This is a genomic window from Sutcliffiella tianshenii, from assembly GCF_016908565.1.
Classification (GTDB): Bacteria; Bacillota; Bacilli; order Bacillales; family Bacillaceae_I; genus Sutcliffiella_A; species Sutcliffiella_A tianshenii.
Window position 1 is genome coordinate 1 of record NZ_JAFBED010000004.1, and the last position, 115343, is coordinate 115343.

The 115343-nt window shown below is 39.8% G+C and carries 121 protein-coding genes, 2 pseudogenes and 1 riboswitch (1 of these 124 running past the window's edge); of the genes and pseudogenes, 28 read left to right on the forward strand and 95 right to left on the reverse strand.

The annotated features are described in order from the left end of the window. Nucleotides 1-321: 321 nt before the first annotated feature. The 3 genes from JOC95_RS09535 to JOC95_RS09545 form a co-directional block, all read right to left on the reverse strand. Nucleotides 322-1227, reverse strand: coding sequence for a nuclease-related domain-containing protein (locus tag JOC95_RS09535; protein ID WP_204415571.1), 906 nt, complete (start codon nt 1225-1227; stop codon nt 322-324). A gap of 78 nt (nt 1228-1305) precedes the next feature. Beyond that, the gene (locus JOC95_RS09540; protein ID WP_204415573.1) at nt 1306-1584 is read right to left on the reverse strand and encodes an RNA polymerase sigma factor; all 279 of its coding nucleotides are present in this window, start codon (nt 1582-1584) and stop codon (nt 1306-1308) included. Between the two features lie 129 nt (nt 1585-1713). Beyond that, nucleotides 1714-3384, reverse strand: a complete 1671-nt coding sequence (locus JOC95_RS09545) for a glycoside hydrolase family 13 protein (RefSeq protein WP_204415575.1) — start codon at nt 3382-3384, stop codon at nt 1714-1716. A 225-nt stretch (nt 3385-3609) separates the two neighbouring features. Here JOC95_RS09545 and JOC95_RS09550 point away from each other — a divergent pair, with 225 nt between their 5' ends. Continuing rightward, on the forward strand, nt 3610-4845 hold the full coding sequence (locus JOC95_RS09550; RefSeq protein WP_204415577.1) for a hypothetical protein: 1236 nt from the start codon (nt 3610-3612) through the stop codon (nt 4843-4845). Nucleotides 4846-4924: 79 nt separating this feature from the next. Here JOC95_RS09550 and efp read toward each other — a convergent pair whose 3' ends face one another. From efp to JOC95_RS09570, 4 genes are all read right to left on the reverse strand, one after another. Beyond that, nucleotides 4925-5482, reverse strand: coding sequence for an elongation factor P (efp, locus tag JOC95_RS09555; RefSeq protein WP_204415579.1), 558 nt, complete (start codon nt 5480-5482; stop codon nt 4925-4927). Between the two features lie 95 nt (nt 5483-5577). Further along, complete coding sequence (locus JOC95_RS09560) at nt 5578-6639, reverse strand: M24 family metallopeptidase (protein ID WP_204415581.1); 1062 nt, start codon at nt 6637-6639, stop codon at nt 5578-5580. A gap of 4 nt (nt 6640-6643) precedes the next feature. Continuing rightward, nucleotides 6644-7081 (reverse strand): type II 3-dehydroquinate dehydratase, encoded by a 438-nt coding sequence (gene aroQ, locus JOC95_RS09565; protein ID WP_204415583.1) that lies wholly within the window; start codon nt 7079-7081, stop codon nt 6644-6646. Nucleotides 7082-7165: 84 nt separating this feature from the next. Then, the gene (locus JOC95_RS09570; protein ID WP_204415585.1) at nt 7166-7693 is read right to left on the reverse strand and encodes a YqhR family membrane protein; all 528 of its coding nucleotides are present in this window, start codon (nt 7691-7693) and stop codon (nt 7166-7168) included. Nucleotides 7694-7871: 178 nt separating this feature from the next. On the opposite strand from JOC95_RS09570, the gene JOC95_RS09575 reads away from it, so the two are divergent. Together JOC95_RS09575 and JOC95_RS09580 are read left to right on the forward strand one after the other, a co-directional pair. Continuing rightward, a complete protein-coding gene (locus JOC95_RS09575) occupies nt 7872-8819 on the forward strand; it encodes a DUF1385 domain-containing protein (protein ID WP_204415588.1) in 948 nt (315 codons plus the stop codon). A 96-nt stretch (nt 8820-8915) separates the two neighbouring features. Then, complete coding sequence (locus JOC95_RS09580; RefSeq protein ID WP_204415590.1) at nt 8916-9299, forward strand: SA1362 family protein; 384 nt, start codon at nt 8916-8918, stop codon at nt 9297-9299. Nucleotides 9300-9325: 26 nt separating this feature from the next. On the opposite strand, the gene JOC95_RS09585 is transcribed toward JOC95_RS09580, so the two are convergent. The 5 genes from JOC95_RS09585 to JOC95_RS09605 all read right to left on the reverse strand — a co-directional run bounded on the left by JOC95_RS09585 (nt 9326) and on the right by JOC95_RS09605 (nt 15038). Then, on the reverse strand, nt 9326-10210 hold the full coding sequence (locus JOC95_RS09585; RefSeq protein WP_204415592.1) for a patatin-like phospholipase family protein: 885 nt from the start codon (nt 10208-10210) through the stop codon (nt 9326-9328). 123 nt (nt 10211-10333) lie between these two features. Continuing rightward, nucleotides 10334-10759, reverse strand: a complete 426-nt coding sequence (mntR, locus tag JOC95_RS09590; protein WP_204415594.1) for a transcriptional regulator MntR — start codon at nt 10757-10759, stop codon at nt 10334-10336. A gap of 151 nt (nt 10760-10910) precedes the next feature. Next, nucleotides 10911-11114 (reverse strand): hypothetical protein, encoded by a 204-nt coding sequence (locus JOC95_RS09595; protein WP_204415596.1) that lies wholly within the window; start codon nt 11112-11114, stop codon nt 10911-10913. Nucleotides 11115-11219: 105 nt separating this feature from the next. Next, nucleotides 11220-13790, reverse strand: a complete 2571-nt coding sequence (locus JOC95_RS09600) for a vitamin B12-dependent ribonucleotide reductase (RefSeq protein WP_204415598.1) — start codon at nt 13788-13790, stop codon at nt 11220-11222. 411 nt (nt 13791-14201) lie between these two features. Further along, complete coding sequence (locus tag JOC95_RS09605; protein ID WP_204415600.1) at nt 14202-15038, reverse strand: lipoate--protein ligase family protein; 837 nt, start codon at nt 15036-15038, stop codon at nt 14202-14204. 163 nt (nt 15039-15201) lie between these two features. Between JOC95_RS09605 and JOC95_RS09610 the strand changes: the two genes are divergently transcribed. Then, nucleotides 15202-15585 (forward strand): rhodanese-like domain-containing protein, encoded by a 384-nt coding sequence (locus JOC95_RS09610; protein ID WP_224839985.1) that lies wholly within the window; start codon nt 15202-15204, stop codon nt 15583-15585. Between the two features lie 52 nt (nt 15586-15637). Here the strand turns inward: JOC95_RS09610 and JOC95_RS09615 are convergent, their stop codons facing one another. The 4 genes from JOC95_RS09615 to gcvT form a co-directional block, all read right to left on the reverse strand. Continuing rightward, entirely contained in the window at nt 15638-16123 is a 486-nt protein-coding gene (locus JOC95_RS09615) for a DinB family protein (RefSeq protein WP_204415602.1), read from the reverse strand. A gap of 841 nt (nt 16124-16964) precedes the next feature. Further along, nucleotides 16965-18431 carry an aminomethyl-transferring glycine dehydrogenase subunit GcvPB gene (gene gcvPB / locus JOC95_RS09620; RefSeq protein WP_204415604.1) on the reverse strand — a complete coding sequence of 489 codons (1467 nt, stop codon included), beginning with the start codon at nt 18429-18431 and terminating at the stop codon, nt 16965-16967. Beyond that, on the reverse strand, nt 18424-19773 hold the full coding sequence (gcvPA, locus tag JOC95_RS09625; RefSeq protein WP_204415607.1) for an aminomethyl-transferring glycine dehydrogenase subunit GcvPA: 1350 nt from the start codon (nt 19771-19773) through the stop codon (nt 18424-18426). The genes gcvPB and gcvPA overlap by 8 nt, the downstream gene beginning before the upstream one ends. A 19-nt stretch (nt 19774-19792) precedes the next feature. After that, nucleotides 19793-20887 carry a glycine cleavage system aminomethyltransferase GcvT gene (gene gcvT / locus JOC95_RS09630; protein WP_204415609.1) on the reverse strand — a complete coding sequence of 365 codons (1095 nt, stop codon included), beginning with the start codon at nt 20885-20887 and terminating at the stop codon, nt 19793-19795. Between the two features lie 182 nt (nt 20888-21069). After that, a riboswitch (glycine riboswitch) is annotated at nt 21070-21167 on the reverse strand. A 279-nt stretch (nt 21168-21446) separates the two neighbouring features. Between gcvT and JOC95_RS09635 the strand changes: the two genes are divergently transcribed. Together JOC95_RS09635 and JOC95_RS09640 are read left to right on the forward strand one after the other, a co-directional pair. Further along, nucleotides 21447-23144, forward strand: coding sequence for a DEAD/DEAH box helicase (locus JOC95_RS09635; RefSeq protein WP_204415611.1), 1698 nt, complete (start codon nt 21447-21449; stop codon nt 23142-23144). Continuing rightward, nucleotides 23122-23940 (forward strand): YqhG family protein, encoded by an 819-nt coding sequence (locus tag JOC95_RS09640; RefSeq protein WP_204415613.1) that lies wholly within the window; start codon nt 23122-23124, stop codon nt 23938-23940. Before JOC95_RS09635 ends, JOC95_RS09640 begins: the two co-directional genes overlap by 23 nt. Nucleotides 23941-24032: 92 nt before the next feature. On the opposite strand, the gene JOC95_RS09645 is transcribed toward JOC95_RS09640, so the two are convergent. From JOC95_RS09645 to JOC95_RS09750, 22 genes are all read right to left on the reverse strand, one after another. Further along, a complete protein-coding gene (locus JOC95_RS09645) occupies nt 24033-24335 on the reverse strand; it encodes a DUF5658 family protein (protein ID WP_204415615.1) in 303 nt (100 codons plus the stop codon). A gap of 216 nt (nt 24336-24551) precedes the next feature. Further along, nucleotides 24552-25598 (reverse strand): C45 family autoproteolytic acyltransferase/hydrolase, encoded by a 1047-nt coding sequence (locus JOC95_RS09650; protein ID WP_204415617.1) that lies wholly within the window; start codon nt 25596-25598, stop codon nt 24552-24554. 3 nt (nt 25599-25601) lie between these two features. Then, nucleotides 25602-26468: an AraC family transcriptional regulator gene (locus JOC95_RS09655; RefSeq protein WP_204415619.1), complete on the reverse strand. Its 867-nt coding sequence runs from the start codon at nt 26466-26468 to the stop codon at nt 25602-25604. A 78-nt stretch (nt 26469-26546) separates the two neighbouring features. Next, nucleotides 26547-26750 carry a hypothetical protein gene (locus tag JOC95_RS09660; RefSeq protein WP_204415622.1) on the reverse strand — a complete coding sequence of 68 codons (204 nt, stop codon included), beginning with the start codon at nt 26748-26750 and terminating at the stop codon, nt 26547-26549. Between the two features lie 52 nt (nt 26751-26802). Beyond that, nucleotides 26803-27270 (reverse strand): GNAT family N-acetyltransferase, encoded by a 468-nt coding sequence (locus tag JOC95_RS09665; RefSeq protein WP_204415624.1) that lies wholly within the window; start codon nt 27268-27270, stop codon nt 26803-26805. Between the two features lie 275 nt (nt 27271-27545). Next, on the reverse strand, nt 27546-28772 hold the full coding sequence (locus tag JOC95_RS09670) for an aminopeptidase (protein ID WP_204415626.1): 1227 nt from the start codon (nt 28770-28772) through the stop codon (nt 27546-27548). Between the two features lie 92 nt (nt 28773-28864). Then, nucleotides 28865-30043, reverse strand: coding sequence for a Ger(x)C family spore germination protein (locus tag JOC95_RS09675; RefSeq protein WP_204415628.1), 1179 nt, complete (start codon nt 30041-30043; stop codon nt 28865-28867). Then, on the reverse strand, nt 30040-31503 hold the full coding sequence (locus JOC95_RS09680; protein WP_204415630.1) for a spore germination protein: 1464 nt from the start codon (nt 31501-31503) through the stop codon (nt 30040-30042). The genes JOC95_RS09675 and JOC95_RS09680 overlap by 4 nt, the downstream gene beginning before the upstream one ends. Further along, a complete protein-coding gene (locus JOC95_RS09685; protein WP_204415632.1) occupies nt 31500-32582 on the reverse strand; it encodes an endospore germination permease in 1083 nt (360 codons plus the stop codon). Before JOC95_RS09685 ends, JOC95_RS09680 begins: the two co-directional genes overlap by 4 nt. 231 nt (nt 32583-32813) lie before the next feature. Then, nucleotides 32814-34532, reverse strand: a complete 1719-nt coding sequence (gene ptsP / locus JOC95_RS09690) for a phosphoenolpyruvate--protein phosphotransferase (RefSeq protein ID WP_204415633.1) — start codon at nt 34530-34532, stop codon at nt 32814-32816. Then, the gene (locus JOC95_RS09695) at nt 34532-34798 is read right to left on the reverse strand and encodes a phosphocarrier protein HPr (RefSeq protein ID WP_204415634.1); all 267 of its coding nucleotides are present in this window, start codon (nt 34796-34798) and stop codon (nt 34532-34534) included. Before JOC95_RS09695 ends, ptsP begins: the two co-directional genes overlap by 1 nt. Before the next feature lie 447 nt (nt 34799-35245). Continuing rightward, nucleotides 35246-35428, reverse strand: coding sequence for a YqzE family protein (locus JOC95_RS09700; RefSeq protein WP_204415635.1), 183 nt, complete (start codon nt 35426-35428; stop codon nt 35246-35248). Between the two features lie 32 nt (nt 35429-35460). Further along, on the reverse strand, nt 35461-35976 hold the full coding sequence (locus JOC95_RS09705; RefSeq protein ID WP_204415636.1) for a shikimate kinase: 516 nt from the start codon (nt 35974-35976) through the stop codon (nt 35461-35463). Between the two features lie 114 nt (nt 35977-36090). Further along, the gene (locus JOC95_RS09710) at nt 36091-36315 is read right to left on the reverse strand and encodes a YuzF family protein (protein WP_318245837.1); all 225 of its coding nucleotides are present in this window, start codon (nt 36313-36315) and stop codon (nt 36091-36093) included. 79 nt (nt 36316-36394) lie between these two features. After that, complete coding sequence (comGG, locus tag JOC95_RS09715) at nt 36395-36673, reverse strand: competence type IV pilus minor pilin ComGG (RefSeq protein WP_204415637.1); 279 nt, start codon at nt 36671-36673, stop codon at nt 36395-36397. 88 nt (nt 36674-36761) lie between these two features. After that, nucleotides 36762-37208: a competence type IV pilus minor pilin ComGF gene (comGF, locus tag JOC95_RS09720; protein WP_204416401.1), complete on the reverse strand. Its 447-nt coding sequence runs from the start codon at nt 37206-37208 to the stop codon at nt 36762-36764. Continuing rightward, nucleotides 37192-37533, reverse strand: coding sequence for a prepilin-type N-terminal cleavage/methylation domain-containing protein (locus tag JOC95_RS09725; RefSeq protein ID WP_275580544.1), 342 nt, complete (start codon nt 37531-37533; stop codon nt 37192-37194). Before JOC95_RS09725 ends, comGF begins: the two co-directional genes overlap by 17 nt. After that, nucleotides 37517-37975: a competence type IV pilus minor pilin ComGD gene (comGD, locus tag JOC95_RS09730; protein WP_239582856.1), complete on the reverse strand. Its 459-nt coding sequence runs from the start codon at nt 37973-37975 to the stop codon at nt 37517-37519. The genes JOC95_RS09725 and comGD overlap by 17 nt, the downstream gene beginning before the upstream one ends. Continuing rightward, a complete protein-coding gene (gene comGC / locus JOC95_RS09735; RefSeq protein WP_204415640.1) occupies nt 37956-38300 on the reverse strand; it encodes a competence type IV pilus major pilin ComGC in 345 nt (114 codons plus the stop codon). Before comGC ends, comGD begins: the two co-directional genes overlap by 20 nt. After that, nucleotides 38301-39338 (reverse strand): competence type IV pilus assembly protein ComGB, encoded by a 1038-nt coding sequence (comGB, locus tag JOC95_RS09740; RefSeq protein WP_204415642.1) that lies wholly within the window; start codon nt 39336-39338, stop codon nt 38301-38303. Continuing rightward, the gene (locus JOC95_RS09745) at nt 39322-39666 is read right to left on the reverse strand and encodes an ATPase, T2SS/T4P/T4SS family (protein WP_204415643.1); all 345 of its coding nucleotides are present in this window, start codon (nt 39664-39666) and stop codon (nt 39322-39324) included. The genes comGB and JOC95_RS09745 overlap by 17 nt, the downstream gene beginning before the upstream one ends. 261 nt (nt 39667-39927) lie before the next feature. Next, nucleotides 39928-40308 carry a hypothetical protein gene (locus JOC95_RS09750; RefSeq protein ID WP_204415644.1) on the reverse strand — a complete coding sequence of 127 codons (381 nt, stop codon included), beginning with the start codon at nt 40306-40308 and terminating at the stop codon, nt 39928-39930. A gap of 165 nt (nt 40309-40473) precedes the next feature. On the opposite strand from JOC95_RS09750, the gene JOC95_RS09755 reads away from it, so the two are divergent. Next, entirely contained in the window at nt 40474-40971 is a 498-nt protein-coding gene (locus JOC95_RS09755) for a hypothetical protein (protein ID WP_204415645.1), read from the forward strand. Between the two features lie 87 nt (nt 40972-41058). On the opposite strand, the gene JOC95_RS09760 is transcribed toward JOC95_RS09755, so the two are convergent. From JOC95_RS09760 to JOC95_RS09800, 9 genes are all read right to left on the reverse strand, one after another. Further along, entirely contained in the window at nt 41059-42672 is a 1614-nt protein-coding gene (locus JOC95_RS09760) for a hypothetical protein (protein WP_204415646.1), read from the reverse strand. 20 nt (nt 42673-42692) lie between these two features. Next, a complete protein-coding gene (locus tag JOC95_RS09765) occupies nt 42693-43463 on the reverse strand; it encodes a PD-(D/E)XK nuclease domain-containing protein (protein WP_204415647.1) in 771 nt (256 codons plus the stop codon). A gap of 39 nt (nt 43464-43502) precedes the next feature. Further along, nucleotides 43503-44342 (reverse strand): hypothetical protein, encoded by an 840-nt coding sequence (locus JOC95_RS09770; RefSeq protein ID WP_204415648.1) that lies wholly within the window; start codon nt 44340-44342, stop codon nt 43503-43505. A 17-nt stretch (nt 44343-44359) separates the two neighbouring features. Next, nucleotides 44360-44611 carry a hypothetical protein gene (locus tag JOC95_RS09775; protein ID WP_204415650.1) on the reverse strand — a complete coding sequence of 84 codons (252 nt, stop codon included), beginning with the start codon at nt 44609-44611 and terminating at the stop codon, nt 44360-44362. Between the two features lie 138 nt (nt 44612-44749). Further along, entirely contained in the window at nt 44750-45472 is a 723-nt protein-coding gene (locus JOC95_RS09780) for a SprT-like domain-containing protein (protein ID WP_204415652.1), read from the reverse strand. A 104-nt stretch (nt 45473-45576) separates the two neighbouring features. Then, a complete protein-coding gene (locus JOC95_RS09785; protein WP_338083083.1) occupies nt 45577-47415 on the reverse strand; it encodes a TniQ family protein in 1839 nt (612 codons plus the stop codon). Nucleotides 47416-47524: 109 nt separating this feature from the next. Further along, nucleotides 47525-48454 (reverse strand): TniB family NTP-binding protein, encoded by a 930-nt coding sequence (locus JOC95_RS09790; RefSeq protein ID WP_239582827.1) that lies wholly within the window; start codon nt 48452-48454, stop codon nt 47525-47527. Further along, on the reverse strand, nt 48444-50432 hold the full coding sequence (locus JOC95_RS09795; protein WP_204415663.1) for a Mu transposase C-terminal domain-containing protein: 1989 nt from the start codon (nt 50430-50432) through the stop codon (nt 48444-48446). Before JOC95_RS09795 ends, JOC95_RS09790 begins: the two co-directional genes overlap by 11 nt. A gap of 139 nt (nt 50433-50571) precedes the next feature. Further along, nucleotides 50572-52422, reverse strand: coding sequence for a TniQ family protein (locus tag JOC95_RS09800; protein ID WP_204415665.1), 1851 nt, complete (start codon nt 52420-52422; stop codon nt 50572-50574). Between the two features lie 93 nt (nt 52423-52515). On the opposite strand from JOC95_RS09800, the gene JOC95_RS09805 reads away from it, so the two are divergent. The 3 genes from JOC95_RS09805 (at nt 52516) to JOC95_RS09815 (ending at nt 55038) form a co-directional block, all read left to right on the forward strand. Further along, entirely contained in the window at nt 52516-52860 is a 345-nt protein-coding gene (locus tag JOC95_RS09805) for a helix-turn-helix domain-containing protein (RefSeq protein ID WP_204415667.1), read from the forward strand. Between the two features lie 187 nt (nt 52861-53047). Next, a complete protein-coding gene (gene recJ, locus JOC95_RS09810) occupies nt 53048-54733 on the forward strand; it encodes a single-stranded-DNA-specific exonuclease RecJ (protein ID WP_239582828.1) in 1686 nt (561 codons plus the stop codon). Then, entirely contained in the window at nt 54730-55038 is a 309-nt protein-coding gene (locus tag JOC95_RS09815) for a hypothetical protein (protein WP_204415669.1), read from the forward strand. The genes recJ and JOC95_RS09815 overlap by 4 nt, the downstream gene beginning before the upstream one ends. A 15-nt stretch (nt 55039-55053) precedes the next feature. Here JOC95_RS09815 and JOC95_RS09820 read toward each other — a convergent pair whose 3' ends face one another. From JOC95_RS09820 to JOC95_RS09830, 3 genes are read right to left on the reverse strand one after another with little or no spacing between them, the layout of a single operon-like run. Next, nucleotides 55054-58029, reverse strand: a complete 2976-nt coding sequence (locus tag JOC95_RS09820; RefSeq protein WP_204415671.1) for a type I restriction endonuclease subunit R — start codon at nt 58027-58029, stop codon at nt 55054-55056. Beyond that, nucleotides 58026-59372, reverse strand: a complete 1347-nt coding sequence (locus JOC95_RS09825; RefSeq protein WP_204415673.1) for a restriction endonuclease subunit S — start codon at nt 59370-59372, stop codon at nt 58026-58028. The genes JOC95_RS09820 and JOC95_RS09825 overlap by 4 nt, the downstream gene beginning before the upstream one ends. Continuing rightward, nucleotides 59372-61411 (reverse strand): type I restriction-modification system subunit M, encoded by a 2040-nt coding sequence (locus tag JOC95_RS09830; RefSeq protein WP_204415675.1) that lies wholly within the window; start codon nt 61409-61411, stop codon nt 59372-59374. The genes JOC95_RS09825 and JOC95_RS09830 overlap by 1 nt, the downstream gene beginning before the upstream one ends. A 171-nt stretch (nt 61412-61582) precedes the next feature. Between JOC95_RS09830 and JOC95_RS21535 the strand changes: the two genes are divergently transcribed. Continuing rightward, nucleotides 61583-61717 carry a hypothetical protein gene (locus tag JOC95_RS21535; RefSeq protein ID WP_275580545.1) on the forward strand — a complete coding sequence of 45 codons (135 nt, stop codon included), beginning with the start codon at nt 61583-61585 and terminating at the stop codon, nt 61715-61717. A gap of 26 nt (nt 61718-61743) precedes the next feature. On the opposite strand, the gene JOC95_RS09835 is transcribed toward JOC95_RS21535, so the two are convergent. Both JOC95_RS09835 and JOC95_RS09840 read right to left on the reverse strand, forming a co-directional pair. Next, complete coding sequence (locus tag JOC95_RS09835) at nt 61744-62109, reverse strand: hypothetical protein (protein WP_204415678.1); 366 nt, start codon at nt 62107-62109, stop codon at nt 61744-61746. 18 nt (nt 62110-62127) lie between these two features. Further along, nucleotides 62128-62916 carry an abortive infection family protein gene (locus tag JOC95_RS09840; protein WP_204415680.1) on the reverse strand — a complete coding sequence of 263 codons (789 nt, stop codon included), beginning with the start codon at nt 62914-62916 and terminating at the stop codon, nt 62128-62130. Between the two features lie 133 nt (nt 62917-63049). Between JOC95_RS09840 and JOC95_RS09845 the strand changes: the two genes are divergently transcribed. After that, nucleotides 63050-63751, forward strand: a complete 702-nt coding sequence (locus JOC95_RS09845) for a hypothetical protein (protein WP_204415682.1) — start codon at nt 63050-63052, stop codon at nt 63749-63751. 243 nt (nt 63752-63994) lie between these two features. On the opposite strand, the gene JOC95_RS09850 is transcribed toward JOC95_RS09845, so the two are convergent. The 4 genes from JOC95_RS09850 to JOC95_RS09865 form a co-directional block, all read right to left on the reverse strand. Next, nucleotides 63995-64741, reverse strand: coding sequence for a restriction endonuclease (locus JOC95_RS09850; RefSeq protein WP_204415684.1), 747 nt, complete (start codon nt 64739-64741; stop codon nt 63995-63997). Nucleotides 64742-65700: 959 nt separating this feature from the next. After that, the gene (locus JOC95_RS09855) at nt 65701-67644 is read right to left on the reverse strand and encodes a DUF3732 domain-containing protein (protein WP_204415686.1); all 1944 of its coding nucleotides are present in this window, start codon (nt 67642-67644) and stop codon (nt 65701-65703) included. After that, complete coding sequence (locus tag JOC95_RS09860; protein WP_204415689.1) at nt 67641-68141, reverse strand: three component ABC system middle component; 501 nt, start codon at nt 68139-68141, stop codon at nt 67641-67643. Before JOC95_RS09860 ends, JOC95_RS09855 begins: the two co-directional genes overlap by 4 nt. After that, a complete protein-coding gene (locus JOC95_RS09865) occupies nt 68125-69330 on the reverse strand; it encodes an ABC-three component system protein (RefSeq protein WP_204415691.1) in 1206 nt (401 codons plus the stop codon). The genes JOC95_RS09860 and JOC95_RS09865 overlap by 17 nt, the downstream gene beginning before the upstream one ends. A 186-nt stretch (nt 69331-69516) precedes the next feature. Between JOC95_RS09865 and JOC95_RS09870 the strand changes: the two genes are divergently transcribed. Next, on the forward strand, nt 69517-70581 hold the full coding sequence (locus tag JOC95_RS09870) for a hypothetical protein (RefSeq protein WP_204415693.1): 1065 nt from the start codon (nt 69517-69519) through the stop codon (nt 70579-70581). Nucleotides 70582-70665: 84 nt separating this feature from the next. Here the strand turns inward: JOC95_RS09870 and JOC95_RS09875 are convergent, their stop codons facing one another. From JOC95_RS09875 to JOC95_RS21540, 4 genes and pseudogenes are all read right to left on the reverse strand, one after another. Next, the gene (locus tag JOC95_RS09875) at nt 70666-70992 is read right to left on the reverse strand and encodes a hypothetical protein (RefSeq protein ID WP_204415695.1); all 327 of its coding nucleotides are present in this window, start codon (nt 70990-70992) and stop codon (nt 70666-70668) included. A 67-nt stretch (nt 70993-71059) separates the two neighbouring features. Further along, entirely contained in the window at nt 71060-71455 is a 396-nt protein-coding gene (locus JOC95_RS09880) for a Swt1 family HEPN domain-containing protein (protein ID WP_204415698.1), read from the reverse strand. A 276-nt stretch (nt 71456-71731) separates the two neighbouring features. Next, a pseudogene (locus JOC95_RS09885) lies at nt 71732-72064 on the reverse strand (ATPase, T2SS/T4P/T4SS family); the annotation flags it as partial. A gap of 35 nt (nt 72065-72099) precedes the next feature. Beyond that, entirely contained in the window at nt 72100-72225 is a 126-nt protein-coding gene (locus tag JOC95_RS21540; RefSeq protein ID WP_275580546.1) for a hypothetical protein, read from the reverse strand. A 335-nt stretch (nt 72226-72560) separates the two neighbouring features. Between JOC95_RS21540 and JOC95_RS09890 the strand changes: the two genes are divergently transcribed. The 5 genes from JOC95_RS09890 (at nt 72561) to JOC95_RS09910 (ending at nt 74884) form a co-directional block, all read left to right on the forward strand. Next, a complete protein-coding gene (locus JOC95_RS09890) occupies nt 72561-72848 on the forward strand; it encodes a helix-turn-helix transcriptional regulator (protein ID WP_338083084.1) in 288 nt (95 codons plus the stop codon). Between the two features lie 79 nt (nt 72849-72927). Further along, the gene (locus JOC95_RS09895; RefSeq protein ID WP_204415702.1) at nt 72928-73557 is read left to right on the forward strand and encodes a hypothetical protein; all 630 of its coding nucleotides are present in this window, start codon (nt 72928-72930) and stop codon (nt 73555-73557) included. Then, complete coding sequence (locus tag JOC95_RS09900; protein ID WP_239582829.1) at nt 73557-73874, forward strand: hypothetical protein; 318 nt, start codon at nt 73557-73559, stop codon at nt 73872-73874. The genes JOC95_RS09895 and JOC95_RS09900 overlap by 1 nt, the downstream gene beginning before the upstream one ends. A 14-nt stretch (nt 73875-73888) precedes the next feature. Then, entirely contained in the window at nt 73889-74212 is a 324-nt protein-coding gene (locus JOC95_RS09905; protein ID WP_204415705.1) for a hypothetical protein, read from the forward strand. An 81-nt stretch (nt 74213-74293) separates the two neighbouring features. Continuing rightward, nucleotides 74294-74884 (forward strand): hypothetical protein, encoded by a 591-nt coding sequence (locus JOC95_RS09910; protein WP_204415707.1) that lies wholly within the window; start codon nt 74294-74296, stop codon nt 74882-74884. A 41-nt stretch (nt 74885-74925) separates the two neighbouring features. Here JOC95_RS09910 and JOC95_RS09915 read toward each other — a convergent pair whose 3' ends face one another. The 3 genes from JOC95_RS09915 to dcm all read right to left on the reverse strand — a co-directional run bounded on the left by JOC95_RS09915 (nt 74926) and on the right by dcm (nt 77182). After that, nucleotides 74926-75096: a hypothetical protein gene (locus tag JOC95_RS09915; RefSeq protein WP_204416517.1), complete on the reverse strand. Its 171-nt coding sequence runs from the start codon at nt 75094-75096 to the stop codon at nt 74926-74928. A gap of 115 nt (nt 75097-75211) precedes the next feature. After that, complete coding sequence (locus tag JOC95_RS09920; protein ID WP_204415709.1) at nt 75212-75463, reverse strand: hypothetical protein; 252 nt, start codon at nt 75461-75463, stop codon at nt 75212-75214. A gap of 747 nt (nt 75464-76210) precedes the next feature. Then, nucleotides 76211-77182 carry a DNA cytosine methyltransferase gene (gene dcm / locus JOC95_RS09925; protein WP_239582857.1) on the reverse strand — a complete coding sequence of 324 codons (972 nt, stop codon included), beginning with the start codon at nt 77180-77182 and terminating at the stop codon, nt 76211-76213. Nucleotides 77183-77405: 223 nt separating this feature from the next. On the opposite strand from dcm, the gene JOC95_RS09930 reads away from it, so the two are divergent. From JOC95_RS09930 to JOC95_RS09945, 4 genes are all read left to right on the forward strand, one after another. After that, a complete protein-coding gene (locus JOC95_RS09930) occupies nt 77406-77618 on the forward strand; it encodes a helix-turn-helix domain-containing protein (protein WP_204415711.1) in 213 nt (70 codons plus the stop codon). Between the two features lie 13 nt (nt 77619-77631). After that, complete coding sequence (locus JOC95_RS09935; protein ID WP_204415713.1) at nt 77632-78882, forward strand: phospholipase D-like domain-containing protein; 1251 nt, start codon at nt 77632-77634, stop codon at nt 78880-78882. 93 nt (nt 78883-78975) lie between these two features. Next, nucleotides 78976-79404, forward strand: coding sequence for a DNA mismatch endonuclease Vsr (locus JOC95_RS09940; protein WP_204415716.1), 429 nt, complete (start codon nt 78976-78978; stop codon nt 79402-79404). A gap of 134 nt (nt 79405-79538) precedes the next feature. Continuing rightward, a complete protein-coding gene (locus tag JOC95_RS09945) occupies nt 79539-80105 on the forward strand; it encodes a site-specific integrase (protein ID WP_204415718.1) in 567 nt (188 codons plus the stop codon). A 293-nt stretch (nt 80106-80398) separates the two neighbouring features. On the opposite strand, the gene JOC95_RS09950 is transcribed toward JOC95_RS09945, so the two are convergent. The 6 genes and pseudogenes from JOC95_RS09950 to JOC95_RS09975 form a co-directional block, all read right to left on the reverse strand. After that, nucleotides 80399-81052 carry a hypothetical protein gene (locus tag JOC95_RS09950; RefSeq protein WP_204415720.1) on the reverse strand — a complete coding sequence of 218 codons (654 nt, stop codon included), beginning with the start codon at nt 81050-81052 and terminating at the stop codon, nt 80399-80401. 723 nt (nt 81053-81775) lie between these two features. Next, a complete protein-coding gene (locus JOC95_RS09955; protein WP_204415722.1) occupies nt 81776-83254 on the reverse strand; it encodes a recombinase family protein in 1479 nt (492 codons plus the stop codon). Between the two features lie 50 nt (nt 83255-83304). After that, nucleotides 83305-83742 (reverse strand): annotated as a pseudogene (locus tag JOC95_RS09960) (ATPase, T2SS/T4P/T4SS family); the annotation flags it as partial. Nucleotides 83743-83894: 152 nt separating this feature from the next. Beyond that, nucleotides 83895-84410, reverse strand: a complete 516-nt coding sequence (locus JOC95_RS09965; protein WP_204415726.1) for a type 1 glutamine amidotransferase domain-containing protein — start codon at nt 84408-84410, stop codon at nt 83895-83897. 63 nt (nt 84411-84473) lie between these two features. Continuing rightward, nucleotides 84474-85787 (reverse strand): lysine N(6)-hydroxylase/L-ornithine N(5)-oxygenase family protein, encoded by a 1314-nt coding sequence (locus tag JOC95_RS09970; protein WP_204415728.1) that lies wholly within the window; start codon nt 85785-85787, stop codon nt 84474-84476. A 218-nt stretch (nt 85788-86005) separates the two neighbouring features. Next, nucleotides 86006-87274 carry an ATP-binding protein gene (locus JOC95_RS09975; RefSeq protein ID WP_204415730.1) on the reverse strand — a complete coding sequence of 423 codons (1269 nt, stop codon included), beginning with the start codon at nt 87272-87274 and terminating at the stop codon, nt 86006-86008. Between the two features lie 308 nt (nt 87275-87582). Between JOC95_RS09975 and JOC95_RS09980 the strand changes: the two genes are divergently transcribed. Beyond that, nucleotides 87583-87738, forward strand: coding sequence for a hypothetical protein (locus tag JOC95_RS09980; RefSeq protein ID WP_204415733.1), 156 nt, complete (start codon nt 87583-87585; stop codon nt 87736-87738). Nucleotides 87739-87804: 66 nt separating this feature from the next. On the opposite strand, the gene JOC95_RS21685 is transcribed toward JOC95_RS09980, so the two are convergent. From JOC95_RS21685 to JOC95_RS10020, 8 genes are all read right to left on the reverse strand, one after another. Beyond that, nucleotides 87805-87888, reverse strand: coding sequence for a YjcZ family sporulation protein (locus JOC95_RS21685; protein ID WP_078379727.1), 84 nt, complete (start codon nt 87886-87888; stop codon nt 87805-87807). A gap of 154 nt (nt 87889-88042) precedes the next feature. After that, entirely contained in the window at nt 88043-88315 is a 273-nt protein-coding gene (locus JOC95_RS09990) for a hypothetical protein (protein WP_204415735.1), read from the reverse strand. Nucleotides 88316-88390: 75 nt separating this feature from the next. Further along, nucleotides 88391-89449, reverse strand: a complete 1059-nt coding sequence (locus tag JOC95_RS09995) for a TolB family protein (protein ID WP_204415737.1) — start codon at nt 89447-89449, stop codon at nt 88391-88393. 112 nt (nt 89450-89561) lie between these two features. Continuing rightward, nucleotides 89562-90632, reverse strand: coding sequence for an undecaprenyldiphospho-muramoylpentapeptide beta-N-acetylglucosaminyltransferase (locus JOC95_RS10000; protein ID WP_204415740.1), 1071 nt, complete (start codon nt 90630-90632; stop codon nt 89562-89564). 135 nt (nt 90633-90767) lie between these two features. After that, on the reverse strand, nt 90768-90932 hold the full coding sequence (locus JOC95_RS10005; protein WP_204415742.1) for a YvrJ family protein: 165 nt from the start codon (nt 90930-90932) through the stop codon (nt 90768-90770). 68 nt (nt 90933-91000) lie between these two features. Next, nucleotides 91001-91216, reverse strand: a complete 216-nt coding sequence (locus JOC95_RS10010) for a DUF2922 domain-containing protein (RefSeq protein WP_204415744.1) — start codon at nt 91214-91216, stop codon at nt 91001-91003. Nucleotides 91217-91249: 33 nt separating this feature from the next. Beyond that, on the reverse strand, nt 91250-91465 hold the full coding sequence (locus JOC95_RS10015; protein ID WP_204415746.1) for a DUF1659 domain-containing protein: 216 nt from the start codon (nt 91463-91465) through the stop codon (nt 91250-91252). 135 nt (nt 91466-91600) lie between these two features. Beyond that, a complete protein-coding gene (locus tag JOC95_RS10020) occupies nt 91601-91990 on the reverse strand; it encodes a Spx/MgsR family RNA polymerase-binding regulatory protein (RefSeq protein WP_239582830.1) in 390 nt (129 codons plus the stop codon). A 347-nt stretch (nt 91991-92337) separates the two neighbouring features. Here JOC95_RS10020 and JOC95_RS10025 point away from each other — a divergent pair, with 347 nt between their 5' ends. Next, complete coding sequence (locus JOC95_RS10025; protein WP_204415750.1) at nt 92338-92589, forward strand: DUF2626 domain-containing protein; 252 nt, start codon at nt 92338-92340, stop codon at nt 92587-92589. Between the two features lie 40 nt (nt 92590-92629). Here JOC95_RS10025 and JOC95_RS10030 read toward each other — a convergent pair whose 3' ends face one another. Beyond that, nucleotides 92630-93757 carry a class I SAM-dependent methyltransferase gene (locus tag JOC95_RS10030; protein ID WP_204415752.1) on the reverse strand — a complete coding sequence of 376 codons (1128 nt, stop codon included), beginning with the start codon at nt 93755-93757 and terminating at the stop codon, nt 92630-92632. Nucleotides 93758-93759: 2 nt separating this feature from the next. Next, nucleotides 93760-94392 (reverse strand): MBL fold metallo-hydrolase, encoded by a 633-nt coding sequence (locus JOC95_RS10035; RefSeq protein ID WP_204415755.1) that lies wholly within the window; start codon nt 94390-94392, stop codon nt 93760-93762. Between the two features lie 84 nt (nt 94393-94476). Here JOC95_RS10035 and JOC95_RS10040 point away from each other — a divergent pair, with 84 nt between their 5' ends. Beyond that, on the forward strand, nt 94477-94962 hold the full coding sequence (locus tag JOC95_RS10040) for a hypothetical protein (protein WP_204415757.1): 486 nt from the start codon (nt 94477-94479) through the stop codon (nt 94960-94962). 101 nt (nt 94963-95063) lie between these two features. Beyond that, nucleotides 95064-95237, forward strand: a complete 174-nt coding sequence (locus tag JOC95_RS10045) for a DUF2759 domain-containing protein (RefSeq protein ID WP_204415759.1) — start codon at nt 95064-95066, stop codon at nt 95235-95237. Between the two features lie 395 nt (nt 95238-95632). Here JOC95_RS10045 and JOC95_RS10050 read toward each other — a convergent pair whose 3' ends face one another. From JOC95_RS10050 to JOC95_RS10080, 7 genes are all read right to left on the reverse strand, one after another. Continuing rightward, nucleotides 95633-95950, reverse strand: coding sequence for an MTH1187 family thiamine-binding protein (locus JOC95_RS10050; protein WP_204415761.1), 318 nt, complete (start codon nt 95948-95950; stop codon nt 95633-95635). A gap of 18 nt (nt 95951-95968) precedes the next feature. After that, complete coding sequence (locus JOC95_RS10055) at nt 95969-97102, reverse strand: YqgU-like beta propeller domain-containing protein (RefSeq protein WP_204415763.1); 1134 nt, start codon at nt 97100-97102, stop codon at nt 95969-95971. A 151-nt stretch (nt 97103-97253) separates the two neighbouring features. Continuing rightward, a complete protein-coding gene (locus tag JOC95_RS10060; protein WP_338083085.1) occupies nt 97254-98501 on the reverse strand; it encodes a M14 family metallopeptidase in 1248 nt (415 codons plus the stop codon). Nucleotides 98502-98661: 160 nt separating this feature from the next. Continuing rightward, complete coding sequence (locus JOC95_RS10065; protein ID WP_204415765.1) at nt 98662-100557, reverse strand: LTA synthase family protein; 1896 nt, start codon at nt 100555-100557, stop codon at nt 98662-98664. 372 nt (nt 100558-100929) lie between these two features. Then, on the reverse strand, nt 100930-101889 hold the full coding sequence (locus tag JOC95_RS10070) for an ROK family glucokinase (protein WP_204415774.1): 960 nt from the start codon (nt 101887-101889) through the stop codon (nt 100930-100932). Between the two features lie 16 nt (nt 101890-101905). Next, nucleotides 101906-102097 carry a YqgQ family protein gene (locus tag JOC95_RS10075; protein ID WP_204415776.1) on the reverse strand — a complete coding sequence of 64 codons (192 nt, stop codon included), beginning with the start codon at nt 102095-102097 and terminating at the stop codon, nt 101906-101908. Nucleotides 102098-103254: 1157 nt separating this feature from the next. Beyond that, on the reverse strand, nt 103255-104691 hold the full coding sequence (locus JOC95_RS10080; protein ID WP_204416413.1) for a spore germination protein: 1437 nt from the start codon (nt 104689-104691) through the stop codon (nt 103255-103257). A gap of 183 nt (nt 104692-104874) precedes the next feature. On the opposite strand from JOC95_RS10080, the gene JOC95_RS10085 reads away from it, so the two are divergent. Further along, complete coding sequence (locus JOC95_RS10085) at nt 104875-105753, forward strand: hypothetical protein (protein ID WP_204415778.1); 879 nt, start codon at nt 104875-104877, stop codon at nt 105751-105753. On the opposite strand, the gene JOC95_RS10090 is transcribed toward JOC95_RS10085, so the two are convergent. From JOC95_RS10090 to JOC95_RS10115, 6 genes are all read right to left on the reverse strand, one after another. After that, nucleotides 105728-107245, reverse strand: a complete 1518-nt coding sequence (locus tag JOC95_RS10090) for a rhomboid family protein (RefSeq protein ID WP_239582832.1) — start codon at nt 107243-107245, stop codon at nt 105728-105730. The two genes, JOC95_RS10085 and JOC95_RS10090, sit on opposite strands and share 26 nt — an antisense overlap. 143 nt (nt 107246-107388) lie before the next feature. Continuing rightward, on the reverse strand, nt 107389-109104 hold the full coding sequence (locus tag JOC95_RS10095; protein WP_239582833.1) for a methyl-accepting chemotaxis protein: 1716 nt from the start codon (nt 109102-109104) through the stop codon (nt 107389-107391). Between the two features lie 183 nt (nt 109105-109287). Next, the gene (locus JOC95_RS10100) at nt 109288-109467 is read right to left on the reverse strand and encodes a hypothetical protein (RefSeq protein ID WP_204415780.1); all 180 of its coding nucleotides are present in this window, start codon (nt 109465-109467) and stop codon (nt 109288-109290) included. A gap of 67 nt (nt 109468-109534) precedes the next feature. Further along, on the reverse strand, nt 109535-110479 hold the full coding sequence (locus JOC95_RS10105) for an L-lactate dehydrogenase (protein ID WP_204415782.1): 945 nt from the start codon (nt 110477-110479) through the stop codon (nt 109535-109537). A 102-nt stretch (nt 110480-110581) separates the two neighbouring features. Next, nucleotides 110582-111376: a DUF92 domain-containing protein gene (locus JOC95_RS10110; protein ID WP_239582834.1), complete on the reverse strand. Its 795-nt coding sequence runs from the start codon at nt 111374-111376 to the stop codon at nt 110582-110584. Next, nucleotides 111354-111926 (reverse strand): 5-formyltetrahydrofolate cyclo-ligase, encoded by a 573-nt coding sequence (locus tag JOC95_RS10115; protein ID WP_204415784.1) that lies wholly within the window; start codon nt 111924-111926, stop codon nt 111354-111356. The genes JOC95_RS10110 and JOC95_RS10115 overlap by 23 nt, the downstream gene beginning before the upstream one ends. Nucleotides 111927-112128: 202 nt before the next feature. Here JOC95_RS10115 and rpmG point away from each other — a divergent pair, with 202 nt between their 5' ends. Then, nucleotides 112129-112278: a 50S ribosomal protein L33 gene (gene rpmG / locus JOC95_RS10120; RefSeq protein WP_010194590.1), complete on the forward strand. Its 150-nt coding sequence runs from the start codon at nt 112129-112131 to the stop codon at nt 112276-112278. Nucleotides 112279-112318: 40 nt separating this feature from the next. Here rpmG and JOC95_RS10125 read toward each other — a convergent pair whose 3' ends face one another. The 3 genes in view from JOC95_RS10125 to JOC95_RS10135 are tightly spaced (at most 12 nt apart) and all read right to left on the reverse strand, a layout consistent with a single transcriptional unit that may run on beyond the window. Beyond that, nucleotides 112319-113152 (reverse strand): nucleotidyltransferase family protein, encoded by an 834-nt coding sequence (locus JOC95_RS10125; protein WP_204415785.1) that lies wholly within the window; start codon nt 113150-113152, stop codon nt 112319-112321. A 12-nt stretch (nt 113153-113164) separates the two neighbouring features. Then, nucleotides 113165-115282, reverse strand: coding sequence for a glycosyltransferase (locus tag JOC95_RS10130; protein ID WP_204415786.1), 2118 nt, complete (start codon nt 115280-115282; stop codon nt 113165-113167). Nucleotide 115283: 1 nt separating this feature from the next. After that, on the reverse strand, nt 115284-115343 hold the 3' end of the coding sequence (locus JOC95_RS10135) for a hypothetical protein (RefSeq protein ID WP_204415787.1). Its footprint extends 405 nt past the window's final position; the window shows 60 of its 465 coding nt (coding positions 406-465); its start codon lies beyond the right edge, outside the window; its stop codon occupies nt 115284-115286.

Genomic DNA, 115343 nt, shown 5'->3' on the forward strand with positions numbered 1-115343 from the left:
TATTCCTCTTTTCATTGTTTATCGTGGTTGAAAACAGTGTTGCCAAGAGTGAATAAAATGACTCTTTCTTTTTACACAATTATATGGACTTAATCTGCTCGGAAGACTAAAAGGGCTTTCATCCCGCTTATGATGAACCTTTTGCCATGCCCGGGAGGTGAAAAGGGCTTTCATCTCGCTTATGATGAACCTTTTGCCATGCTCGAGAAGCTAAAAGGGCTTTCATCACACTTATGATGAACCTTTTACCATGCTCGAGAGGTGAAAAGGGCTTTCATCACACTTATGATGAACCTCTAACCCCATAAAAAAGAACCTTCTTCATTCGAAGAAGGTCCATTGACGAACTCCTACTCTCTTAAAATTCTTTTCAAGCACATTTTTAATTCTCTTTCTTGAAAGTAAACCCCCACACCATTCATGAATTATCCTAGTACTAATCCTCACCCCAGGAAAAAGAAGCCGAAACTCCTTCACACTCCGCATCACTGCTTCTCCAACCTTTTCAACATAACCACACTCTCCACAAACACAATTATGCCCCACAACAGCAAGGGAGATCGAGGCACACTTAAAACATAGCATCCCTTTTCTCAATCCCTCAAAAGTATAAGCAGGTATTTGTTTATAAGGGGAATCTGCACAATGCAGGGAAACTAGTTGGGCAGCCAGTTGCTTATGTTTGGTAGATAGTTTTGCAGACGTCTTATCTATGCCATTCAAATGTCTATAAAGTTGGGTTGGGAAGATAAATGGTTTATCGAGTGGGGTTTGGTAAAGGGTAAAAGCGGGATTGATAAATACCACGGAGGGATCGATTTTCATGTTGATGCCTAGGCTTTGCAGTAATTGGCGGAACAGGGAGACACCCCTATTCAATTGAGTCAGGGGATTATTAATTTCCGTTTTGGATTTTGTATATAGCCTATCGGATTCGTAGTAGAAATCACCTTCAAAGTTTTTCACTTCATAAAAATGTATTACAGCTGCAGTAATGATCAACGAGTCGATTTGAAACACGGTGTTATTGATTTTGAAGAGTAAGTCATTAAGAATGAGGCATTCACTCTGAAGTTTTTCGGTAAAAGTATCAAACATCACTTCCCCATCGTAACCCTTTTGCAGGGAAAGATAGTGCAGTTTATCTTTTTCCGGCAATTCCATTCTGACGCCCAGCGATTTGAACATCAGCAATTCAGCAGATTCGGTACGAGATTTATAGATCATAGCCCACTTCCTTTCATATAACTACTATACCAATTCACTCCGGATTTTTGTAAGAATATTAAAAAAACAGGCATCATATTACTCTGCCCGTCCCAATGCTCGCTCTTCACATAAAAATATCATCCGTTTGACCAATAAAACAGACAAGTGTTTTTCCCTTGTTTGCCAAAGTACTTCCGGACGATTCCAAAGTTCCTCGAATAACCGCTCCAATAGCGCTTCCGCATCTCCAGAATTAGCAGCATACCTGGTTGCAATTTTATAAAGCAAATCCTCATATTCAAGATAAAATTTTCCAAAGGCCGACCGGTCTCTCCCATTAACGATTGTTATTAATGCTTGTATTTTGGTTCGCATTCCATTCCCCTATTATTTTTATCGATATAGGTTAGTTTCCTTTAAAAAGATTTTCACAAACCTCGGCCAGCACATCCACAGAACATTAAAAAACCGCCGGCTTCAACTCACAGCCGGCGGTTAGATTCTTTATTTATTCAACACATACACTCTTGTTTCATAAGGCTTCAATGTCATTTCAGAAGCATTCTCATGCTCTTCCACGTCATAGTTCCGCATGCGAAGGTCGCTTGAAGAAACCTCCAAAGCATCCAATTCGATCTCTGCTTCTTCCCCGCTAAGGTTACAAAGTACAACCGCCACTTTATCCTCTAGGGTTCTTGTGTAGCCGTACACTTTTGTATCGTCTTCCAAGATTAGATCATACGCGCCGTAGACGAATACTTCTTCCGCTTTACGAAGGTTGATCATGTCCCGATAGAAACTGAGGACGGAATTTGGATCGTTCCATTGCATATGCACGTTGATGGTTTTGTAGTTTTCGTTGACTCCCATCCACGGGGTTCCTGTTGTGAATCCGCCGTTTGGCTGATCGTTCCATTGCATTGGCGTACGGGAGTTGTCGCGGCCTTTTGCCCAGATGATCTCCATCACCTTCTGTGCATGCTCTTCCCCTTTTGCACTTTCGATGTTGTAGAGATTTTTCATTCCTACATCATCATAGTCGTTGATGCTTTCAAAACGCACATTCGTCATTCCAAGCTCCTGGCCTTGATAGATGAATGGTGTCCCTTGCATCAAAAAGTATAGTGCACCTAGTGATTTTGCACTTTCTACAAGATATTCCTTGTCATTTCCCCATGTTGAAACGGAACGCGCCTGGTCATGGTTCTCAAGGAATAATGCATTCCATCCATTACCTTCCAAGCCTTTTTGCCATTTGGTCAGGGTCTCTTTCAGTTGAAGAAGGTCCACGCCGCCTTCTGTCCCTTTTTCCCAAAGTCCAAGGTGCTCAAACTGGAAAATCATATTGAACTTACCGTTTTCTTCTCCGACCCACTCGTCCGCCTGGTTCAGCTTGACGCCGTTCGCTTCGCCCACCGTCATGATGTCATAACGCGCAAACGTTTGCTCTTTCAACTCTTCAAGATGCTTTTGGATGCCGTCTACGTTCATCATGTAATCGAAGGAAGGAACATAGTCAAGGTTCTTCGGATTTGGGAGATCAGGGAATCCAGGTTCTTTTTTGATGTGGGAAATTGCATCCACGCGGAATCCATCGATTCCTTTGTCCAGCCACCAGTTCACCATGTCATATAGGGCAAAGCGTACATCTTTGTTTTCCCAGTTCAGGTCAGGCTGTTCTGTTGCAAAGATATGCATATAGTACTGGCCGGTCTTTTCATCCAATTGCCATGCAGGACCGTTGAAAATACTTTCCCAGTTATTAGGCTCCTTGCCGTCTTTTCCGTCTTCCCAGATATACCAGTCTCGCTTCGGGTTATCCTTGGAGGATGCCGATTCGATGAACCAAGGATGCTGGTCGCTTGTATGATTGATAACCAGATCAATGATCAGCTTCATCCCTCGGTTATGCGTTTCTTCCAATAGTTCATCAAAGTCTGCCATATTACCGAAGTCTTCCATGATATCCTGATAATCACTGATATCATATCCATTGTCCACGTTCGGGGATTTGTACATCGGACAGATCCAAATAACATCTATGCCAAGATCCTTTAAATAGTCTAATTTCGAGATGACACCTCGTAAGTCACCGATTCCATCGCCGTTGGAATCCATAAAGCTTCTTGGATACACTTGATAGGCAACTGCCTCTTTCCACCATATCTTTTTCAACACGATACACTCCCTTGTCAAAAGCACTTTAACTTCATTATTTCTATGGTAACGATTGCGTAACCGTTTGCACAAATTATGAAAAAATATATTCAGGAATAAATCCACTACTTTACTATACCATCTTTTTTAAGTTTTTCAACTAGGTTTTCATGAAATCGAGGGACACAGGGGACACTAGCAGGATAGTCAACTACTCATACTGAAAAATAGGAGGAACGCACCATGAAAAAAATATGGCTGACGTTGGTCCTGCTCATGTTTCTTATACCATCCACAAAAGCCGCAGAAGCAAATGGCCTTCAAGCTGCATTTATCCGGGACAAAGCGTTATGGCTTTATATGGATGGATCTGAGGTGCTTTTGCAGGAAAATCTGTCCATTTCCAATCTAGGGTGGTCCAAGGATGGACAATGGTTGAGCTTTGAGGAAAAAAGCGAGACAGAGGGAGAAGAACCTGCCATATGGCTATATCATGTTCCCACCAATACACACACTAAACTCAAGATGGTTGGACATGACGTTCAATGGAATCCAAAGAAGAATTCATTCGCTTTTTTGACCGGCTCCTTTCTCTCAGTCGTAGAGTTCAAGGATAACAAGCCGATCATCCACCAGTTGAATGGCGGTGTTTCCCATTTTTCCTGGGATGCAGAGGGTGAAAACCTGATAGCCTCGGCAAGTGCCGTCATGTTCCCGGACGGATGGAGCCACCCGAGGCTATATGAGGTCAAGTGGGATGCTGAACACAAAAATCAGGAGCTCGATGTCAAGGTGGAGCCTCTCTTAACCATATCCTCCCCCCTGAAGCTGGACGATCTATCCATTCTTTCCATTGATGCAGAGAATTTCAACTGGTCAAAGGACGGCAAGCTCCTGGCATTCGTCGTCTCACCTACGGCTTCATGGTCGGAGGACAGCAACATGTTGACCGTTTTTGTAAAAGAAAACAAAGTCTTGATACCAATGGGCGAGATCCTACGGGAAAAGGGCTGGATCAAATGGGCTCCTTCCAAGTCGCACCTTGCTTCGATCCAAGGTGGCGGCAGATTGCGCGGCGGAGTCAAAAATAAAAGACTGACGGTGCAAAGTGTTTTACCGAGTCAAACTAAAATCTTCACGCCTGACGGATTTGCAGACGTAAACTTTGATTGGCTCGACGATACCAGAATAGTCGTTGCACGAGGGAAAGAATCTGACACCTTAGCCGATTTTCGCTCCGGCCTTATTTTGATCAATAGCAAAGAGGACGAACAAAAGAGTTCCGGGAAGCCGTTTGTCGATCTGCCCGAGGGATTTTCAGACGAAAAACCTGTTACTTTGAAAAAGCATAAAATGCTTAGCTGGATCCGTACAGATGCCAACGGCTGGAAAAGTGTCTGGATGAGCGGGCTGGATGGTTCTGATGCACGGAAATTGATCGAAGGTGTTAATGATGTGAAATGGTTTGATGAGGGGTGAGCCTGCTTTTGTGCAGGCTTTTTTAAATGCTTTTCATAAAAAAAGGGAAAAGGCCCAGTCAGCCTCTTCCCTAAAACAATTATGCTCTTGAAACGTAAGAACCGTCAGTTGTATTGACAATCAGAACGTCGCCTTCGTTTACGAAGAAAGGTACGTTAACGGATAGGCCAGTTTCAACGATTGCCGGCTTGGAACCGCCGGAAGCTGTGTCCCCTTTGATGCCAGGCTCTGTTTCTACCACTTTAAGCTCTACAGTGTTTGGAAGCTCTACTCCAAGCGTTTCACCTTGGTACATCATGATGGCAACTTCCATGTTTTCTTTCAAGTACTTCAACTCATACTCGATTTGGCCTGCTGGCAATTCAAGTTGGTCATAGGACTCGTTGTCCATGAAAACGTGCATGTCGCCATTTGCATAAAGGTATTGCATTCTGCGGTTGTCGATTTGCGCTTTCCCTACTTTTTCACCTGCACGGAACGTTTTTTCCTGGATCGCACCTGTACGCAGATTGCGCAGTTTGGAACGAACGAATGCCGCCCCTTTTCCTGGCTTAACGTGTTGGAAATCCATTACGCGCCAAATTCCGTTGTCTACTTCGATAGTCAAGCCTGTACGAAAATCGTTTACTGAAATCATTATTATGTTTCCTCCTAATGCTATGTAAATAGTAGTCCTACCGGTATTGTATCCCTGAGAGATTCAGTCTACTCCACCAAGCGAAGAGATTACCTTTACAAAATAATAAGTTCCTTTGTGGAATAGGACAGTGATTCATTGCCGGATTCTGTGACGATCGTATCATCCTCGATACGAACTCCGCCCAATCCTGCAACATAAATGCCCGGTTCCACGGTCACAACCATTCCTGGTTCCAATACAGTTTCGGATTTCACCGATAAGGAAGGTCCTTCATGAACTTCCATTCCAAGTCCGTGTCCGGTTGAGTGTCCAAAGTACTCGCCATAGCCTTTTTCCGTAATATAATCACGGGTCAGGGCATCCGCCTCGCGACCAGTCATGCCAGGCTTGATTCCTTTCATCCCTCTCAATTGGGCTTCAAGGACGATATTGTAGATGTTGCGCAATTCGTCACTTGGCTCTCCAACCGCCAGGGTACGTGTGATATCGGAGTTATAGCCTTTATAGTAGGCACCGAAATCAAGTGTGACAAACTCACCTTTTTCGATGATTTTGTCGGATGCAACACCATGCGGCAGGGCAGAACGGTACCCGGAAGCAACGATGATATCAAAAGAAGATGACACCGCACCTTGTTTTCTCATGAAGAATTCAAGCTCATTGGAAACATCCAGCTCTGTAAGGCCAGGCTTTATGTACGTGATGATATGCTCAAAAGCTGCATCAGCAATCTGCGTAGCTTCCTTTAATATCTTAATCTCTTGTTCATTCTTAATCAAGCGTAACTTTTCAATAACGCCTGAAACCGGTACAAGATCCGCTTTGATGGTCGTTTTGTAGTTCAAGTAGCTTGAGAATGTCACATGATCCTGCTCAAAGCCAAGCTTGTTGACTCCAAGGTCTTTTACAACCGCAGCTATTTCTTCCACAAGTCCGCCTTTATGCTGGACGATTTCAAAGCCCACGCACTGCTTGGCCGCCTGCTCGGTATAGCGGAAGTCTGTGATGAATACAGCTTTATCCTCGGTAATGACCGCTACTCCTGCACTCCCTGAAAAGCCAGTTAAATATTGACGGTTCTTTCCACTCGTCACTAATAATGCATCGATGTTCAATCCTTGAAAACTCTCTCTTAATCTTGTTAATTTTTCCATTCCCTTACTCCCCCTTAATTATCCTTACCAACCCTTGTACTGCCAAGTGATAGCCATACAGTCCCAGACCGATGATCTGCCCGTGTGTAACAGGTGCGGTGACGGATGTATGACGGAACTCTTCACGCTTATGTATGTTTGAAATATGTACTTCCATTACCGGAATCGAAATGCTTGCGATGGCATCTCGGATCGCGTAGCTATAGTGGGTGAAGGCGCCAGGATTGATGACAACCCCAGCAAAGACATCTTCCGCCGCGTGTAGCTTATCAATCAGATTGCCCTCATGATTGCTCTGATAGCAGTCAATCGAAATCCCAAGCTCTGCCGCCAAGGTTTCCAATTGCTTTTCAAGATCCTTTAATGTGTCTTTCCCGTAGATTGCCGGCTCTCTCAGACCAAGCCGATTGAGATTCGGTCCATTCAGAACAAGTAGGCGCATGTCATGACTCCTTTTAACAAATATGAACACGTAAAAAAAGAATGTCCAATTACTGAACATTCTATCACATTCCAACTTTTCCTACTACCTATTTGCTGAGGGCTGATCTTGTTGCTGCTGCTTTTGTGTCACCATCTCGGAATGCTCAAAAGAAATTGAGTAGCCGACAAAAACGCCAAAGAGAATATAAAGGCAAATATTCGTGATATTTGTATCAAGCGTCAACTTTGTTACTGTCTTTATGGATGGAAACATCGGATTCAATAGAAAGAAAACAACACCCCATAGGACAATTCCATAGATGATTCCAATCCAATAATGCCTGAATTTTTTTAGGGTGGCTGCATAGATCAGCGCAGCACCGATACCGAACAGGCCAAGCAGGATGAAGCTGATAATATACCCCAGCACACCTTTTTTCCATTCGCCCAAAGCCCAAGGCTGGAGCACCACATTCGGGCTTATTTCCGTAAAATGGAATATATAGGCGAAGAGGCCGATCATACTCCAAAGAACCCCCCCGACAAAGCCTGTTATGATCACTTTGGTCATAAAGCTCATGGGCTGTTCGCGTTTATTCTGTTCAAGCTCTTGGTTTTCGTTTTCACTCATACGCTTATTACTCCCTCTCAAAATGGCATATAAACATATCTTTCCATTATAAAAAGGAACCATTCATGAGAATTAAAAAAAATGAAAAGGAACGAGAGTAGAGGTTTTTTCAAGATTCAGGTAGAATATTAGTAAATAGGAAAATTTTCTTCTTAGAATAAGTTAGGTTGGTGTCTATATGTCAAATGAAACAAAGCCCGTCTATGGTGGACAGGCAGTGGTGGAGGGTGTCATGTTCGGCGGAAAACGCCATTATGTAACAGCCATCCGCAGGAAAGATGATTCAATCGAGTATTTACATGTGCCAAGAAAAACAAACCCCACATTACAAAAATTGAAGCGGATCCCCTTCCTAAGAGGTGTCGTCGCAATCGTGGAGGCGGCCGGAAATGGCTCCAAGCATCTGAACTTCTCAACAGAACGATATGATGTGGATCCAGTTGATGACGAGGAAGTCATCTATAACAAAAAGGAAACTTCCAAGCTAGAAATGATTTTAAGCGTTGCAGCAGTGGGGATTCTTTCCTTCATTTTCGGGAAATTCATTTTCACGCTTGTGCCTGTATTCCTGGCAAACTTGACGAAGCCTATATTCCCAAGTGATTTCGCTCAGGTATTAGTCGAGACGGTCTTTAAGCTGATGCTTCTATTAGCCTATATATATTTCATTTCTTTCACACCGATTGTGAAAAGGGTGTTTCAATATCATGGTGCGGAACATAAAGTGATTAACGCCTATGAAAACGGGAAAGAATTAACTGTAAGCAATATTCAAAGCCAGTCTAGGCTACATTACCGATGCGGCAGCAGTTTTATCCTTTTCACCGTGATCGTCGGCTTTTTCATCTACCTGCTAGTCCCGACGGACCCGCTATGGGCGCGCGTGTTGAACCGTTTGGCACTCATCCCTGTGGTACTGGGCATTTCCTTTGAAGTCCTTCAGCTGACAAACAAGGTCCGTGAAGTCCCTGTATTGCGATTGCTCGGATATCCTGGACTATGGCTGCAGCTACTTACAACAAAAGAGCCCTCTGACGATCAGGTGGAAGTGGCAATACATTCCTTCAATAAACTTTTAGAGCTTGAACAAGATTCAGAGAAAAAGAATACTGAAGAAATAGTATAAAAATCCGCAACAAGCCTTATCCTATAAAATATACTATTTACACAAACTAAAATTATCGGAAATACTTTTTCTAAGACGACCAGGGAGGTGACTAGGGTGAAACGAGGCTTTGGCAAACCGATTTTGATCATGCTGCTATCACTGGCTGGGTTCTATCTTGCTATCCAGCTGTTCCAGAATCCCGGAGGACTATTCAAAAGCCTTCTATTAATAGTTGGGGGGGCAACCGTCCTCTATCTCGTCTTCCGTCATTTCATACAGGGCAGGATCGGCGGTGGTCGGACAGATGCAAGATACAGCAAGGCAGTAAAGCAGTCCAAAAAGAAATATCCTTCTGCGAAACCAAAAAACAATGTGACTCCCCTCATTGGCAAAGATAGAACCGGGGTAAAATCCTCTGCTCAAAAAAGAAGAAGCTCTTCCCACCTGACTGTCATTGAAGGAAAAAAAGGCAAGAAAAAAAATCGGGCGTTTTTTTAAACGGTCCGATTTTTTTATGCTAAAAATCAATAACTCCACGTTCTCAAGAATGCTTCTGCCCGTTTTTTCCCTATCTCGACCAATCCCCTTTTTCTTTCCTCAGTGAGGGCGAACTCCGTTACCGCAATGTGGTCCATCGGGATGAAAATGATGTTCTTTTCATGGCGCCTGTCGATATATCGGGCATCATGTGCATCCTTCATCGTTTCGAATAGGGCACCAAACATGGTAATCGCATTATTGATTTTATTTACCGGCAGATCCTTTTGCTTAGCACTCAGCTTGATTCCAAGCACAGGCCGGATTTTGGGGATCCGGTCATTATCAAATAGCCAGATAGGAAAATTGCTGAGCACGCCACCGTCCACAAATAGATGGCAGACTCCCTTTCCCTTTATTTTAACCGGTTCGAAAAAGTATGGGATACTACAGCTCATCCTCACTGCCTTCGCAACCGAGAACTTGGAGGGATCGATATCATATCTGGGCAGATCATCGGGCAGCACAGCCATCCTCCCGCTTGTCAGATCGGAAGCGATGATTCGCAACTTCTGTCCGGGAAGGTCGGCGAATGTATGCACTCCCTTTGCGGCAAGTTTCTCTTTCACCCAGCTTTCCAGCCTTTCCCCCTTGTACAATCCCAACCGCCAATATAGCAAAAGCCATTTTGCCACAGGGGAAGGCAGTAACGTTCTTCGCTGGTCCAGGAAATCCAGGACATCCGTCTCCCCAAGCATCTTATATATTTCATCTGCTGTATAGCCTGCAGCTACAAAGGAAGCGATGATGGAACCGGCGCTTGTTCCTGCAAGTCGTTGAAATTTCAATCCCCGTTGTTCCACTGCTTGAAGTGCCCCAATCAACGCGAACCCTTTAATTCCACCACCGGAGAACACTCCGTCAATCACCAATTGTCTCCCTCCATTCCCAACCAACCATAAACCTCTATAACCTTTTTTATGTAAGAGAATGGGAATTATAACTGTCCAAAAGAAAAAAGGCCGACCACTCAGCATTACGCCTGGTCCGACCTTTTATTGATTTTCTTCGTTTTGTTTTTGGATGAGCTGCAAAGATTCTGTACGCTCTTTGTTTTCTTCAAAATATTGTACAAGATCCCCGATGCGATCGATCGCATTCCAGCTGAGATGATGCTCGATGCCTTCCACATCTTCATAGATGTTCTCCTCATCCACACCGATCACACGCAGGAACTGCTCTAAAAGCTCATGGCGATATACGAGTCGCTTACCGATTTTCTTGCCTTTTGCAGTCAACACGAGACCGCGGTACTTTTCATAAATCAGATACTTATCCTTATCGAGCTTTTGCACCATTTTCGTTACTGACGAGGGATGTACAGCCAATGCTTCGGCTATGTCTGATACACGTGCATATCCTTTATCTTCAATCAACATATAAATCTGTTCTATGTAGTCTTCCATACTTGGGGTAGGCATATAATCCCTCCATTTCCAATCCACGATCGTAACCGTCATTAAAATGATACATTAACTTGGCTCTACTGACAAGTTATGTAGAAAGGTTCAAAGATTTCAATCATTAATATTATGAAAGAACATCTAATGGGATGTCCTTTCATCACCGCTCTCATTGACAGCCCGGAAAAGGCAGAATATCCTGTATTGTCCTGTATTCATATTGCTTGATGGCAAACTGGGTATGATAAAGATACTCCATTACATAAAGCTTTTGCCCATCGGCGCTACATAGGACTCCCGAGGTGCCAGTGCCATTTATAAATGATACACCGATCGGCCGTCCGATCAGGTATGGTATTTTCATTTGCCACATTAGGCATTCCCCCTTTTAGGATAATGTATGAAGCAGGGGGCTGGTGAGTACTTACAAAAAATAAAAGACCTATTCGAACTGAGCGAATAGGTCTTTCACTTTATTTTAAAGTCCGCATTTCAGCTGTGCACCACAATCAGTACATGTGTTGCAACCGCCGATTTCCTTTACCGTCCCGATACGGCATACAGGGCATGTGTTTCCGACTTCCGAACCGAATTGGACGTTAGTGGAACGAAGGTCATTGATCGTTTCCACCAGCACTACCGGCTTTTTCACGACATCTTCCATCTGGATCTGTTCGCTTTCTTCATCCATTGTGTTCTCCTCGGCTTTCAGGGTCAATACTTGAGAGTCACGGCTTCCATCCACATAAACCGTTCCACCTTTTGCGCCACCTTTGTAAAGTCGTTCGTACACTTTTTTCACCTGTTCTACCGTATAGCCTTTAGGTGCATTTACGGTTTTGGAAATGGAGCTGTCAATCCATTGCTGGATGATGCATTGCACGTCAGCATGCGCTTGTGGAGCCAATTCCATCGCTGAGATGAACCAGTCAGGCAGGTTCTCCGGATCTGCTTCCGGGTTGGCATTCAAGTACTCCTGCACGATATCCGCCTTCACTTCGATGAACTTTCCTAAGCGTCCGCTGCGGAAGTAAGAGAAGGAGAAGTATGGCTCAAGTCCTGTTGATACACCGACCATCGTTCCTGTAGAACCAGTTGGTGCAACTGTCAGCAAATGAGAGTTACGGATACCGGACGTCAAGATACCCTCTTTGATATCTTCCGGCATCTTGCTCATAAAGCCCGTTTCGGTGAATGCTTTACGCAGACGGTTCGTTTCTTCCTCAGTTGCGCCTTGTAAGAACGGGAAGCTTCCCTTCTCTTTTCCAAGCTCAACAGAAGCACGGTACGCTGTCGTTGCGATTGTTTCAAACACTTGATCCACAAGCTCATTTCCTTTTTCGGATCCGTATTCGGTTTCGCAGTAGATCAACAGGTCATGAAGTCCCATTACACCTAATCCGACACGGCGCTCGCCAAGTGCCTGCTTTTTGTTCTCCTCAAGGAAATAAGGTGTTACATCGATAACGTTGTCCTGCATTCTTACGCCGACTTCCACTGTTTGCTTCAGTTTTTCGAAGTTGACGGTCTTTGTTTCTTTGTCTGCCATTTCTGCAAGGTTCACTGCAGCAAGGTTGCAGACACTGAAAGGTGCGAGGGGTTGTTCCCCACATGGGTTCGTCGCAACAACCTTTTGACCGTATGCTTTCGCATTGGTCATATCATTGGCATTATCGATAAAGAAGATTCCTGGCTCAGCTGAGTAGGTGGCACAGATGTTCACAAGGTTCCAAAGCTCTTTCGCCTTGATTTTTCTGTACACGCGTACCTTATGGCCAAGCTTCTCCCACTCACGTACGTCGCCAACCTCTGACCATTCCTTATTGTAGATTTCCATTTCCTCTTTATCATAACCTTCGACATCCGGGAAGCGAAGGTCGTAATCCGCATCATTCTCCACAGCTTCCATAAAGTCATTTGTCAGCGTGATGGAAATATTGGCGCCGGTCAGGAATTCAGGATTATGCACCGTGTAGGTACCGCCCACTTTCAACTTCTGCTCTGCGTCCCTGATGATCTGTTCTGTGAATCCACCATAGCCAGGAATGTGCTTGAAGTTTGTGACTGATTGGTACATCGTGACTTCCTGATCTGTCAGCGGAGTGAATTTCAGCTTGTCCTCTGCCGCTTTTTTGATGCTTTCATCATTTGTATTTTCGATTAGGTAACGAAGAATTCTTGGGTTTTGCATTTTGGAGATGATGAATTCCACGATGTCAGGGTGCCAGTCTGCAAGCATGATCATTTGAGCCCCGCGTCTTGATCCACCCTGTTCCACTAAATGCGTCAATTTCGCAATATCATCCAGCCACGAAACACTTCCGGATGATTTTCCGTTCACTCCTCTTGCCAGGGCATTTCTTGGTCGAAGGGTGGATCCGTTCGTTCCTACCCCACCGCCGCGGCTCATGATCTCCATCACCTGCTTGCGGTGCTCGGAAATGCCTTCGCGTGAATCCTGGACAAACGGCATCACGTAGCAGTTGAAATACGTTACGTCCGTATCCGCTCCCGCTCCGTACAATACCCTTCCTGCCGGAACAAAGTTGAGGTTGACCAGCTCATGGTAGAACTTCTCGAACCACTCCTGGCGCTTCTCTTCCGTCGTTTCGGCTGCAGCCAATCCTGTTGCATTACGTTTTGCGATCTGCTCGTAATACACTTCCAATGGCTTTTCGATGACGTCGAGTGTGCGTACCACTACACCTGTCTCCACTTCACCCTGCTTAGTCAAAACACCACGATATTCTTCTTCGATTAATACGGAGGCTTTCTTGGTGGACCAATCGATATCCTGGATGTAGCCTAACCCTCTTGCTGGGAATTTAGGATCTTCCTTGATCGTCAGCACAACAAAATCTCCCGCTGTCAGAGTCACTTTTTCTGTATCTTTGAATGCGTAACGATCGAGCATTACGAGACGGGAAACACCTCTGTGAGTCGTTGTCATGCCCTCTGTAATTGGATGCACTTGCGGGAACAAGCTGATATCCTGGTTCAGTCGTTCTACATTGATTTTCGGTTTATTTTCATTCATGGCAATGGTCATTATTACAACTCCTCTAAAACTAGTACAAAATCTTAATATAGATAACGTATCACAAGAAGACATAAAATATCAACATATAGTGTCTTACATTTTTTCGACAATACTATATATTGATTTTTGGGCGAATAAATCTTTTTTTGTCAAATGGAAAAACAATCAAATTAATGAGGATGAGAGAGAAAAACAAAGATTACTTCGACAAAATCTCAAATAATGACGTATTTTGTCACTTGCGTAAAATGGCAAAATATAGCGATGTTTATGTATCAACCTTTTAAGAAAATCCTTCCTTTTGCAAGAAAAATATTTTTTTATTTTTTATAGGTTGACTATCACATATATGGGCGACCCTTTTTAGTACCCTACTATATCTTGTGTAAAACAAAAAGATAACGAGAAAAAAATTCCCCGTTACCTTTTATAATTCCACTCGTCCGTCGAATATTTACTATCCATGATTGCCTGTACTTCCTCAAGCTCTGAAGCCGTCAGTTCATAAGGCTCCAGCTTTATGTTCAAACCTTTTTCAAATCCTTTATAGAAGGCTTCCTTCGCCTCTTCTATCGTCACAGGGGTTTCCCTTAGCGCATTGATCGCGACAGCCTTGTTCTTGAAGTTTTTCTGCATGCGCTCTTTGACGCGGTCGCTCGGATAGTTGAACAGGCTGAACAACATATCCTCGTCTATTTCAAGTAGTATGGAGCCGTGCTGCAGGATGACACCCTTCTGGCGAGTCTGTGCGCTGCCCGCCACTTTACGGCCTTCCACCACGAGCTCATACCATGACGGTGCATCAAAGCATACGGCAGACCTTGGATTTTTCAATCCCTCTTTTTCCTCTTCCGTTCGGGGAATCGCAAAATAGGCATCCAAGCCAAGCGCTTTGAACCCTTCCAGGATTCCTTCTGAAATGACGCGATATGCTTCCGTTACAGAGTGTGGCATTTCGGGATGTTCTTCCGATACGATGACACTGTAAGTCAGTTCTTTATCATGAAGCACGCCTCGTCCACCTGTCGGGCGTCGGACAAATCCAAGCCCCAATTCCTTTACGCGATCCATATTTACTTCTTTTTCCACTTTCTGGAAATACCCAACTGATAATGTCGGTGGGTTCCAGCCATAAAATCGGATGGTCGGTGGGATCTTCCCTGCGCTGTGCCAATCAAGAAGCGCTTCGTCCAAAGCCATGTTAAAGGCGGGAGACTGTTCTTTTGAGTCAATATATCTCCATGTTTCTGTTGTCATAGGTTGTACCTCTTTTTATGATGTATGATGATTTAGTGTAACAAAACGACTCCACTATTTCAAAGTTAAAGCTTGGCAGTTTTTCGTTGCCGCTTTAGTAAAAGGATGACATTTTGTCCAAGCTTTTATATAATATACTTTGGAATACTAAGATAAAGAGGGGTTGTCAGCATTGTACGTTTTATTAGGAGTTTTGGGAGCAATCATTGCCTATTCGGTGATCATGTTCCTCTACCAACGCAAAATTCTCACCACTCTATCCGAGGAGGATTTTCGTTCAGGCTATCGCAAAGCCCAACTGATTGATGTTCGCGAACAAAAGGAATATGAGGGCGGACACATCCTGGGAGCAAGAAACATTCCTCTTTCTCAACTAAAAATGAGAAGCAAAGAGATTCGCAACGATCAACCAGTCTACATCTACTGCCAGAACACATTGCGCAGCGGCCGTGCAGCACAGATGCTGAAAAAACAAGGCCATACAAAGCTGTATCAGCTAAAAGGCGGATTCAAGCAATGGGGCGGCAAGATCAGAACTAAGAACTAATAGCAAAGAGCACTTACATTTCATTGTGAATGTAAGTGCTCTTTTTTGTACTTTATTGGATGGATTCCTTTATCTGATCTATATGCCTTCTTTCATGGAACCCGATCAGCTGTACCCATTGCTGTGCAGAGAGGTCTCCGATCCAGCGATGGTTAAATCCATAGGATTGCAGGGATGTGTCATCAACATCCTGGATGAAGTCATTCAGGTTTGCTCTCGATTGCTCGAGCATCTGCAAGAGCTCAGCCTTTGTATAGGGATGACCGGATGGAACGATATCTTCCGGCGCCTGCACCTTGTATGTACGGTTTGCGAGCATTTTCTCGAGGTTCAGGTCCTTTTCCTCCACAGTAGCCTTGGCTTGAATCGCTTTTTTGAGACCATTCACAATCTTGTTTTCTATCAGGTAAAGGTGTTCCACGTTTTCGCTTACAGACCAAAGCTCCGGACTTTTTTTGTCGTGGAGTTTATCTTCTTCAAGGCCGTCGAGTAGGTGCAGCAGTTCCTCCCTTGCTTCATAGGTTTTAGCGTAATACATTCATGATCCCTCCCTTTGTTTCTACTATTAATCATACTTGGTGGAAGGGAAAATGAGAAATGAAATGAATTTTGGGAAGCTATTTATGGAAATGGGTAGCTAAAAGTTTTTGATTTCCTCATTTGCTTGCTTTGAGCGGAGTGAAGGTATCATTCGATGCTTTTGATTCCCTCGTTAGCTTGTTTCGAGCCGAGTGATGGTATCATTCAATGCTTTTGATTCCTTCACTTGCTTGTTTCGAACCGAGTGAGGGTATCATTCAATGCTTTTAATTCCCTCACCAGCTTGCTTTAACCGGAGTGAGGGTATCATTCAATGCTTTTGATTCCTTCACTTGCTTGTTTTGACCGGAGTGAGGGTATCATTCAATGCTTTTGATTACCTCACTAGCTTGTTTTGACCGGAGTGAAGGTATCATTCGATGCTTTTGATTCCCTCACTTGCATGTTTCGAGCCGAGTGAAGGTATCATTCGATGCTTTTGATTCCCTCACCAGCTTGCTTTGACCGGAGTGAGGGTATCATTCAATGCTTTTGATTCCCTCACCAGCTTGCTTTGACCGGAGTGAGGGTATCATCCACGTTAATCTATCGAGTTTCCACCATAATCTAGCGACTTTCTCCATTAATCTAGCCGGAAGCCCGCTGAATCGATCCAGAGTGCGTATTAATCTGTCCAAAATCCTTCATAATCTATCCGCCGATCCGCTCGCTAATAACAATAAATTACAACACATCGTAAACCCTTTAATAATAAATAAAGCAGCGACCACGAAACGGCCGCTGCTTTATGGGACAAGGAATCTGTCCCTGCTATCTTACAAGGGGCAAGGCCCCATCGATTATGCTTCCTTCTGATAACGCAACACAGGCTTACGGGCCGCTAGCGTTTCATCCAATCTTTTGATCACGGTTGTGTGCGGTGCTTCTTGCACTACTTCCGGGTTCTCTTCGGCTTCGCGCGCGATCTGGATCATGGCATCGATGAAGGAATCCAATGTTTCTTTTGATTCCGTTTCGGTCGGTTCGATCATGATGCACTCCTCTACGTTCAATGGGAAGTAGATGGTCGGCGGGTGGTAGCCGAAGTCAAGCAGGCGTTTTGCGATGTCGAGTGTACGCACGCCGAGTTTCTTCTGACGCTTACCCGACAATACGAATTCATGCTTGCAATGTCTGTCAAACGGCAGGTCGAAATGCTCTGCCAAACGACGCATCATGTAGTTTGCATTTAAAACCGCGTATTCTGTAACAGCCTTCAAGCCATCCGGCCCCATGGAACGGATATACGTGTAGGCACGGACATTGATGCCGAAGTTTCCGTAGAACGGCTTCACGCGGCCGATGGAATCCGGGCGGTCGTAGTCGAAGCCGAAGCTTCCGTCTTCTTTTTTCACAACAAGCGGTTTTGGCAGGTAAGGAATCAAGTCCGCTTTCACTCCAACCGGACCTGAACCCGGGCCGCCGCCTCCATGTGGGCCAGTAAAGGTTTTGTGCAAGTTCAAGTGAACCACGTCAAAGCCCATGTCCCCAGGACGCGCTTTACTTAGTACGGCATTCAGGTTGGCTCCGTCATAATAGAGCTTTCCGCCTGCTTCGTGGACGATGTGCGCCATTTCCAGGATGTTCTCTTCAAACAGTCCAAGTGTGTTCGGGTTTGTCAGCATCAGTGCCGCTGTATCTTCCCCTACCACTCTGCGAAGGTCCTCAAGGTCTACCAATCCGTCCTCATTCGATTTAACAGTAATCGTTTCAAGACCTGCAACGGTTGCTGAAGCAGGGTTTGTACCGTGTGCAGAGTCTGGCACGATAACCTTTGTACGCTTTGTGTCATTGTTCGCTTCATGATAGGCACGGATCATCATCAATCCCGTCCACTCTCCGTGTGCGCCGGCAGCCGGTTGAAGGGTCACTTCATCCATACCAGTGATTTCGAACAGATGCTCCTGCAAATCATGCATCAATTCCAGCGCACCTTGCACCGTTGATTCGTCCTGCAGGGGATGGATATGGGAAAACCCAGGGAAACGCGCGACGTTTTCATTGATTTTCGGATTATATTTCATAGTACAAGATCCTAATGGATAAAATCCTGAATCCACCCCATGGTTACGGTTGCTCAGTGCAGTGTAGTGGCGCATGATATCAAGCTCTGAGACTTCCGGAAGCTCGGGTGCTTCTTCACGGATGAACTCTTTAGGGAACAGCTCGTTTAAGTCTACTTCTGGCACATCGTTTTCAGGCAGGCTGTAGCCGATGCGGCCTTCTCTGGAAAGTTCAAAAATAAGTGGTTGATTTTGCTTATTCATGGCTGCCATCCCCCAATTCCTTCACTAGTGTGTCGATTTCTTCTTTCGTACGCAATTCTGTCACGGCAATCAGCATATGGTTTTCAAGCTCAGGATAGTATGTGCCCAAGTCATAGCCGCCAATGATTCCTTTATCAAGCAGCTTACGGTTCACTTCTTTGATAGGAGTGGAAAGCTTCACGACAAACTCATTGAAGAATGGCCCGCTGAACGTAACTTCCAATCCTGCAGCTTCCATTGCGCGTTTTGCGTATTGAGCCTTTTGGATGTTCTGTACAGCCATTTCCTTGACGCCCTTTTTACCTAGGGCTGTCATCGCAACAGAAGCAGCCAGTGCGTTCAATGCCTGGTTTGAACAGATATTGGAAGTCGCTTTATCGCGTCGGATATGCTGTTCGCGCGCTTGAAGCGTCAGTACGAATCCGCGTTGCCCTTCTTCATCGACTGTCTGGCCTACTAATCTACCAGGAACCTTTCGCATCAATTTCGTTGTCACTGCAAAATAACCACAATGAGGTCCACCGAATTGAGTCGGGATCCCGAAAGGCTGTGCATCACCTGTTACGATATCCGCGCCAAATTTACCAGGAGGTGTCAACGCTCCAAGTGCCAATGGATTAGAAGAAACAAGGAACATCCCCTTACCGGAGTGTGCAAGCTTTTCGATCTCCTGCATCGGTTCGATCTGACCGAAGAAGTTTGGATATTGGACCATCACCGCTGCGATTTCATCCGACATCATTTCTTCGAGTGCTGCTACGTCAGTCACACCATTTTTAGTCGGGATTTCGACCACTTCGATGTATTGACCCTTTGCATAGGAGGTCACCACTGCCTCCGCTTCAGGATGAACGGCACCTGAGATCAGGACTTTCTTTTTCTTAGTATGTCCTGCAGCAAGCATTGCCGCTTCTGCAAAGGAAGTCGAACCGTCATACATGGAGGAGTTTGCAACATCCATGCCAGTGAGTTCGCAGATCATCGTCTGGAATTCAAAGATAGCCTGCAGCTCCCCTTGTGAAATTTCCGGCTGGTATGGCGTGTATGCCGTATAGAACTCGGAACGGGAGATGACATGATCCACGATGACCGGCATGTAATGGTCGTACACACCTGCCCCAAGAAAGGAAGCATGCTTTCTCAAGTCTTTGTTTTTCGCAGCCAATTCACTTAACTCACGCATTAATGCGGATTCGGATTTAGCTTGCTTGATTTTCAATTCCCCATCAAAACGTACACTTTCCGGGATATCTGAAAAAAGTTCATCTATGGAAGATACGCCAATTACGTTCATCATTTCTTGAATATCTTGGTCAGTCATCGGCAAATAACGATGTTTCATGTTGTAAGCCCCTCTCCACTCAGTTTTTTGGACGTTGATAAAATGGTGTTTTGACAACTTTGGCTTTTAGGCGCTTTTTACGGACCTGAACTTCCACTTCCGTCTCAAGCTCTGTGAATTCTTTGTTCAATAAGGCAAGACCAATGTTTTTCTTTAATGTAGGTGACTGGGTACCGGTCGTCACTTCCCCGATCTGTTCCTCTCCTACAAATACTTCATATCCATGACGCGGGATGCCTTTGTCTATCATTTCGATCCCCACAAGCTTGCGTGGTACGCCGTTTTCCTTCTGATCCTTCAATACTTCTTTTCCGAAGAAATCCTCTTCCTTGTTCACCTTCACGGCAAAGCCGATTCCAGCCTCTAGAGGGGTGATGTCCTTGGATAGCTCCTGGCCGTATAATGCAAGGTTTGCTTCAAAACGGAGTGTATCGCGTGCACCAAGTCCGCACGGTATCACGTTTTCATCCTTAAGGATCGCATTCCATAGCTCCACCGCATCTTCACTTGCACAGTAAATTTCAAAGCCATCTTCGCCGGTATATCCTGTGCGTGAAACCAAGGCAGGTATGCCGTTTATTTCTACATTTTCATTAAATTTAAAAAATTTGATTTGTGATAAGTCTGTACTTGTCAGTTTTTGAAGGGATTCCTCTGCCAACGGACCTTGGATCGCCAATTGTGCAATTGAATCCGAGACATTAGTCACAGTCACTTCTTCGGTCACTTTGCTTGTAAGCCAGTCAAAGTCCTTCTCGATATTGGAGGCATTGACCACCAGCAGATAATCCTCGTCAGCTTTCTTGTAGACAAGCAGATCATCGACTGTACCGCCGTTCTCATAGCACATGGCAGTATATTGTGCTCCGCCATCCTTCAGCTTGGAAACATCGTTGGTCATCATTTTTTGCAGATAAGGAAGGCTGTCTTTTCCTTTCACTTCGATTTCCCCCATATGGGAAACATCAAATAAGCCTGCTTTTGTACGTACCGCTTCATGCTCCTCTTTAATGCTCGAGAATTGCACCGGCAAATCCCAACCACCAAAGTCGATGGTTTTTGCACCATGATCTTTATAGACTTCAAACAACGGAGTTCTTTTTAATTCTGTCAAAATCTTCTCCTCCTCTACCCTGATAAAAGATTGTTAGCCTACTAAAAATGCTTTTTCCCAAAAAAAGGACAGAGAAACTCCTTTTATGTTAGAGTTCCTCTGTCCTTGGCACCTGAAAGTTTACCTTATGTAAGGCTTTCCCCTTTGGTGGTTCATCATAAGTTGAACGCTCTCCAGAGATGCGTCAAACAAGAGTCTTTTTGCCTGAGAGATTCACAAGATCCCTTGTTTGCTCCTTCGGCGCTGCCAAACTTCCGGCAGTCTCTCCCCTTGTTCTCATTCGCGAATATATAATTTTACTGGTAATTGGTAACAATAAAAGAAAGATTGAATGCCAGCTTTCTTCATCACCATTTTTTTAGGTAAATCAACCTTTCAAAGCTCACTATTATCCTACCATTAGAGAAAGCTTTCTGGCAATACAAAAACATGGTTCATTATTATTTTTATATAGCTAATTGTTCGTCTTTCATTACTTAGATTATCAAAATTTGCTAATGAAAACGTTGCCTATTTTTCAACCACTAAAAATTGGATAATTCAGAAAGGATGCTCATGCATGAATGTAGAGATATTATTTGACAAGAGTTGGCAGGAAGAGCTGTTAAAACGGATGGATGACGACGGTCCATGGGCGAATTATGAATTATTTAAGTTGGCACTGGAAGTGGAAAATCATCTTGGCATCCCTGAGTTCGAAGGGTTGCTTGCCCCTTCCCACCTGCCGCAACTGACGCCGCTTCCCCATCAGCTTGAGGTGGCACGCAATGTGGTGGAAGAGATGAACGGGAAAGCGATACTTGCTGACGAAGTGGGACTCGGAAAAACGATTGAAGCAGGGCTGATCCTGAAAGAATACATGATCCGCGGACTGGTCAAGAAGGTCTTGATCCTTGTACCGGCATCCCTTGTCTCCCAATGGTCGATGGAACTCTATCAAAAGTTCTACATACCGGCGATAGCCCAAAAGAAAAGCTATGTTTGGGAGCAGTGCGATGTGGTCGTATCTTCAATCGATACTGCAAAACGCAGCCCGCACCGTGAAATCATCAACAGCCTTGAATACGATATGGTCATCATTGATGAAGCTCATAAACTGAAAAATAACAAAACGAAAAACTATGAATTTGTCCAGAATCTGAAAAAGAAATTCTGTCTCCTGCTTACTGCCACACCGATCCAAAACAAAGTGGAAGAAATTTTCAATCTCGTTTCGCTCTTGAAACCCGGACATCTCGGGAGCCTCAGCAATTTTGAGGAAGTATTCCGGGCTAAGGACCGGAAGCTTGAAAACGATGAATACCTGAAGGAGCTTGTCAATAAAGTGATGATCCGGAATCGTCGCGGCGATACAGGGATAGAATGGCCAAAACGGGTGGTGGAGTCTTGTATCATCGAATTTTCCGAGGAGGAACAGAACCTCTACGATTCCATCAACCGATTGCGTCACGATCCTAGTGTAGCCATCACAAGCCAGTTTTCGATCATGACCTTACAGCGGGAGGCATGCAGCAGCAGGGAAGCGGTCTACTATACGGTCAAAAATATGATTGAAAGGAAACAGCAGGAAAACCCGGATTATATCCCGTCCCCTGGCTTGCTGGATATCTTCCAAAAAATCGACCTTGTCACGAGGAATTCCAAAGCCGAAAAAGTGTTGGAGCTTATCCGGAAGGTCAATGACAAGGTCATCATTTTCACGGAATATCGAGCCACCCAGATGTATCTGCAATGGTTTTTGAAACAGAACGGGATCACGTCGGTTCCCTTCCGTGGAGGCTTTAAAAGAGGTAAAAAGGATTGGATGAAGGAACTCTTCAAAAATCACACTCAGGTGCTGATTGCAACAGAAGCAGGTGGCGAAGGGATAAACCTGCAATTCTGCAACAATATCATCAACTATGACCTCCCTTGGAATCCGATGAGGCTTGAGCAGCGAATCGGGCGTATCCATCGCCTCGGGCAGGAGCGTGACGTGCATATCTATAATTTCGCGACTCAACATACAGTCGAAGAACATATCCTGAAATTGTTGTATGAAAAAATCAATCTATTCGAACGGGTGATCGGGGAGCTGGATGATATCCTCACCAAGCTTGAAATCAAGAATCTGGAGGAGCATATCCAGGATATCATGCTACATTCCAAGTCTGAGGGTGAAATGAAGATCAAGATGGAGAATCTGTCTTCTGTCATAGAGTTTGCAGATAGTATGAGAAAAGAGGAGGAGCCACATGCAGCAGCAGGAAATTCATAGGTTTCTGGAACGTTATTTCAATGCAAATGGCTGTAATATCATTGAAAACACCAATAGCCACCTGGCAGTACAGCTTACGATCGATATGGATAAGGAGCTGATGAACAGGCCCTTTTACTGGCACTATCTCGAGAAAACCGGCGGTGTCCCAAATCCAATGAAGCTCACACTGATTACGGACAACAATGAAGCACCAGATGACCTGAAAGGAGACAACGTCCATTTTGGTTCACCTAGGCTGCATCAAATTTTCGAGTCGACCAAGAGTCTGGCTGGGTATATCCGGTTATACGAAGATGTCAGGGTCCCCCCTAGCACGAGCCATCTTCCCCTTCACCCATGGCTGAACGTAAATGTGAAAATCAGCTATCAATGTGATCGCAAAAAAGATGTCATTAAATCGCTCGGCATCCATCTTATCTCAGGGAGTATCGTGGAGGGATTCCAGGACTTGCTGAATCGGACACAGGTCACGCCGAAGATACCAGACTTCTGTTTTACGATGAGCCCCATCATAAAGCCTGTGAGCGGATTATCCAGACTCGAGCACTATGTACAGGGATTCATTGCGAGTGAGGATCACGAATGGGCTGAAGAGGCACGAAAGCGCTGGGACGAGGACCTTCAACTATTAAATCATTTCTACGAGGACGAAGAGGAAAAGCCAGATTCCTATGAAACCGAAAAAAAAGCGCTCCAGGAGCAATACGAACCGAAGATACACGTATCCATCATCAACGGAGGTTTGTTCTATTTGACCCCGTCCTTCATGGACAAAATAAAGAATGGCAGGTAGCGACATACCTGCCATTTCTGTGGGGCGGATGACAAAATAGCCGATGAGCTGAGTTTTCTTCAATGCTATGTATTTTGCACCTAACTTTAATATTAAGCCAAATAGTGAAAGATCCACATCATATGGATGCCGGCAATCATGCAGTAGCCTGCGAGTGCTGCAAAGCTCAGGTATTTTACCAATAAGGATTTTATGGGCTTTCTGTATATTATGAGAAAAATCAGCATCATGGAGAAAATGCCTTTCACCATGAGAAAGAGATAGGGGTCCCTTTGATAAAGGCTTGACATGACGGGGTTTGCCTCTTCTATCAGGTTCAGCCTTAAGCCAAAAAAAGTCGCCAAGGCATCAAAAAGGTTCAGGACGACCAATAGAAAAAAAATCCGCTTCATCATATCACACCTCACTTGTTCTCTCTTAAGAACATTATAAATGGTTATAACAGATATTTACAACCATTTTGTTCTTTATAGGAAACAAAAAGATCATCGACTACTCTTATATTGTCCTGTTTATAAATAGAAACACGAGCTTTGACAACAGAGGGAGTTTGTTAAGTGAAGTGATAATAAAAAAAGTGGACCTCCACAACCAGGAGGTCCACTGTTACTTTAAGATTCTGATGCATTTTCTTCTATCATCCCATAAAGCTGCTTTCTATCAATATTTGTACCTCGTACCCAATCACCAAAATCTATATCCAAAGCATCGTTGCTCTGTGCAACAGAGGTGATCAATCTTTTATTGCTCCAGGAATAAGAAAAGGTGTGCAACGTTCCAAACAAGTCTGAATAGTCTTTGAAGAATAACGGGCTATTCCTATTCGCGAAATACGCGGCCATGTCTTCATGGCTCATCCCTTTTTTTTGAAGGCGATGCATTTCCAGATCACGCTTTTTCGAACCGTCCAGCTGAGGACGATTTTTCTCGGAGAGGTCATCATGCTGGAAATGATTCACGCATGTTAAATACTCCTCATCGGTCCTTACCAACACTCTCTCCGGCCCTGCCTCCACAACAGCCAGGTTACCAGATCCATCACTTATGGAAAAATTGTAGCAAGCTGCATGTGGTATCTCTTTCAAGAGATGCACCGCTTCTTCCAACGAAGAGCAGGTATCAAGCACAATCCGTAAGGACGACCACGCACAAAGGCCTTTTGTATGACCCTCATTGCTGACAAAATGAAGACCTGCAACCAGGCCGTGCTCATTAACTCCATCATGCCTGCCGATAGCCTGGAGATTATAACCAGCCGAGGAGTAGCTTCCCTTTGCTTGTATCATGCTGAAGATACCATCATAAAGAATAGAGGAAAAATCATAATTCCGTACATAATAGTCTTTTGTCAGTATTGCTGAACAGCCCATCGCATCGACTTTCGGCAAATCATAACCGCTCAGCAGTGCAGCTGCTTTTTCGAACGATAGATTCAACGCTTCGGCAAGGCCTTGAAGTTCTTCTAAAAGATGAGGGGCATATGCTGAAAATATATCTTGCATCGAAAATATATCTATCTCCGGCTTCACCATTCCGCCAAGAGCAGTTAAAACGGGTTTCCCCTTTAATATTAATCCAGTTTTGTAGCCAACCTGAAAGGAGGTGTCCCTCAGCTCCAATACATCCACTATGAAGGGGCTTGTAGTTTCTTGACCCATCCTCTACTTCACTGGTATCCATATTTCAGAATAAAGGTCAGGACTTGATGGATCTTCCGCTGTGTACAATTCAAATTCCGGAGTGCCGGCATGCTCATAGCGGTTCGATGGGAACCATTCGCTATAGATCTGTTTCCACGCATTTTGCATAGCAACAGGCATCGGTCCATGCACTTCGAACACGACCCACTTGGATGCCGGGATCTCCATGCTTTCCATGCCACTTGGCACTTCCCCGTCGAAAGACGCCGCTACCCAATAATCCATCACCTTGTTTCTTCGCTTTTCTTCACTCGAACCATCACAGACTCCAAGGACCCCCTTTACAACCCCATCATTCAATTCAAAAAGGCGGTCACATGTTCCGTTCCCATTCACTTCATCCCACAGCTTTGGGATGCCTTTCTGGTTTTCTTCTCCAATACAAGAAAACTCTCTTTTTACTCCAACAATACGAAATGCTTCTTTTTCCACTACACTATACTTCATCGGTTCTGCCCCTTTCAATGTCACCTGAATCACCAGGCGGTTATAAGATTGCAGCTTTCCAGTTCGCTTCCGTATATCGCTTGGTGTCGCACCATGCTGTCTGCGGAAAGCTTTCGTAAAAGCCTCGGGGGTATCGTAGCCGTACTTATAGGCAAGATCGATCACTCTTTGATCTGTGGTCAGAAGCTCCTTTCCCGCCAGTGTCAATCTTCTGCGCCGAAGGTACTCCCCCACTGACGTATCAGTAAGAATGGTAAAGCTCCGCTGAAAATGAAAGACAGATATATTCGCTTCCTTCGCAATATCTTCAATAGTAATATCTTCAAGCAAATGTTCTTCCATATACTCAATGGCACTTTGGATCGAATCTACCCATGTCATCACCCTTACCCTCCTTATCTACATATTAAATCTTCCTTATGTATCCTTCCTGTCATTCTCTGCTCATTTATGACAGGTTTACCTTTTGGCGGCTTCTTTTATTTTCTTATTGCGGACGATACTGTACACCCCAAATGAAAATAGTACAATCGTCAAGAGGGTAAATGTAATCCCGGGACCGAGATTATTCAATTGAATATTATCAATGGCAAACAATAACATTGCCATGGCATTGATGAATAATGCCAGGATGATCATTATATGTATTTTTTTCTTTGGCATCCATTAAACTCCTCCATTTGTATTTTGTTTGTTAATCCAGGATAGCACGAAATTATCTCATTTTTTTTAACTCCAACCTGGCAAGCTGCTCTCCCCACGGGGCCATTTCTGTTTCCACAAAGCCCCCTTTTAAATAAATGCCCTTGGCAATATGGTTTTCAGGGTGGAAGCCAAGTATGATGCACGGGATATCCTTGTCATTATTCGCCTTTATATCTTCAACGATCAATTGCAGTGCCAGCTTTCCGAATCCTCGTCCCTGTTCCCCCTTATCCACCATCAATCGGTAAATCCAGTAGTTCCCGTCATCGGGATCTATGCCATACATGGCAAACCCGATCATCCTATCCTCTTCTTCCGAGTAGATTCCCATTGCCTTGAAGTCTTTCAAAAATTGATATTGCGCAAGCGAGTAAACGTTGGAAGCAACGTATTCCTCCTGCTCCGCGCCGACCTTCAGGTTGATCGCTTCTTTCCAGTTTGATTCATCTATTTTGCGAAGTTTGATGGCATTCCCCATATTTTAGCCTCTTTCTAAGAAATATTTTAACTTATACTTATTCTACTGAATGTATGTCAATCCCTTTCCTCTTAGCAAAATTCAGTGGCTTGGCATGAACTTTGGGCAGTTTGGCACGAACTTGCCACCGTTTGGCACGAACTCGATCCAGTTCGGCATCAACTCTACCTTGTTCCGCACGAACTCGCGGAGCTTCCCGAATCAATCTATAAAAAAACAGCACTCATAACATAAAAAATGGGATTCCTCCTTCGGAATCCCACTTTTTTGCTCGATCAAATCGCCCATTCACCATTTTCAAGTACAAGTACCATTGATCCATCAGCCTTTTCTCCATGAATCGTCAATTCACCGGATCCGATCATGAAATCGACGTGAACCATGCTCGTATTCACACCTTTTGCTTCTAGCTGCTCCTTCGTCAAGGATGCCCCACCTTCTATGCAAATCGGATAGGCAGACCCAAGCGCAAGATGACAGGATGCATTTTCATCAAATAGGGTATTGTAGAAAATCACGTCCTGTTTTGAAACAGGGGAACTATGGGGCACAAGGGCCACTTCTCCAAGGTATCGTGCACCCTCATCTGTTTCAAGAAGCTTTTTCAGTACCTCATTGCCTTCTTTGGCAGTGAACTCGACAATTTCCCCATCTTTAAAAGTGAGCGTAAAGTCTTCCACTAGGTTTCCATTCAGATTCAAAGGCTTTGTCGAGGAGACTACGCCATTTACGCCAGTTTTTACCGGCAGCGTAAAGACTTCCTCTGTCGGCAGGTTCGGCACAAAATATGTCCCGCTATCGTTATTCATACCTCCGCCAAGCCATACCTGCTCTTTTGGCAGCTCGATTGTCAGGTCTGTTCCCGGTCCTTTGTAGTGAAGCTTGTCAAACTTCACGGTATTCAGGGTCGCAAGTTTGTCCTGCAATGATTTAATATGTGTTTCCCATGCACCGACAGGGTCTTCTTCATTGATTCTTGTTACAGCAAAAATGTTCTCCCAGAGGCGTGCAACCTGTTCTTCCGCTGAAAAACCCGGATACAGCTTGGCTGCCCATTCGATTGATGGTACGGATACAACCGCCCAACTCACCTTTGCCGTCTGGATATAGGTACGATACTTCTGAAGAGCCTGCGCCTGGGCCTTGTTTGCAATGGAAACACGCTCTGGATCCACCGCTTTAAGAAGATCAGGATTGGATGCGACAACGGTCAAAAATGCCGCTCCATCTTCCGCCATCTTTTCACGACCCTGCACGATCCAGTCCTGGACATCTTTCAGTGTTTCTTCTGAAGCCAATTCAAACTTAATTTTTGTAAGCTCCTCGTCATTCCAATCTGTATGTACAAACTTCGCACCTAACCTGTAAGCAATCTTCGCCACTTCACGCACAAAGGGAGCAGCTGAAATAGGGGCATTGATGACTAGTCCCTGATTTTCCTGCAGGTTTATTCCAACTTTCACTGCCAATTCTGCATACTTAGTTAATTTTTCTTGTAGCACCGGTTTTTCCCTCCTATTTACGAATGGTCTAATTGTATCATAGGTTGGAATTCCAAGGTGAAAAATGTAAAAGCTGGTTGATGGGCTCTATACTATTCCATATCTTCAATTTTTATTGTACGGTTTTTTATCGCACCGGTATGCAGGAGAGTAATATCCAATTTTACGTCATTTAATAAATCTTCCTTTAAGAAATCAGATCCACTGCTAGAGGCCAAATTCTTCCACGTCTTATGTTTCTTCCGGTACAAAATATGTTCTAATCGAAGAAAATCCGTCCCTGTCTCAACTCCCAAATTAAATAAATCTCTAATCTCTTTTTTTATTGCATCTCGGACGTGGACTTCCATTTCATTAAGATTAGTAATATTATTTTCGTCACGGTCCGCCATGACCCCTTTTATTCTCAGATGAACATTAAATTGGGTGTTTCCAGTACTTTTTTCCGTTAATGGTTCTATTTCCACGTCATTCTCTTCAAATACTATATTGAAGTCAGGTATATCCTTTTCATCATAAATTTGAATTCCTGCTCTTTCCGTTTCTTTGGAAACCCATCTTAAACCTTTTAGATCAGTCAAGGAATAGTAGCCTTTATATTCTTTATTCTTCATAAAGAAAGCACCATCTATCTCGAGTTTCGCATCCGCTTTCAAATTGTTTACCCAGTCATGCTTGTTTATACTCACTGATGGTAGGTAGGTGGTAAGGGCAGGTTCAAATAGTTCCCTAGCAAATTGTTGAAGCTTCAAAGGCCTAATGGAGGAGTTCTGTTCAAAGGTACCTATTGGTTGATGAATTATTGTCTCTAAAGCAGTTTGATCAAAGAAGCTTGTTGTGGAGAACACTTCTTTGATTGGATCATTGGTACCAAATATCCAAGTTGTTAAACGAAGCTCATAGTACCTTGTTAAGACGTCAAAAATATGATGAAAGCCTTCTTTCAGGGCTGCATCACTCACTAGGATTGTATTGACATGAGCCCATATTAGCTTCTGTTGTGCAGTGTTGTATACCTCGGAAAGTGCTTCATCGAAAGTTTCCCCTTTTGTTTCCGAAACCCAGACAGAAGGTTTACCACCCCCATTTTTGGCCTCCGATTGAAAGCTGATCAATTGAATGTATCCAACATATTCATCATCTTTAAAATCCACCCCTATTGCTGTTACATAACTCATTTTTTGTATTTCTTTTATATCTGAGCAGCTCACAAGGATTAATAACAGGAGAATAACCATTGTGCATTTATAAAACTTTTTTTGAAACTTCATTCCTTTTCGCTCTCTTTCTCGATCATCGGTGCTGTGAATTTACGGTTGATAAATGGATTTACTATTAATGCTGAAAGGAATTCTTTGAAACTCAGCTTGGAAACGGGCTCCAGATACCCAACCTTAAAGGACTCCAACCGAGCCATATAAAATAACACACTAAACAGCCCGATAAATACCCCGTAAATTCCTAAAAAAACACTTAATAGCATAATGTATATCCTTAATATACTCACTGTACCAGTTAAAGATTGATTCACAAGTGTGAAGGTGGCAACAGCTGTAAGTGCCACGACTACAATCATTGTTGCTGAGGCTAGACCTGCACGTATTGCTGCATCCCCTATGATGAGTCCACCTACTATAGCCACTGTCTGTCCGACTGCCTTTGGCATGCGGATTCCCGCTTCTCTTAGCAGCTCAAAGAGCCCCAAAATGAAGAATGCCTCCAGTGCTAAAGGAAAAGGCAGACCTTTTCTGGATGCAGCAACTGTATTTAATAAGAGAAAGGGAAGTTGGTCGATATTTACAGCTGATATTGCAATCCAGAATCCAGGAAGCATTACTGCTATCGTAAATCCGATAATACGAAAAAAACGTTGGAAAGCGACAGTGTGATATGGATAATGAATATCCTCCGGTGACTTTAAAAGTACAAAAACATTATTTGGACCGATAAGAACCATTGGTGAACCATCTACAATAATAATAAACCTTCCTCTTAATAAACATTCGGCAGCAAAGTCGGGGCGACCTATATAGTCAAATAAAGGAAATAAAGAAAATGTCCTATTGCATAACCATTGCTCCAATTGTCCGCTGCTTATCACACTTTCCGTTTTTAATTTTTCTAGACGACTCCGCACCTCACTCAGCATTTCTTTGTTCACTTTATGATCAATATACATCAATGAAACATTTGTTTTGCTCAATGTTCCCAACACAAAATGTTCATTGTGCAACTCAGATGATTTCAGTCTTTTCCTGATAAGTGAAACATTGATATTTATTTCTTCTGTAAACCCATCCTTTGGTCCTTTGATGGATACCTCCGTATTCGACTCGGAAGGCTCTCTTTGCGGAATTTTGGATAGTTCAAAACCATGGAAGTAAGGCTGTCCTTCCTGATAGAAAATTAGGTAGCCCGAAAAAACTTTATCAACCAGGTCACTGAAGGAGAATATTTTATCTATTGGCGGAAAGTCCTTTGCCCCAAACGAACTGTCTCCCTTATTCAAGTATTCAAGAATAGAATGGAAATAATCATTAACCTGATTGATTTCTATCATTCCAGCACAGTAAAAGGAAGAAATTCCACCATACTTTTCATCCAAAGGCAAGAAATGTACATCTGCATGATTTTTGAAAAAGGCTTCAATGCTTTTACTGGTCAGCAATTGCTTCTTTAATTTCTCATCTAATTTCTCCAGATTGGCTTCATCTTGTTTTTGGACATTCATATACTCTTCGTCCCCTTCACCTTTTGAGGTATAAAACCGATAACAACCAATATGCAAGTAAGAAACACTCCGATTGAGAGTAATGCTGGATAAAAATACTTTCCAATAGCTGTTTGCATCCAAATATCACTTATAGGCAACACTCCAGCCAAAAATAATATGGAAGCAGAAGTCCAAAACACCGACATCTTGAACACCTTATTTTTCATCCCTATATCTTTAAGAAAGTACAAACATAACGCCACCCTTATTACCGCACCAGATATCAGTTGAAAAACCGCCAAAAAGTCCAAATGCGAGACATGTTCTCCCAATTCTACTAAACGCCATTGTTCAAAGGCTGGGAAACGTAGAACAGATGCCACATTAGGGCCAAATGCAGAAATAGAACCGAGTGCAGGCCCAAGAACAAGTCCAAGCAAGATGGTGACCAATAGAAGAATATGCCACCACGCAAATTGTTTATTGATATACGGTTGTAACAATAAAAGCAGCAGAATATCGACACTCCCGCCTAAAACGATAATTACACCTTTTATGATTGGGGTACCGCCACTGACCAACACTGGAAAAATATACGAATAGTCTTTATTAAACATAGTTGAAAAAGCCACAAAATAACCAAGAAGCCAAACAATGGGCAAAAGGAAAGTGGAACTATAGACAATGGTCTTTAAATTGGAGCTTGCCCCCCACACACATAAAAGCAAAAATGGCAGTACCACGATCCATTGCGGAGTTAATGGCAAGAAATATATTTTGATAGAAGTGATGAAGTCATAAAAAGAAATGAAGGCAATTAATAGAATGTGGATGAAAAAGACAATCATAATCATACCCGAGATAACTTTACCTGTTTTCAAAGATATCCATGCCGCAAGCTTCATATTTTGTTTATTTTTTGACATGACCAAATAAAGGATGGATCCCCACAACAGCAGGATAAAGTAACCTATTAACACACATACCCAAGCATCGCGCTTTGCTACATAGAGAAGGTGCGGCAACATCAGAACATGATTGGATATCCCAATAAACAAAATCACGACAAAGGATATCTGCAAGCGAGAAAATATCATGGCTGTCCCTTCCCTCTTTTTTAATGGTAGTATTTAGTAGTATTAGTGGAAACGGCTAAATTATTCAGTTACGTAACGTGTAACATGAAACGATTCACTCCTTCCTTACCGTCCCCCTCACTTTTTCTCCACTGGCACGGTACGATTCCCCTCTTTTCTTACCAGATAACAAAATAGCGCACACAGAAAAAGCCAACCCCTCATCAAAAGGGATTGGCTTTACATCTATCATTACTTCATGAATTTCTCTTTCACAAACTCGACCACTTCTTCTGCCGTGCCCATGGAGAGGATTTCTTCTCTGTAGGAAGCTGCTTCTTCTTTAGAGATGCCTCTTAATTGTGTACGTGCAGGAAGGATGCTTGTCGCACTCATGCTGAACTCGTCAAGTCCAAGTCCAAGCAGGATCGGGATCGCGATAGGGTCCCCTGCCATTTCTCCACACATACCGGCCCATTTACCGTTTTTGTGCGCAGCCTGGATCACATTATCGATCAAGCGAAGGATTGCAGGATTGTATGGTTGATACAGGTAAGATACCTGCTCGTTCATACGATCTGCAGCCATTGTATATTGAATGAGATCATTCGTACCGATACTGAAGAAATCGACTTCCTTAGCAAAGATATCAGCCAAGACGGCAGTTGATGGGATTTCCACCATGATACCAAGCTCGATATTTTCGTTCACTTCCGTACCGTTCTTCACCAACGCCGCTTTTTCTTCTTCAAGGATAGCCTTCGCTTCGCGGAATTCCGCAAGGGTGGCAATCATCAGGAACATGATTTTCAGGTTTCCGTATGTGCTTGCACGCAATAGTGCACGAAGCTGCGTGCGGAAGATATCCTGCTCCTCAAGGCAAAGGCGGATGGCACGGAAGCCAAGGAATGGATTCATTTCCTTAGGCAGGTTCAGGTAAGGAAGCTCTTTGTCCCCACCGATGTCAAGTGTGCGCACTACGACAGGCTTACCTTCCATGCTTTCCAATACTTCTTTATAGGCCTTGAATTGCTCTTCTTCGGTAGGAAGCTCAGTTCTGCCCATATAGAGGAACTCTGTACGGTATAGACCGACGCCTTCCCCGCCATTTGCAAGGACACCCTTCACATCTTTAGGGGTACCGATGTTGGCAGCAAGCTCCACTTCCTGTCCGTCTGAAGAAAGACTCTTCTCATTGACAAGCTTTGCCCATTCCTTCTTTTGCTCTTCATGCTTTTTCTGCTTTTCGGTGTATGTAGCAATTTCGTCGTCTGTCGGATCAACAATTACTACGCCATCCAGGCCATCGACTATCACCATGGTGTCGTTCTGAATGGTTTCCGTAACATTTTTCGTTCCCACTACCGCAGGAATTTCCATGGAACGCGCCATGATCGCAGAATGGGATGTACGTCCGCCGATATCTGTTGTAAAAGCTTTGACATATTGACGGTTCAATTGAGCTGTATCTGAAGGAGTAAGGTCCTCTGCAATGATGATCACTTCTTCTGAAATAAGGCTGGGATTGGATACGCCTACACCAAGCAGGTGCGCAAGGACACGTTTGGTCACGTCGCGGATATCCGCCGCACGCTCCTTCATGTATTCATTATCCATCTGTTCAAACATGTTGATGAACATGCCTGCCGTTTCATCTAGGGCAACTTCAGCATTTACACTGTCACTTTTGATTCTATCCTTGATGGGATTCAAAAGCTCAGGATCACTTAATACAAGCAGGTGAGCAGAGAAGATCTCCGCTTTGTCCGCTCCCAGTTCGCGATGTGCATGCTCCTTGATCTTTTCCAATTCATTCTTGGAGGTTTCTACCGCTTTTTCGAATCTTTCCACTTCCGCTTGGGCATTGTCAATCGTCTTTTTCTCCACAGTCAATTCCGGGTTTTCCAGACGATATGCTTTCGCAATGGCAATACCGCTAGAAGCAGGTATACCTTGGATCGTGTTTGACATTATTCCCCTAACCCTTCTGATTTCAAAGTTTCTTCAATAGCAGAAATTGCCTCGCTCTCATCAGAACCTTCTGCAACAATCTTGATTTCCGCTCCTTGTGGAATTCCAAGGGACATGACGCCCATGATGGATTTCAGGTTAACGGATTTTCCGTTATACTCAAGGTTTACTTCTGCATCGAATTTCCCTGCTGTTTGCACCAATTGAGTAGCCGGACGTGCGTGGATCCCTGAATCTGCTGTTACTTTGAATGTTTTTTCTGCCATTGTAATCGAACTCCTTTAAGTATGTTTTATTTTATTGATAGTACCTAATGTACATGGTTCCTCATATTGTTTTCAACAAAAAAGCAACCATACCCTTTAATTTGTTGAAAATCTGCTTCAAGGAACTTCTAGAAACTCTCAATACACAAAGAACTTCCCATTTCATTTTCCCTATACCCTGTTGATGTAGCAGCTAACCACTGAGCATCTGGAAAATCAAAAAAGGCATGAGAAAGAAGATTGATCATTTAAAGAAGGGTTCAACTTTCTCCCTTAGTATTGATCAAAACCTCTTCACTCATGCCTGATCGTATCAGTAACACGTAAAGTTCCTATGCTTCATTTGAAAGCATTTGCATAGATATGTAATTGATTGCTTCTAACTGTCCGAAGAGATTGTAGCATAAAAGCCTAAAAACATGCAATACTTTTGTCCCTTTCGAACCTTTACATTTTTTTCTTTTTAAACAACATCATGATTGCAAAAGGGATTACTCCAAAGAGCTGATAAACGACAGGTGACCGTTCAAGCTTCCGCTGGTTGCGCTGCGCCTTTTTCACTTCTTTTGGCTGATCCATATAGGTTACCAATTGCTGGGTCACATATTTGACATAATCATTTGTCTTCAACTGGGTTCACCACCATTAGGTTTCTTTACCTATTAGTGTTGACCCGAATGCCAACTTTTAATCTCATCGACCAATTTCAGAGCTGCTTCACCAACACTCAGAGAACTCGTATCCAGCGTGATATGGGCCTTTTGGTATAAAGGGAGCCTCTCGGAAAATAGGGCGGTGATCTCCTCTTTGCTTTTTTGCTGAATCAGCGGCCTGGTGATGTCATGTGCGAGTCTTTGAAGTACGATTTCCATGTCACAGTATAAGAATATCATCAAACCTTTTTCTTTCATCCAGGAGATATTTTCTGCTGTTTTAATGATTCCTCCGCCTGTCATGATTATGGAATCGGTCACTGGCAAACCCTGCAATACTTCCTTCTCCAACCTGCGAAATTCCGCTTCACCATATACTTCGAAAAACTTACTGATGTTTTTCTCAGCTTTATCCTCTATCAAAGAATCCGTATCAAACACAGATAGACCAAGCTTCTCTCCCAAAGCATGTCCAATCGAGGTTTTTCCCGCTCCCATGAAGCCGGTAAGGTAAATACTCTTCATCAAACTCCCTCTTTTCATTCCAGCCATTCACTCCATTATAGGAAAATGCTGCGGATTTCTCCACTATAAAAGGTGCTTAACCTATTTTATCAAACGGTTAAACACCTCCATTTATTAGTCAGGCATGACCCATATAATCTCTGCTGAGCGAACAAAGAAGCTTGAATCTCCTTCAAATAGAACGATATGATCAGGCTTTACATCCCGTAATATCCCCCTGATCGACCCGCGGGATGTTTCGACCACGACCGTACTGCCTTTGATACTCATCAACGTTTGATACACAAATGGCTCTACAAGCATATATTGAATCGGCATTCCGTTTTGACCTTGGTTCACCTTGACAGATACCTCCTTTATCACACGGTACATTTATATGATGAAAGCAGTGCTTTGGTGTAGGCATATGCCCAATTCATCAGTTATCCACCCAGGATATTACTTGATCACTGTTCATATCATATTGAATGCTTGCTTCATATTTCCGGCCTTTTGCAGTGGTACAAACTATCTTGATCTGTTTCACAGGGTATTGGTCGATTGAGGTAATGACTGCATTACCGTTTGGAAAATCGATATGGTACTGAGGCGGAAAACTGCCCACCACTAATTCCTCCTCCACCTTCACCCAGGTATATCTCATCATGCTCTCTAGTTCGAATAGCTCCCCGGACTCTGTATAAAATGCTTTTTCCAAACGGTATAGCTCTATTTGGTGCAGAAGCACGGAAGATAGAAATAAGGATAGGAGGAGTGTTACCGGGAATATATATCCCTTTTCCCTTTCATTCACCCGCTGGCCAATCCTTCAAAATCGCATAAATGCCAACCTTATAAAAATCCTCCCCGGCACCTGTGATATAAATGGTCGCTCCGTTTCTTTCCTGCACAAACACCACATCCTTTATATTCTGCAGCAAGATTTCATGACCTGTACCATTAACCCTCCTCCTGATGTTCCCCTGATATTTCTCGTAGGTGACATTTTGATTGTTCGCATTCCTGATTGTCAGTATTTTTCCTGTTGATGTAACCGATTTTGCTGTCCGTATCTCGTTTTTTGCCTGCTGGGTGAATACCTCGAGTTCAAGAGGATGAATTCCTTTTTCCTCTTTCATAAATGTGTGGACTGCCTGGAACAGAATAGGGAGAAAAGCAGTGATCATCAGAACAACCGAAAAACTGACCAGAACCTCCATAAGCGTGAATCCTTTTTCATCCCGCTTCGTCATCCCAATATACACACCTTCTTTCTTCCCTTTTTCTATAATCAAGATAGACGGCGCATATAGCTGGAATGCCGTTCTCCTCTGATTTTTGAAAACGGAAACTGATTCCATTACTTTCAATTTCCTTCCCTATAAACACATCGCCACTCTCTCTTACTTTTTCCAATTCTTTTGTAAGAAGTTGTCTGGCAGTCCGGTCATGTTTAAAGCTGCTTCTTTCTTGATTGATCATTACAAGCCCCGGCAGCAAGAGTGTCATTATCATCATCCAAACCACGAGTGCAGCAAGCACCTCCAATAAGGTGAACCCCCTAGATTGCCTCCACATAGAACCTGCCCTTTCCCAGTTGGAAAACTAAACGATAGTTTTCCTGCTCCTTATATGAAATTCCCATCATCCCGGATTTCTGAATGCTACCGGATGTGTGAAATATCAATAAGGTGCCCATCGTTCTTGGATCGACCCTGATGTCCTCATGATAGGTCCTTTTTAAGAGTTCATTGCCCGACCCTTGGGTGATCCTGTAATAATGGTTGCTCGTACTGAAAGTGATGGCTACCGATCTTTTTGTACTCATTGCATACTGCTGGGCGAATAAAAGATCGTTGGTAAGCTGGCTGAAAAAGTTTTTTGTTACATGTTTTTCTTCGATCTGAGCTATTTTCAGGATAGTAAAAGATAGAATGACAGATACCAAGGAAAGTACCAGGAGTGACTCCACCAATGTAAATCCTTGTTCATGGCCCCCGTTACGGTGTTTCCGGTGCATCAATGGCTTCCACTCCATCAGCCGTTAGACTAATCACCTTGTCATTGGGACAATATAGGACATCATCATCTGCAAATTTATCTTCTAGATAATCCGGGGTATTCAAAAGCTGAAGGTCTGTTACTTCCCTGTCATTTTCCAAGCGATAGGCTTGCATCTGAGCTTCCACCATCTTTACCAGTGCATCACAGCCCTTGTCTCCGATCAAACTGGAATTCTTCGTTACATTCGGCAGCATGATCAATAGTAGGACCGTGATGACCAGCATGACCAAGAGCATTTCCACCAGTGTAAATCCTTGTTCATTTTTGAATGGATTTTTCATTTATAACCCTCCTAATAATTGAAACATCGGAATAAAAATACAAAGATATAGCACTAGCACGAACAAGCCGATAGCCAGGAAAAGACAAGGCTGTATCTTCCCGAGGGCACTTTCCATTTTTCTTTGCAGCTTATCCAGCAAAAGTCCACTGAAGTCCTCAAGCTCCCGCGGCAGCCTTCCATTCTTCTGTCCATGTAATATGGTCGGAGCAAGACCCTTATCGAATACCATTTCCGTTCCTGCAACCTTCTCCAGTTTTTCCCCCTCCAACAGCCTCTCCCTGTATTCGGTTGCCCTGTACTTGAAATATAGGTTATATGTTTGCTGCTCGAACACACCGATGGCATCATTGATGGTCATGCCACTGGCGAGCAGACTGCTTAGTTGTTGAGAAAAGTAATGGGAGTAGTGAAGAGTCAGAAACGTTCTGAGTATCGGGATTTTCATTATCCAGGAGATTTTTTTGATAGGATGGACGGAATTTGCATAGGTTTTTATGAGGATCAGTAGAACTGCAGCCAGAAAACCAAGGAAAAGCAGAAGAAGTGGAAGTTTGCTTGTTATGGTGAAGAATAATTGAATGCTTTTATTTATCGATATGTTCATTTGTTGAAATAACAGAGTAAATTGAGGCAGCAATACCGTTTGAACGAAAAATAGCATCAGCATGACCATAACCATCAGGAATATCGGGTAGCGTATCAGCGTATGCAGTTTTTGTTTGTAATACCTTTTCCTTTTCAACATCTGCCCGGCAGACCGAAAAGCCTCACCAAGATTGCCGTGTCGCTGGGAGAAGAAGAGCAGGGATAAAACATCCTGATGAAATTGAAGCATCTCCAATACCTTGTGTATGCCATAACCGTTCTTCAATTCATTGATGGCAAGTTTCAAATCAGCCTTTTTGTCCCCCTCATAATGGATGCACATCAACTCGATGGCTTCAAGGAGCGCATATCCATTTACATACAGATCACCGATGCGCAGGAGAAATTCCTCCTGCTCTTTCAGATTCCACCCTTTATTTCTCCATTCCATCAAAGACCCATCTCTCATATTCGCTTTGTTTGATAAACCCGAGAGCAATCCCCTTTTTGATTACTTGTTTCAGTGTCGGGTATGTCAGATCCACTTCCGCCCCATTGCATTCCTTCATGACCTTTCCAAGCTCTTTCCCGTAGAGCAGCTCATGTACACTCGCCAGCCGGTGTGTGCGATATTTCCTGCAGAATGTTGTGCATTCCTCCATACAAAATGGACACTTCAGCTCCACCAGCCTCTGTGCAGAAATGGCTATCAGCGTTTGTTCGAGTTCTTGAGGAGTGACACCGAATTCCAATGTAACCCTTCTCCAAGTACGAGACACACAACTCTCCCACGCCTTCCAATATCTACACCTCTTTCCAAATTGTTTGAGACGACTTTTCCAATAGTTTGAGAATGAATGAATTGTGTTCACAATCTCTGAGATTCCGTAAAGTAGGACTCATCATAAGTTTGAGATAACGTAACTAATTGAACAAAAATTTAACCTTAGTCCTCGGTCAAGCATTCCCCCCAATAAAGTTCTTCAAATCAAAAATACTCCAGACAAATTTTTTGTCCAGAGCACTTTATCAATCAGTTCTTATTCTCTTACTTCATTATTCTTTTGCTTATTAAAGCTGTATATAGAGAAAAGCACAATAAATATTAAAGCCGCCAACCAATATTGACCTACTTGAATCTTTAGTATTGCGACTACAAATAAGAGCAATGCTACAAAATGGAATATTCCCACAAAAACGCACAACATATTATTTAGTCCGTTAAAGTAGTGCCTAGATTTCAAATACATCTTACCTGTTCCAGCTGTGATTATTATTGTAAGAAATAAGAGTATGAATGAAAGCAAATGTAATAAATCTCCTACTTCAGTTTCCTTCATATAGCCCTCCAAATAGATCGTAGCCACACCAAAGACGGTGGAGCAAAAGGTTCCCAAACTGAGTTTAATATAGTTTTCCATATACACAACTCTCCCCTAGTTAATTTGTCCTGCAATATATCCTATTTCATTTTTCTAGGAGTAGGACAATTATTTCCAGCATCATCTAACTTACATCTGGAAATTTGTTCTAAACATTTACCTTTAGGACTATCTTTAAACTAGGTAAATATAAGGGGGGAGAATATGAAGAAAATTAAGCCTATAATAATGACATCTGAAGAATTGCGATATGAATGTTTTCATATAAAAAGTAAATCTGGAGAAAGCTATCGTATTATTAGGAATTTCACAGGGGAAAACGGCATTTCTCGTTATAGTTTAAAACTGTTTGAATTAGTAAAAGATGGTTTTGGGAGTTTTAAATATGCTGAAGTAAGTAATTTCGATAAAGAAAATGCGTCATTAAACCCCGATTCAAAAGACGGCATCAGACTCGCCCTTGAATCATTTGGGAAGTATTTAATACTTACAGATTCTAATGGAGATGAATTACATCTAACTGGGTGTAGTTCTGGATATTTAGGTACAGGTCCGCATGCCACGCATGAAGTTCTAAATAAACTCGGTTTTAAAGTACCAATGAGGTTTATTGCTGCAATGAAAGAGTTTCAGTTAAGTCACCCTGATATTGATAGTCATTTAAATCTAGAACTAGAAAAATTGGATAGTAAATATTTATAAAACGTTCCATACTATTTCTTAGTTTGTGAATTTAAGATCAGTTGATTTACTTTAAATAAACCAACTGATCTTATTGTCATTTCTAATCTATTTTTCAAACCCCAATGTATTTGTAATATCCATAAAAACTTCTTTTAATTTTTCATTATGGCTTTCCAGTCGTCTTATCTCTCCATATTTTTTGTAAAAATAATTAGCGTAAGGTATATAATTGTCGGTCGAAATTTTAGTTTGAATAAACCTGAAAATTGACATATCAAACTTTTCTATAATATAAGCAATTAGTTCAATATCCCCTAAACCAATGTAGTCACATTGTTTAACAGTTGGATGTAATTCCTTCCGCCACTCACTATCGTAAAATGACTCATTATAGTTCGGCAAACGAGGAAAAGATTGTAACGAAACAGATAATATGGTTACTTTATTAGCTCCTTTAAACCTCTCTTTATCATTTTTAACAATCTCTGTATATGCTTTATTTGCTTGTTTTACTGGCTCAATAGCATACTTCTTAAAATCTTCGTCCGTTGTTTTTTCGTCTGCTTCAAGCTTTGTTTCTCTCCTAATCCTCCCACTCTTGCATTCAACGACTAATAATGATTTTCCTAGGAGAATATAAGCATCAGAAGAGCGATCACTCATGTTTTTTCCAAACGAAAATTCATCTATAAAATCGTAGTTATCTATTTGTGAATTCTCTACTGCTACTTTTAGTAAATCTGAAACATACAACTCGAACAGCTTACCGAAAAAGTCAAAAAAGGAAATATCTCTCGAGCCAAAACAATTTCTAATTTTAAAGAACAATCCATCGAATATAACGGCATTCATATTTCCTGGAGAGCATGGATAGGCTAAGTTATTATATATGAATATCGGGCTCACTAATAATTTTTCAAAATCATAAGGATTGTTTATCGTCTCTCTTGCCCATTCCCGTAATTCAAGTGGATCTATACTGACACTATCGTAAATAGAAATTGCTTTATCTTTAATTTTAATCTTGTCAAAAAACTTAATAGGGTCTATTCCCCATTCTCTCTCTTGAATAATCTCCTCGATTGCCCGCCCTTTAATACACTGAGTATTTAATGCGAATATTGTTGATACATACTCTGAAATGGAATATCCATATTTCTCTTCATATATTTTATGTATATCTATATAGTCCTTAGCTTGGAAAAGCTCTTTCTTTTTTGCAATTTCTTGAAACATAATGTGTTGACGTAGTAATGATCGATCTATTTCTGTGTTTCTTAGGAATAATGATTCTTTGAGGACGATACCTTGTACATCATTACTATTATCGATGTTGTTAATCATGGCATCTGTCACCTTTAACACAGTCAGAAAAACATTAAATGGCTTACTATGCTTATTATTAAAGCTATAAAAAGAGTTTCTAGTTCCATACGCAATAAACCATTTCATTGTGTACATTAAGTTGCTTACATCAAAAATCTCAAAACTATCAACAAGTTCTTTATCGATAACAAATTGCTTTAAGTTTTCTTTCATTTTTTCTTTTGATTTCTTATCCAAAACCGTAAATTGCGAAAGTATTAATAACGCTTCATCTAGGTCTATACTCCTGATGTCCTGTTTAATTTCTGCAAAAGATGCTTTATAACCAAATACTTCTGAATGGGACAAATATGTCTTAATATACGAACTGATACTTTCAAATCCCTTTGTCATAAACCTCACCTAACTCGCTGTTATTTTGGAAAAATAAAAACCTTTACACTTAAGTTTTCTCTTGATTGACTGCTCAGGTCGTTTTCTAGTCCTATCGGGTTTCCAATCCTGCCTTCAGGATCATAAACAAAACACACTAAGTTGTTGCAATCAGTATGCATCTTGTATGTTTCTATATCAATTAATAGTTGCTCCCCTATCTTTTTATCAGCAAGATTATTACGTGTCTTTTTCACCTCTATAACTGTTTTTTCATTCTTCAAGAGGAAATCCATTCTTTTAGATCCACCAGCATAACTTGGTGTCCACTCTTCCACCCGCACATCTTCAAAATGAAGCTTTAATAGGCTATGTAGTAAATCTTGTACATCATATTCATCGTTAACATCCAGAGTAGGTCTGTTATCGTACCTGTTTCTCAGTTGCCTTGCGACTTTATGAAAATTCGAGAATAATATTTGAAGCTGTTCCATTGAATCATTCCTGTTATTAATCGGACTAATAATTGCTTCTACCCTATGCAACAACTTTTGTGCTTTAAATATTACTTCTTTATGTTTCGCAATTTCTTCTTTAGTTCCAACACCAAATTCTGCTTTTTGTCCTTCTGGTACATCATTGATAAATTCGATATGTTGAGGATAATTAAGTTCATCCAGCCTTTGTACAATCATGTTGTAATCATCGATATAATTATTGTAAGAACTATATTGACTACTCTTATAATCCTCATCACTTTCTTTAATCAATATCTTTAAATCGTGAAAAACTTCAATATACTTCTCATTCATATTTTTCTCCTTTGCCCCTCATACCTGTATAAATAAAGATTATTTACCGTCAGTTACTTCCATTTTTACAACGCCACTTTGATATTCCCTCGTTTGTTCCCAAAACTCTTTCATTGCCATACAATATTTTTCGAAAGATATTTTTTCAATATCTAGCACTCGTTCTAAATTTGTCGTACGATACATGTCCATCAGTTTGGTATTGGTAATTGATTTAAAATACTCTGGTTTGATCTTATAAAGTGCACTTGCTGCCTTCCCACTCCCGTGTTTATAGGTATTAGACAAAAGATTACATTCTCGAATTCTTCTCCAGATATCGGACTTAACAATTATTACTTCACCTTCAAAAAAGTCCTCAAAAGTGAAGGCTAGTTCAGTGAGAAGGTTATTTATCACACGGAAATTACCGTAAAACTCATGAAAAGTATCTTCATTTTTGTCGTCCCGTAAAATGAATTCTACTTGATTCAAATATTCATTATGATGATTTGTCATTTCTTCAAATAACCATTTCCTTAGTTGCTGCTCAAATACTTGATATAGATTGCTTAGAGACATAAGCTCAAATTGATAATGCATTAAGAATTGTTCATCCAATCGTTGTGCAGTGAATTCCTCAACAGACTCCATGTAATCAGAATAGTCGATATCCTCACTGTATAAATCCCAGAATAAATCCTCTGCCTCTTTCCTATACTCATCAGCTACCGTATTCGTACTTTTGAACAGAAGCTCATACGTATTTTGAAATATGTTAGAATGGTTTGTTAATAACACATCGTAAATCTTGGTATATTGTTTTCTTGTGTACGGGCTTAAATTGAAATTAAAAAATAAAGGCTCTTTTTTACCTTCTGGTTTTCTCCCAGCTTTCAATGGCATTTCACCTCAGACTAAAAACATTTTTGGCATTTGGTCATTTTATCTAGAGTATTTAGTGCCTCATTTGCATCATTTGTGTACAAATAAGAACCGTTTTTCCCTTTATTAACCACAACTTTCTGGTTAAAGTATCTTCCATTTACTTCGTGACAAGTAACATGGTGTACGCAGTTTTTCGCTAAATTTTTATCTGTTATCGCAATAAAACCTACCCCACTTTTCTTTAGCTCCTCGAAATGGTTCATATCAATTATTTGAATCATTTTAATCCCACCCTTTTCACTGTGATTTATATCCTAAAGGCATCGTGGTAACAAAATAAAATAAAATTAAAGTAAAATAAAAATCACTTAATTACTATTAAAACGGAGGATCTACCCATTAAAGATGTTCTTTCTGAACTAAAGAGCTTTTAAATTATCAATGAAGTCGTCTATTTTATCAGCGTAATATTTTGTTTCATCATCTTTTCTTAATGCACGATTTAAAGTACTGTATTTAAACGAAAAATCTATTTTAGCGTTGCAACATTTGCTTCTCGTATCTTCAAAAGTGCCAAGCACTAATGGCAATGGATGCTCATCTTGTACAAAAAGAAAGTACTTGAATAAACCATTGCCGCTACTGTTTGTTGAATATAATAGGGTATCGCATTTGCTACACAGAAAATTAAAATACGAGGGTTGTTTACTTGTTGGTTCAATATTTAGATTTATGTCTATAGAAGTTAAGCTGAGATATTCACTCTGATTTCCTTCCATTAATTCAACTATCTTCATGAACCTTTCGTCGTGACCACAATCTGTCCTATGTACTTGATTGGCGATTAGATGGGCGAGTTCATGTATGATGACCTCATTAATTTGATTAAGCGAATAAGTTTTTCCATCGAGCAAGGTTTCTTTAAACCCTAGTTCACCAGGAATGAACTCCATTTCATTGTCTTTAATCACAACATTACCTTTACAAAAGCCTATTGAACCACTCGAATAGAATTTGATTGGCGGTAGTGTAATATCTCTTACAAACCCAAAAGCGATTTTTTCTACTTGTTCCTCAAACTCTTTTTTTGTTAGCTCTTTATAGTTTTCAACGAAAACAGAACTCATTCTGAAATAGTCCAATACAATTCCCCCAATCGAATTACTCTTCTAGAAAATTCTAACATTTTTACAATTCGAATTATATATATTTTCAGAATTTATAAATGGTAAAAAGGGACGAACTACTAATTCGCCCCAAACTCCATAATTGACTTTTTCAAGTAAAATTTAGCATCTTTATAACTGAGCTTCTTTTTCTCCATTAGCATTGAGATAACTTCGTTTACGGCAATATACCTTGAAACAGTGGTATTTGCATTTTCAGCATTCATCGAAACCTGAAGTTTGCCTTCTTTAATCCATTTATTTATTGTAGGCATTCCTACTTTGAAAATTTTCAGCAACTCTCTAGGTTTAAGACCATATTGTTTAATGCGTTGTTTTATTAGCATCAACAGAAAATTATCAATATCCCTTTTGGCTAAGTGAATAGATTTGATATTGGTAGTTTTTTCAGCAATTGCTGCACTAAACGTGCCATTTTTAATAGCTTCAATAATAGATACTGTATCCATATCAGTGTGTCTTAAGTTCATATTAGCTTTCTCAAAAGGGATCCAGTTCGAGTCAATTGAAGATTTAATTTTTACTTTTACAAAAACAGATTGAATAAATTTGTTTAGTTCTCTTTTGCTGATGTACCATATGGGGTAGCCATCAATACTCGGTCCGTGCTGTGCCTTGATATGCCCCCTTGTTATTAACTCTTGTGCTTTTACAAAGTTCAGACCAAGAATTTTGCATGCTTGGCTGAGTGTGTAGGAATTCTTTTTCATTTTCATGTATGATTCAATGCTTTTACGCTCGACTAAAGTTATGGTCCTCCCGCCTTTGGTTTTGGTTTTATGTGTACTTACCAAACCATAGTGGATTAAATTCTTAAGCACTTGATCTTCTGTTTTTATTAGTTTTATTGCCTCGCCTGTTGTCAGATAGTTCTTTTCTTCAATGATCGGCTTTATTTTTATTCTTTCACCAATGTATTCATTGGTTACTGTATTTAAATAATCCGAGTAAACAAGGAGATAGCTTCTTCCTTTTTCATGTTCTACTATCTTTTTTAAGTGATTGTATTTTAAATTCCGTGAATCTATACTGTAGCCATCGATTTGTTGAATTACGTTTGGAAGGAGAATATTGGGTCTTGTTACAAGTAAATGTGCAACACTTATCATCACATTGATAAGATCACAGTTCCTTTTGTCGGCTTTTTGCCTTTTATTAAAATTTATTTTTGGTTTAGGTTGGCATGTGGTCACTTTTAATATTGCATTTATATCCATGCCATCAATTAGTGTTAAAAACATGAGAAGGAATTTGAAGTATTCTTGACGATTTAAAACGGTGTTATCTGCGGTCGAGGTTTCTTTCATTTCTCCACTTAAAATTAGCTGTAGTACTTTCTGGTTCTTATATACATTGCTTTTCGGATCAATATCTCGTGATATCGAACGATTAAATATCCAGCCACAGTTGCAATCACCGACCATTAAACGATTTATTCTTACAGCTTTATTGCAATTTGGACAGTTTTCAATTAAATGCTTATTGTGTTTTAAGCAAGTTGTGACCAAGGAAACATCCCAAAGTAACCGATGGTAATAATCTTCATTCAAGCAATCAGGGCAATATTTTGTTGAGTATTTTTGATATACTCTATCCTCATGTTTTCTTCCTACTACTTCCTCAGTTCCTTGAAGAAGTAACTCATCATATTGGTTTAAGGAAAACGTGTGGATATCTTTATTTAAGGATTCAAATACATCCATAAAAATAACTGACCAGCCTTCTTTATGGTCTAAATAGTTGCAGTTTGCCACAAAAAGGTGACTTGATATTTCCTTTAGCATTGATGGTAAATTATCATAGTAATTTGCTACTACTGTACGATATAGAAAGGAATACATACTTTCGTTTTCTTTTGACGTAACTCGTTTTAATAATGGTTTCAGGTAATAACACACTCCTTAAGATAAATTTAATTACACCTGAGTATAGTGAAATTTTTCTCTTTTTAACACATGGTATATATTGGTAAACACATGTGGTAAAAAAAGACGCTCTTAGCGTCTTTTAACTTGCCGAACTGTTCAATTCTTCATTTAAGAAAGGGTTTTTATCTCCGCTTCTCATGATGTGTGCGTGCATTTGGTAAGCTCTTGCAAAATCCATCAACTCAATTTTTTCTTGATTTTTCTCTAGTGCAAAAAGGGCTGCTTCACGTATTAACTTCATGATAGAGTTGATTAAACCATCGGTCGCAAGGTGGAGTTTCTCTAACATTAAATCCGAGTTCAGTCCCGATAATTTTTTAAAAGGTAACCTGTCATCAATCATAAAAAGCAATTTTTTTATTTCTTCTCTTTTTTGAAGAGTTTCTATTCCGAACGGAGATAAAGAAAGCCTCATTGAAAAACGGCGATTTAACTGTTCATTTGCTTGTAATACATGTTTGGCATCTTCCAAACCAAATAACACAACTGGAACTTTCGTTCTGTTGACAAGGGATTTGAAACAATCAGCGACTTCATAGTTCACTTTTTGATTTTCTGAGTGAACAAAGTGCTGAAATTCATCAAGAAGAATTAACTCGATTCCGCAATCTTTTATAAGATTTACTAAACGATGATTCTTATTTGCCACTGTACCTCTTGTAGGATATGCATCACCCAATTGATCTAACATTGTCTCCAAAAAGCTGTTTATTCGAACTGGACTTGGAATTTCCGCCCAAAGGATAGACTTTTGTGCACCTGTTCTCTCATGATAAGTTGTCTTATCATATAATTTAATATAGGTATCGAAGATGGTCGTCTTTCCTGAACCCGATGGACCAGTTATTAACATACATTGAGGGTCATTTGACAATTTCAAAGAATCGTGACACTTCTTTATTGACTTTAATGCCTTGTTAAAATGCGGGTGTACAATCTTAATTTCTTTAATTAGTTTCATTTTTTCTGCCATGGTCATTTTGTCTAACATTAATTCCTTATCTTGCATCTACATACCCCCAGTCATTTTCATCGTCTTCGAATAGTTGAATTTCCTTGTGTACTTTGGATACTTCTTCTTGCTTAGAAAAAGATTCTTGGAATGAAGAGGTAGCTGGCTTTTCCTTATTCTCCTCCACTTTACCATCCAGCTCTACATTAGACCCTGTACCTTTCACCCTGCTATACTGAAGTTTCTTTGTTAATGTTTGCTCTTTTTCTTCTTCTAACATGTGTATGATACTTGCCTTTGCGGCAGCCAAGGCACTCATATCTACCTCATTGACATCTTTTCTGGCATATTTGATTATAATTTTGTGTGTGTATTCATTTAACCCTTGTGAATACTCTTGATCTCCACAGTAAACTTCGATATAACGATTATGCTTTTCATCCCATACATAAATTTTCCCCAAATTTGTTGGGTCGTACTTAAACTTCACTTTTTGACCTTTTGACAGCCGCTTCCCTAAGCTTTTTAATTCTAGAGATTGATAAAACAGATATTGATATCTAATCCCAGTATTTTGTATAGTTCCATGCCCCATTTTCATAAGCTTTATAGTCCAGTCCAGTGAAGATTTTGGGAAACCTGGTAAAGGCATGTCTTTAAACGATTTTTCCCATAAAAGCGATGGAACTCCCTTTACTCCGTCATGCTTTTTCATACCATAGACATCAACAACCCACTTATGGTAGATCTCCAAAAACCTTTTAAAACCGATTACCGCATGTTTTTTAGGATTGTACTCCCCTTTATCTAATACATTTGAAAAGGTAGTGCCAAAAGATTGGTGAATCAGTTGCTGGTTTTGTGTTCTAAAATGTCTTTCAATTACTCCTTTCCACCATGGTTTTCTTGGAGGACAATGGATAAGATTTATTCCGAACTCTTTACAAGCATCAGCTAGATGATTACTTTTAAAGTCCTTACCACAATCGACGATTAAATTTTCTGGGATGCCATATGCAACCCAATCATTTTTTATGGAAGGATATTTATCTTTTAAATAGGTTTTAGGGAAAAAAGCATGTTTCATTGCATGCATAATTGTCGTGTAGGAAGAATGTTCAAAACCTATATACATTCCCAGAGGGTAACCTGTAAAACAATCAATAAGTTTAGTGATATATGGTCTTCCTAGAGGCAAACGTGTTTCATCATCCACTAAGAAAATATCTAGTCTTGTATGATCGGCTTCTACTCTTTGAAGTGGATATTTTGGCTTTTCTTGTAGCGTTACATATCCGTGTTTATTAAATGCAGCTAACTTTCCTTTTCTCTTTTTTTCTACTTCATATAGGTCTTTAGTTTTTACTCTCCTTCTGACGGTGGATATAGAAGGGTGTTTTAAACGATCATCAACTTCACGATTCTTATTTTCTTCATCGATATGGTTGTAGATCAATAAGTGTAACGTCTCAATGGTAGTTCTTTCTGCTTTCATATAATGTTTTTCAATCATGTGATCGATGATAATTTCAACTTCTCGCTGTAAGTTATTGTCTTTGGGTCCACAATTATGAAAGCTCGATACTAAGGAATACATCTCGCCTTCACTTTCCCTATATGCCTTAAGCCACCTATAAAGAGAAGCTCTTGATACTCCCTTCTCACCTTTATTTTTTAACTCTTCAAGCCTTTTCATAATATAGGGATTTAAAGACTCACCCTCACCAATAACCAACAAAGGCTCAATTGCCTTAAATCGAAATCTCATTTCTTTAGCATATTGCTCTGGCAGCTCCGATACATCATCGAATACTGGCGTCTTCACATGAATACCTTCTGTGTTCTTCCCAACCCTTTCGAATTTGAGTTTTCCTTCAATCAAGTTATTAACTAACTGCTTTCTTGAAAAAATCACCTCTACCTGGTTGGTCAAATTTTGCACTTTAAAAGTACCACTAGCAGTTTCTTCGTTGATTTCATAATCATTTCCATGCATCGTAAACTTTTCGCCTTTAATAAGAAAAGCTTTTGCCATTTTACATCACCTCAATTTGTGATTTTGAAGCCGAAAATTATATAAAATATATTTTTAGTACTTTTTAGTAGATAGTTTTTCAAAAAATATATTTTTATATAAAAAAATCAATTAGGTAAACTATGAAAATCAAATAAAGCTACATCTGCTCTAACACCAACTCCAATTCATTTCGATTAAGAAGCATTTTTCTACACACTCCTTCAAGATAGTTTCTAACATGACCTTGATACACGAGCTTCCTTACTCTCCCTTGAGGTATTCCGTATTCTTTTTCCGCTTCTCTTACGGTAATGTAGGTGCTACAAAAATCATCCACTACCTTTTTAGGGAACCAGTATAACGTTCTACCTTTAGGAGAAATAGTTTTTTCAGGTTGTTCTAATAGCTTACACTCTATTAGTTTGTGCAATGTTCTATCAGAAATATTCATCATTTTTGTAATATCAATAAAATGATAGCCTTTTTGATTTTGATTTTTACGTTTGATGGCTTCTAGAACGGACTTTATTTCAGATATCCGAAAGAAGAAATTGGTAATATTTGCATTAGTTACATTTGTTCTCGGTCGAAGCTTATTATTTCTGATTGATTGAAGTAGGAGCGGTATAGATATTCCGCTCGTTTTATACTTATCTAAAACGTCTTTTAATGAAATGTATTCACTCAAATTAATATCAAATGTTACGTTACCTACATTGCACAAGATTGCCTTGATTTCTGTTCGACTTAAACACTTTTCGCTTCTCCATACATATTCTTTTTCAGTGAGTATTTCCTTCTTCACAAGTTCTTTCACACTCTCAAATGATACCCCAAGCATATCCTTTGCTTCGTAATAACCAATAGCATCTTCTTTTTCCGTTTTTATTTGTTTCATCAAATGTTCTACCTCGTGTTTATTAAATAGGTAGTGCACAGCTTTTCCTCTGCTAACCTTCTTTGGTTCTAACAACTTTTTTTGGATGAGATCATTCAATTTTTCTAAAGAGATATTCAATACCTTTGGCAATTCCCTTTTCACATAGTATTTATCTTTTATCTTTAATGCACTCTTCTTGTCGTAAGATGCAACATTCCTGCTCGTGTTTCCCTCTTCTATTTGTTGTTGACGGAAAGTATTATACGCATTTTGTAAATAGGAACCCTCGTTACTTTGTAACAGTTTTTTAAACTGCAGCATCCTTCTTTTCCTTTTCGAATAGTTCAGCTTTTCAAATCCATTAAGCACCTTTGGAAGATTTTCATTGATGTCAGTTAGTAGCCAATAAACATTACATAGAGCATGGGCTAAATCTTCATTATTAAAATAATTGCCCCCTTTCACCTTTCTAAAAGAATGCACTTTAGTCTCGGTCGAAGCAGTAAAGCTATTTTGATCTTCAAAAATAACGAGAATTTCTTTCGCAAACTGAATATATTTTTCAAGGGAAAGTTCACTTAAAATCTCTATGGGTTTATGAAATATTCGATTGTACATATCATTTTGACTTTTATATAGAAGAGAATCCTCTTTAATATTCTTTGGAGAGGTATTATTAAATGGGAAACTGCATTTCCTGCAGGTTCTTTTTAATAACGCCTTAACCGATATCTTCTCGAAACACTTAGGACACTTATCTACAAGGATTATTGAATGCTTTAAACAAATATTTACGACAGTAAAGTTCCATAACCACTGGTGATGAGGAGTGTCTTTAATACAAGCAGGACAGAACTTCACTCTCGACCGCATCACTAATAGATCATTGTCTTTTGTGTGACAAACCGTAGAACGAGCATATAAATCCGCTGGAGTTTTATTAATGAATGAAAGAATCTTTTCACATTGCTTTCTAGAGAAGTTGTTGGAATCAATCGTGTACATATTCATATGAAGAAAGTCAGCAATAATCTTTGGACCTTGATAGTAATTTGCCTCTGCCAAACGATAAAGAATGCTAGTAATACTTTCATTAGGAAGTATTTCAATCTTCTTTAAAAACTTCATAATACCACTTCCGTTTTTATATTATTCAGACAATAAATTAGTCATTTATGCTATAATTATCCTCATTGAAGGATTAATCTGGGGGGATAGTTAATGTTGGATCAAATAGGGGTAATCATTAGAAATTCTAGACAACAAAAGGGAATTAATTTGCATACTTACGCGGAAAAGCTTGGTGTCTCTGCAGGATATTTAAGCAATTTAGAAACAGGTAAAACGGATACAGTGACTCTCTCCTTTCTACGTACTCTTCAAGAGGAACTCCAATTGTTTAACGATGAATCTCTTTTTAATGATGAGTTGGATTTGTTCCAAACTCGAGTTAAAAGTGCAATGTCCTCGCTTATTAAACTTCATGATGAATACCCAGATCAAGCAGATTACTTCTTATCAATTATTGAAAACGGATTGCCACTGTTGAAAAAAGATTCTCTATAGACTCATTATTTCCAAATAAGACCATTTCATTCATTATAATGAATAATTTATTCATTTTGGTGAAAGTCGTCGATCTGACGGCTTTTTTGTTTCGGTTTATATTCATTTAAATGAATTTTATTTTCATTTAAATGAATAATTTTTGTTTTTTAGGCTAAGCTTATAGAAAATAAAAGGAGGTTTTTTTTTGACTTGGAAACAACTAGATGAATTTACAATAGAAAAACACCCTAATTTCGCTAAACTGATGTACCTGTCTAGAAGGTACAACATAACCCCTACCATGATGCATTATTTGTTTCTATATGGAATAGAGAGTGAGCAAGAATTAGCTAAGTTTATCTACCCAACCGTTAATAACTTTCATGATCCATTTATGTTAAATGACTTAAGACAAGCCATTACCCGAGTGATCAGAGCAATAAAGAAGCGGGAAAACATTTTGATTTTCGGGGATTATGACTGTGATGGAATTACCTCAACAACAATCATGTATAAAGGGATAAAAAAGTTTGGAGGTAATGTACAATTTCGGTTACCACTTCGCAGTGAAGGATATGGATTATCTCAAACAACTATTGATGAGTTGCACGATTCCATTTCATTAATCATCACTGTAGATAATGGATCAAGTGCTCATCAGGCTATGACTGCGGCAAAAAAGAAAGGAATAGATGTGATTGTGACCGATCATCACGAGATTTTAGGTGAACATCCAGACTGTCACTCCTTTATCAACCCCAAAAGGAGTGACAGTACATACCCCTTTGACAGCTTGTCAGGTGCTGGGGTTGCCTTTAAATTTATACAAGCTCTTTATATTGCAGCAAACTTGCCATGGGAAAAGCACTTCACTGATTACATCGAACTTGCAACCCTAGGAACAATAGCTGATTTAATGCCTCTTATGAATGAAAATAGGACAATTTGCTGGTTTGGCATTAAAAAAATGAACTCTTGTCCATCGAAAGTCTTCAAAACACTTTATAAACTTTTAAAAGTTTCAACGGTCGATAGTTCAACCTTGGGATTTGTTGTTGGTCCAGTTTTCAATTCTTGCGGTCGAATTGATGACCCGAATAAAGCAGTAGAGATGATCTTGGGTCCTGATGAAGAACTTGAAGGAAAGCTACGTGATCTAATTCAATTGAACAAACTAAGACAAAAGATAACATTGGATCAGTTTGACAAAATTGATAAGAAGATTATTGATAACAAGTGGCATGAACAAAGAGTAATTGCGGTTTGCGACGAATTTCATGAAGGTATTATCGGAATCATCGCATCTAGAATAGCTGAAAAATACAAAAAGCCCGCTATAGTAATTACAAAGCAAGGCGTGGGTTCAGCAAGAAGCGTAAATGGAACTAGCTTCTCTATTGTAAATGTCATAGATAGATGCAAAAGCTACTTAATCAAATACGGAGGTCACCAAGCAGCTGCTGGGCTTTCCTTATCATTTGATAAGTACTCATTTGAGGAGCTTAACAGGGCTATACAAGAGGCAGCAACACAAGAGGCATTTCATGAACCAATTAAAACTTTTCTTTGTACCATTCCAATTTCTGAATTCCCAAAGGAATTGTTCTATGATTTACACTTACTTGAACCATTTGGTATGGGGTTCCCTAAGCCTATTTTTCTTTCACCACCAATAACAAAATTTAGTGCTGAACAGTTTGGGAAAGAAAGCCAACATCTAAAGTTACAGATAAAGGATAAAACTGTTCTAGCTTTCTCCAAGGGAAACTTGTTGCCATTAGTTAATAGTACTTTGACGGAAATCCTTTATGTACCAAATAACATCGGTCGCATGGATTTTCTGCTGAACGATATTAGATTATGCCAGAACAAGTTAAAGGAGATTATATGATAAAGAAAATCGTCACCATTCGTAAATCAAAGGAAGTTACTCAATATCACATTACCTTTGAGGATGAAACATCAGTTTTAACTGAACTTACATTCTATCGAGATAAAATTTGGCTAAACTCAAATGACTTTCATTTGCTTGAGGATTTTCAGAAATTCTACACCAATTCATTACTAAGAACTAATCTTTTCAAAGACAGGTTAAGGCTTGTTGTCCACGATAAGTCCAAATTAGTTTTATCCTGTAACGAAAATTTTTTAGATGCAGTGTATTCCGTTTTTGAAGACGAAATCACCTTTAAATAAACAAGCTAGTGACCATTATTGGACACTAGCTTGTTTTAATACTTCATATATGTGTTCTCCGATATGACCTTCCAGTTGATCACGGAAGAAATCATCATCTAATACTTTTCCAAAGAACCCTTGGTTTTTGTCGTATCCTTCAACTACATAATCCATAAATCGTTTTCTGAACCCTAATATGAAATCTTCATAGGTATTGTTCTGTGCTTGTGTTCGAAGTGTTTCATCATCAGTTGCAATATCAACAATTTGTTGGATGTTTAGTTTTTCGTGTTCTCCAAATTCTGTACCGTTTTTTGAGTTAAGTCGCTCCAGTATAGCTGTAAGAGGATCTTTTGGCGGGTCTTCATTGGCTCGACCGCCACTAATGTCAATACCAACCGTATGGTCTTCATCGTCTTCTCCAAGAGAAATACTCCCATGTTCCTTCTTTTTAAGTGAGTAATATTCCAGTACCACCTTGTCTTCTAAGTCCACTTTTGTGCCAGGTTTAAGAGCGAGTTTCTTCAAAAGATAACGAAGATACACAAATAGTTTGTGTAAGTCCACGTCCTTAAACGGTGTAATTTGGAGGACAAACATATAAATGCTGTTGAACTTCTTCGCTTTACTGGCAAAATCACGTTGCTCTTCTTCCGTTAAGTTATCATAACGACGTTTTGCCGAGTCAATGTAATTATTAGAAAGCTCAGTATCACGCTTTGTTTGTTTATCCCTATAGAGAATATCCATGAATTTATCGATTTCTTCATCATTTAGAACCATGTAATCCTGCAACTCTTGTTGGATGCTATAGAGCTCATTTGGATCGATATTGCCCTCTAGGACCGTATCTTCGTAATAAGGCTCAAACGATTTACGGATGTCATCTGGATCGTTTACAAAGTCTAAAATGAATGTATCTTCTTTGCCAGGATATGTCCGATTTAAGCGAGAGAGCGTTTGAACAGCTTTTAGACCAGAGAGCTTTTTATCAACGAACATCGTATGAAGCTTTGGTTGGTCAAACCCTGTCTGGTACTTTTCTGCAACCAGTAACACTTGATATTCATCGCTATCAAACTTTTTAGGAAGTTGCTTTTCGGCAAATCCGTTCATCTCGGTTTCTGTATAGTCTTCGCCACTATCCTTTACCGTCCCTGAAAACGCCACTAGTGCCTTCATATCCTTGTAATTCTTGTGTTTGATGTATCGATCAAATGCCATCTTATAACGCACAGCGTGAAGCCGTGATGCGGTCACAACCATCGCTTTTGCCTGACCATTAAGTTTTTTGCTTGTAATCCGTCTAAAGTGCTCAATGATAATTTCGGTTTTCTGGTCGATGTTATGAGGGTGAAGACTAACAAAACGTGAGATTGCCTTCGTTGCTTTGGCACTTTCAAACTCAGGATCCTCTTCAATTTTCTTAGCCACACGATAATACATTTTGTATGTGGTGTAGTTCTTCAGTACATCAATAATGAAACCCTCTTGAATCGCTTGCTTCATGCTATAAAGATGGAACGGATGCGGTTTTCCTTTTGCATCTTCTGTCCCAAACATCTTTAATGTGCTTCCTTTTGGCGTTGCCGTAAAAGCAAAGAAACTGATGTTAGACTGTTTACCAACGCGATTGATTTCATCGAGAATTTTCTCTTCTGTATCACGTTCGTTTGCTTCCGCTTCCTCATCCAATTTTTGAGCCTCTTCAAGCGTTAAACTCGTAGTAAGAGCAGCCATGTTTTTACCACTTGTAGATGAATGAGCTTCATCAATAATAATGGCATATCTCTTATCTTTCAGTGTTCCGAGTTTATCCAAGATATAAGGGAACTTCTGAATTGTTGTGATGATGATTTTGACACCTTTATTCAATGCGTCTGCGAGCTGCGTAGAATTTTCCTCAACCTTCTCCACCATACCTGCTTTATGTTCCAGTTGATACACTGCCTTTTGAAGCTGTTTATCCAAGACTTTACGGTCAGTGACTACAATTGCACCATCAAAAACAGATTCGTTGTTATCGTTATGTAAGGTGGCTAGACGGTGAGAGAGCCAAGAGATTGAATTGGTTTTCCCGCTTCCTGCACTGTGTTGAATAAGATAAGACTGACCAGGACCGAACGCTTTCGCATGCGAAATGACTTTTTTAACCGCATCACGCTGGTGATAACGTGGGAAGATGAGTGTTTCTTTTGTGATGATGTTACCTTCATCATCTTCGTCTTCATCCAGGATTAGATAAACAAACTTATCTAGAACTTCCAAAAGGTTCTCGCGAGACAATAAGTCTTCCCAAACATAATGCGTGCTCAGTTTACCTTCGACAATCGGGTTGCCTTTCCCACCGTTATATCCCTTGTTGAAGGGAAGGAAATATGTTTTCGTCCCGTTTAGTTTCGTGGTCATGAACGCTTCGTTTGTATCAACAGCAAAGCAAGCAAGTGTACGTTGCTTAAAACGGAAAAGGAGATCTTTACCACTTCTGTCATGCATCCACTGGTGTTTGGCATCGCTTACATCTTGACCTGTAAATTCATTCTTAAGCTCAAAAGCGAGAACTGGAAGACCGTTTAAGAAGATAACAAGGTCAATTCGCTCACCTTCTTTGTGAATCAATTCTTCCGTTACAGACAACCTGTTTTTTTGATACAAACCCATCAGCTCTTGATTCAGTGATGTAGGAGGCTTGAAGTAAGCGAAATTCAGATGGACTCCATAATCTTTAATTCCTTTTCGAAGTACATCAATCATTCCTCGGCGTTTCAGCTCGGTGTCTAACCTTGATAAGATCTTTTGCTTGTATTGTGCTTTATAAATTTCTTTTAACCTACCAATGGCTTTCTCTTGCGTTTCCTCTAAAAAGGAGAATAAATGCAATTCATCCACTGCATATTGCTTATTAAAATTAGTATTTGTTCCTTCGATATAACCATTTTCAGTGGTCAAGTATTCTTTGACCACTGTTTGAAAAGCCCGTTCTTTCAATATATCAGGTGTAACATTCATATTTTCACCTCCAACTCACTTTTTTTGAAATTACGAACATCGATTTTACCAGTTACTGCTTCAAAAATAAGTGCATTTTTATAAAGATTAATTTGTTTAATAAATTGCTTATTTTGTTCAATCAACATGTCAATTTGCAAACATTTAGAGTCAAGAAATTCGCTTATTTTTTTTTGTTCGTCTTCTGGTGGTAACAGTACAGGAATTTTTTTCAGTAATTCTTGCCCCAAAGAAGCTCTGGTTACTATATTCATTTCTTTCACAAAATATTTTCTATGAATATTACTTCTAAAGAAGTATTTCGCATAATTAGGATTTAACTTATCGGTAGTTGGTCTAAATCTTATTAAAAATCCTGCAAAAGTAGCATCTTTAACTGTTTCCAAACAGGTAGAAGTTAAGCCGATTTCTTCAACAGTTTCTGATGTTCTCGTAAAGAAAATATCTCCTTTTTCAACTGAATATGTTTTTCTGTCAGCACGAGTACTGTTAACCAAACCACTAATTTCATTAGGCAGTTCTATGCTCTTGTAAACATCTCCATAACTTACAAATGGATATCCAAATCCAAAATCTTCTGAGGATTTACTTATGCCGTTTTGCAATCCTCCTAAAAACCCCAATCTCTTTATGTCCCAGTGTTTTGGAATTTGCCCAATCCAATCTAAACCACTTTCTTTTCTTTTTACATTCGAATTAAGACCTTGTGTAACCGTTTCAGTAATAAGTGATTGTCGATATTTTTGAAGAACTTCAATTAGTAATTTTTTTTGTTGCACAATTTCATCAATACCTTTGCACTTAATATCAAGATATTCTGCAATTTTTAATTGTTCATTTTTTGGGGGGCACAAAATAAATGCATTTTTTATTAAATCTTGATTTAGGAGCTTCGCTCCATAAATATTCAAGTTACAGTTTTTTTCAATAAATATTGGGGCTGCGTAATATAAGTAGCCTATTTCATTATTTGAATTTGGAATAAATGTTGCTATTGCCTCATTTGTATAAACGTCTTCATCCAAAATTTTCACAATTCCTAAAGAAAGCTTAAAAGAATATAATAAACAACCTTTTTTGGATATTTCTGGTTTGTATTTACAAACTGCTTCTTTTGATATTTTGCTTTTAGTATCGCCAAGGGTACCTTTTGTTAGATCTGATATTGTTGCCCAATTGTACCCGTTATCATAGTCATAAAAATCAACTTTAGTTGTATCTGGAGTAAATCCAGTTGTAAATTTATAATTATTTTTTACTTTACTAACATTCCAATGAGTTGGGATATCGCCTAACCAATCTATACCGCTTTTTTTATACATTTCATATATTTTGTTATTCATTACACGAGCACCTTCTTTAAAAGCTCTTGGATTGTTTCCTCCAATTTTATAGCCTTCTGTTTTAAGACTGTAGATGTCTCTTGATGTTCATGTCTGAAGAAATGCCGTGCAAAAGGTATTTCAAATCCTATCTTAGTCTTACTTTCATCAATCCAAGCTCCTGGGAGGTGAGGCAATATTTCATTAGAGAAGTACGATTGAATATCTTTATTTATTGGAACGCTTTCGGTGTCTCGAAGAGTTGGATCAGCCTCTATTTTACCAGATTTATCAAAACAGAAATCTGCAGTCTCATCACGTTCAGATAGCCCCATATAGATAACTTTAAACAAACTAGCTTTTACTTCTGGATTACTTTTAAATAATGGCTTTAATATTTTTATAAATTCTTCACGGTTCTTATAAAGTCGATCTGATACGTTTTTTATTAAGATGGAATTTATTTTCTCCTGAAGAATTTTTCCTTCTTCCAGCTTTTCGATTTTTTTATTATCAGAAGACTTTTTATCTTTCTTTTTAATTAATTTTAAATACTCATCTTCATCAAATAATTTTGTGAAAGCACCTTCATTATAAAGATTTTCAATACGGTCAGTTGAAATCTTAAAATTAAGTTTTAAAGGTCTTTCGATCGTTATCTTGTAATACCCAAAGTCGGTTAGGTTAAATATTTTCGTGTATTCATTTTCTTTAAAATCACCATAAATACGTGTTATGTCTGCAATTTGGGAATCGTTAATTTCATTACGTTTGTTGCCCAAGCTCTTTCTCATTTTAGAGTAAATACGTGATGCATCAACAAGTTGAATCTTTCCTTTTCTAATAGCACCTTTTGCTATATCTTCATTCTTTCTGTTAGAAAGAATCCAGATGTAAGTCGATATTCCCGTGTTATAGAAAAGTTGATCAGGAAGTGCAATAATCCCCTCTAATAGATCATTTTCAATAACCCAGCGGCGTATTTCACTTTCACCACTTCCAGCATCGCCTGTGAATAGTGGTGAACCGTTAAAAATGATTGCCATTCGACTACCTTTTTCATCCTGTTTCATTTTGGAGACCATGTGTTGTAAGAAAAGTAGCGATCCGTCTGATGTACGAGGAAGACCTGCTCCATACCGTCCGTCAAAGCCTTTTTCTTCATGTTCTTCTTTAATTTTTTCTCCGTAGTGCTTCCAATCCACACCAAAAGGAGGGTTCATGAGGGCATAACGAACCTTGAGGTCTTTATGTCCATCGTTATCATTTAAGGAGTTCCCGAATGCAATATGACCTGCATCTTGCCCTTTAATCAGTAAATCGGCACAAGCAATGGCGTAAGACTTAGGATTAAGCTCTTGCCCGAACACTTCTACTTGTGTGCTAGGGTTTAGTTCTTTGATAAATTCTGTTGCTTCAGATAGCATACCGCCTGTACCACATGCGAAGTCCCCAACTTGAACAATCTTGCCTTCTTGCATTAGTTCCGACTGATCTTCATTAAGGATAAGGTTTACCATAAGCTTTATTACTTCACGAGGAGTATAATGATCCCCAGCTTCCGCGTTTTCAGAAAACCTACGAATTAATTCTTCGAATATGTATCCCATTTGCATGTTCGATACTTTTTCTACGCTAAGATCCATGGCTGCAAACAGTTGGATAACGCTGTAAAGCAGGTTATGTTCGTCCATTTTTTTGATTTCATCTTCAAAATCGAAGCGTTCGAAAATCACACGAACATTGGAAGAAAATCCTTGTATGTAGTTCCGAAGATTTGCTGCGATGTTATCAGGGTCACGAAGCAATGTTTGGAAGTCAAAAGGACTCGTGTTGTTAAAATCGTAGCCTGTAATTCTGTTTAAAATAGCATCGTGTTTCACCGTTTTCGCCTTTTCAAGCACTTGTGCTTTAGTAGGAACTAATAAGGAATCAAAACGACGTAATACGCTTAGTGGCAGGATTACATCACGATATTCTTCTTTTTTATATGGTCCTCGGAGTATTTCCGCGTTTTTCCATATGAAGTTAACAAATTCGTTATTTTTAATAATTTGCATAATAATTGCACCTCTATCTGGTTAATATAAATATTATTATAAAAAGGCTTCTCCAACTATTGTACAGTACCATTTAAAAAGAATCAGTAGGAAATTATACAAAAATAGGATATTGATAAAAACATCAAACTTGGAACCTTATACGTACAATAATTATCATGAGGTGACAAATTGGCAAACCAGATTGAATTCGTCTATCACCCATCCACAAATACAGAAATCGATGAAGAAAAAGCGAGAAGGGTAAAAATTCTGATTGCAGAGTTCCTCGTCAAAAAAGCAATAGAAAAAGCCGCAAGCAGTTAGCGGCTTTTTTCAAAATTAACGGACTATCACGATTTCCATGCCTGCCAATTTGGTGGATTATCTCTGAAATAAGTTTTTTTGCATTCTTCTGAGCAAGCATAGAATACTTCTGCACCGTAGAAGTCGGTTAAAGGATGATTGTATGCTAATTCCTTTTTACAAACATCACAGTTTTTTGGTGAATAAATGATTTTCTTTGTAGCAACTCCATTACATTCTTTTGAACAATATTTTGAATAACTAGACGCATTCTTTGTAAATGGCATATTACATATTAAGCAATTCCGTTTAGCTTCATCCTGGCATCTATAAGAACAATAATATATATTGCCTTCGCAGTAAGAATAGGTATTGCATTCCTCGTTACAATGTTTGCATCGTAGTATGTTCATTTTTAATCCTCCTCAACTTTACTCATTAGTCTTGCTGTCAATATAAAACAAAAGAACTCTGGATAAGTTAATAATAAATCTTGCTTCATTTTCCTCAATAATGTCTTCATTTGGATGAGAAAACCCGTGTCGATTTCTAATGTCATTCATGTTCTCAAGAAATTTACCGATTGCATTTACTGTTTGGTTGATGGGTCTTTGGTGCTCTCTAACCTCAATGTTAAAACTCGGATGATCTGTCTTAAGCTTACTCCACATATCCTGGATTTTTACGTTTTGCTCACTAAAAGTGATGTTTTGTTCGTCGCAAAGTGCTTTTAGATAGCCGTGAATAGCTGTATGAGCACGGTCCACTGCACTACCGTACGAATGATTTGATATCAACGTATCTGCTTGTTGAAGAACTTCTTTAACAAACTCGATATCATGCTTCAGTTCGCCTTGTTCGATAACTTCGCCACCAAGCTGAGTAATCCACAGGTTAATTTTTTCGTGAAGCCTCTCTTTGTTTTGGTATTCTCTAGGTGTAATAAATTCCTCTTCTAGTCTTTCTTCAAAGTAATGAAGCGGGTACAACTCTAAAATACCTAACAATATCTTCGATTGATCAGCAGCACTCGATTCAGAAAGTATCTGGATAAAACGGCTTCTTGTTGTTCCTTCGTATCTATTCGGATCGATATCAAGTCCACAATAATTTGGATAAAAGTTTGCATGTGAAGCATAAGTAAAAGTCCCCAAATACCCACCATTTCCACCTAAGTAAGATACAACACTATTTACTTCAGCACTCCCTAATTTCCCCATTTCTCCACTCCTAACAAATATTTGCATCTATAACCATTATATCTATACGGCTCATTCTTGTAATCCATAAATTGGGTAATATTGATACTTTTGACTCATATACATTTCCTATGCGTGAAAAGGGGGAGTGTTTATGAAAATTGATTCGGAGGTTCAAAGGCAATATACAGAGATAGTAAATAGTATGTATGAATTTAATCCATACTTTAACCTGTTATTGAATGGGGAATTTTTCAGAAGTCGTGGAGTGCCCATTGTTAACGAGTATCCACCGCTTAAGGCAACACTTGAAAAATATAGGAAGGTTATTGCAAAGTTAAAAAAGAGAAAATACCATGAGAAAACGATGCTAAATATTCTCTCCAATGAAAATTTCACACAGGAAATAGGATTAAACAATAACCCTAACAGCTTTTATACGGTGAATTGGGATGTTGACAAGCTGATAAGTTTAGTTGGCAAATACCATCTTAAACCGCAAACATTACCTATAGAAATTGTAATGAGCAGGCTTAGCACGGGTTCTGTTCCATACGTCGATGATTCTATGCCTATTCGAGAAGAACCAATTATTGTCGTTCAGTATCCAATGATTTCTGAAGTACCGCAAATTATTGTTGTTGATGGTAACTATCGTACTGTTCGAAAATACACCCGTGGCGATGAAACGATTGACGTGTTTCCAGTGCCGCAGCATATACACATGCAAGCCATGCTAAATGATCTAAGTGTTACCTCATACAAGGTTCATCACAATTGTTTTCACATCATCAGATACATGATGGGAGAAATAACGGAATCGAAAGAACTTAAGAGTTTCTTGTTTCGTTTTTGACGATGTTTAAACTGCTTGTGATTTTTAGAGGTATTGAAAATGTAATATGTAAAAAGTGATTGTTTAAGAAATAGTATCTAATGTTTGGTCCAACCTATCTAAATAGTTTATTACTTCCCTTAATTCCACCGCAGCGTTTTCTTTGGTATATATGTCATCAAACACTAGAGAGTTCAGAATGTTTAGACTTGCTAATTTGAGTTCAACAATGGAGTGTTTATCTAAAATATGCAACTAACCCACCTACCTTTTTGTTTGCTCATTTATTTCTTCCCCAATATTCATTTTATTAGGAATATCAATTGTAGCTTTTTGAAGTAGTCTAATAAGCTCTTCACCATTAATTAACTCTATTGATTTATTAAGGGCATACTCTATTGCTTGTTTTGTAAATGCACCTGTAGTTACAAAATAGCCCCGTTTTGCTTCCATATCAATTATTGCACTATGGAACTTTTGAATATCTGGTCTTGTTACTTTTGTTTTATTGAACCTTTTACATTCCACTAGTATTAATTCTTTATTTTTATGAAGGAGAATGTCTTTTCCGCCGTCTCCTGTCTTAGGTGTTAAGTTCGCTTTATAGCCAAGTAATTCAAATACCTCTTTCATAAAGTATTCAAATTCAAAATGATGCATCTCTTTAATTGACTCCAATTGGCTCTTCGCCTTAATTCTTTCTGTTTGCTTTACTCTATATTCAATTAATTTTAACTCTCGTGCTTGTTGTTTGAATTCTTTAAACTTCTTTTCCCTTTGTTTGGCTAGAAAATAAAGACCAAATAAGAACGCACAAAACACAAATGTAATAGTCCAACCTAGTATATCTAATTGAACAAAAAAGGAAGCAATCTTTACAACTGCCTCTTTAAGTAATATTAGAATTACACCTAGTAAGAATAGAGAGAACATAAAAGACACAATTAATTCTTCTAGATTTGATTTCTTCGATATCCTTTTTTTGCGGTACCTCCCCTTTCTCTTAGCCATTCTACCGACTCCTCATTGTTTTTTTCTAATATATCCAACTACGTAAATTTTAAAAGCCAAAAAAGCAACGATTAAATCGTAAGGAATTTAGATAAATTGGAGACAACTTACTATTGCAACACAAATATTATAGGTTCTCGCAGGTTCTCGCAACTTCTCGCAACAACAAACTACACTAAAAAAAGCTTGGGACATCCCAAGCTTTTTGTTATAAATCATTTTATTCTATTAAAGATTCCAATTCATTGAAGAAAATCAGTGTTTATACCTCTCCCAAGACTAGTTTTTGTACCCATATATTCTCATGCCGCAATCTTCATTATCTTTGCAAGCCCAATCTTTTTTCTTAACTTCTTTCCAACCGTCGTCTAGAAATACTGTTTTATATTCAAGTTCTTCTTCATTTGTGTTTCCGCATGCAAAACATTTAATAGTCATTTATTTCACGTCCCTATTCTATTAATTTAGAAAATACACATTTTTCTTATAATTTTACCATAAATACCATCCTGATTGGTTGAATTAAAACGCTATTTTTTTGCTATTAGACTGTCCGCAGAGGGTATCATGTCCATGAAATGATTCATAGTATTGATACATATTATTTTAGAGACCTTCCTTATTCAACTAAAAGAGAGTGGACAGAGTATGGCTACAAATAATGCATTAACATTGTGCATTAACACTAATTACTACCTACATTCGATTATTATATCCTCTCCACAGAACGTACATGTTCTATCTGTTTCAAAATCGTTATCAATTTTGTCAACGTTGGCAGCACCAACGAATATCAAGTCATGATCTTCAAAATTGCAGTTAGGACAAGTATAATTCAAGCTGACAAAAGCTCCTGTATCATCTTTGCTAACCACTTCATAACTTGTTGCAATTACACTTTGACATAATTAGTCCTCCCTCTATATACCTCAAATAGATAACTTATCGTCAAATACATCCTAATTTTTAATCCAGTCATTTGGTATAAGTGCTCTACCGTTTCTCCATGGCTTTTCTACTAGAGCATCTTGAAATTCTTCTTCCTGTAAATTGGCGTGATCTAGCACAATAATTTGCAAATCAGGGTATAGCTCCTCGCAAACACTGAACAGCACCCTAAACATCATTTTTACTGCTTTCCTATCTTCATCTTTTAACTTCTCAACATCCCCTTCCAGGTCTTCATCTATCTCTGGTGGAAAATACACTTGGGTTGGCTGGTCTAATATAAGGAATGAAGGAACAGGTCTATTTTTTTGGATAAAGTACTTATGAAGGGCAAGATGACTAATTAAGTGGCACCCAAGCCAGTTTTCACCGCTCCCCATTCTATTAAGTGGGATTGGTCTCTCCTCTTGGTCAGCAACAACTGTTAAATTTTTTATATCAAGACGATAGGGTGCATTTGAATGTTCGAGTTCCAATTCCTGTGCCCAATCTGTCATATATTTTGAAATCCTACTCAATATTGAAGTGAGTATTTCTTCTTTATTCTCTTTATCGAGCAGTTCTTCTAAGTACTCGATATGGGATTCCTTTTCACTAATACTCACCAATAATTCATCATCTTCTTCTATTTCACGATAATTCTCTAAAAATAAACTGATTCTCCCAATCACCCTTGATATTCTTCTATTAATATCCTCTATTTCTCTTGCTACTTCTTGTTCATAAATCAATGTCTCAATTGAGGAAGATACAGCTTTAACTACTTTTAACTTTTCTGCTTTTTCACTTTCAAGTGATTCAATGTATGTTCTAAGTTTTGGTCTTTCTTTAACAACCGCTTGTAAATTAGTCTGCAATCTTTGCAAGGAATCGTTCATATTACTTAAATGTGGAATTTCCGAATCTATTTCGGCAGAGCAAAAAGGGCACCTGCAAGTACTACCATCTTCAACTTCCTCAAATAGAGCAATTGATTCTAACCTTAATCTTTGTTCGTTTGCCTGTATAGAATAACCCGATGCTTCATTTGCGTAAGATTCTGCAGCTTTTATTTGCTCGTCAATTACATTTAGTTCATTGATATGCTTGGATCTCTCTTCTCTTAACGATTCAATACCGTCCGTTTCAATACCAGGAATATTTGAGGGTTTAAAGGAAAGACAAGCTTTCAATCTGGTAATCACTTCCTCTTCACTACCTTCAAAGCCCTCTTCAACTAATCCAACTTGCACTGCTTCTTGTAATAGGTTTTGGGCTTTTACTGTCCCACTGCCACTTAGCATTTCCGCTTCTAATTGTTGTTTCTTCAATAATTTCAATTCACGCTTTGTTTTTCTTAGCTCATTCTCTAACTTAATATAATCTTCTCTTACCGCCCCTAAAAAGTAAGGAAGCACATCCTTGATAGCTTGAGGCATGAATGGCTCTTTTTGTCGATGGAACAGAACACTTTCATCGGCTATAACACTTTGTTTTTGAAAAAGGAATAGTCGTGCATGCTTGAAATTTCCTTCTAGCGAATCTCTTGATTCAGCCATTTTTGGAACATGTTTATTTGGTGAAATACCTATACTGTTTCCTAAGAATTCTACAATACTATGTTCATTCGAGTTAGGTTTAATACTTGTTAATGGCGGAGGAGTAATATCTTTACCTAATTCTATATAAGCACCGCTCTGACTTTGCCCTTGACCCTCTGGCGGTGCTTTAGCGATAAAGATTTCTTCGTCATTTAAGTGTAACTTTATAGCATACATGGCGACTGTTTTTCTGATAACGCCTTCGGGAATTAAAAATTCTGAACGACCCAAACAATATTCAACAATCTCAATAATAGCTGATTTCCCCGTTTTGGACTTTCCAGTTATGATATTTACTTTACCAGGTTGGAATTCTATACTTCTAATTTCACCTTCTTGATTGTATAGAATAATTTCCTTAATTTGCAGTGTCATGGACTTACCCCCCACATTGTATAGATGGTCGAACTTGTACCTGTTAGAGCAAACCACTTACCAATAAATTTTGCTTTTTTCTGGTAATCCAAAAGGTACCTTTTTGCTTCAGAATCTATTCTTATTCGCAACCTAGAAGTAGATGTTGATATAAACCCCTCTTCATTTACAATCAACAAATCTCTAATCATTAAAAAATGGATTGCTTCTTTTGTATAAGGGACCATCTCTCTTGCTCTAGATGCAAATCCTATTCTAACTTTTGGATTACTTTGTAACCAAGAATGCATGTATGTACGAGTGGTTCTAGGAAGCAATTCTTTTGTGGGCTTGTGAAGAAGTATTGGCAATGCTAGAAAAAAGAGCTCAAATGTTATTCCACGATTTTCGTCGGCAATCTCCTCATATCCCTTAACCATCTCATGAATTAAAAAAGCACAAAATGATGGGTTTACGAGATTTGCTATTTCTACAGGTCGATTATCCCATTTGTTCATGGTCATCCCCCTTAGTATCATAGAGATAAGCAAGCTTATCCTTATATGTTGGATGCCAACCTAATCTAAAGGGAATATGATCGGCTAAAATGTGAAAACTCCCTACCATTACATATCGTTCAGTAACATTATTTCTGATATTTAGATAAGGAATTTTCATTACATTGTTGTAAAAATCTCTACCCAACCTTTCGAGTAGTTCCTCATCTGAATAATCGCTTATATCCTCGTTTAAGATATCGAACTCTTCTTCCCAAAATTCCATTAGCTTTCTTTCATAGTCTTCTAACTCACTCATACTAATGAGTTGTTCATCAACCCACTTTGCTCTTTGAGAAGATGCTCTATAAAAATCTCTTATGGCTCGATTTATACGTGAGTCTTTTAATGACAAGACTTTAAGTTGCTCAACAAAAATCCTTTTGTCGCCTGAAAATTCATTTGGTGTGTCAGCTGTTGCAAAGTCTATTGGAAGTGAATCTGGTTTTAATTGATCTCTTATCTCTTGTATCTTTTTTTGGACATCAGAACCTTTTATTGTTTCATTAGATCCGAAGAACAAATGACTAACAGACTTTTCAAACCACCAACCTTCTAGCCTTTCGTACAAAGGGTCAATGTGTTCAGGTTTTGCAGCGAACTTTAACTCATTCTTCAATTCTTTTACCAGATCAACAATGTTCGCTTCCTGATCAAGGACGTAAATACTATCTACAAGTCGGTATTGCTGATTGTCTTCCAGAGATAAAAAAGCCTCATATGCTGGTTTATTCCCTTCTCCAGTAGAATGTTTAATATGCTCTAATAACTTAATATGAGCCTCTCTTGAATCTCTGTTTCTATCCGCTTTTAACAAAGATACAAGTGAACCTGACGAAGCTTTAGAAGTAGTAATAAGACTGAATATGACCCCTGGAACTGTAATAGTGCTGTTCTTAATCGCTTCAGACCATATTCTAATACTTTTCCAAAGGTCTGAAGAGCTGTCAGTTAAATTGGCTGGGCGTTTGCTTGAATGGTGCTTTAATTGAAGAAGTTCTATAGGTGTTCCTTCTCTCTCAAATTCTATATCGTCTAAGTTTTCGATGGAAATATCGACAGGATGTTTTTTCATTATCATCAATAAAGCATATCTAATTTGATATAAGTATCCGACCGCAGAGCTTCCTGCTGAAAACGGATTTGTCATTCTCACTCCTCCTTCACTATTTAAAGACATGTTTATTGGTGTTCATAATTCATGTTGCCACTACTAATTATAACAAAATATTACTAATATTTACTTTATTTTTAAATAACACCAACTGTAGATGAAACTTTTTGTATCTTTTGACGTAGTTAATTTGGAGTATTAAATGAATGGAGGAAATAGAGTATGGAACAAATCAATGGGGCATCTATAGAATTCCCGAAAGAAATACTTGATATTATGAAAGAACTTTCAGAAGCGATAGCAATCCTTTTAAATGAAAAAAGAGAAAAATATCTGAAAGAAAGAAAGTTTATTCAATCAAAAAAAATTGGCATAAATGACGCTAAATTATCCGAAAGAAAAAAATCTACAGAACAGTTTACTAATCCGCAATTATATAAACCGAAAAGCCGAGGAATAATTAGCAAATCAATTATGACCGTGAAAGAATTTTATGAAGGGAAAGTTGCCGTAGAATCTTTAACCAGAGCGGGGCGAAATCCACAGTTACATGGGATAGTTCATGAAGTGATGTACAGAGATAAACTTAATGTTAAGAACTTAATTAGTGGGACAAAAACAGTTTTATCAAAATCAAAATCGGCAATTAGGGATGATTTGTTAGTGAAAAAAGGAACGAAAATCGTCGGTCGAATGCAGTTAAAAGATACTGTCAACAGTATTGATAAAACAATCAAACAGGTTAAAAACGGGAAATATTCTAGAACATTGTTAATAGGAACAAAGGAAACAACAAAGGCGTTTCAATCTAAAGTAGCTATACAAACTCAAAAAGGGATCAAGATAACTCAAAAAATGCACTCATCAGGAATATCCTCCTCGGATACAACTAGAATTGCCCAAAGAGCTTTAGGTAAAATTGGTAGTATCAATTCATTATCAAATGTAGCAAAAAAATCCGCTTTCTTTGGAGCTGCGGTCTCTGCAGGTTTAGAAGCATTTTCTTCAGCTGGAGATTACATTAATGGGAATATTACAGGGAAGGAATATGCCAAAAGAATTATAAAAGAAGGCACTGAAGGGGGAGTTACAGCTGCAGTCTCTACCACATCAGGGATATTAGCTACGGCGGGTACCACTCTTGGTTTAGCCAGTTTAGGAATATCAAGTGCAACTTTAGTAGGGGCATCAGCGGTTGCGGTTACGGCATTGCCAATAGCAGCTGGCATAGCTGTTTCCATTGGAGTTGGAAGTGCAGTGAAAAAATTTTTCAAAGGTTTCTGGTAAACCAATTATCACATTCTTTCTCTAAGTTAAAAAAGTAGCCCGAATCACTGACTCATGGGGCTACTTTTTTTATGGATTGAAATTTCAGTTTGCTTCTAAGGATAGTTTTTGTATTGATGCATCGATCATTTCTATCTGCTTGTTGTACTTTTCATTATGATCTTCTTTATCTTTAAGCAGGCTTGATAGGTTCTTCTTTTCATACTCAATTTGAAATGCAAAGAAGTCCTCGGCACTTTGATCACCTATAGTGGAAAACAATTGAGATTCATTAATATGTTCCCACTGGCTTTCAAGTGCTGCGATTTTTTTATTTTTCTCTATTACGGACTTTTCCATGGTGTCTAACTGCTCAAGTGCTGATTCTCTAAGTTTTATCAACAGTTCAATCTGTTTTTTTCTTGTTTCCATAAACATTACCACCTTTTTTTGACTTTGACTATCTTTGACCTATTTTCTCACAATTTTCAGGTAGCTGTCAATTTAAAACACCTTCTCCATTAAATTCAAATATGTTCGTTATATATTGAAAAGATTCTGTAAGCTGAGACAGTTCTTCACCTGTTAACATCTGATTATGAGCTATTTTGTTTCTTATTGGATAAAGCGGTCGCAAGTAAAAGGTGAAATTAGGGGATACTTCTTTAAAAAGGGCAGAGTATATATGCAGGTAGCTTTCGAGATCGTGAAAGTTTTTTGAGTCAAAACTTCCCTTTGGCATTCTCTTTAAGGTCTTATTTGGAGCAATATAAAACCAGTGCTCACCATACTTTGCCTTCATTCTTTTTGATATGTACATCCTTAGCAAGTTTTCAATAATATAGATTTTTTCGTAGGCAGTTTTCATTACAGCTAAATCTTTTGTACTTATCATTTATACACCATCCTTCTTTGTATTGGTCTTGAAACATGGTTGCGGTCTCAAACTTATGAATGGAAATAACTACTGAATCTCAAACATTAAGGAAAAATATCGGAGTCTCATCGTTTATGAAGTGTGAGATTGGGTGAAATTTTCGAGGCATTTTTTGTCTCAAGCATTTTGATACAAGAACTTGATATATCCGTGTTCTGATATGTTTCGCATCTCAGAGTTTATGGAAGTGTCTCAAGGTTATTGGGTAAATTCTCAAACTTGGTGAACGATTACATCCAAAAGGCGATAGACCGCCCCTTTTGCATTCCTCGTATGCAAGGTGCTCAATACAAGGTGCCCGGTCATGGAAGCCCGGATTGCAATCTTGGCTGTTTCCTCGTCCCGGATTTCGCCAACCATGATAATATCAGGGTCATGCCTGAGTATCGCCTTCAAACCCGTGGTATAGGTGATTCCCGCCTTTTCATTCACCTGGACCTGAAGCACATTCTTGCTTTTGCGCTCCACTGGATCCTCCAGGGTGATGATATTCCGTTGTAAAAGGGATTTTGTTTCTTCAATCAGGGAGTAGAGGGTGGTGGTCTTGCCCGATCCGGTATGTTCAGTTTTTGGGGATAATTTTTAAAAAATAAAAAAAGACCTTAAGCAGAAGTGCCTAAAGTCTTTAAAATCCTTGCTGTATTTACTATTGTCTCATGTGAAGGTTGGTTTAAAACTTGTACAGTTATCTTTATAGGTTTCTTTTTCTTAGTTGCTACTTTATCCATTATTTCAGTACCCCCCTGAATTCTTCTATTCAAAGAGGCACTTGCAAAATAAGGTCAGTTTAGGACATTAGTTTAATTCCCTTATCTTTTTCATAACCAGCGTACCTCTCAATTAGGTACTTGCGAAGTGGATATAAAATAGGACAGAAATTTTTAAAAAACTTTTAATTTGACCCAGTAAACTGTTCCATCTCACAGACTATAAAGAGAAGGGAACTATCATTCCCTTGCGGTTAAATGACATTGGTTGATCTTCCTTTTAGCTTAGGTATGGCAAATTGCCGTACCTTTTTTTATTTGGCTTTCAACTTCTAAATTTTAGAACCTGAGAAAGGGTGAGAACATTGTACACGACTAATTCAAGGTTGCCTTATAACCAAGAATACGACCACAGGTTTATCAAACCAGTACGGCATTTAAGAAACAAAACACTTTCAGATTTTGCTGATTATATGGGTGTTGACCACAGCACTATTGCTAAATTGGAAAAAGGTCAAATAGCCTTTACCCCTTATTATCAGTCAAAGTTTAAGGTCGCTATCGCAAAATTAAGAGTTTCTAACATTGAACTCGCTAGTGTCCGAAAAACGCTTGAAATGAAAGAACAGAGAGGTTACAAATGATGATTACTATTGCACTGTTGCTACTGTTAAAAGGCGTTATGGTGGTTAAGGAAAAACAAACAATTGGGGGAATGTAATAATGGCAAAAGTTGAGGTTAGAGACTTATTTGTTGAGGTAAAAAAAGTGGTCGCTGCTTATAAAGAAAAGGTGAAAGAATTAGACCAACAAGAACGAGAATTAAACGCTGAACTAATGGTTCTGCAAGAGGAATTAACTAATATTCTTTTAGACCAGGAAAGTGCTACAGCCTCAGAAATGATTTACTTCAAGATACAGGCTAAAGAGATACACCAAAAGACTGACATTATTAAAGTTTTATTAGAAGAACTGGCTGAGGAACGTACAGCACTAAAACTAGAGTTTGTTCCTAAGTATCGTGAAGCGTTAAATAAAACCACTGTTGGCGAATATAACGCTACTAAGATCGCTGAGAAATATCGCTATCTAATGTTGAAAGAGATTAGTGACATAGGGAAACAAATGCAGAAACAATACTATGAGATTGCACCTGACATTGACGAGGTTTTTGGAGATAGCAAGGTATTAGAACAATATCCTCGTCTAGCTTACTCATTTACCTACGAGAACGCTATGCCTTCTTTTAGTTGGTTTGAAACTAGTGTGGTTTCTAAGAATGAAGTGTTTTCTGCTTGTCGTGGTAATTTACCACAAGGACTAAAAGAACCTAAAGAAATGGACGTGGAATAATGGCAAATTTAATGACAGCTACAGGCTTTGTAAGACAACATATTTTAAAAGAACTAAAGAACGGTAACATGGAAGTATTAAAAGGACTTCCACCTGTTCTAGCTATGGAATGTGGAATAGCTATGCAGAATGAGTTGGGTGACGTTAAAGAAGCTTCCCCTATCAATGATAAAGAAGTCGGTAAATCTATGCTTAGTCGGATGGCTGACACTGGGATTAAAGAACAGCTTGTAAAACAGAAAGAACAAGAAGAAAAAGAGTTTATGGAAAAGGTCGCACTGGCAAAACAAATTACAGAAAGTGTGACAAATAGCTAAGGAGGTCATGAAAAATGGCATATGATTTTTTATTAGGTGTAGTCGAGAATGGTTTAACAGCAACAAAGAACAGTAATTCTTTTGATAATGGAATGGGTACTGTTATTGATTTACGAATTGATGTAAAGGCGATTAGTGGTGCTGGTGCTAGTGTACAGGTAATTGTTCAAGAATCTGATGACAATGTAACCTTTTCAGATTCTGCCATGACTAAGGTTTATAATGCTGTGAAGCTTAATGAGAAATTCGTTTTTCTTAAACAGAAACCTTATCACCGTTTCCGTTTTGTAGTAGCTGGAACTACACCTAATGTAAGCATTGAAGTTAATCAAGGCTAATATAACTCAATCTAAACCCACCGGCTTTATGCTGGTGGGTTTTTTTGTTGTACTAATTTAACTAATAAAGGTGGTTCTCCTATGAATAGATTAGAGTATGAAGAAAAGCTAAAAGAAGTCTATAACGGTGCTGTAGAACCTCTAAGGAAATACCTTAATCTACATTCTACAATGAAGTTCTATTGTCATAAATGTGGTGTAGCTTTTTACGGTAAAGCGGGTCACATTATTGGCAAAGATCATCAGAGGCACGAGTGCGGTTTACCTTATGGAGATAGGGACGGTTATCGTTTTTATGTAAGGTTCAATAAGAACGATAAGAGTAAAAAGAATGCCAAAATAGACGGTGTTAAACTAGTAGCACAGTTAGACGAACTCTTAAACGAGGGTCAACCTTATCAGACAATTAGGAATAAAACTGGTGTAGATATTCATTTAATAGACTATTACGCTAATACATTGTTTAAGAAAGCAGAAGAAAAACCAGTTAACCTTACTTTCTTTAAGGCTACTGCTAGAGGACGTAAAGTATATATAGACGAGGCTGGTAAGCTGTATATGGAATGTAATAACTGTCAGGAAGTTAAAGACATTAACCTGTTCCAAAATACTAAAATAGGTTTTTTAGGGAAACTCCCTTTCTGTAAGAATTGTGCTAACAAAAAACAATAAGACTAAGGGTTAATTACTCTTAGTCTCTTTTTTATGTATAACTACTTTTCATCACCATACATAGCCACATAGTTTAGTTTGGCTATTTCCTCTATGGTCGGTGGCTTTTTTCCGAAATGCTTTTCCGCTAATACTGATAACAGTTTAATACGTTCCCCATTATCCATTTCTTCCATTGCTTTTAGTATTTGTTTTGCGGTCATTTTCTGCATAGTTGCTACTCTCCTTTTATCTATGTTTGTGCATAAAAAGGTTCTAAAAAATGTTGCGAATTTTTTTGCCGTGATTTTCAGTTATAAGATTTGTAAAACTGTTAACCACCCCTCCTTATTTTAGAGAATACAATGCACCTTCAATTTTCTTCTGCTGTTCTAAAATTATTATCTGTTGAGTTTCTATAATATCTCTCATTCTATTAACTTCATCAAAATTATCAAAAGTAAATCTTATGCATTGCCTCAAACAATCCGCTTGATGAAACCTTCCATAAGATTCAGCAACAAACCTATCCATCAAATCACTAAATTTCTCTTTATCCTCAGTATCCAAATTACAGTTCACATTTAATTTTGACTTCATCTGACTTCCACCTCTTTTCAACTGATAAATTCAATTTATCAAAAGGATAGAAAAAAGTAAATGTTTTTATTGACAACAGTTATTATTTGTGGTAATTACATTAACTTACTTTAGATTAACTTAAGTTAACTCATTGTGCCTGAAAAGGTTTTAAAAATATGGTGTATATTTTGTAAGCACCAGACCGCCCCCTGAGACACCCCCCGTCCCCCCCCTATATACCCCCTTCCAGCGTTTACAGTTTTCCACTGATCTTTGCCATTCACTTAGTGATAATAGTACATAAGTTCATTACTTTCATTCTTCCCTTTTTTTTATTTGTTCTTCATTCGTTTCCTTGCTGTTATCATGCTGTTGTCCTGTTCTTCTCTTTGTCTGTTGCCTCGCTGTCTGTTGCTGTACTCATGACGTGTCCCTCTCCTATCCCTCTACTCTTACTCATGCGTGTCCAGTAGTTGTCTCTTATGGACGTGTTTGAGGCTGTCGTGTGGTGTCTATATGGGTGCTGTACTGTGGGGTGATATGCTGAGGTATATAGCAGCTACACCTACCAGTATTTTATTAGCAACCTACACCACTTCATTTTTGACAGTTACTTTTGATTGACCGTAACCCCTTATTCTTACGTTTGAAAATACCCTCAATCAAATGTGCTGAGTTTTGATAGTGACATTCTCCATAAGTAAAAAAATCATAAAAAAAAGACTTCAAAATGAAGTCCTATCTTTATGAATATATTATTTGAAATTAAACAGTTACCTTCTCTTCTTCTGCGATGGTTTTCCCATCAAGAACTTTAATGATATTAGACGCAATGCGTTTAATGACTGGTACGGTAACCGAGTTTCCAGCTTGTTTATATACATGACTATTTGCCATATTTTCAGGGATAGTATAGTTCTCAGGAAATCCTTGTAACATTAAACATTCTTTTGGTGTAAGTTTTCTAATATTATTTTGGAAATCAAGTACTAAAGGAACATTGTGACCGCCTGTACCCATATTAGCAGTAAGAGTTGGGCAAACATTATTTTTGTTCTCTCTTACGTAAATTCTTCTCAACTGATATGTAGTATCAGTTTTCGTCATTGATTCTCTTAGCATTTCATAATACTGAGAAGTTTCATTGTAGTAATACTTGCCGTCTAACTTGTTGTACCGATCTACAACATTATTCAATGTGTTCGTTAATGGGATTCTGTTCGGAAATTCAAAAGCCTCTGCTTCTTTTTCGTCTAAGAATCCTACAATGTAAATTCGTTCTCTATTCTGAGGAACATTTCCATATTCCATTGAATTCAGAACTGCCTTTTTAATATGATACCCATGAAAAGTAAGTGCCTCTTCAATTACTTTGAAAGTATTGCCTTTATCGTGCGAAACAAGGTTTTTCACATTCTCTAGCATAATGGCTTTTGGCTTTTCTTTTTGGGCCTTGATAACTTCTAAGATCTGATAAAAAACATTACCTCTGTCATCCTCAAACCCTTTTCTATAACCAGCTATTGAAAAAGCTTGGCATGGAAAACCAGCAATCAGTATATCTAATTGGGGAATCGTGGACTTGTCCACTTTTGTAATATCACCCTCTAGTAAGTAACTGTCTCCAAAATTCTCTCTATAAGTTATACACGCGTTTTTATCCATTTCGTTTGCCCACACTATTTCGGCACCCGCTTGTTTGAATCCTAAGCATGTACCACCAATACCAGCAAACATGCTACCTACTCTATATGTCAATAAAATTACCTCCTACGAACATCAGTTTTACTAATGTATTGATATTTTATCACAGAACAATAAGGAATTAAACAAAATCATCTCACATAAATATGTAATGAATTCACTTAGAGTAAATTTTTAAAATTGACTCTTAGTAAACTTCGGACTATTTTTACTACCCTTGGTGATACTATGAATAACAACAAGGAGGTGGGAACATTTGGATTTCTTAGGAGATAGAATTCAGAATGCACGTGAGATAAAGGGATTGAACTCAAAACAAGCTGCTAACTTATGTAATGTCTCTCCAAGCTTATGGTCACTTTATGAAAGTAATAAAAGAATGCCTCCTTCGGACGTTTTACGGCACATTGCTGAAAAATTGGAAGTATCTGCTGACTATCTACTTGGATTGAAAGACGATTTAAAATAAAGGGGGAAAAATTATGTTGTTTAACTTACAACCAAACGAGGACTGTCAATCGTATAAAAAAATGTTAATGTCCGCTGGTGCATTATCAAATCTTTTTTCTAATAACGACACTCCATATCTTGTATCAAGAAATGTAGAGAATGCCTATTGCGAAGCTTTTGGTGCTGACAACTTAGGGAGATCCGACTGTTCAGCGGACGCTGCGTTAGACGGTGTCGGTATTGGAATAAAAACCTTTATTCACGGGAACGGCAGAACACTTCAAAAAGTAGCTGAGTTTAACAAAGACTCTGAACTTTACCGTAATCAGTTACCAAAAGAACTAATCAATACAGTTGCAACCCTTCGCAATGAACGTATTGACTTTACAATGCGTACCTATCGTTTGAAGTCAATGATCTACCATTGCGTTACGAGAAAGCCTGGAAAGATTCTTATCTTTGAATCGCCAATGGACAAAGTCGACATTGCCAATATCAGAAATATCAGCCTCAGCAACAAGAATACGATTACCTTTGAGGACGGCAAAAACGAGTACAGCTTCAATTTAACAAAAAGCACACTCTATAAACGCTTCATTACCACTGAACCTTTAGCAGAAATCGAAGTTAAGATTCTTGAAAATCCTTACAGTGCTTTAGCAAAACTCGCTGAAATCATGTTGCCTAAAGTTGAGACTTATTCATTCAAATCAATTCTTGAACAAGTTGAAGACTATAAGAAAGAATCTAAACAAGCAGAACAAATCGATATGATCTTTGTAGACCCACCTTATTCAGTAGGTGCTTCAAAGCAAAAAATTGTATCAGATAAACATGTTATCCTCCCCCTATATTCAGACCGAGGCAACAAACGTCATGTACCTGAGAAAAGCGGTTTAAATCAGTGGAATGCTAGTGGTCGACCACGTCACCATGATGAGGTTTACATTCCAATTCCGAAATGGATTCATGATGTTTTTCCAACATTTTTCCCACCACGAGATGAGAACTTCCAACTAAGACTGCCTGACAAATCACTCTTATCTGCAAAAGTATGTCAAGATAACAGCAAAGCCTTAATGTCAAATCCTAATAAAGACCTAGGAGAATGGATGTTACGACAAGTACTTGATTTAAAAGAAAGAGAATTATTAACTTACGAATACCTTCAAGTTTTAGGCATTGATTCTGTAATCGTCTATAAACATTCAGAAAAGCATTACTCTATTGATTTTTGCGAAATTGGAAGCTACGACTTATTCCAAAGTGAAAAGCAAGTTTAAACTTAAAGGCCTCTTAGAGGTCTTTTATGTTTTATTCAATAAAATCATGGGCAAATAAATTGATAGGACACATACAAATAAGGGTGATTATCTGTGGCAGATAACTTGACTTCAGAACAAAGAAGGAAAAATATGCAGGCAATACGTTCTCAATCTAAACTTGAGAACATTTTCACTAAAGAGTTATGGAAAAAGGGGTACAGGTTCAGGAAAAATGTAAAAGCTTTATACGGAAAACCAGATATCGCTATCCAAAAATATAAAATCGTTATTTTTATTGATTCTTGTTTTTGGCACTCCTGCCCCATACATGGAAATAAACCTAAAAGTAATCAAGAATACTGGAACAATAAACTCGCACGTAATATTCAGCGGGATAAAGAAGTAAATGAATACTACAATAGTAAGAATTGGCAAATAAAAAGAGTTTGGGAACACGAGATAAAGAACGATCTTGTCAAAACAATTATAGACGTTGAAAATTTCATTGATAAAGCAAAAGAAGATTATTATTCAAAGTAACTTATCACTTAAAATGTTACATTCAAATTACTTATTTATATAGACTTCTCTTAAAAACATGCTATACTGAGGTTACTTATAAAATATGTTACATTCAAAACGTTGATTTTACTAACATAGAGAGAGGTAACTTTATGAATAGCAAAAAAGATGAAATCAAAGATGTACAGCCGATTCGGTCACTTGAACAGCTAAATGATATGAAATGGTCATTAAAGAAATGGTGCGGTGAACGTGACTACATAATGTTCTTATTTGGTATCAATACTGGTTTAAGGGTCAGTGACTTATTGAAATTAAAGATCAGTGACATTAAGGGGAAAAAGAAACTAGCTGTTAAAGAGGGAAAAACAGAAAAACCTCGTACTATCCACCTTACGAATATATACAAGGAACTTAACGATTACATAGGGACTTTAGAAGGCACTGTATGGCTGTTCCCTTCTCGCAAGGGAGATAAGCCTATTAGCAGAATCCAGGCGTATAGACAGCTAAATAAAGCGTCTGATATGGTGGATATTACTGACGGTATCGGAACTCATACAATGAGAAAAACGTTCGGCTACTGGTACTATAAACAAACTAAAGACATAGCAACTCTACAGCAGATACTAAACCATTCACACCCTGAAATTACTTTGCGATATATCGGAATAACTGACGAGGAAATAGAAAACAGTTTGTCTAACTTCGTGCTATGACATACAATGAGGCGACACTCAATCAGTGTTTGTCTCTTTTTTATGTTCTAAATTTTAGAACCAATGAATTAAAAGCTATGAAAAGCGGGGTTGTGCATGAGGGTGATCTTTGAATGAAGGCAAAGAAACTGTAAAGCTAAAATCCTTGACGCTGTTGGATTGTGCATAAAAAAGTTTCTGAGGCTGGTGTCCACTAGAGGCAACCAAGCATAATTTTGACTAATCCCCCTTACTATAAATAACAGTTAATTACTTCTAAATTGAACAATTCGAGATAATAAAAAAGCATCCAACTAAGGACGCCCGTACCAATGACCTTCATCCTGTTCACGTTCCATCTCTTCAAGTCTCATTTCTTCGTAATGCATTTCTGCCCACATTTCTGCTTGTTGTTCTTGATACTCTTCAACGGTAAGTTCAAAACGAGAATCTTGAATATAACCTTCTAAGTCTTCTATGTGAGATTCGAGGAATTCTACGGCTTGTTCATAACAGACTTGTAAGTTAGTAACCAAGGTTTCAGTTTCATTTTCTTCAAGTTCCACTTCATAATGCATAAAATTATTACGAATTTTATTAACATAGAGAATTGTGGAATTAAGTTTTTCTGGTATTTCAATATCGCATAGGTATTCGATTCTCTTTAATGCCTCTAAAAGGCTTACAGTTCTTAAATTTTTATCTATATCAAAGACCGTCTTTTGATTGCCATTTGTTTTTTTTAAGTCTTGTTTTGCCTTTAAATATGGTTCGATTTTCTCAAACATTAAAGCTGGGCTGCGTTGCTTAAGGATGTATTTTAATAAAAGTTCAACACCATGATTAAGAAAAATTACAGCATCTTTTAATCTATGTTCTCCACCATCAGCAATACCCTTTAATATTTCTAAGTTTTCGTAAGCAGATCTTAATGAGTCTGCCCCATTATCAAGTAAGGTAAATTTCAACAACATTCAACTCCTTTTTACATAAATTATACAATTCGACAATAGAGACTATTTTCCTTCAAAATTTATCTTTGTGATTAACCCATTAAAAAAACCTTATATTTCAAGGGTTCATCGGATTTAATAATCACAAGCAAAGTCACAATATGTTGTGATTAACAAACGATTTAATAATCCCTATTCCGCTGCTAAACAAAATGGCAAAAGTCTATACAGGTTCTCAGGACAAACTTTTTGCTAATTGTGTCTAAGTTGTGAACGTCATTAACCTTACAGCCTCAAGGGTTCTAGCGTTTTACAAAAAATTACTAAAAATAATTTCAAAAAGAACCTGTAAATGGGTACTATTTGCCAAACTATATACTGTAGAAAACTGATAATAGATTATATATAACTGTTCTATAGATAATAAATACTTAAAAGATATACAGCTTCGCTGGTGACTTCGTCACTAATACTAAAAAGATTAACTAATATATCTTAGCTAGAATACTAGTAATAAATACTGTATATAATACATGGCATGAAGCGTAAGCGAAATGACATGGCGTAAGCAATATAACCTTAATTAAATAATGTCACCAGTTAATAGCTGGTGTTTATAGATACTAAGTTAATACCTTTTAACAGTAGCAACAGTGTATCTCTCTGTCCCCCTCTAATGGCATTTAGCTGTTAGGGGGGTTTTTATTTTTGTCCAACAAAAAAGAATAATCAAAACGATTATTCCTCTTTGAACCTTATGATTAACTTTGGTGATTCCGCACCTTTTTTGTAAGACCAAAAAATCCCGCTAATTAAACCATGTAATAAACGGTTTATCTTTTCGTCTGAGTAGCCTTCTCCGTCAAGGAAATGCCATTTCCCTACTAGGCTATCTATAGCAGCTATCTGTTCTTTAAGATCATTTATTTTAACGGACTTATCTTCATTTTCTACCCTTACTATTTCTTCCTCAATTAGCTTTATTTCTTCCTGCCTTATAGCTTTTCGTTCCCTATATGTAACGATATTTATTTCATCTTCTTCAAACATTATAAGGATTTTTTCCAAAGCTTTCTTAGCCTTATTTAACTGCCTAATAAGCTTGTCCTTCTTAAACTGAGTGGTATCTTCTTGTTGAGTATCTTCCAGTGTTTCTAGTGCTTTTAAAAGAGGTTCTTTGTAAGCTAATACTTCTTCCTTAATCATAGCTAGGACAGGGTTGTAGTAAAAACCCCTGTTACCGCACTTACAATGCTTAATATAAAATTTATCAATATGAGAATGGTAGTTGTTACCTTGTACCTTTCCGCAATTAGCACAAAAAACAAGGTTACTTGTAGGATATATTCTATTTTTACTTCTCGGTGCTTTAAATGAATACTCGTTTACGATCTTATTAGCTTTTTCCCATGTATCCTCATCCACAATTGGGGGGTGTGCATTATGAACAATTATCCACTCTTCTTTTGGTCTCAGCTGATAACGACCAATAGTTTTATTACTGGCAATAGTTCCTTTATAAGCGTCATTATTTATAATACGCTGGATACTGTTGTACTTAAACTCATAACCTTGCCTTGTTTTTATTCCCATGCTACTTAGTGTTTTCAATAGTTTAGGAATTGTTGTACCTTTAACTATCTCAGAAAAAATAAACTGAACATCTTTAGCACGTTCATTAGGAAAAAGCTTTCTTGTCTTTGGGTCTTTGGTATACCCTAACGGTGCTATGCCATCTGTCCACAGACCTTGCTGTTGGGCAAACTTCTTTCCTCTTTGCATACGCTTGAGGATTTGCTTATATTCCCCACTTGCAATAAGACTAGTTATACCTAATAATAAACTATCATCATCTCGAGTTAAATCGTATAACCGATATGGTGTAACTATGTATGTTTCCGTTTCAAATAATATTTTCTTTATTACACTTGAATCGAATTCGTTCCTAGAAAGTCTATCTATATCCATTACCACCACAGCATCAAAATGTTTTTCTTGTAACTTAAGCAATAACTTAACCATTTCTTCACGATCTTCGATATTCCTACTTGAGGCTACTTCTTCAAACAACTCATATGACCAATTATTTTCTTTACATAAACTAATTAACGCTTGACGGTGGTTAGCTAATACTTGTTCAATTCCTTGATTTTCTTCATCACGACTTAAGCGTAAATATACTGCAACGTGTTTTATGTTTTCGTTGTTGAATAGCAATATAATCACCTTCCTATAGGTAATTATATTATGTTACCCCCACGTTCTCAACCAGTTGGACCAGTAAAAATGATCAATCCATGGGAGTGTTTCATTAAGGAAAGAAGCTTGGTGGTGGAGTTGGGAAATAGGGTCATGTATTTCAATGGGTAATAGGTGTCCTGCGGGAGTATGCGAATGACTAGGCTTTCATTGTATAGAGTTGGCAGGGTTGAGAGTCTGAGGTTGATCTGATTGGAGTCAATGGTGAGGGTCAATGAGCCGTTTTGCGGTTTTCTTGTTTCCCCAATGTCCATTGATGCCTGGAATTTAAGGTGGGAAACCATTCTTTCATAGATGTCGAGTGATATTTCCTCCTGTTCATAAAGGTAGTGATCGACCCTGAACATGAGGGTTGCAGAAGATTCCAAAGGTTTCATGTGGATGTCTGACACGCGAAGCTTCAGTGCTTGACGTACAAGCTCTTCACACTTGTGTTCAATATTCATTTTTCACCTCGATACATTTATTTAACGGTAATATTCTCCTCTCCTATTTTTTCTTGCTCCTATGATTTCTACAAATCTCGAGCAATTCCTGCAAGATTTTTATTTTTCTCAAAAAAAATACCAGACCTAAATGATGGCCTGGCGTTAATCTTTTATTTCAATAGCTTCAAAGATTCCCGGATGAACGCTGGAAGGTCGTCAGGAGTCCTGCTTGAGACCAGCTGATCGTGGCATACGACAACTTCCTCATCATGGAAATTCGCTCCGGCATTTTTCAGGTCCACCTTAATGGAAGTGTAGCCCGTAATATCCCTTCCCTTCAAAGCCTCCGCTGTTATCAGCAGTTGTGGACCATGGCAGATTGCAAAAACAGGCTTTTGATCATCCATGAAGGCTTTGGCAAAGGTGACGAAACGGTCATCGGCTCTTAATATATCAGGCGAGAACCCCCCTGGTATGAACAAAGCGTCAAAATCCTCCGGTTTCACATCGTCAATCCCGGCATCCGATGTCACCTCTGTATCATCGGTTTTACCCGTCAAGGTTTCCCCTTTCGATTTTTCAATGACAGTCAGGCTGTGTCCCGCTTCCTTGAATGCCTTTGCCGGCTCCGTGTACTCTGAATCCTCGAACATATCGGTCATCACTATCGCAATTTTTTTACTCATATTCATCGACTCCTTCATCTATTGATTACATAGATAAGGTACCCGTCCATCATCTTAATAAACTTAGATTTCCACATCGGGCATGAATTGCTGAAACACCGCATCTTTTGTGATAGGATAGATTTCCTCTTTCGCGATCTCATTTATGATCATCTGATTTCTCATCACGGCAAGACTCAGGTTGGTTGCGGCGGTACCATGACTATGCTCAAGATTCGTGGAAACGAAGATATGGTGATACCGATCTTCCTTCCATACAAGCCTGAAACATTCATCCACCATAAACTCCTTATCACTTTCCCAGACAAGGTCTTCCTTCTTGTCCCAGATCCAGCCGGGTATATGCGGTTTGTATCCTGTGGCCAGTACCACCTTTTCCGCTTTTCTGGTAAAGCGTTCCTGTTTTTCCCATTGCAGGCAGGTCAGCTCCATTTCGCTTCCATTGCCTTTTATTTCTTCGACCTCTGTCAAAGGCTGTATCGTTATCTTCTTATCCCTGCCTTCCACCGATCTATTATAGAGCAGATCGTATATTCTTACTAAAGTCTCTTTATCAACACCATTGCGGACAGTATCCAGCCTCTTGAGGGCCTCCTTTCTTTGTTTATAGTCCAATCCATGGAAATAACGGACATAATCCGGCGAAAATACTTCCTGGCCAAGCTTCGCCATTTCCAATTGGGATATGGTTGCTGCCCTCGTATACCAGGTTAACGTATAGTCATGATGCTTTTGATCTTCCAGCAGCTCATAAAAGACCTCTGCGGCGCTCTGACCGGACCCTACAACTACGACAGAGCGGGAGTCCTTGATATCTTTGGCATGCGGAAGGTATTCGCTGGTATGCACCACAAAGTTCCCGTCACCCTTCAATTTCTCAGGAATAAAAGGAACACTCCCTGTGCCAAGGACAATATGCCGTGAAAAGTAGGATTGCCTTTCACCTGAACCCGTATCCCTTACTGTGACACGGTACACGTTTTCTCCTGAATGCTCATCCTCCGTAACATCTATCACTTCTTTTCCGAAATGACAGTGAGACAATTGTTCCGCGACCCATCTGGCATAGAGATTGTATTCCCGGCGTGGAATATCAAATCGCCGGAAAAAATAAAACTGGTACATTCTATCCTGTTTATGTACATAGTTCAAAAAGCTGTATTTACTGGTGGGGTCGGCAAAGGTAACAAGGTCCGCAATGAAAGGGACCTGCAGATCTGACTGCTCAATCAGCATTCCCGGATGCCAGTTGAACCCTTCCTCTTTATCAAAGAATAATGTCTCAATGCCCTTGCATGTGTCCAAAAGCGCAGCCAATCCTAAGTTGAAAGGGCCAATGCCTACCCCTATCAGATCATAAACCATTGATTTACCCATAAAAATCCCCCTTATTTGTCGATTCATTTTCTTTTATATCAGCATTTTATTATTACCCTTTTTTTCCTGAATTTCTTATCTTCATAAAAAAAAGGACAGAAAATTTTCTGTCCCAAAGGTCTTGCGTGTACGAAAGGAGAAGGAAGTTGTACACCATACATTCTATGTTAGTTCTCATAAACTGCTTGGTCATCTATCTTCTATCAAACGCACATTTTTTATGATTTCGGTAGAGATAGAGTCACAATAGTTCCTTCGCCTTCCTTGCTTTCAATAGCAAGGTGACCATCATGCTCCTGGATGATTTTATAAGTTATCGTTAAACCTAGGCCCATCCCTTTTTCCTTGGATGTAAAAAATGCGTGTCCGAGCAGCTTCTGGTTTGCCTCACTTATACCAATCCCATTATCACGGATTTTAACCGTTACATAACCTTCCGTAGTTTCATGGGAAGAAATATCGATTATGCCGCCGCTCGGCATTGCCTCCATTGCATTTTTGATGAGGTTGAGGAATACCTGCTTCAACCCGTTTATATCGCCCTTTACGAGGGTTGATTCATCAAGATCATTCAATTTGATATGTATATTGTTTTTCAGTGATTCATTGCTCACAAGATCAATGACATACTGTACCGCTTCGATAATCGGGAAAACCACCAATTTCTTAGTGTGCGGCTTGGAGAGTATCAGCATTTCACTGACAATATCATTGATTCGATCAATCTCGGACAATACCAGATTGACATGGTCCTTGTTTGTTTTTCCTGATTTCTGGATAAGCTGGATGAACCCCTTAATCGCAGTCAACGGATTTTTTATTTCATGGGCAATACCAGCGGACAGTTCCCCTACTACCGACAGTTTTTCCTTAGTAACAAGCAATTGTTCGGCCTTTTTCAAAGATGAAATATCCCTTCCGATGGTAACAAGTGCCCTTCTGTTCCCGTCAGGGTAAAACAGTGGGACTTTGATGACATCAAAAGTCTTCCATTCTCCACACGGAATCACAAAGGATTCCTCGTCCCGGGTGAGTTTACCCTCTTTCCATGTTTGCTCGTCTGTATCGGTGCAATAGGCAAACGCTTCTTTGAAATGAGGAGAGTATTCGCCAAGTTCCAGGTCCGTTTTCCCTTTATAATCGACATCTTGCAGTTCATATAAGGAAAGCCCATATTGATTGGCCAGCAGCCACCTGCCTTCTCCATCTTTGAAGCAGACAAAGTCCGGCATATTATTGATGAGCGTCAAAAGCTCATGTTCTTTCTGTTCGAGTTGCTTCAATGCCTCATGCTTTTTAATGATCAGATATATAAGTACAGCTGTTATGAGGATGAATACCCAGCCTTTTAAAAGGTTGACATATTCTGCAATTACCAGATTATTGTTTTGCCTCAGGCTGTACAGCCAATAATCAGTCAGTGTAACCCAAAGGATTCCAAAACCCAGATAGATTAATGGCAAAAGCCGTAGCCATTTATTTTTCATACTATACTCCTATTAACATAGATAGTCTTTTTTGTCGGTGTCACTTCTTTTATTCAAGGAAGTGGTTTGACTTGTGTTTCTTTTATTATAAAGGTTTCCTGAAAAAATAAACACAAAGTCCTTGTTGGGAAAGTGATGTCCAAAAACCGTTTTTAATTCACCTTTTTCATTATACACTTTCCCAAGTTCTATTTTCCATCATCTTTTGGTTCCACTAATGAGGTAAAAAGGCCTGTCAGGTTTATGTGCTTTTTTTCAGGGTATATATACCATATACATGAAACAGTGAAGAAAGGATGAGGATGAGCATGTACGAAGACAAAGATGTCAGAGTGGAAAAAAGAGAAACAAAAGAGGATAGAGGCTTAGTTGCATCCACATTTATCAAATATACTGCGTACTTGGTAATTTTCTTCGGTATTATCTGGTTTATCATTTCTTATCTATTGCCTATGATTCAATAGCTTTATGGATAGTAAAGATAAAGACAGGAAAGGTCCATGAGACCTTTCCTGTTTTTTTGCAGAATTTTAGTAGAAAGATTTACCTACAATCACTAGTAAGATAAACAATACTAAAATCAATACAAAGTTGTTACCATAACTTCCACTCATCTATCCACACTCCTTCCCGCAAGTGATACTACATAGTATGAAAGGCTATTCCCATGTGTATAGACAAGTGTTCATATTAACCAACATTTTCACGTCAAAATATAAAAAGACACAGGAATCCCCAAAACACAGATCCTTTGTGCCCTCACATAAACTAGTATGCCTGAAAAAGCATCGGAGCCATAACGGCAAGGATTGTAGCTGTGACCCCGATTAAAAATAGTAAAACATAGGTAATGAACCTGGCACCTTTCTGATAGAGAATGACACAGATAAGATAGAGGATGGCCGATATCGAAATAAATCCTAGCGCCTCCATCCTGGTGTCCCAGCCATGCTTTTTCAACTCGAGTTGCAGGAAAGTCTGAAGTATGAGACCGCCAAAAATGAATAACCCAATCCAAAAAGCTAAATTAATACGCTTCATCCTACTCATTCCTTTATTTTTCTCTATTTCTACTTTATCACATCAGGAAGGCTTAATTGAAGCAATACCCTCAGGTCAAAGTGCCGTTCCTGAGAATTGTGGCATCTGCAGGGTGATGGATTTTATCCTTTCTCCATTAAGATCCAAGGCCCATAGCTTGAAGTTGGCTTGGCCTTTTGTCCAGCTTTGGTCTTGAATAAACAGTACCCGATTGGACTCTCGGAAAAATGTGGGTTCAGTTATGAATGTCCGGAAGCTTGTGACAGGTTCCACTTGATTCCCATTTACGTCCATCGTATAAAGCTCATAGATGGTTTGCGATTTTTTACGCGGATTTGCACTGCCGGCAGAAAATGCGATAAGAGATCCATCAGGTGAAATCCTCCCGCTGTATATATGTTCAGAGGTGACGGTACTACTCGGCTTTACCATATTTGCTGCCTTCTTTTCTTTATCGTATACAAAGAAACTGGAGGCCGTTTTTCCTTCTTCCCCTTCATCCACCTGGACATAACCTATTCTTTTTCCATCATCAGTAATGGACAAGCTTCGTTTCTTTAGGCTTTCCGTTTTCGTCAATCGTTCTTTGTTCCCCCCCGTTACCGATATGGAATATAAATCCACGTTAACCGGGCCCTCCTTTGGACCGACACCTTCACTATTGTATTCTTTCGCCCCCAGATAATAGATCAATTGGTCATCTTCGGAAAAAATGGCATCAATGATAAGCTCTTGATTTTCCGATATCCTTGTGAGATCACTACCATCCTTATTCATGATATACAGCGACTGATTCAAGCTTTCAGCTGTTTTCTCTTGCGATAAGAATAAAAGCTTCTCTCCGCTTTTTGAATATCTTGGATGAACATGACTCTCATTCTGCCTTGGGTATGTCAGCTGCACAACCTCGGTCCCATCAAGATTGGCTTGATAAAGTGCCCCATCACCACTTTGGTAGAAAGGAAAAACTATTTTTTCATCATCGGGAGAAAGCGCAACTGTATCCCCAAAGCCATGATCGATGGGAATCCAGGACCTTGTGAAGCGTTCCGAGAAAAAATACAATAGCACCGATACGATAATGACAAATGCAATGAGGGATATTGTAAATAGCTTTAATGTTTGCTTTTTCAATAGAATCGCCATCTTTCATTTTAATCTCTGCGTAGTTTACCCCAAACCGATAAAATCCTTACAAAAAAACAATCCATAGCAGAGGTCGCTGCAAAGGATTGTTCCGTGTCTGTTATTTAGCTATCTTGATTATTTCAGATAGGATGATTTCAAGTGTGTTTGGTGCACTGTCCTTCTCCATGTTACCTACAAGGACTTCTTTTTCCTTCTGCAATTCCTGTATTTTGGCGCTAAGTGATGTTTCATTCAGTTCCTCTTCCAACAATACTTTGGCAAACCCCTTTTTCTCAAAGGAATTTGCATTGAGTATCTGATCTCCCCTGCTCGCTGCCCGGGAAAGTGGAATGAGGAGCATCGGCTTGCGCAGTGCGAGAAATTCAAAGATGGAATTTGCTCCCGCCCTTGAAATAATATACTGTGAGGCTGCCAAGATATCAGGCAGTTCATCGGAAATATATTCGAATTGCTTATAGCCTTTTTTATTTTGGAAGCTTTGATCTACATTCCCTTTCCCGCAAATATGGACAATTTGAAAGCTGGCCGTTAAGGTCGGAAGGATTTTCCTCACAGTTTCATTAATTTTCTTCGCTCCCAAGCTTCCACCCATTATCGTAAGGATCGGCTTTGGCTCATGGAATCCCAGCCACGCTCTCCCTTCCGCCTCTCTGCCCTTGAATAGCTCTTCCCGTATCGGAGAACCAGTGAAAAGCACACGATCGGAAGGGAAATGCTTCAAGGTTTCATCGAATGTAACGAAAACCTTGGTGGCAAATTTGGTTGCAATTTTATTTGCTAAGCCTGGTGTGATATCCGATTCATGAATGATGACCGGTATCTTCAGCATTTTCGCTGCAACCACCACCGGAACCGTCACAAATCCACCTTTGGAAAATACAACTCTTGGTTTTTCCTTTCTGAGAATGAAATATGCCTCCATGGCACCTTTCATTATTTTCAATGGATCAGAAAAGTTCTTCCAGTCGAAGTATCTTCTAAGCTTTCCGCTTGAGATGCCATGAAAGGGGATATTTTCTTTTGTAATGATATCCTCCTCAATGCCTTTTCTAGATCCGATATATGTGATGTCCCAGCCTTTAGCCTTCAGCTTATTCATAATGGCAATGTTCGGTGTAACGTGCCCGGCAGATCCCCCACCAGTAAAAACAATTTTATTTTTTTTCATACCTTCATCATCCTTTTTACATTCCTCTATAGTCTCTACCCTATATTATTATCGAAATGCAGCAGAAAGGCAAAAATATTTTCAAATAAGAAAAAGGCCAGAAAGCGATTCCCACCGCCTTCTTGGCCTATCAGCTTATTTCGTACTCCGTTTCGGTTGCGTGTGGAAAGTCATTTGATATGGTAACTGTTGCAAGGTTTTTGATACCTGCTCAAGCCTTTGCTCGATTCGATGCAGCAAATAAAACGTCACAACGATAGGAAACCCTACCTCACTGATCCACGTCCACCATTGTTCCATTGAGCATCCTCCTTTCTGTAAACTGTAAAAGAAAGGGCCTACAAATGTAGACCCTCCCCGTGGATTGACTAAGCTATTTCGATTTCTGTCACGTTGCGCTCGATGACTTTCGCTCCAACAGCTGAAACAAGGTTCCCGCCACTTGAAGTGAAAACGTCAGCCGCGATGATGGAAGCCATCGCAATTGCCAACTCTTCACCCGTCACATCCGCACGGGGATCATCGACCGAGATTTTTACGGATTTTTCTTCCTCATTCAAGAAATACAATTCCAAAGTGAACATTCCCGTTCCTCCTTTCCTTTAGTGTGATAGTGGTTAACCTAAATGTTGAAGATCGTTACGTTTGACATACGAAACCGGTGTGTTCTGTAAGCCCGAAATGGCAAACCCAGCTGCCAAAAGTCCGTCTGCAGTAGCAGCCACCTTGATGTTGTTGTAATTCTTCGTACGGAACTGCATCTTGCCATTCTCATCGTCCCCAAGCTCATATACAAGACGCAATTGGGAATTTTCAATTGTTACTTCCGCCATGTTCTCACCCCCTTTCACCTCTTATATAAAGGTAAATGGGGATAAAGTAGCGTCCAGTGAAAAAAAGCATAATAAAAAGACTTATTCACCCTTTAGGAATAAGTCTTATGCAGATATTAGGCTTTAGCCATACTATTAGGATACTGATTGCTTTAATTCGTGCTTCGCCTTTTTCTTCGCGATCTTCTGCAGCCCTGATTCATTGTAGCCCACAATCAATTTATGTCCGTTCGTGATAATCGGCCTTCTAAGTAGTTTGGGCTCTTCAATCATGAGTTTGATTAATTCAGAAAGGGACAGTTCATTTACATCTACTCCAAGATCCTTGAACGTCTGGCTTCTGGTTGCAAGTATTTCATCGATTCCTTCTGTCGTTAAGGAAAGGATTTTCATCATATCTTCATAGGATGGCGTTTCTCTGAATATGTGCTTTTCGCGAAAATTGACATTATTGCTGGTAAGCCACTTTTTTGTCTTACGACATGATGTACAACTTGGATAGCTGTAAAATATGATTTCATTCATCACGACTACCTCCTGATTAATTTTATTCGTACAGTGGTTTTCTTTGTTAAATTCATTGTACATTATTTGTATAACTTTTGTACAGTGTTTTGTTTAATTTATTTTTCGTCATTACTTTTACAAGGTTTATCCCCTGTCCAGAAAGGCAATAGAAGTATGTGAACTAATCAATATTTGTATAGTTGATTGATTGAAGTGTTGTATAATATATAGATAAGTAGCGAAAAATGTATTTATTATGTAATCGTCACAAACTAGAAACAAACGCTTATTTACAAGTAAAGTATTGGTACATTATAATAAGTAAGTGACAAGCATATGGATAAGTGCGTAAGGAGGGGATACATATGGATCGTATGTACCGTGTAATGGGTTTCTGGACAGGGATATTTGCTGTTATGTTCTACCTTGGACACATGACTCAAACGTCTTTACTATTCTTTGGACAAACGGTATTCTTCATTTTATTAAGTTACTTAAAGCTATCTGAACGTATGTACATTTATATCTTTGGTGCATATTTAACAATTTTCTTCGTAGGCTTTACGTATTGGACAACATTTATGATGGTACCCGGTGCTGAAACTGGCGGACATTAAGCCATAGGCCCTTTGCCATCACAAAAAGCGATGACTCATGTCATCGCTTTTTTTCTTTGTCATCGACAATACCTGCCCATGAACCACTGTCATTTTTTTCGTGGATCAGGACATGAAAGGAATGACTCCAGCCTGAATCCATAATTAAACTTCTTATCGCCCTATTTCTTTTGCTCCGCTGGGAAAAAGGGTTGGGATCATAATTATCCTGCAAGTATTCCAGGATCCCCGCTGATACGAGGAATTCCCCTTGGTGCTTTGTACATACTGCAGTCATGTCCCCTTCTGTTAAAGCGTGATTCAATGCATCCAGGTGGATGTGTGCCGTCAGATCCATCTCACTCGGGTGGAGAAGCGGGTTTCTGATCATCTTATGGTCATAATAGCCTCTTAAGCTGCCTTCACAGTGTTCAGGACGCATCAGCTCATTGAAGGTATAGCCATAATCCACCGTGATAATGGACCCTTTTGCGAGAAAGAAGGACAGTTTCTTTGCATACTCCATCATTGCCAACGGAATCTCGATACGCTGCCCCTCCTTCAGTTCCAGTTTGAAGCTTTTCAGATAAGTCAGGATTGATTGCGAAGAGGGACTGTCTATCGTTTCCCTCAACTCACCATCATCACCCAATGTGACAAATACCTCAACCAGCTTCCCTTCCCGTTTTTCCACCACATGGACAGGAAAGGCATCAAACAGCTCATTTGAAAAAATGATTCCTTCCATCTGCTTTTCAGGCAGCTCATCCAGTGATGAATAGAAAGAAATATTGTACTCCCCTGCTAAAGTCTCTTTTTGTTTTTGTTGATGATAAGGACTGGTCTCTACCATGTTATAAGCTACTGTACGATAGAACTCCTCATCCAGGAGCTTCATTTCCTCCAACAGCTGCTTGGCAAACCTTCCAGTCCCCCCACCGATTTCACAAATGACGGGAGCAAGGGCATTTTGTTTAAAATAAGCGAGGAATACCCCGGCAAATACCCTACCGTATATATCCGAAACATTGCTTGATGTCAGAAAATCCCCTTTTGCACCGACCTTGTCCTTCTTTTTCATGTAATAGCCGAACTCCTGATTGTATAGGACTTCATTCATATAGGTGGCATAGCTTATTTTACAGCCTGGTACATTTTTTATTTTTTTTATTAGGAAATCCGGAACCATGATCAAAAGCCGTTCAGGAAAGGATTACTATCCATTTCTCGTTCGATGGTGGTAGTCATACCGTGCCCTGATAGGACTGTCGTCTCCTCAGGCAATACAAGAAGCTTATCATGAATACTTTTGATCAGCCTATTGTGATCACCGCCTGGCAGATCTGTACGGCCGATGCTGCCTGCAAAAAGCGCATCCCCCGCAAAAACAACTTTGCTCTCCTCATGGTAAAAACTCACACTTCCCGGAGAATGGCCTGGAGTAAATAAAACCTCAAGGGTAAAATCGGATATGATGAGATTGCCTTCCTCTTGTATCAATATATCGGCAGGTTTTGCGGTGATTGCACCTAATTGAAAGAATTGCGAGCCGTTGAGGCTTGGATCCATGAGCCAGTTTTTCTCTTTTTTATGCAAATAGACAGGAACCTTCCAATGATCACGTACCGAATCCACTGCCCCGATATGATCAAAGTGTGCATGTGTCAATAATACGGCTAATGGTGTCCAGCCCTTTTCTTCTATGTATTGAATCAATGCTTCCCCCTCACTGCCAGGGTCGATAACCAAGCACTCTCTTTTTGAATTGATCAGTAAGTACGCATTGGTCTGTAATGGGCCAAGCGGAAGCTGCATCCATTTCATTTTTTATTCACACCTTTCTTGAAGTATCTACCCAACTATTTTACACTATAGAAAGAACCTTGAGAATCGAAAGGATACGTGCCTATGAAGTCGATGTTTGGATTGGAAATACAATGCACCGATGATACACCACAATACTTTCAGAATCTTTTGTTGCAAATTAAACACACAGCGAGCATCTTTGATGTGGACGATAATCTATTGATCACCGATTCCGCAATGGAAGCCAAGCTTGTCAAGAACCTGTTGGCTGATCGATGCCTGCTAGAAGAAACCTACATACTGTCATTCTTGGAAAACCCTGCCCCGTCCACACTTTTCACCGACTATGGGTTTGTCTCGGAAAAGGAAAACCATTATCTGTATCAGGCGATGACAGCTGCTTTTCATATCAATAGCGGGAAAGTGGACGATATCAACATGGCCCTCATACAAATGGATGAATCAATCATCGCCGTGGAGGAACAATATAAAAAGCTGTACTTCATTGATAAAGAAAGCAGGGAATACATCCTCAAGGTTGCAAAATCATATGACATAGAAGTGTCATTTTTGGACCTCGACAAATAGTGGGAAAAGATTTAAAATATAAAAAGAGTGTAATGTCTTATTACATACTTTTTTATCGCCATTTCTTATGAATATGAAATGATTCCGAAAGGAGCGTTAACATGCCATTAGTCATTATCTTTGGTCTAGTAACGATATTGTGTTTATTTGCTATCGTTCGTTCTTTACGTGAGAAGAACTTCCTAGCACTGCTATTCGCTTTAGGTACAGTTGTTGTATTCGGAGCGTTTACGGTAGCTACCCTGATCACTTCCGGTTACCCAGTAGCCCACTAATTGAATGGTAAAAAAAGAGTACTTCGCAAATTATGCGGAGTACTCTTTTTTTGGCAAACCTTTTATACTCCCTCCGAATATACTGATACTATATGTAGAAATGATGGGACAATGTATAAATCCGGAGTATCTTATACAAAATTAGAGCATGGACTAATTCATTTTGTAAGAGAGGGGTGTGAAAAAAGATTGTCGGTCAAAACAGTTTGTGGGATTTGTAATGGGTCCGGAAAGAAAAAACTCGGGATCCTGCCTATCATGAAAAAATGCTCACGGTGTAACGGGTGTGGAAAGCTAAAACGCCCAGTCTCATTATAATGGATATTCTCAGACGACATGATATTATTTCCCTGTTCCTGAACATAAAAAAGCCTGGCATATTGCCAGGCTTTTGTTTAGCGTTGTGCCCTTTTTGCTGCGACGGCAGCCAGTTTATCCTGCATGTGAACCTTTTTATCACGCCGGTCATCAATACGAATATTGGTTGCCACACGTTGCAACCCCTTTTGAAAAGGCGATTCATGTATTGCCTGGATTACGTTAAATAGATCAGGCAAATCTCCTTCTATGATCGTGCTCATAGGAGTCAGCTGATAGTTGATTTTTCCTTCTTCTTTATAGCTCTCCAAAATATCCTGGATTTCCGCTACATAATCACTTACACTTGGGCCGTCTGTTCCAATTGGAATGACGGTTACGTCCACTATTGCCAAAATGACTCACCCTCCTCATTACGAATATTCAACTAAGTCTATCATTTCTTTTTCCGGAATGAAAATCAGTTGCTCCAGTTGAAATCCATAAAGGCAAAATTGGCCGTTTGGAGAAAATTTGATTGGTTTGTTTTCCAGATTTTCTAGCAGGATTTCCTTTTCCCCCTTATCAAGTCCAAAGGAAATGAATTGGAACGAAGCCGATAGGCCTTCCACTGCCCCACTACTAGTAGGAATAAATGTGAAAAATTCGTTGGTGGTGCTGACAAATTCATAAAACGGAGTCACATAATTGGAGTACATGGATACAAGGGGTGCCTTGAATTGATGCACATTACTAAAGTTGAGAATATCAAGAAAACTGTATTCTGCCACCATTTCATCTTCCATATCCCTGGTCATGGTCATCACGAAGTCAGAAAAAGCAGTGTACATGATCACATTATCCATAAGCATTTCCGAATTACCTGTCCTTACATCATACGAAAGCAAAGGAGCAGATAACGATGGTTCATCTTGATCCCAATTAATATAGCCGACTTTGCTCTCACCAAGCCATTGAACAAATGGATTGGTGAAATTTTCGCTAGTCATTTCTTTGGAAAAGATATCAAGCACGTACCCTTCAAATGTCCAATCTTCATGAAAGGAGGATACGGCGATATGTTTGTTTGTGTAAGGATTCCAAGAATAGACTAAATCTTGAGATTCAGGAAACTCCCAATTGCCGACAAGATTTCCAGAGGCATCCACAACACTTAAATGTCCTTCTGTATAGGAAGGTGCCGTCTGGATGGCAAACAAGTCATAGGTGCTGTTGGCTTCCACAGTCAGAATTGGTGAATCAGAGGTAAAAAACAGGGTACTTTCTCCTGATAGGACGTTGAAGGCATGCACTTCATTCTTTCCTGATGCCTCCATAATATATAATACAGTTTCATCATTAAGCCATTCCACGACAGCACCGAATGAATCGAATGGAGCTTCAATTTGTTGGATGTCCTCAATGGAATAGGAAACCGGTTTTTCTTTATCGCTTACTTCTTCTTCGGATATTGGTGAGGGATCCACAACTTCTTTTGGATTCTCAGACGGCTGGCATCCAATAAGAAGACTAAACATTAAACTTAAGAAAATCATTCTTTTTTTCATTCCAGCCCCCCTATATTTTCCTTTTCTTCTATTACGATTATGAGGCACTAATAGTTTCAAAACAAGTGTAAAAAGGGATGAAAAATAAATAAATTTTTAAAAAAGAAAAAAGCGGATCCTCCATATAGGGACACGCTGTCGAAAAAAGGCACTATATATAGAGAGATGCGAGACAAATACCGTACACCTTCTGATAGATATTTCCAAATTGGGAGAGCGGCAATGGGTTGATCCCTTTTCCAAGCTCTAGTGTAAATCCTGGTTTCTTAAACTCCTGGATAAACCAATCCTTAAAACCGGCATGACTGTCCACATAACGCACACTCTTATAGGTGCTGACCCGTTCAAACTCCACAGCCATCCTTTCCGCTTCATCCGGTTCGAATCCTTCATAGCCCCAGTAAAACTCTTCCCCTTGTGTATGAAACGCTACAACCATATCGAAGTTTTCCCGTTTCGCAAGCTCCGCCATTGCAATCACTTCGGGTTCCGTCAACGGATTATCGCCTGGGTAGTCCCGCGGTGCAGGGGCTTTTGGCTCTTTGCGCTCCTTTTCAATCTCCCACTTCGCCGGAAATTGATTATTCAAATCCACTCCACGTATATTGGCCTTCCAACCTGTAAAATCCGGATGGTCACGATTGATCACCTCAACCTCCTTATTGTAAAAGTCATCCTTTGTTGGCCCGGAAAGGACCAGGTCCACTCCATCAGGGTTTACCATCGGTACGATGGATAAGGTAACCTGTTCGAATAAAGGATAAACCGGCACCCCCCTCATAGGCATATTATTTGTCAGCGCCAGCAGATAGTCATTTAAAAAGGTCATGATCACCGAGCTTGTAATCCATTCGTTTGCATGAAAGCTACCATTCCAATGGATTTTCTTTTTTCCTTTCCCAATCTTGAGGTGGTGGATTTGCTTACCCATGACAGATTGTCCGATTGTGGAACACTCCAGAAAAGGATAAACAACTTTCAAGCAATCCAAATCCTCTTTAAAAACACTGGAATCATATTTACGTGAAGGGTCTACGATACGGCTCGTCAATCTACGTGGGATGTCAATTGTATCACCTGTGTATAACATGGTTAAATCCTTTTTATGATTCACTAAATATAGGGCGTCCAATCCGATATGAAGACTGCGAGCAATACTAAAAGCAGTATCTCCCTTTTTAACTTCATACGCTTCCCTTACAAACCCTGCAATCCCAACTTCTGAGTCCTGTGTAAGGTTTTTTTCATCCAACTCATTATTTGCCTGTTTTAATAGTTCCATCCTTACACCGAAGAGCCGGCTGTAATACCAGATTGAATCCCCTGTCCTTGGCTTCACCTTCAAGGGATTCATTCCGTGCTTTATTGTACAATTGTTATTTGCATCTTTTTTAATCACTGTCCGTCACCATCCGGTCCTTGTCGAAATAGCCACTAGGTTTTTCTATTACTGTATGTGGGCCAGACTGGAGGTAGAACAGTTCTTGCGAAATGATGACCATGTTGAAATAGAAAAAACCCCGACAAAGCAAATGCGCTTCATCGGGGTCTGATTTACGTTATTCTTTGATTTTTGTTTGATCCATTTGGATGGAAGTGCCATCATAGAATCTCAATAGGTCTCCATAGATGATCTGATCGGAGTATTGAAGTTCTTTTTTGGCTTTTTCCATGTAAGGTTCACATGCTTCCTGCTCGACTTCTTCCTCAGACTCTTTATCATAGCAAGCATTTTTTGTGTAGATAACTTCATCAGTAACGAAGCTTCCGTCACGGAATACTACAAAATCGCTGCGATCTTCAGAGAACAAGTCTTCACCAAACTGGATATCATTCTTCGTTTCCATTCCAAGTAAATGTTTGATGGTAGGCTTAAGGTCGACTTGACCGCTTACCGTATCAAATTCCTTTGGATTCTTATCTGTTACGCCTGGAATGTGTACAATCATCGGTACACGCTGTAACTGAGCGTTTTCAAAAGGACGGATTTCCTTGCCTAGATACTGCTCCATTGCATCATTATGATTTTCTGAAATACCATAATGGTCTCCGTACATGATGATAACAGAGTTTTCATACAGTCCAGCGGCTTTCAGTTCATCAAAAAGGTGCTTGATGGACTGATCCAAGTAATTGGCTGTAGGGAAATATCTGTTTAAAGTACGACTGTTCGAATCGAACTCATCAACTTGTCGATCTTCTTCATCCAATACGAATGGGAAGTGATTTGTTAGTGTGATCATTTTTGCATAGAATGGTTTATCCATTTCTTTCATATAAGGAACGGATTGTTCAAAGAATTCCTTATCTTTGAGTCCCCATCCTACTGAGTTTTCCTCGGTTACATCATAGCTATCCACATCATAGAACGTTTCATAGCCTAATGCGTCATACATGACGTCACGGTTCCAGAAGCTTTTGTTGTTCGCATGGAAGACTACTGGATTATAACCTTTTTCCTTTAAAACATTCGGTGTTGCAGTATGGAAGTCATTTGTACCATGTGTAAAGAACACTGCACCACGACCAACAGGATATAATGAATTATCTAAAATGAACTCTGAATCAGATGTTTTACCTTGCCCTGTCTGATGGAAAAAATTGCTGAAATAATAACTTTGATCTTTAATTTCATTTAAGAATGGCGTTACAGGCTTCCCATTGATCTCTTGATCGATGACGAAGCTCTGCAAGGATTCCATTTTTACGACAATGACGTTTTTACCTTCCGCAATCCCGTAGAAGTCGTCATTGGGAGCTTTGTACTTAGCATTGATATAGTTCTGGATCTCAGCCAATTCACTTCCATCGGCCAATGCACGCTGTGCGCGTGTCTTTGATTGAAGTACTGCATCATACACGTGATAGTTGTAAGTTCCAAGGTTTTTCACAAGGATTTCGCGGTCGAATGTACGCGTCAATAGCTGCGGTCTTTCTGTTTCCGCCAATCCTAGATTGAATAGGAAGATACCTACTATGGATAGGAAATACATTTTTCTTACCTTTGGACGCCATGTTGCAAAGCTTACGAATGCTGGAGTCCATTTGGCAAGTACGATAAGGATCACTACATCAAGGAACATCAATAAGTCCGCTGCATACATTAACCCTGTGATACTTCCACCAAGATCACTCATGTTACCTGATTGGAACAATAATGGAATCGTGATGAAATCGTTGAAGAATCGGTAGTATACCGCATTTGCATAAAGTACAAATGAAATGATAAAGCTTGTAATGATTAAATATCGCTTGGCACCCTTTTCGCCAAAGAAGAGCGCGATGCCGGCTATCAGCAATATAAAGCTCAATGGATTGATAAATAGGATAAATTCTTGTTTAACGGATTCAATGGTAATGTTAAATGCTGTTTTATATACGATATAGGTTTTTATCCAAAGCAGGACAACTGCGATCAGGATAAAAGGGACTTTAGATTTAAAAGCTTGCTTCATCTTTTTACCTCCTTATAACGAAAGACAGGGAAGCTCTTTTATTTATCTTCTTCATTATCTTTAGAAATTATATCTGTTGTTTTTGTTTTAATAAAAAATGACTACGACATATCTTAAAACTTTTTTAACAAAAAATCAATGGATAATTAATACTCTGAAAAAACGGGATTGATAGAATAGTAGTATCTAGGCTATTCAACTCACTATATACATAGACGTTGAACAAGCATAAAAGTTTCATCTTTTTCAAAGTTTATATATTTAGAATTTTCAAATAAAAAAGAAGACTTACAAAAGAAGCCTTCTTTTCACCGCTATTCCGCTTCTTTCTTAGGTGTTTACCCTTTTTACGAAAGACATAAACGGAATTTATTATATTTTTGTTTTTGCCAGATAAGCAGCTCCGATCACTCCTGCATCATTACCCAAAGTTGCAGTCGCAATTTGAACGCCGACTTTTGTTCTTGGGAAAAGGAATTGATCGAAGTGCTCGCGCAAAGGTCTTAATAATGATTCCCCAGCACGGGACACTCCGCCGCCGATGACTATTTTTTCAGGATTCAGTGCATTTGCCAGGTTGGCTAGTACAAGTCCTAATTGTGCGGTCACCGAGTGGACAACCATTGAAGCAACTTCTTCTCCCTCATTCGCAAGTTCAAATACCACTTTTGCCGTTAGACCTTCTTCTTTTGCCACTTTGGCAAGCCTGCTATCAGGATGTTCCTCCACTAGCCCGCTAGCTGTACGGACAATTCCTGTTGCAGATGCGATTGTCTCAAGACAACCGGTTTTACCACAGTTACATTGAGCCCCGCCTTGGGGAATGACTGTGATGTGACCGATTTCCCCGCCGGCTCCGTTAATCCCGTGGACGACATCCCCATGGGTGATGATGCCTCCGCCGACGCCTGTACCAAGAGTGACACAGATCAAGTCCTTCGAGCCTTCTCCGGCACCCTTCCACATTTCTCCTATCGCTGCCAGGTTGGCATCATTATCCACAACGACAGGCAAACCTGTTTCCACTTCCAATAGGTCCTTCAGGGGATAGTTCTCCCAACCGAGGTTTACTGCTTCATAGATAAGGCCTGTTGCCATATTTACCGGACCAGGTGCACCCATGCCGATCGCTTGAAGCTTTGATTTTGGCTCTTGAAGCTCATCCAGTTTCATATCGATCGCTTTTGCGATATCGGTTGTAATGTTCTTACCTTTTTCACTTATGTCTGTGACGATCTCCCACTTGTGGACGATTTCACCATACTGGCTGATGAATGCCATTTTAATTGTTGTACCACCTAAATCAACGCCAACTAACCATTTGCTCTCCATATTTTCCACCTTTTCTTTATCTTTGTTTGGATATTTCCTGTTTTATTAACATCATAGCAGCCCCGAAGCTTTGTGCATCCAGGACACCTGAGCGATAGAGCTCTCTTATCTCGTCTTCCATCATTTCCAGGTCCCCGATTTTATCGCCAGTATAAATATATGTACCATATCTTTTTAAAAGCTGTCTTATTTCTAGAATCGATTTCATATTTCCACCTTTATCCCTGCAAAAGAGCGCTTTCTTCTATATTAGTATAAAGGATTCGCCTCGTTCGTCAAGTTCTACCGCGGGAAAGAGGACATGCCAATGTTGGGACCAATGGCATTTTGAAAAGGCTAGATACCACATTGTATTCTTACGTGTTCTCATTCTACCCTTTTGAAATTTACGTTCTGAAATGTTTGCATCACGGATTTTCCATCTTGCAATAATTTGGGTGGGATGTGAAGGCAGCGTTTTGGTGCACTTTTTATGGAGAAGCTATACAACGGGGGGCTTTTGTTTTTTTAATCGCCTCGTTGTGCTTGTGCGGTTAGATTTAATCCGGCCTTGGCCTTTGAGACCGCTATTTTACTTTTTCACACATATCGTGGTCTCTTCCTTGACCTTTGAGACCGCCATTCTTCTTTTACTCACTTATCGTGGTCTCATCTTTGCCTTTTGAGACCACCATTCTTCTGTTTCGCCAAAATCGTGGTCTCATCCTTGCCTTTTGAGACCGCTATTTTACTTTTTCACACATATCGTGGTCTCATCCTTGCCTTTTGAGACCGCCATTCTTCTTTTTCACACATATCGTGGTCTCATCCTTGGCCTTTGAGATCGCCATTCTTCTTTTACTCACATATCGTGGTCTCATCCTTGGCCTTTGAGACCGCCATTCTTCTTTTTCGCCAAAATCGTGGTCTCATCCTTGCCTTTTGAGACCACCATTCTTCTGTTTCGCCAAAATCGTGGTCTCATCCTTGCCTTTTGAGACCGCCATTCTTCTGTTTCGCCAAAATCATGGTCTCACCCTTGCCTTTTTAGACCACCATTCTTCTTTTACTCACATATCGTGGTCTCATCCTTGGCCTTTGAGACCGCCATTCTTCTTTTTCGCCATATCGTGGTCTCATCCTTGTCTTTTGAGACCGCCATTCTTCTTTTTCACACATATCGTGGTCTCATCCTTGGCCTTGAGACCGCCATTCTTCTTTTTCGCCCATATCGTGGTCTCATTCCACCGCTAAGAGACAATAACGCCAAAAGTTTTGGATCTTTGTGCACTTAATACTCACCATCAAGATTTTGCCCCTCATACCTCCACTTAACTAATCTATACTCTTCCCAAACCAAACAAAAAAGCCGGGGTGTCGGCTTTTTTATCTGTCAGGATCCTCCGGGTGCAAGATGGTGGGTCTTCTATTTTTCAATGGCATCGGTGCCCTGATCAAGACATCCCTCATTCCACGGTAGTTGAAAGGAATGAATGGCCACAAATATGGCACATTGAAGGATTGCATCCGTAAAAGCAGCAGGATGAATACAAGAAGTCCGATAATGAAACCAGGGATACCGAATAGTGCAGTCAGTATGATGAGGACAATCCGGACGAGCCGGTTTGCCAGGCTGAGTTCATAGCTTGGCGTGGAAAAGGTTCCGATTGCAGCTATGGCCAGATAGAGGATGATCTCGGGTACGAACAATCCGACTTTTACCGCCACATCACCAATCAATATTGCTGCCACCAGCCCTAGTGCCGTTCCGAGCGAGGTCGGTGTATGGATGGCAGCCATCCTCAGCATATCCATCCCAAGCTCGATGATGAGTATCTGAGCAATCAACGGTACAGTTCCCATTTCTGATGGTCCGATATAGGACAACTGAGCTGGCAGGAGCTCCGGATTCAAGGCAAATAGATACCATAAAGGCAAGATGAAAAGTGATGCCCACACGGCAAGGAATCTGACAAGCCTAAGATATGCACCGACCAAGGGTTTGTTGCGGTATTCCTCTGCATGCTGGAGATGATGCCAGAAGGTACAAGGTGTGATGATGACACTTGGTGAACCGTCCACGATCACAAGTACATGACCTTCATACAGATGTGCAGCTGCGGTATCTGGCCTTTCTGTATAGCGGACTGTTGGAAATGGATTCCAATGCCTCCCCCCTACGAATTCCTCAAGTGTTTTTTCCGCCATCGGCAGACCGTCCGTATCAATCTTCTTTAACGCATGCTTTATTCGTTCGACGATATGGGGGTCCGCTATCTCCTCCAGATAGCAAAGACTGATATCCGTCTTTGACCGGCGTCCCACTTGCAGATATTCCATACGCAAAGAGCTGTCTCTTACTCTGCGGCGGATGAGTGCACAATTGAAAATGATGGTCTCGACAAATCCGTCCCTTGAGCCCCGGACGACCCTTTCCATATCCGGTTCTTCCGGACCCCTGACAGGATAGGTCCTGGAGTCGATCATGATCACTTCAGGTACACCTTCCACTACGAGTGCCGTCGGTCCTGAAAGCACCTGGTCGACCACCTGCTCCAGGTCGTCTGTTTTGCCCAATTCTACATAAGGGATATACTTTTGAAGTAATTTATCAAGCGGATGCTCTTCCAGTTCTTCGGGCTCCAAGTCGGAAAGGAATTTCATCAGGAAGAGCATGATGTCATCTTTTCCGAATCCATCTACGAGAAACAGGCCGATTTTTCTGCCTGCATAGTGAAGATCAAGAAAAATCAAATCAAAGCTTTTATCTACAGCCAATCTATTTTTCAGATATGCGATATCTTCGTCAAAATTCCCTGACATCTTTTTAGTGTGCTTGGTCCAAGTCAACGTCTGTTCCTCCTCGCTGCAGCTATCTCTTACATTTTTTACTTTTTCGAAAAAAAAATACCAAATTATAAAAACTAATTGGCAACAGCTCAATCTGTTCATAAAAAAACAGACAAGCTCATAAATTGGTAGAAAGTCTATTTTTGGAGGAGCAAGATGAGAAAATTTCATATGATTGGAATTGGTCTTATATTCGGATTGTCAGCTACCGTCTTCTTGCTTTTCTTTTTTGAACAAAGGGTCATCGAAAGCATCATCTTCTTTCCCATCGATCCAAACATAATGATAAAAGAAGCTGATACAAGCTTGGAGCTTCTTAATGAAAAGGATGACGATGAATATGTCATCAACTGGGAGGTTTCTTCAAATACAGGGGACCCAGTCTACCTGAGACAGGATATTTCCCTTCTATTTGCTGACGGAAGATTGAAGGCTGTTTTATCCGATTGGAAGGATAACAGCAGCGAGTTGACACAATATGCGACCTATTCAGGGGAAGACAGCAGTCATTATGTTGCACTTTCCTTTCACCATGGGGAAATCCATCATAAGGATGAATCGATCACAAGTACCCATAAAATGAGCAAAGATCAGTTATATGTAATTGATTCTTCTTTCAGTTCGCTGCAATCATTCAAGAATGCCAAAACAAAGGAACAAATCGAGTGGAAAGATGTCCTGGACAAAGTGACTGAACAGCAGCTGGAATACGCATGGGAAAAGGCGATTGATTTCTTTGAAATCCCTGTACAGAATTATGACTTGTACTCTCTGGAGGAGATTATAGATCTTCAGGAAAAAGGAATGCCGGGAATGGATATAACCCGCTCAAAGGAGATTGTCGGGAGACTTTGGGAGGGTTTGTATAAGGAATATTTTCTGGGAATAAAAACAGCGGCAGGGACTACCATCCCGCCGATAGATAGTTCCCTGCCACTGATTTTAATTTCCAAAGACTATTCTCACCTGCTAGTATTATTCGAAACGAGAGAAGGGGAATCCGTCAAGCTCATTCAGAATCTAAGGATTGAATGATTTCTGAACGGAGATTTTCATAATTTGCGCCATCCGGTTCAATTTCTATGGCACGCTCGATAGAAACAAGTGCTTTTTCCGTTTTCTTCAATTCCAGATAAACCAGTGCCAGATTATAGTGTGCTTCATGAAAATCCGGCTGCAATGCAGTAACATCAACAAGCCTAGATTCCGCATCATTTATCCTCCCTTTTTTTATATCGATAAAGGAAAGATAAAAGAGCACTTCTGGATATTCGTTCTTCTGCTCTTCAAGAGGGATTAGCATGTCATATGCTTGATCATACTCACCCTTTTGCAGGAGCGATTCCGCTTGAGAGATTTGGGTATACGGATTTTCGTTGTTGTATCCATAATCCAGCATATAAAAGGTAAGGGCACCCGCCAAGAGAAGGCCTAATATCCTTGGAAGAGGTTTTATATGCTTAGGCAGATGAACGATTGCCGCAGCGAGGAATCCACCGATCAGCCCACCGATATGCCCGGCATTATCAATGCCTGGAATCGCGAAACCGATTGTAAGATTTACCCCGATCAACACGAGGATATTCATTCCCATTGTGCGCAAAAAGACCTTCGGATAGGCAATACCCACAAAAAGCAGCGCCCCGAAGCATCCAAAAATCGCGCCTGATGCCCCTGCTGAAATAGATGGCGTAAAAACAAAACTTGCAAGGGAACCTGCGAATCCTGCAAAAAGATAGACAAATAAGAAACGGATGTTTCCATAGATCCTCTCAACTGCAGTACCCAGATAAAAAAGGGCAAGTGTATTCAGCATAAGATGGAGAACCCCTATATGGAGGAAAATGGGTGTAAAAAATCTCCACCATTCCCCCTCGAGTATAAGCGGGTTGAATTTAGCGCCATATTGGATGAGGGTCTCTGTATTCTGACTTCCCCCATTCATTTCAAGTATAAAGAAGGCAATCACTTGTACGGCAATAAATAGATAAGTGAATAATGGCTTTCCAAACTGAAATAGTTCCTTTTCTTTCTTGATTGCCCGGGCGGATGCATCAAGGACGTTTTGTTTTAGATGATGGAGATCTTCCTCGTCTTCGTTTTCCACTTCCACCTTCACTTCTTTTCCAATCAGGTTTGATATTCTATTGCATGAATGCTCCAGATTCCCTTCATGGACTACCACACTGTTAACTGTAGCCTTGTTTTTTTCCAGAGGTTCCTGCAACCTGAATTCCCAGTCATCCACCGGAGGATAGGTGGAAACATATATATTGACTGCGGATAGCTTGCTTTTTCTTAGTTGTTTCCTGAAATTAGCAACCTGAAAAGCTGTTTTTTCCATATCCCGCTGCAGCCAGGTGCTCCAATCGAGATCATAGCGGTACATTCGTATAATCGGGGCTTGTTTATTTCCCAGCCCCTCCAGCCACACTTCCTTATGGTCGGGGGATATATGTATGATTCTATATTCATGCGTCACAATCAAGCTAGACAACATATGCCAAAACACAAAATCCTGCTTCAAAGGCCCACCTCCTCATTGATTACCATTTTATATGGTAGGAATAGAAAAGTAAAAATATTGACTCCTTATCCATAAAAAAGAAGATACCTATATGTATGAAGGCATCTTCCCTTTAGAAGCTTTATTTAAACTAACAGATCCATTTATTGCAGATGAAACCTCGAAGTTATAGCCGAGAGTGATTGAGATAATTCATTCAGATGTTTTCCTATGTGATGATTTCCTTCCATCTGACCTATTTGATTTTCACTTGCATTCAGCATTTCATCCGAGCTTGCGGAGGTTTCCTGGGAAACGGATAAGAGTCCATCTGCTGATTGTTCAAGCTCAGGTAGAATATATTCCAATTCTTTCAGTTTCCCCTGCATGACTTTCATATTTTCATTTACACCATCAATTTCCCTCATCAATTCATCAAAAGTGAGCTTTGATGAATTTGCCAGCTTCAAGTTCGATTTCGTTTTTGATAGCATCTCGTCAAACTCTGCGGTAGCACTGACTGTTACTTCTTCCATTTGGGTGATGGACTGTGTAATCTGCTCAGCAGCTTGAGATGACTGCTCGGCAAGCTTACGGATTTCCTTGGCGACTACATCAAAGCCTCTTCCTGCCTCCCCGGCTCTTGCAGCTTCAATGGTTGCATTCAAAGCCAAAAGCTTTGTCTGTTCAGACACACCCTGTATCAGCCCCACAAGATTGGAGATAGATGATGCATAATTTTTCACATGTCTGATGGTGATGTTCAACTTATCAAAATCCTTTTCGAAAGTGACAATCGTGCTGATCAAATCTTCCATCGTATGCTCCCCGCCCTTTGCGGATCTGTTCATCGTTTTGGAGCTTTGAAATGCTACATCCATGTTATCCATGGCCTCTTCGATTTTATGCTTCATATCCCTGAAACAGTTCACGCTGACCTCCGAACTGGTTGCAGTCTGTTCTGCGCCATGCTTTACCAGATGGATGGCAGAGACGAGCTGCTGACTGGATGCTAGGGCGTGTTCGGACGAGGATTGAAGCTTTCCACCCGTCTCCTCAAGCTCCACTGTCGTACTTTTAAGTTCATCCACCATGCTTCTCATCTGGTCGATCATTGCATTATAACTTTTATGCAACGAAAGAATCTCCGGCACAGTGGTGTTGATGTCTGCGGCCCGTTCAAGCTTACCTTCCCTTACCTGCTTCATCGTTTCCCTGAGCATGGAGAGGGGTCTCGTCAATGTCCTGACAAACAGGAAGATCAATAGAGTAAAGATAACCAGACTTATCACAGTGACAATCAAAGTAAAATAAGCCATTTCCTCCACTGGCCCAAGATACGTCTCTGTTGGGATCATGATTGCATAAATACCCCCAATTTCGTTCATGTTCCTATATGTAATCGTGTAATTCTCCCCAGCCAATTCATTATGTATAACGCCTTGCCCGCTTTTCTCCATTTCGGCAATGAGCGTATCGGGTAATGCCGGCACTTTATCCTTACTCACTTCAAAAGGGATGACTTGCTGGTCTTTTATATAGAAGTATTCAGAGGATATTCCGTCATTCTTCAGCTTTTTCTGCTGATCCCTGATACTGATCTGTAGCTGTTGCATGAAATAGGAATCTTCACTGACATATAGGAACTTGAGGTTTTCCGCAAGATGTCCCATCAGTTCACCTTCCCTGATAAATCTATTTTCCATCGTCTCCATGGTCATTTCTTTTGCCTTCAAGTAAGAGGTGATACCTACCGACAGAATGGAACCGACTAATAATGAAACAACAAGAATAAATAATCTTGTGCCCAAGTTAATTTTCTGAAAAACCAGCTGAAACCAAACTACAAACCTTTTATGTATTTTATCTGTTTTTTTCAAGGTGAACCCCCCGCGTATCCAAATTGCTAACAGGATAAATTATACAGGTGGAATATTAATCCAATGTAAAGTTAATGTAAGGTTTCAAAAGCTATAATCAACAAAAAGGACTACCCAGTAGACCACTCCAAATAAAGAGTAGTATGACAGGTAGTCCATCTCCCTAATATACTGTTTAAATTCTCACCCACGGAAAACCGTCTGCAGGAATCGATCCCGTACAAATGGGATGTCCATTCCAAAAGCCACCACAAACCTTCTGATCGGACTTACCCCAAGAATGGAGTTTAAAATACGATAGCGGTTCTGGTAGATTGCATAAGCACCTGCGATGATAAGAACCATTCTGATTAAATATCCCATTACCATCCCTCCTGCTATTAGGATGCTTCAAAAGAAAGAAAAACATGCCTATGTTTTCCTCTATATGTTAAAAGACTTTATCTTTGATGCCAGTAAGTACATCCACGGAATGACGGAACTGTGCTCTTTCTTTCTCATTCAGCTCGATTTCCACCACTTGGCGAATCCCGTTTCTGTTTACGATTGCCGGCACACCTATATAAATATCCTTGCTGTCATATTCCCCGTCCAAATAGGCGGAGACAGTCAGGATGGAGTTCTCGTTCCGTAGTATCGCTTTTGTCAGGCGGACAAGACCCATCGCAATTCCATAATAGGTGGCACCCTTCCTTTCAATGATCTGATAGGCGGCATCCCTGACATTCACGAACAGTTCCTCGAGGTCTTCCTCTTTATACGCTTCTTTTTCTTTCATCAACTCCGGAATCGGCTTGCCGCCAATATCCGCCTTGCTCCAAACGGGGAGCTCGGTATCCCCATGTTCCCCGATAATATAGGCATGAACATTCCTTGCATCGATCTTAAAATAGTCTCCCAAAAGAAAACGGAATCTGGCTGTATCCAAAATGGTCCCGGAACCGATGACCCTCTCTTTTGGCAAACCGGAAAACTTCCACGTTGCATAAGTAAGGATGTCTACAGGATTGGTTGCAACAAGGAATATTCCATCGAATCCATATTCCATTACACTATCGACGATCTCCTTGAATATCTTGGTATTCTTTTCGACCAAATCCAATCTCGTCTCACCAGGCTTCTGGTTCGCACCGGCACAAATCACCACTATATCCGCATCCCTGCAATCGTGATAATCGCCATACCAGATCTTTGTCGGAGCAGGAGCGAAGGCTATTCCATGGTTCAGGTCCATGGCATCCCCAACGGATTTTTCCTTGTTCAGATCAATCAGGACAAGCTCTTCCGTTACACCTTGGTTCAGCAATGCAAATGCATAGCTTGAACCGACAAACCCTGTACCAATCAAAACGACTCTACTTATTCCATTTCTCAAGACAATCTCCCCGTTTCTTTTCAAGGATTAACTATAACTATATTCTACACCGGAAGTTTGTGAAATGTTGATCAATATATTTCTATTCTGTGTCAAATTGATTTAAGCAGCGAGCAACACGCCAAATAAGGCTACCATAAGGATGGATCCGATATTCACTACGTCATTATTGACTGCTCTGAATCCTTTCACAAGTTCAGCAGGCTTTCCGCAGTGAAGAGGACTTTCCACGGTTCTTCCACACGAGGAGCATCTGTATGTTGCCTGTATAAAAGCTCCAAGAACCGTATCGACAAAACAGCCAAGTATCCCAAGCAGCGTTATTAGGAAAGCGGTCGTAAGTGATATCTCTGTCCAAAACAAAGAAGCCGAAGCAGCAATGAGACCAGCCCCTGCAACAGAAGCTATCGTCCCAAGAAGACTTATCGCACCCGAAGTACCCCTGCTCACTCTTTTAAGAGTAAGAATGGAAATTGGGTCCTTCTTGCTAAGCGTGCCGATTTCCGATGCCCAGGTATCTGCATTTGCAGCTGCTATAGCTGTAATAAAGCCGACCATCCAGACCTCCGAGGGTACGAGGAGGTACGCGAGACTAAACAGTGCGGGCACAATCCCGTTAGCAAACACTTGGAAGATATCCCGCTGTGAACCTTTTTCCAGGATTTCATCCACACTAGCCTTGCTTTTCTTTTTATACCTGCTCCAAAGACTGGATGTTATAAAAAAAATACCGATTAATAGTAGCCCATAGCCTTTGAAGCCCAAAGCAATCAGGATCCCGATGAAACACGTTCCGATTGCCCCTGATTTTGATAAGGCCATTCCTTTATATCCTAGCCCTGCAAGCAGGATGATCCCTGCGAGCAGCACCATGTTATTCTCCAGCAATACAGTCATATGTAGATTCATCCGTCATTATTGTGCTTACAGGAATATCATATGATTCATGCTCCAACTCATCCTTCACCTGTTCCTTGAAGGCCAATGAAACAGTCTTCCCAGTGTAATCCGTTAAAAAACGATCATAGTAGCCTCCTCCAAACCCGATCCGATAGCCCCTCTTATCAAAAACGAGTCCCGGTACGAGGATGAGATCGATGGCTGATTTTTCACAAGGTTTTGTGCGCGTGGGGTCTGGCTCCTTTAACCCAAAGTAGACAGTCTCTAACTCATCAAATCCCCTTAATAAAAAGAATTTCATGCTTTTATCCCTCGGATAGCATTTTGGAACAGCTACCAGCTTCTGTTCAAGCCAGGCCTGTTCGATAATTGGGATGGTATCCACTTCCGGCATCCTGGAAACTGTCACACCCACTATCCTTGCTCTTTCCCATTCAGCAGATGAAAAGAGTGCCTGATGGATTTGGCGCGATTTCTCGTCGTATTGTTCTTTGGAAAGTCCGGCCAACGTATTTTTCATTTCTTCCCGCTGTTTTCCTTTGTTCATTTAGGTTGATTCTCCTTACCGCAATCTTTTTACTCTATAAAGAATATACCAAGAAACACCGCTTTCTTCTAATTTAGAAGGGAAAATAAGCAGGATTTCCCCTCTTATTTCCCACTGCTGAAAAAAGACTGGCATTCCGAAAAAAATAGTGATATTATAGTAAGGTCTGAATTGAATGTTTTATATGTTTGGAGGGATAACGATGCGCGTAAACGTAACTTTAGCTTGTACTGAAACTGGTGATCGTAACTATATCACGACTAAAAATAAACGTAACAACCCAGATCGTCTTGAGCTTAAAAAATACAGCCCAAGATTGAAAAAAGTAACTGTACACCGTGAAACAAAATAAGCAGCAGGATTTCCTGTCTGCTTATTTTTTTTGCCTACATTCAGGATCCAGCCTTCACCAGAGATTTGCTCTTGCTGCTTTTTATATAAGCAGACTGCCCTCTAAAGGATCGAACATGAGAGCTGACCCAGAGCTTCGGCTGTGCTTCTTCCTCCAATGAAACCTGCACTTTTCTCTCGAGCATATCATACTGTGCCTGTCGGTAATCCTCATGGCTCCCGATATCCTTCCAGTACCCCTTTGCCTTGAATCCATATAAAGCCATATTGTTTTCGATGAGTTTAGGAAAGAGCTCCTTGCTGAAATCATACTCCCTGTTTTTCTCCATCAGGCAAAGTACAACCGGATCCACTATATAGATCCCCGTGTTCACCACCCTGCTGAACTCTTGATCCTTTTGCGGCTTTTCCAAAAAACGCATGATCTTTCCATCAGGACCTGTTTTGATGATGCCGAATTTGGCAGGATTCCTTACTTCTTTCATAAAAACGGTGAAAATTGATCTGTTTTGAAGATGGAAGACTAAACCATCAATCAGATCAAAGTCCGTCAGGGCATCCCCGCTTATGACAATGAATGGTTCATCTAGCAGGCTCTCTGCATTTTTCACACTACCGGCAGTCCCAAGTGGGAGATCCTCGAAAACGTACGTGAGGTTCACTCCCCACCTTGAACCATCTCCGAAATATTCGACGATTTTGTCTCCAAGATATTGAAGTGTAACGATGATATCTGAAATGCCATGCTTTTTTAGCAGTTCAATACTATACTCCATAACAGGTTTATTCAGCAAAGGTACAAGCGGTTTTGGCATCCTTCTTGTAAAAGGGTGCAGGCGTGTGCCCCTTCCGCCAGCCAGAATAACTGCCTTCATACACAATCCCTCCTATTGGACGGAAGAAGTAGTGATGGTACTTTCGTAGATGTACTCTGTTTTTCGACTTACATCTTCCCAATCGTATTCTTTCAAGGCTATCTCTCTTGCTTTCTCCCCAAGACCTTTTCCAAGAGCAGGATCCTCGAATACTTCCACTATCATGTCTACTAACTGTCCTACGTTTCCAGGCTCGAAATAAAGGCCTGTTGAATGATCCTCCAATATGTTTGCAAGTCCCCCTGTTCTTGATGCTATAACAGGCTTACCTGCTACCTTTCCCTCAAGCGCCACGATTCCGAACGGTTCATAGAGGCTCGGTACAACCATCAGATCGCAACGGCTAAGCATTGCCGCTTTTTCCCGCTCATACAAAAAGCCTACGAAAATAATCGATTTCCCCAATCCCAGTTGGCTGACCCGTTTACGGTATGCATCCAAAAGTGGTCCCTTTCCTCCTGCAACAAATAGACAATCCGGGTACTCCTTCAAAATGACGGCTGCGGCCTCTATGAAAATATCGAATCCCTTTTCCGGAACCATCCTTCCAAGTGCAAGCACGAGATGCTTATGCGGATATCGCTCCAGAAGCCCATTGATGTTATCACTTTCCTCGGATCCCCCAAAAATGCGCACCCCATTCGGGATCACGGAAAGCTTTTCTTTTCTGAAAGCAAATTCCCGTTGCAATTCCTTTTCCATATAATCACTGCAGACAATCACCTTATCCGAATCGGAAATCAACCCCTCTTCCTGCCTTAACGTCATTTCCTGCAGCGGCGTAGGAGGATTCCCGTTCAACCTTCCTGTTTCAGAAGCATGTATCGTTGTCACCAATGGGATGGATAGGATGTTCTTGATGCTTCTTGCAGCAAGCCCCACCATCCAATCATGTGCATGGATGACTGTAAAATCCGATTGAACGTTCAGTTCTACCGCTTTTTCCACCATATTCATATTGAATCTTGCCACATACAGGTGAAAATCATCAAAGGTTTGATGAATTTCCTTTATTCGATGAACATGGATGCCATTGATCTTTTCATAATCCGGAGCACCTACAAAGCTTGGTGTCAGTAGAGACACATCATGCCCTAGTGAGGTCAAAGCGTTTGCAAGCTCCCAAACATGCTTTCCAAGTCCCCCTACCACAGACGGAGGAAATTCCCAGGAGAGCATCAGGATCCTTTGCTTACCGGCCTTTTTTTCTTCGCGTACCAAATGATTATGACTGCTGTTGGCAGAATAGAATAGGTCCTTCCTATCTACTTGTGGAAAAGTTGCAATAGGAGAGTGCGTGAACCACTCCAACATACTGCAAGTTTCTATCTTTCTCATAAGTTCTTTCAGAAATAGGGGGAACTCCACCCATTCGCTACCGATATCTGTCATTAAAAGATTAACCTGTGACGAAATTGCGGAATTCCTAGTTTCTTCCTGTAAAAGGTCCACGAGCATGGCAGCATGGGTTTCTATGGTTTTGTGGGCTTCCTCGCTCTCATACCACTTTTTTTCTTTGAGATGCTTCTTTTCCCTTTTAAACAGCTTGATGCCTAAAGCCCCACGGAAATCCGGCCAGAGTGAATAGTCTTTCAGTTCATTCCAGTTTTTTTCATATGCAACATCACTTTTGGGGTCAAGATAATTGGAGTCTTTAGCAAAGCCTTCTTCTCCAATCAGATGATCATGCAGCTCGGTCCCCTTATGGAATTCCTGAGAAACTGCAATCATTTTCCCTGAACCCATCAAGTCACTCAGGAGATCCAATATGTTCCCTTCATATTCCCTCAAAAGCTGGATGAACTTCCCGGATTGTTCTTTATATCTGGAGTAGACGGCCTTTTCTTTCATATGTGTGGAAAGTGATACTTCCCGATCTAGGAATGCATCTCTTTTTAGTAGATAGGAAGCATATCGTTCCATAAGGGGTTCATTGGAGAGGTTTTCAATTAATGAAGGGGAAAAAGCCATCGCTAATGGGAATGGGTAATGGTCATTCTTGCACTGATAGAACAAGGGAATATATAGAAGCGTCAGCCTTTCGAAAAAATCGGCTTCCGCTTGATAATCAAACGGTTCCACTACAGGGAAGTCGGAATGGATAACGATTGAGAAATATGTCTTTTTCATACTACTTCCCTCCCGTATTTTCATAATAGGTATATGTAGAAACTTGAGAATACAAGTCTTT

Coding starts and splice junctions, on each gene's coding strand:
- JOC95_RS09535 (WP_204415571.1), bottom strand. CDS start 1,227: ATGATCTATAAATCTCGTACCGAATCTGCTGAATTGCTGATGTTCAAA.
- JOC95_RS09540 (WP_204415573.1), bottom strand. CDS start 1,584: ATGCGAACCAAAATACAAGCATTAATAACAATCGTTAATGGGAGAGAC.
- JOC95_RS09550 (WP_204415577.1), top strand. CDS start 3,610: ATGAAAAAAATATGGCTGACGTTGGTCCTGCTCATGTTTCTTATACCA.
- efp (WP_204415579.1), bottom strand. CDS start 5,482: ATGATTTCAGTAAACGATTTTCGTACAGGCTTGACTATCGAAGTAGAC.
- JOC95_RS09560 (WP_204415581.1), bottom strand. CDS start 6,639: ATGGAAAAATTAACAAGATTAAGAGAGAGTTTTCAAGGATTGAACATC.
- aroQ (WP_204415583.1), bottom strand. CDS start 7,081: ATGCGCCTACTTGTTCTGAATGGACCGAATCTCAATCGGCTTGGTCTG.
- JOC95_RS09570 (WP_204415585.1), bottom strand. CDS start 7,693: ATGAGTGAAAACGAAAACCAAGAGCTTGAACAGAATAAACGCGAACAG.
- JOC95_RS09575 (WP_204415588.1), top strand. CDS start 7,872: ATGTCAAATGAAACAAAGCCCGTCTATGGTGGACAGGCAGTGGTGGAG.
- mntR (WP_204415594.1), bottom strand. CDS start 10,759: ATGCCTACCCCAAGTATGGAAGACTACATAGAACAGATTTATATGTTG.
- JOC95_RS09595 (WP_204415596.1), bottom strand. CDS start 11,114: ATGTGGCAAATGAAAATACCATACCTGATCGGACGGCCGATCGGTGTA.
- JOC95_RS09600 (WP_204415598.1), bottom strand. CDS start 13,790: ATGACCATTGCCATGAATGAAAATAAACCGAAAATCAATGTAGAACGA.
- JOC95_RS09605 (WP_204415600.1), bottom strand. CDS start 15,038: ATGACAACAGAAACATGGAGATATATTGACTCAAAAGAACAGTCTCCC.
- JOC95_RS09615 (WP_204415602.1), bottom strand. CDS start 16,123: ATGTATTACGCTAAAACCTATGAAGCAAGGGAGGAACTGCTGCACCTA.
- gcvPB (WP_204415604.1), bottom strand. CDS start 18,431: ATGAATAAGCAAAATCAACCACTTATTTTTGAACTTTCCAGAGAAGGC.
- gcvPA (WP_204415607.1), bottom strand. CDS start 19,773: ATGAAACATCGTTATTTGCCGATGACTGACCAAGATATTCAAGAAATG.
- JOC95_RS09635 (WP_204415611.1), top strand. CDS start 21,447: ATGAATGTAGAGATATTATTTGACAAGAGTTGGCAGGAAGAGCTGTTA.
- JOC95_RS09640 (WP_204415613.1), top strand. CDS start 23,122: ATGCAGCAGCAGGAAATTCATAGGTTTCTGGAACGTTATTTCAATGCA.
- JOC95_RS09645 (WP_204415615.1), bottom strand. CDS start 24,335: ATGATGAAGCGGATTTTTTTTCTATTGGTCGTCCTGAACCTTTTTGAT.
- JOC95_RS09650 (WP_204415617.1), bottom strand. CDS start 25,598: ATGGGTCAAGAAACTACAAGCCCCTTCATAGTGGATGTATTGGAGCTG.
- JOC95_RS09655 (WP_204415619.1), bottom strand. CDS start 26,468: ATGACATGGGTAGATTCGATCCAAAGTGCCATTGAGTATATGGAAGAA.
- JOC95_RS09660 (WP_204415622.1), bottom strand. CDS start 26,750: ATGCCAAAGAAAAAAATACATATAATGATCATCCTGGCATTATTCATC.
- JOC95_RS09665 (WP_204415624.1), bottom strand. CDS start 27,270: ATGGGGAATGCCATCAAACTTCGCAAAATAGATGAATCAAACTGGAAA.
- JOC95_RS09675 (WP_204415628.1), bottom strand. CDS start 30,043: ATGAAGTTTCAAAAAAAGTTTTATAAATGCACAATGGTTATTCTCCTG.
- JOC95_RS09680 (WP_204415630.1), bottom strand. CDS start 31,503: ATGAATGTCCAAAAACAAGATGAAGCCAATCTGGAGAAATTAGATGAG.
- JOC95_RS09685 (WP_204415632.1), bottom strand. CDS start 32,582: ATGATATTTTCTCGCTTGCAGATATCCTTTGTCGTGATTTTGTTTATT.
- ptsP (WP_204415633.1), bottom strand. CDS start 34,532: ATGTCAAACACGATCCAAGGTATACCTGCTTCTAGCGGTATTGCCATT.
- JOC95_RS09695 (WP_204415634.1), bottom strand. CDS start 34,798: ATGGCAGAAAAAACATTCAAAGTAACAGCAGATTCAGGGATCCACGCA.
- JOC95_RS09705 (WP_204415636.1), bottom strand. CDS start 35,976: ATGAAGAGTATTTACCTTACCGGCTTCATGGGAGCGGGAAAAACCTCG.
- comGF (WP_204416401.1), bottom strand. CDS start 37,208: ATGACGAAGCGGGATGAAAAAGGATTCACGCTTATGGAGGTTCTGGTC.
- JOC95_RS09725 (WP_275580544.1), bottom strand. CDS start 37,533: ATGTGGAGGCAATCTAGGGGGTTCACCTTATTGGAGGTGCTTGCTGCA.
- comGD (WP_239582856.1), bottom strand. CDS start 37,975: ATGCACCGGAAACACCGTAACGGGGGCCATGAACAAGGATTTACATTG.
- comGC (WP_204415640.1), bottom strand. CDS start 38,300: ATGAAAAATCCATTCAAAAATGAACAAGGATTTACACTGGTGGAAATG.
- comGB (WP_204415642.1), bottom strand. CDS start 39,338: ATGGAATGGAGAAATAAAGGGTGGAATCTGAAAGAGCAGGAGGAATTT.
- JOC95_RS09750 (WP_204415644.1), bottom strand. CDS start 40,308: ATGGAAAACTATATTAAACTCAGTTTGGGAACCTTTTGCTCCACCGTC.
- JOC95_RS09755 (WP_204415645.1), top strand. CDS start 40,474: ATGAAGAAAATTAAGCCTATAATAATGACATCTGAAGAATTGCGATAT.
- JOC95_RS09760 (WP_204415646.1), bottom strand. CDS start 42,672: ATGACAAAGGGATTTGAAAGTATCAGTTCGTATATTAAGACATATTTG.
- JOC95_RS09765 (WP_204415647.1), bottom strand. CDS start 43,463: ATGAATGAGAAGTATATTGAAGTTTTTCACGATTTAAAGATATTGATT.
- JOC95_RS09775 (WP_204415650.1), bottom strand. CDS start 44,611: ATGATTCAAATAATTGATATGAACCATTTCGAGGAGCTAAAGAAAAGT.
- JOC95_RS09790 (WP_239582827.1), bottom strand. CDS start 48,454: ATGCAAGATAAGGAATTAATGTTAGACAAAATGACCATGGCAGAAAAA.
- JOC95_RS09795 (WP_204415663.1), bottom strand. CDS start 50,432: ATGGCAAAAGCTTTTCTTATTAAAGGCGAAAAGTTTACGATGCATGGA.
- JOC95_RS09800 (WP_204415665.1), bottom strand. CDS start 52,422: ATGAAGTTTTTAAAGAAGATTGAAATACTTCCTAATGAAAGTATTACT.
- JOC95_RS09805 (WP_204415667.1), top strand. CDS start 52,516: ATGTTGGATCAAATAGGGGTAATCATTAGAAATTCTAGACAACAAAAG.
- JOC95_RS09815 (WP_204415669.1), top strand. CDS start 54,730: ATGATAAAGAAAATCGTCACCATTCGTAAATCAAAGGAAGTTACTCAA.
- JOC95_RS09820 (WP_204415671.1), bottom strand. CDS start 58,029: ATGAATGTTACACCTGATATATTGAAAGAACGGGCTTTTCAAACAGTG.
- JOC95_RS09825 (WP_204415673.1), bottom strand. CDS start 59,372: ATGAATAACAAAATATATGAAATGTATAAAAAAAGCGGTATAGATTGG.
- JOC95_RS09830 (WP_204415675.1), bottom strand. CDS start 61,411: ATGCAAATTATTAAAAATAACGAATTTGTTAACTTCATATGGAAAAAC.
- JOC95_RS09835 (WP_204415678.1), bottom strand. CDS start 62,109: ATGAACATACTACGATGCAAACATTGTAACGAGGAATGCAATACCTAT.
- JOC95_RS09840 (WP_204415680.1), bottom strand. CDS start 62,916: ATGGGGAAATTAGGGAGTGCTGAAGTAAATAGTGTTGTATCTTACTTA.
- JOC95_RS09845 (WP_204415682.1), top strand. CDS start 63,050: ATGAAAATTGATTCGGAGGTTCAAAGGCAATATACAGAGATAGTAAAT.
- JOC95_RS09850 (WP_204415684.1), bottom strand. CDS start 64,741: ATGGCTAAGAGAAAGGGGAGGTACCGCAAAAAAAGGATATCGAAGAAA.
- JOC95_RS09855 (WP_204415686.1), bottom strand. CDS start 67,644: ATGACACTGCAAATTAAGGAAATTATTCTATACAATCAAGAAGGTGAA.
- JOC95_RS09860 (WP_204415689.1), bottom strand. CDS start 68,141: ATGAACAAATGGGATAATCGACCTGTAGAAATAGCAAATCTCGTAAAC.
- JOC95_RS09865 (WP_204415691.1), bottom strand. CDS start 69,330: ATGACAAATCCGTTTTCAGCAGGAAGCTCTGCGGTCGGATACTTATAT.
- JOC95_RS09870 (WP_204415693.1), top strand. CDS start 69,517: ATGGAACAAATCAATGGGGCATCTATAGAATTCCCGAAAGAAATACTT.
- JOC95_RS09875 (WP_204415695.1), bottom strand. CDS start 70,992: ATGGAAACAAGAAAAAAACAGATTGAACTGTTGATAAAACTTAGAGAA.
- JOC95_RS09880 (WP_204415698.1), bottom strand. CDS start 71,455: ATGATAAGTACAAAAGATTTAGCTGTAATGAAAACTGCCTACGAAAAA.
- JOC95_RS21540 (WP_275580546.1), bottom strand. CDS start 72,225: ATGGATAAAGTAGCAACTAAGAAAAAGAAACCTATAAAGATAACTGTA.
- JOC95_RS09895 (WP_204415702.1), top strand. CDS start 72,928: ATGGCAAAAGTTGAGGTTAGAGACTTATTTGTTGAGGTAAAAAAAGTG.
- JOC95_RS09900 (WP_239582829.1), top strand. CDS start 73,557: ATGGCAAATTTAATGACAGCTACAGGCTTTGTAAGACAACATATTTTA.
- JOC95_RS09905 (WP_204415705.1), top strand. CDS start 73,889: ATGGCATATGATTTTTTATTAGGTGTAGTCGAGAATGGTTTAACAGCA.
- JOC95_RS09910 (WP_204415707.1), top strand. CDS start 74,294: ATGAATAGATTAGAGTATGAAGAAAAGCTAAAAGAAGTCTATAACGGT.
- JOC95_RS09915 (WP_204416517.1), bottom strand. CDS start 75,096: ATGCAGAAAATGACCGCAAAACAAATACTAAAAGCAATGGAAGAAATG.
- JOC95_RS09920 (WP_204415709.1), bottom strand. CDS start 75,463: ATGAAGTCAAAATTAAATGTGAACTGTAATTTGGATACTGAGGATAAA.
- dcm (WP_239582857.1), bottom strand. CDS start 77,182: ATGTTTGCTGGTATTGGTGGTACATGCTTAGGATTCAAACAAGCGGGT.
- JOC95_RS09935 (WP_204415713.1), top strand. CDS start 77,632: ATGTTGTTTAACTTACAACCAAACGAGGACTGTCAATCGTATAAAAAA.
- JOC95_RS09945 (WP_204415718.1), top strand. CDS start 79,539: ATGAATAGCAAAAAAGATGAAATCAAAGATGTACAGCCGATTCGGTCA.
- JOC95_RS09965 (WP_204415726.1), bottom strand. CDS start 84,410: ATGAGTAAAAAAATTGCGATAGTGATGACCGATATGTTCGAGGATTCA.
- JOC95_RS09970 (WP_204415728.1), bottom strand. CDS start 85,787: ATGGGTAAATCAATGGTTTATGATCTGATAGGGGTAGGCATTGGCCCT.
- JOC95_RS09975 (WP_204415730.1), bottom strand. CDS start 87,274: ATGAAAAATAAATGGCTACGGCTTTTGCCATTAATCTATCTGGGTTTT.
- JOC95_RS09980 (WP_204415733.1), top strand. CDS start 87,583: ATGTACGAAGACAAAGATGTCAGAGTGGAAAAAAGAGAAACAAAAGAG.
- JOC95_RS21685 (WP_078379727.1), bottom strand. CDS start 87,888: ATGAGTGGAAGTTATGGTAACAACTTTGTATTGATTTTAGTATTGTTT.
- JOC95_RS09990 (WP_204415735.1), bottom strand. CDS start 88,315: ATGAAGCGTATTAATTTAGCTTTTTGGATTGGGTTATTCATTTTTGGC.
- JOC95_RS10000 (WP_204415740.1), bottom strand. CDS start 90,632: ATGAAAAAAAATAAAATTGTTTTTACTGGTGGGGGATCTGCCGGGCAC.
- JOC95_RS10005 (WP_204415742.1), bottom strand. CDS start 90,932: ATGGAACAATGGTGGACGTGGATCAGTGAGGTAGGGTTTCCTATCGTT.
- JOC95_RS10010 (WP_204415744.1), bottom strand. CDS start 91,216: ATGTTCACTTTGGAATTGTATTTCTTGAATGAGGAAGAAAAATCCGTA.
- JOC95_RS10015 (WP_204415746.1), bottom strand. CDS start 91,465: ATGGCGGAAGTAACAATTGAAAATTCCCAATTGCGTCTTGTATATGAG.
- JOC95_RS10020 (WP_239582830.1), bottom strand. CDS start 91,990: ATGAATGAAATCATATTTTACAGCTATCCAAGTTGTACATCATGTCGT.
- JOC95_RS10025 (WP_204415750.1), top strand. CDS start 92,338: ATGGATCGTATGTACCGTGTAATGGGTTTCTGGACAGGGATATTTGCT.
- JOC95_RS10030 (WP_204415752.1), bottom strand. CDS start 93,757: ATGGTTCCGGATTTCCTAATAAAAAAAATAAAAAATGTACCAGGCTGT.
- JOC95_RS10035 (WP_204415755.1), bottom strand. CDS start 94,392: ATGAAATGGATGCAGCTTCCGCTTGGCCCATTACAGACCAATGCGTAC.
- JOC95_RS10040 (WP_204415757.1), top strand. CDS start 94,477: ATGAAGTCGATGTTTGGATTGGAAATACAATGCACCGATGATACACCA.
- JOC95_RS10045 (WP_204415759.1), top strand. CDS start 95,064: ATGCCATTAGTCATTATCTTTGGTCTAGTAACGATATTGTGTTTATTT.
- JOC95_RS10055 (WP_204415763.1), bottom strand. CDS start 97,102: ATGAAAAAAAGAATGATTTTCTTAAGTTTAATGTTTAGTCTTCTTATT.
- JOC95_RS10065 (WP_204415765.1), bottom strand. CDS start 100,557: ATGAAGCAAGCTTTTAAATCTAAAGTCCCTTTTATCCTGATCGCAGTT.
- JOC95_RS10070 (WP_204415774.1), bottom strand. CDS start 101,889: ATGGAGAGCAAATGGTTAGTTGGCGTTGATTTAGGTGGTACAACAATT.
- JOC95_RS10075 (WP_204415776.1), bottom strand. CDS start 102,097: ATGAAATCGATTCTAGAAATAAGACAGCTTTTAAAAAGATATGGTACA.
- JOC95_RS10080 (WP_204416413.1), bottom strand. CDS start 104,691: ATGTCAGGGAATTTTGACGAAGATATCGCATATCTGAAAAATAGATTG.
- JOC95_RS10085 (WP_204415778.1), top strand. CDS start 104,875: ATGAGAAAATTTCATATGATTGGAATTGGTCTTATATTCGGATTGTCA.
- JOC95_RS10100 (WP_204415780.1), bottom strand. CDS start 109,467: ATGGGATATTTAATCAGAATGGTTCTTATCATCGCAGGTGCTTATGCA.
- JOC95_RS10110 (WP_239582834.1), bottom strand. CDS start 111,376: ATGACTGTATTGCTGGAGAATAACATGGTGCTGCTCGCAGGGATCATC.
- JOC95_RS10115 (WP_204415784.1), bottom strand. CDS start 111,926: ATGAACAAAGGAAAACAGCGGGAAGAAATGAAAAATACGTTGGCCGGA.
- rpmG (WP_010194590.1), top strand. CDS start 112,129: ATGCGCGTAAACGTAACTTTAGCTTGTACTGAAACTGGTGATCGTAAC.
- JOC95_RS10125 (WP_204415785.1), bottom strand. CDS start 113,152: ATGAAGGCAGTTATTCTGGCTGGCGGAAGGGGCACACGCCTGCACCCT.
- JOC95_RS10130 (WP_204415786.1), bottom strand. CDS start 115,282: ATGAAAAAGACATATTTCTCAATCGTTATCCATTCCGACTTCCCTGTA.